Annotated in this window: 116 protein-coding genes, 1 tRNA gene, 2 rRNA genes and 1 pseudogene; 67 read left to right on the plus strand and 53 right to left on the minus strand. The window is 38.9% G+C overall.

What is annotated here, in order from left to right:
- Window positions 1–9: 9 nt before the first annotated feature.
- The 4 genes from D1868_RS04040 to D1868_RS04055 form a co-directional block, all read right to left on the minus strand.
- Entirely contained in the window at window positions 10–1,005 is a 996-nt protein-coding gene (locus D1868_RS04040) for a zinc ribbon domain-containing protein (RefSeq protein WP_156005798.1), read from the minus strand.
- 73 nt (window positions 1,006–1,078) lie between these two features.
- Window positions 1,079–1,654 (minus strand): hypothetical protein, encoded by a 576-nt coding sequence (locus D1868_RS04045; RefSeq protein WP_156005800.1) that lies wholly within the window; start codon window positions 1,652–1,654, stop codon window positions 1,079–1,081.
- A gap of 241 nt (window positions 1,655–1,895) precedes the next feature.
- The gene (locus D1868_RS04050) at window positions 1,896–3,731 is read right to left on the minus strand and encodes a protein kinase domain-containing protein (protein ID WP_196770275.1); all 1,836 of its coding nucleotides are present in this window, start codon (window positions 3,729–3,731) and stop codon (window positions 1,896–1,898) included.
- A gap of 80 nt (window positions 3,732–3,811) precedes the next feature.
- A complete protein-coding gene (locus D1868_RS04055; RefSeq protein WP_156005804.1) occupies window positions 3,812–5,104 on the minus strand; it encodes a cryptochrome/photolyase family protein in 1,293 nt (430 codons plus the stop codon).
- 206 nt (window positions 5,105–5,310) lie between these two features.
- Between D1868_RS04055 and D1868_RS04060 the strand changes: the two genes are divergently transcribed.
- From D1868_RS04060 to D1868_RS04070, 3 genes are all read left to right on the plus strand, one after another.
- A complete protein-coding gene (locus D1868_RS04060; protein ID WP_156005806.1) occupies window positions 5,311–5,586 on the plus strand; it encodes a DUF4898 domain-containing protein in 276 nt (91 codons plus the stop codon).
- 84 nt (window positions 5,587–5,670) lie between these two features.
- On the plus strand, window positions 5,671–6,336 hold the full coding sequence (locus tag D1868_RS04065; RefSeq protein WP_156005808.1) for a hypothetical protein: 666 nt from the start codon (window positions 5,671–5,673) through the stop codon (window positions 6,334–6,336).
- A gap of 103 nt (window positions 6,337–6,439) precedes the next feature.
- Complete coding sequence (locus tag D1868_RS04070; RefSeq protein WP_156005810.1) at window positions 6,440–6,970, plus strand: hypothetical protein; 531 nt, start codon at window positions 6,440–6,442, stop codon at window positions 6,968–6,970.
- Here D1868_RS04070 and D1868_RS04075 read toward each other — a convergent pair.
- Window positions 6,948–7,274 carry a hypothetical protein gene (locus D1868_RS04075; protein ID WP_156005812.1) on the minus strand — a complete coding sequence of 109 codons (327 nt, stop codon included), beginning with the start codon at window positions 7,272–7,274 and terminating at the stop codon, window positions 6,948–6,950. The genes D1868_RS04070 and D1868_RS04075 overlap by 23 nt on opposite strands.
- A 125-nt stretch (window positions 7,275–7,399) precedes the next feature.
- On the opposite strand from D1868_RS04075, the gene D1868_RS04080 reads away from it, so the two are divergent.
- Together D1868_RS04080 and lrs14 are read left to right on the plus strand one after the other, a co-directional pair.
- Window positions 7,400–7,705, plus strand: coding sequence for an Sso10a family chromatin protein (locus D1868_RS04080; RefSeq protein WP_156005814.1), 306 nt, complete (start codon window positions 7,400–7,402; stop codon window positions 7,703–7,705).
- Between the two features lie 128 nt (window positions 7,706–7,833).
- Window positions 7,834–8,229 (plus strand): Lrs14 family HTH-type transcriptional regulator, encoded by a 396-nt coding sequence (gene lrs14 / locus D1868_RS04085; protein WP_156005816.1) that lies wholly within the window; start codon window positions 7,834–7,836, stop codon window positions 8,227–8,229.
- Window positions 8,230–8,240: 11 nt separating this feature from the next.
- Here lrs14 and D1868_RS04090 read toward each other — a convergent pair whose 3' ends face one another.
- Entirely contained in the window at window positions 8,241–8,453 is a 213-nt protein-coding gene (locus tag D1868_RS04090; RefSeq protein ID WP_156005818.1) for a CDGSH iron-sulfur domain-containing protein, read from the minus strand.
- A 66-nt stretch (window positions 8,454–8,519) separates the two neighbouring features.
- Between D1868_RS04090 and D1868_RS04095 the strand changes: the two genes are divergently transcribed.
- Window positions 8,520–8,840, plus strand: coding sequence for a winged helix-turn-helix transcriptional regulator (locus tag D1868_RS04095; RefSeq protein ID WP_156005820.1), 321 nt, complete (start codon window positions 8,520–8,522; stop codon window positions 8,838–8,840).
- On the opposite strand, the gene D1868_RS04100 is transcribed toward D1868_RS04095, so the two are convergent.
- Window positions 8,829–9,050: an LSM domain-containing protein gene (locus D1868_RS04100; protein ID WP_156005822.1), complete on the minus strand. Its 222-nt coding sequence runs from the start codon at window positions 9,048–9,050 to the stop codon at window positions 8,829–8,831. The two genes, D1868_RS04095 and D1868_RS04100, sit on opposite strands and share 12 nt — an antisense overlap.
- A gap of 169 nt (window positions 9,051–9,219) precedes the next feature.
- Between D1868_RS04100 and D1868_RS04105 the strand changes: the two genes are divergently transcribed.
- Complete coding sequence (locus D1868_RS04105) at window positions 9,220–10,311, plus strand: RsmB/NOP family class I SAM-dependent RNA methyltransferase (RefSeq protein ID WP_156005824.1); 1,092 nt, start codon at window positions 9,220–9,222, stop codon at window positions 10,309–10,311.
- Window positions 10,308–10,562: a zinc-ribbon domain-containing protein gene (locus tag D1868_RS04110; protein ID WP_156005826.1), complete on the plus strand. Its 255-nt coding sequence runs from the start codon at window positions 10,308–10,310 to the stop codon at window positions 10,560–10,562. The genes D1868_RS04105 and D1868_RS04110 overlap by 4 nt, the downstream gene beginning before the upstream one ends.
- On the opposite strand, the gene D1868_RS04115 is transcribed toward D1868_RS04110, so the two are convergent.
- Window positions 10,545–11,165 carry a stage II sporulation protein M gene (locus D1868_RS04115; protein WP_156005828.1) on the minus strand — a complete coding sequence of 207 codons (621 nt, stop codon included), beginning with the start codon at window positions 11,163–11,165 and terminating at the stop codon, window positions 10,545–10,547. The two genes, D1868_RS04110 and D1868_RS04115, sit on opposite strands and share 18 nt — an antisense overlap.
- Window positions 11,166–11,326: 161 nt before the next feature.
- On the opposite strand from D1868_RS04115, the gene D1868_RS04120 reads away from it, so the two are divergent.
- Window positions 11,327–11,716 (plus strand): hypothetical protein, encoded by a 390-nt coding sequence (locus D1868_RS04120; RefSeq protein ID WP_156005830.1) that lies wholly within the window; start codon window positions 11,327–11,329, stop codon window positions 11,714–11,716.
- On the opposite strand, the gene D1868_RS04125 is transcribed toward D1868_RS04120, so the two are convergent.
- The gene (locus D1868_RS04125) at window positions 11,713–13,107 is read right to left on the minus strand and encodes an elongator complex protein 3 (protein ID WP_156005834.1); all 1,395 of its coding nucleotides are present in this window, start codon (window positions 13,105–13,107) and stop codon (window positions 11,713–11,715) included. The two genes, D1868_RS04120 and D1868_RS04125, sit on opposite strands and share 4 nt — an antisense overlap.
- Window positions 13,108–13,229: 122 nt before the next feature.
- On the opposite strand from D1868_RS04125, the gene D1868_RS04130 reads away from it, so the two are divergent.
- The 4 genes and pseudogenes from D1868_RS04130 (at window position 13,230) to D1868_RS04145 (ending at window position 17,173) form a co-directional block, all read left to right on the plus strand.
- The gene (locus tag D1868_RS04130; RefSeq protein ID WP_156005836.1) at window positions 13,230–14,555 is read left to right on the plus strand and encodes an MFS transporter; all 1,326 of its coding nucleotides are present in this window, start codon (window positions 13,230–13,232) and stop codon (window positions 14,553–14,555) included.
- A gap of 1,010 nt (window positions 14,556–15,565) precedes the next feature.
- Window positions 15,566–16,102, plus strand: a pseudogene (gene msrA / locus D1868_RS04135) (peptide-methionine (S)-S-oxide reductase MsrA).
- A 346-nt stretch (window positions 16,103–16,448) separates the two neighbouring features.
- Window positions 16,449–16,865: a HEPN domain-containing protein gene (locus D1868_RS04140; protein WP_156005838.1), complete on the plus strand. Its 417-nt coding sequence runs from the start codon at window positions 16,449–16,451 to the stop codon at window positions 16,863–16,865.
- Complete coding sequence (locus D1868_RS04145; RefSeq protein ID WP_156005840.1) at window positions 16,850–17,173, plus strand: nucleotidyltransferase domain-containing protein; 324 nt, start codon at window positions 16,850–16,852, stop codon at window positions 17,171–17,173. Before D1868_RS04140 ends, D1868_RS04145 begins: the two co-directional genes overlap by 16 nt.
- Before the next feature lie 730 nt (window positions 17,174–17,903).
- On the opposite strand, the gene D1868_RS04150 is transcribed toward D1868_RS04145, so the two are convergent.
- From D1868_RS04150 to cutA, 7 genes are all read right to left on the minus strand, one after another.
- A 23S ribosomal RNA gene (locus D1868_RS04150) occupies window positions 17,904–20,932 on the minus strand.
- Window positions 20,933–21,132: 200 nt separating this feature from the next.
- Window positions 21,133–22,625: ribosomal RNA gene (locus tag D1868_RS04155) — 16S ribosomal RNA — on the minus strand.
- The 16S and 23S rRNA genes sit together here, the layout of an rRNA operon.
- A 1,432-nt stretch (window positions 22,626–24,057) precedes the next feature.
- The gene (locus tag D1868_RS04160; RefSeq protein ID WP_420824486.1) at window positions 24,058–24,654 is read right to left on the minus strand and encodes a DUF120 domain-containing protein; all 597 of its coding nucleotides are present in this window, start codon (window positions 24,652–24,654) and stop codon (window positions 24,058–24,060) included.
- A 60-nt stretch (window positions 24,655–24,714) separates the two neighbouring features.
- Window positions 24,715–25,797 (minus strand): 4-demethylwyosine synthase TYW1, encoded by a 1,083-nt coding sequence (gene twy1 / locus D1868_RS04165; RefSeq protein WP_156005844.1) that lies wholly within the window; start codon window positions 25,795–25,797, stop codon window positions 24,715–24,717.
- Between the two features lie 31 nt (window positions 25,798–25,828).
- Complete coding sequence (gene gatA / locus D1868_RS04170) at window positions 25,829–27,220, minus strand: Asp-tRNA(Asn)/Glu-tRNA(Gln) amidotransferase subunit GatA (protein WP_231112463.1); 1,392 nt, start codon at window positions 27,218–27,220, stop codon at window positions 25,829–25,831.
- 1 nt (window position 27,221) lies between these two features.
- Entirely contained in the window at window positions 27,222–27,509 is a 288-nt protein-coding gene (gene gatC, locus D1868_RS04175; RefSeq protein ID WP_156005848.1) for an Asp-tRNA(Asn) amidotransferase subunit GatC, read from the minus strand.
- The gene (gene cutA / locus D1868_RS04180; RefSeq protein ID WP_156005850.1) at window positions 27,499–27,822 is read right to left on the minus strand and encodes a divalent-cation tolerance protein CutA; all 324 of its coding nucleotides are present in this window, start codon (window positions 27,820–27,822) and stop codon (window positions 27,499–27,501) included. The genes gatC and cutA overlap by 11 nt, the downstream gene beginning before the upstream one ends.
- A 36-nt stretch (window positions 27,823–27,858) precedes the next feature.
- Here cutA and D1868_RS04185 point away from each other — a divergent pair, with 36 nt between their 5' ends.
- Together D1868_RS04185 and D1868_RS04190 are read left to right on the plus strand one after the other, a co-directional pair.
- On the plus strand, window positions 27,859–28,236 hold the full coding sequence (locus D1868_RS04185; RefSeq protein WP_156005852.1) for a hypothetical protein: 378 nt from the start codon (window positions 27,859–27,861) through the stop codon (window positions 28,234–28,236).
- The gene (locus D1868_RS04190) at window positions 28,196–29,818 is read left to right on the plus strand and encodes a DEAD/DEAH box helicase (protein WP_156005854.1); all 1,623 of its coding nucleotides are present in this window, start codon (window positions 28,196–28,198) and stop codon (window positions 29,816–29,818) included. The genes D1868_RS04185 and D1868_RS04190 overlap by 41 nt, the downstream gene beginning before the upstream one ends.
- Here D1868_RS04190 and D1868_RS04195 read toward each other — a convergent pair.
- Window positions 29,785–30,282 carry a hypothetical protein gene (locus tag D1868_RS04195; RefSeq protein WP_156005856.1) on the minus strand — a complete coding sequence of 166 codons (498 nt, stop codon included), beginning with the start codon at window positions 30,280–30,282 and terminating at the stop codon, window positions 29,785–29,787. The two genes, D1868_RS04190 and D1868_RS04195, sit on opposite strands and share 34 nt — an antisense overlap.
- 104 nt (window positions 30,283–30,386) lie before the next feature.
- On the opposite strand from D1868_RS04195, the gene D1868_RS04200 reads away from it, so the two are divergent.
- Window positions 30,387–30,662 carry a hypothetical protein gene (locus D1868_RS04200; RefSeq protein ID WP_156005858.1) on the plus strand — a complete coding sequence of 92 codons (276 nt, stop codon included), beginning with the start codon at window positions 30,387–30,389 and terminating at the stop codon, window positions 30,660–30,662.
- Here D1868_RS04200 and D1868_RS04205 read toward each other — a convergent pair.
- Both D1868_RS04205 and albA read right to left on the minus strand, forming a co-directional pair.
- Window positions 30,637–30,963: a hypothetical protein gene (locus D1868_RS04205; RefSeq protein ID WP_156005860.1), complete on the minus strand. Its 327-nt coding sequence runs from the start codon at window positions 30,961–30,963 to the stop codon at window positions 30,637–30,639. The genes D1868_RS04200 and D1868_RS04205 overlap by 26 nt on opposite strands.
- An 81-nt stretch (window positions 30,964–31,044) precedes the next feature.
- On the minus strand, window positions 31,045–31,338 hold the full coding sequence (albA, locus tag D1868_RS04210) for a DNA-binding protein Alba (RefSeq protein WP_156005863.1): 294 nt from the start codon (window positions 31,336–31,338) through the stop codon (window positions 31,045–31,047).
- 153 nt (window positions 31,339–31,491) lie between these two features.
- Here albA and rgy point away from each other — a divergent pair, with 153 nt between their 5' ends.
- Window positions 31,492–34,953, plus strand: a complete 3,462-nt coding sequence (rgy, locus tag D1868_RS04215) for a reverse gyrase (protein WP_156005865.1) — start codon at window positions 31,492–31,494, stop codon at window positions 34,951–34,953.
- Here the strand turns inward: rgy and D1868_RS04220 are convergent.
- Together D1868_RS04220 and D1868_RS04225 are read right to left on the minus strand one after the other, a co-directional pair.
- Complete coding sequence (locus tag D1868_RS04220; RefSeq protein WP_156005867.1) at window positions 34,918–35,190, minus strand: AlbA family DNA/RNA-binding protein; 273 nt, start codon at window positions 35,188–35,190, stop codon at window positions 34,918–34,920. The two genes, rgy and D1868_RS04220, sit on opposite strands and share 36 nt — an antisense overlap.
- A 109-nt stretch (window positions 35,191–35,299) precedes the next feature.
- On the minus strand, window positions 35,300–38,104 hold the full coding sequence (locus D1868_RS04225) for a DEAD/DEAH box helicase (protein ID WP_156005869.1): 2,805 nt from the start codon (window positions 38,102–38,104) through the stop codon (window positions 35,300–35,302).
- Window positions 38,105–38,173: 69 nt separating this feature from the next.
- Between D1868_RS04225 and D1868_RS04230 the strand changes: the two genes are divergently transcribed.
- The 14 genes from D1868_RS04230 to D1868_RS04295 all read left to right on the plus strand — a co-directional run bounded on the left by D1868_RS04230 (window position 38,174) and on the right by D1868_RS04295 (window position 51,712).
- The gene (locus D1868_RS04230) at window positions 38,174–38,413 is read left to right on the plus strand and encodes a hypothetical protein (protein ID WP_156005871.1); all 240 of its coding nucleotides are present in this window, start codon (window positions 38,174–38,176) and stop codon (window positions 38,411–38,413) included.
- Window positions 38,414–38,512: 99 nt separating this feature from the next.
- Window positions 38,513–39,964 carry an RtcB family protein gene (locus D1868_RS04235; protein ID WP_156005873.1) on the plus strand — a complete coding sequence of 484 codons (1,452 nt, stop codon included), beginning with the start codon at window positions 38,513–38,515 and terminating at the stop codon, window positions 39,962–39,964.
- Complete coding sequence (locus D1868_RS04240) at window positions 39,961–40,896, plus strand: deoxyhypusine synthase (protein ID WP_156005875.1); 936 nt, start codon at window positions 39,961–39,963, stop codon at window positions 40,894–40,896. Before D1868_RS04235 ends, D1868_RS04240 begins: the two co-directional genes overlap by 4 nt.
- Window positions 40,897–40,939: 43 nt before the next feature.
- Complete coding sequence (locus tag D1868_RS04245) at window positions 40,940–42,535, plus strand: DNA topoisomerase VI subunit B (RefSeq protein ID WP_156005877.1); 1,596 nt, start codon at window positions 40,940–40,942, stop codon at window positions 42,533–42,535.
- Window positions 42,532–43,689, plus strand: a complete 1,158-nt coding sequence (locus D1868_RS04250) for a DNA topoisomerase IV subunit A (protein ID WP_156005879.1) — start codon at window positions 42,532–42,534, stop codon at window positions 43,687–43,689. Before D1868_RS04245 ends, D1868_RS04250 begins: the two co-directional genes overlap by 4 nt.
- Before the next feature lie 363 nt (window positions 43,690–44,052).
- A complete protein-coding gene (locus tag D1868_RS04255) occupies window positions 44,053–44,448 on the plus strand; it encodes a translation initiation factor IF-5A (RefSeq protein ID WP_156005881.1) in 396 nt (131 codons plus the stop codon).
- 2 nt (window positions 44,449–44,450) lie between these two features.
- Complete coding sequence (locus D1868_RS04260) at window positions 44,451–45,788, plus strand: signal recognition particle protein Srp54 (RefSeq protein ID WP_156005883.1); 1,338 nt, start codon at window positions 44,451–44,453, stop codon at window positions 45,786–45,788.
- A complete protein-coding gene (locus D1868_RS04265) occupies window positions 45,766–46,839 on the plus strand; it encodes a pseudouridylate synthase (RefSeq protein ID WP_231112490.1) in 1,074 nt (357 codons plus the stop codon). Before D1868_RS04260 ends, D1868_RS04265 begins: the two co-directional genes overlap by 23 nt.
- A gap of 12 nt (window positions 46,840–46,851) precedes the next feature.
- Window positions 46,852–47,652, plus strand: coding sequence for an SDR family oxidoreductase (locus tag D1868_RS04270; RefSeq protein ID WP_156005887.1), 801 nt, complete (start codon window positions 46,852–46,854; stop codon window positions 47,650–47,652).
- A gap of 107 nt (window positions 47,653–47,759) precedes the next feature.
- Window positions 47,760–47,936: a chromatin protein Cren7 gene (locus D1868_RS04275; protein WP_156005889.1), complete on the plus strand. Its 177-nt coding sequence runs from the start codon at window positions 47,760–47,762 to the stop codon at window positions 47,934–47,936.
- A gap of 100 nt (window positions 47,937–48,036) precedes the next feature.
- Window positions 48,037–48,720: a UMP kinase gene (gene pyrH / locus D1868_RS04280; RefSeq protein ID WP_156005891.1), complete on the plus strand. Its 684-nt coding sequence runs from the start codon at window positions 48,037–48,039 to the stop codon at window positions 48,718–48,720.
- A 3-nt stretch (window positions 48,721–48,723) separates the two neighbouring features.
- Window positions 48,724–48,999: a hypothetical protein gene (locus D1868_RS04285; protein ID WP_156005893.1), complete on the plus strand. Its 276-nt coding sequence runs from the start codon at window positions 48,724–48,726 to the stop codon at window positions 48,997–48,999.
- Between the two features lie 64 nt (window positions 49,000–49,063).
- Window positions 49,064–50,446: a homocitrate synthase gene (lysS, locus tag D1868_RS04290; protein WP_156005895.1), complete on the plus strand. Its 1,383-nt coding sequence runs from the start codon at window positions 49,064–49,066 to the stop codon at window positions 50,444–50,446.
- Between the two features lie 96 nt (window positions 50,447–50,542).
- Window positions 50,543–51,712, plus strand: a complete 1,170-nt coding sequence (locus D1868_RS04295) for an archaellin/type IV pilin N-terminal domain-containing protein (protein WP_156005897.1) — start codon at window positions 50,543–50,545, stop codon at window positions 51,710–51,712.
- A gap of 16 nt (window positions 51,713–51,728) precedes the next feature.
- Here D1868_RS04295 and D1868_RS04300 read toward each other — a convergent pair whose 3' ends face one another.
- On the minus strand, window positions 51,729–52,436 hold the full coding sequence (locus D1868_RS04300) for a DUF357 domain-containing protein (protein WP_156005899.1): 708 nt from the start codon (window positions 52,434–52,436) through the stop codon (window positions 51,729–51,731).
- Window positions 52,418–53,194 carry a diphthine synthase gene (gene dph5, locus D1868_RS04305; protein ID WP_156005901.1) on the minus strand — a complete coding sequence of 259 codons (777 nt, stop codon included), beginning with the start codon at window positions 53,192–53,194 and terminating at the stop codon, window positions 52,418–52,420. The genes D1868_RS04300 and dph5 overlap by 19 nt, the downstream gene beginning before the upstream one ends.
- A gap of 58 nt (window positions 53,195–53,252) precedes the next feature.
- On the opposite strand from dph5, the gene D1868_RS04310 reads away from it, so the two are divergent.
- Genes D1868_RS04310 through D1868_RS04320 form a run of 3 tightly spaced genes read left to right on the plus strand, consistent with a single transcriptional unit; the run spans window position 53,253 to window position 54,912 of the window.
- Complete coding sequence (locus D1868_RS04310; protein ID WP_156005903.1) at window positions 53,253–54,002, plus strand: metallophosphoesterase; 750 nt, start codon at window positions 53,253–53,255, stop codon at window positions 54,000–54,002.
- A gap of 58 nt (window positions 54,003–54,060) precedes the next feature.
- Entirely contained in the window at window positions 54,061–54,639 is a 579-nt protein-coding gene (locus D1868_RS04315; RefSeq protein ID WP_156005905.1) for a TATA-box-binding protein, read from the plus strand.
- Window positions 54,640–54,663: 24 nt separating this feature from the next.
- The gene (locus D1868_RS04320) at window positions 54,664–54,912 is read left to right on the plus strand and encodes a DUF5622 domain-containing protein (protein WP_156005907.1); all 249 of its coding nucleotides are present in this window, start codon (window positions 54,664–54,666) and stop codon (window positions 54,910–54,912) included.
- Here the strand turns inward: D1868_RS04320 and D1868_RS04325 are convergent.
- The gene (locus D1868_RS04325) at window positions 54,893–55,954 is read right to left on the minus strand and encodes a DUF373 family protein (protein WP_156005909.1); all 1,062 of its coding nucleotides are present in this window, start codon (window positions 55,952–55,954) and stop codon (window positions 54,893–54,895) included. The genes D1868_RS04320 and D1868_RS04325 overlap by 20 nt on opposite strands.
- Window positions 55,926–56,870 (minus strand): coiled-coil protein, encoded by a 945-nt coding sequence (locus D1868_RS04330; protein ID WP_156005911.1) that lies wholly within the window; start codon window positions 56,868–56,870, stop codon window positions 55,926–55,928. The genes D1868_RS04325 and D1868_RS04330 overlap by 29 nt, the downstream gene beginning before the upstream one ends.
- A 167-nt stretch (window positions 56,871–57,037) precedes the next feature.
- Here D1868_RS04330 and D1868_RS04335 point away from each other — a divergent pair, with 167 nt between their 5' ends.
- From D1868_RS04335 to D1868_RS04345, 3 genes are read left to right on the plus strand one after another with little or no spacing between them, the layout of a single operon-like run.
- Window positions 57,038–57,316 (plus strand): H/ACA ribonucleoprotein complex subunit GAR1/NAF1, encoded by a 279-nt coding sequence (locus D1868_RS04335; protein WP_156005913.1) that lies wholly within the window; start codon window positions 57,038–57,040, stop codon window positions 57,314–57,316.
- Entirely contained in the window at window positions 57,313–58,197 is an 885-nt protein-coding gene (locus tag D1868_RS04340) for a transcription initiation factor IIB (protein WP_156005915.1), read from the plus strand. The genes D1868_RS04335 and D1868_RS04340 overlap by 4 nt, the downstream gene beginning before the upstream one ends.
- Before the next feature lie 60 nt (window positions 58,198–58,257).
- The gene (locus tag D1868_RS04345) at window positions 58,258–58,632 is read left to right on the plus strand and encodes a winged helix-turn-helix domain-containing protein (RefSeq protein ID WP_156005917.1); all 375 of its coding nucleotides are present in this window, start codon (window positions 58,258–58,260) and stop codon (window positions 58,630–58,632) included.
- On the opposite strand, the gene D1868_RS04350 is transcribed toward D1868_RS04345, so the two are convergent.
- The 5 genes from D1868_RS04350 to D1868_RS04370 are packed head-to-tail and all read right to left on the minus strand — an operon-like array spanning window position 58,625 to window position 63,001.
- Complete coding sequence (locus D1868_RS04350) at window positions 58,625–59,749, minus strand: tRNA (guanine(26)-N(2))-dimethyltransferase (RefSeq protein ID WP_156005919.1); 1,125 nt, start codon at window positions 59,747–59,749, stop codon at window positions 58,625–58,627. The two genes, D1868_RS04345 and D1868_RS04350, sit on opposite strands and share 8 nt — an antisense overlap.
- The gene (locus tag D1868_RS04355; RefSeq protein WP_231112464.1) at window positions 59,736–60,659 is read right to left on the minus strand and encodes a helix-turn-helix domain-containing protein; all 924 of its coding nucleotides are present in this window, start codon (window positions 60,657–60,659) and stop codon (window positions 59,736–59,738) included. The genes D1868_RS04350 and D1868_RS04355 overlap by 14 nt, the downstream gene beginning before the upstream one ends.
- A complete protein-coding gene (locus D1868_RS04360) occupies window positions 60,646–61,065 on the minus strand; it encodes a DUF61 family protein (protein ID WP_156005923.1) in 420 nt (139 codons plus the stop codon). The genes D1868_RS04355 and D1868_RS04360 overlap by 14 nt, the downstream gene beginning before the upstream one ends.
- Window positions 61,066–61,069: 4 nt before the next feature.
- Window positions 61,070–61,765 carry a fibrillarin-like rRNA/tRNA 2'-O-methyltransferase gene (locus tag D1868_RS04365; RefSeq protein WP_156005925.1) on the minus strand — a complete coding sequence of 232 codons (696 nt, stop codon included), beginning with the start codon at window positions 61,763–61,765 and terminating at the stop codon, window positions 61,070–61,072.
- 6 nt (window positions 61,766–61,771) lie between these two features.
- The gene (locus D1868_RS04370; protein WP_156005927.1) at window positions 61,772–63,001 is read right to left on the minus strand and encodes a C/D box methylation guide ribonucleoprotein complex aNOP56 subunit; all 1,230 of its coding nucleotides are present in this window, start codon (window positions 62,999–63,001) and stop codon (window positions 61,772–61,774) included.
- Between the two features lie 60 nt (window positions 63,002–63,061).
- On the opposite strand from D1868_RS04370, the gene D1868_RS04375 reads away from it, so the two are divergent.
- Genes D1868_RS04375 through D1868_RS04390 form a run of 4 tightly spaced genes read left to right on the plus strand, consistent with a single transcriptional unit; the run spans window position 63,062 to window position 67,589 of the window.
- Window positions 63,062–63,217, plus strand: a complete 156-nt coding sequence (locus D1868_RS04375; protein ID WP_156005929.1) for a 30S ribosomal protein S30e — start codon at window positions 63,062–63,064, stop codon at window positions 63,215–63,217.
- A 32-nt stretch (window positions 63,218–63,249) separates the two neighbouring features.
- Window positions 63,250–64,593, plus strand: coding sequence for a Glu-tRNA(Gln) amidotransferase subunit GatD (gene gatD / locus D1868_RS04380; protein WP_156005931.1), 1,344 nt, complete (start codon window positions 63,250–63,252; stop codon window positions 64,591–64,593).
- Window positions 64,571–66,475 carry a Glu-tRNA(Gln) amidotransferase subunit GatE gene (gene gatE, locus D1868_RS04385; protein ID WP_156005933.1) on the plus strand — a complete coding sequence of 635 codons (1,905 nt, stop codon included), beginning with the start codon at window positions 64,571–64,573 and terminating at the stop codon, window positions 66,473–66,475. The genes gatD and gatE overlap by 23 nt, the downstream gene beginning before the upstream one ends.
- Window positions 66,476–66,530: 55 nt before the next feature.
- Window positions 66,531–67,589: a hypothetical protein gene (locus D1868_RS04390; RefSeq protein WP_156005935.1), complete on the plus strand. Its 1,059-nt coding sequence runs from the start codon at window positions 66,531–66,533 to the stop codon at window positions 67,587–67,589.
- On the opposite strand, the gene D1868_RS04395 is transcribed toward D1868_RS04390, so the two are convergent.
- The 3 genes from D1868_RS04395 to acs all read right to left on the minus strand — a co-directional run bounded on the left by D1868_RS04395 (window position 67,551) and on the right by acs (window position 72,570).
- Window positions 67,551–67,958 (minus strand): transcriptional regulator, encoded by a 408-nt coding sequence (locus D1868_RS04395; protein ID WP_156005937.1) that lies wholly within the window; start codon window positions 67,956–67,958, stop codon window positions 67,551–67,553. The two genes, D1868_RS04390 and D1868_RS04395, sit on opposite strands and share 39 nt — an antisense overlap.
- 62 nt (window positions 67,959–68,020) lie before the next feature.
- Complete coding sequence (locus D1868_RS04400) at window positions 68,021–70,504, minus strand: adenosylcobalamin-dependent ribonucleoside-diphosphate reductase (protein ID WP_156005940.1); 2,484 nt, start codon at window positions 70,502–70,504, stop codon at window positions 68,021–68,023.
- A gap of 128 nt (window positions 70,505–70,632) precedes the next feature.
- Window positions 70,633–72,570, minus strand: a complete 1,938-nt coding sequence (acs, locus tag D1868_RS04405; RefSeq protein WP_156005942.1) for an acetate--CoA ligase — start codon at window positions 72,568–72,570, stop codon at window positions 70,633–70,635.
- A gap of 101 nt (window positions 72,571–72,671) precedes the next feature.
- Here acs and D1868_RS04410 point away from each other — a divergent pair, with 101 nt between their 5' ends.
- Window positions 72,672–73,235 (plus strand): acetate uptake transporter, encoded by a 564-nt coding sequence (locus D1868_RS04410; RefSeq protein ID WP_156005944.1) that lies wholly within the window; start codon window positions 72,672–72,674, stop codon window positions 73,233–73,235.
- A 47-nt stretch (window positions 73,236–73,282) separates the two neighbouring features.
- Here the strand turns inward: D1868_RS04410 and D1868_RS04415 are convergent, their stop codons facing one another.
- From D1868_RS04415 to D1868_RS04425, 3 genes are all read right to left on the minus strand, one after another.
- Window positions 73,283–73,696 carry a hypothetical protein gene (locus D1868_RS04415; RefSeq protein ID WP_156005946.1) on the minus strand — a complete coding sequence of 138 codons (414 nt, stop codon included), beginning with the start codon at window positions 73,694–73,696 and terminating at the stop codon, window positions 73,283–73,285.
- Window positions 73,697–73,968: 272 nt separating this feature from the next.
- A tRNA-Arg gene (locus D1868_RS04420) sits at window positions 73,969–74,055 on the minus strand.
- A 4-nt stretch (window positions 74,056–74,059) separates the two neighbouring features.
- Window positions 74,060–75,934: an arginine--tRNA ligase gene (locus D1868_RS04425; RefSeq protein ID WP_156005948.1), complete on the minus strand. Its 1,875-nt coding sequence runs from the start codon at window positions 75,932–75,934 to the stop codon at window positions 74,060–74,062.
- Window positions 75,935–75,988: 54 nt separating this feature from the next.
- On the opposite strand from D1868_RS04425, the gene D1868_RS04430 reads away from it, so the two are divergent.
- Both D1868_RS04430 and D1868_RS04435 read left to right on the plus strand, forming a co-directional pair.
- The gene (locus D1868_RS04430) at window positions 75,989–76,192 is read left to right on the plus strand and encodes a hypothetical protein (protein ID WP_156005950.1); all 204 of its coding nucleotides are present in this window, start codon (window positions 75,989–75,991) and stop codon (window positions 76,190–76,192) included.
- The gene (locus D1868_RS04435; protein ID WP_196770276.1) at window positions 76,179–76,571 is read left to right on the plus strand and encodes a hypothetical protein; all 393 of its coding nucleotides are present in this window, start codon (window positions 76,179–76,181) and stop codon (window positions 76,569–76,571) included. The genes D1868_RS04430 and D1868_RS04435 overlap by 14 nt, the downstream gene beginning before the upstream one ends.
- On the opposite strand, the gene D1868_RS04440 is transcribed toward D1868_RS04435, so the two are convergent.
- Window positions 76,563–76,865, minus strand: coding sequence for a hypothetical protein (locus D1868_RS04440; RefSeq protein WP_156005952.1), 303 nt, complete (start codon window positions 76,863–76,865; stop codon window positions 76,563–76,565). The two genes, D1868_RS04435 and D1868_RS04440, sit on opposite strands and share 9 nt — an antisense overlap.
- A 129-nt stretch (window positions 76,866–76,994) precedes the next feature.
- Here D1868_RS04440 and D1868_RS04445 point away from each other — a divergent pair, with 129 nt between their 5' ends.
- Window positions 76,995–77,339, plus strand: a complete 345-nt coding sequence (locus tag D1868_RS04445; protein WP_156005954.1) for a hypothetical protein — start codon at window positions 76,995–76,997, stop codon at window positions 77,337–77,339.
- A 173-nt stretch (window positions 77,340–77,512) separates the two neighbouring features.
- On the opposite strand, the gene thsA is transcribed toward D1868_RS04445, so the two are convergent.
- Window positions 77,513–79,204, minus strand: coding sequence for a thermosome subunit alpha (thsA, locus tag D1868_RS04450; RefSeq protein WP_156005956.1), 1,692 nt, complete (start codon window positions 79,202–79,204; stop codon window positions 77,513–77,515).
- 170 nt (window positions 79,205–79,374) lie between these two features.
- Between thsA and D1868_RS04455 the strand changes: the two genes are divergently transcribed.
- A complete protein-coding gene (locus tag D1868_RS04455) occupies window positions 79,375–80,097 on the plus strand; it encodes a hypothetical protein (RefSeq protein ID WP_156005958.1) in 723 nt (240 codons plus the stop codon).
- Here the strand turns inward: D1868_RS04455 and D1868_RS04460 are convergent.
- The 5 genes from D1868_RS04460 to D1868_RS04480 form a co-directional block, all read right to left on the minus strand.
- Window positions 80,030–80,836 (minus strand): hypothetical protein, encoded by an 807-nt coding sequence (locus D1868_RS04460; protein WP_156005960.1) that lies wholly within the window; start codon window positions 80,834–80,836, stop codon window positions 80,030–80,032. The two genes, D1868_RS04455 and D1868_RS04460, sit on opposite strands and share 68 nt — an antisense overlap.
- An 18-nt stretch (window positions 80,837–80,854) precedes the next feature.
- Window positions 80,855–81,187 (minus strand): hypothetical protein, encoded by a 333-nt coding sequence (locus tag D1868_RS04465; protein ID WP_156005962.1) that lies wholly within the window; start codon window positions 81,185–81,187, stop codon window positions 80,855–80,857.
- Window positions 81,188–81,428: 241 nt separating this feature from the next.
- Entirely contained in the window at window positions 81,429–82,148 is a 720-nt protein-coding gene (locus tag D1868_RS04470; protein WP_156007950.1) for a winged helix-turn-helix domain-containing protein, read from the minus strand.
- A gap of 70 nt (window positions 82,149–82,218) precedes the next feature.
- Window positions 82,219–83,328 carry an ATP-NAD kinase family protein gene (locus tag D1868_RS04475; RefSeq protein WP_156005964.1) on the minus strand — a complete coding sequence of 370 codons (1,110 nt, stop codon included), beginning with the start codon at window positions 83,326–83,328 and terminating at the stop codon, window positions 82,219–82,221.
- Complete coding sequence (locus D1868_RS04480) at window positions 83,300–83,962, minus strand: DUF4443 domain-containing protein (protein ID WP_231112465.1); 663 nt, start codon at window positions 83,960–83,962, stop codon at window positions 83,300–83,302. Before D1868_RS04480 ends, D1868_RS04475 begins: the two co-directional genes overlap by 29 nt.
- Window positions 83,963–83,977: 15 nt before the next feature.
- Here D1868_RS04480 and argF point away from each other — a divergent pair, with 15 nt between their 5' ends.
- The gene (gene argF, locus D1868_RS04485; RefSeq protein ID WP_156005966.1) at window positions 83,978–84,898 is read left to right on the plus strand and encodes an ornithine carbamoyltransferase; all 921 of its coding nucleotides are present in this window, start codon (window positions 83,978–83,980) and stop codon (window positions 84,896–84,898) included.
- Here the strand turns inward: argF and D1868_RS04490 are convergent.
- The 5 genes from D1868_RS04490 to thrC are packed head-to-tail and all read right to left on the minus strand — an operon-like array spanning window position 84,884 to window position 90,319.
- Window positions 84,884–86,125 (minus strand): Nre family DNA repair protein, encoded by a 1,242-nt coding sequence (locus tag D1868_RS04490; RefSeq protein ID WP_156005968.1) that lies wholly within the window; start codon window positions 86,123–86,125, stop codon window positions 84,884–84,886. The two genes, argF and D1868_RS04490, sit on opposite strands and share 15 nt — an antisense overlap.
- The gene (locus tag D1868_RS04495) at window positions 86,088–86,747 is read right to left on the minus strand and encodes a CehA/McbA family metallohydrolase (RefSeq protein ID WP_156007952.1); all 660 of its coding nucleotides are present in this window, start codon (window positions 86,745–86,747) and stop codon (window positions 86,088–86,090) included. Before D1868_RS04495 ends, D1868_RS04490 begins: the two co-directional genes overlap by 38 nt.
- Window positions 86,747–87,799: an aspartate-semialdehyde dehydrogenase gene (gene asd / locus D1868_RS04500; protein WP_156005970.1), complete on the minus strand. Its 1,053-nt coding sequence runs from the start codon at window positions 87,797–87,799 to the stop codon at window positions 86,747–86,749. The genes D1868_RS04495 and asd overlap by 1 nt, the downstream gene beginning before the upstream one ends.
- Complete coding sequence (locus D1868_RS04505; protein ID WP_156005972.1) at window positions 87,784–89,133, minus strand: aspartate kinase; 1,350 nt, start codon at window positions 89,131–89,133, stop codon at window positions 87,784–87,786. The genes asd and D1868_RS04505 overlap by 16 nt, the downstream gene beginning before the upstream one ends.
- Window position 89,134: 1 nt before the next feature.
- Window positions 89,135–90,319: a threonine synthase gene (gene thrC, locus D1868_RS04510; RefSeq protein ID WP_156005974.1), complete on the minus strand. Its 1,185-nt coding sequence runs from the start codon at window positions 90,317–90,319 to the stop codon at window positions 89,135–89,137.
- An 88-nt stretch (window positions 90,320–90,407) separates the two neighbouring features.
- Here thrC and D1868_RS04515 point away from each other — a divergent pair, with 88 nt between their 5' ends.
- Complete coding sequence (locus D1868_RS04515; protein ID WP_156005976.1) at window positions 90,408–91,862, plus strand: UbiD family decarboxylase; 1,455 nt, start codon at window positions 90,408–90,410, stop codon at window positions 91,860–91,862.
- On the opposite strand, the gene D1868_RS04520 is transcribed toward D1868_RS04515, so the two are convergent.
- A complete protein-coding gene (locus D1868_RS04520) occupies window positions 91,834–92,121 on the minus strand; it encodes a hypothetical protein (protein ID WP_156005978.1) in 288 nt (95 codons plus the stop codon). The genes D1868_RS04515 and D1868_RS04520 overlap by 29 nt on opposite strands.
- 79 nt (window positions 92,122–92,200) lie before the next feature.
- Here D1868_RS04520 and cdvB1/B2 point away from each other — a divergent pair, with 79 nt between their 5' ends.
- The gene (gene cdvB1/B2, locus D1868_RS04525) at window positions 92,201–92,860 is read left to right on the plus strand and encodes a cell division protein CdvB1/B2 (protein ID WP_156007953.1); all 660 of its coding nucleotides are present in this window, start codon (window positions 92,201–92,203) and stop codon (window positions 92,858–92,860) included.
- A 69-nt stretch (window positions 92,861–92,929) separates the two neighbouring features.
- Window positions 92,930–95,323, plus strand: a complete 2,394-nt coding sequence (gene ppsA / locus D1868_RS04530) for a pyruvate, water dikinase (RefSeq protein WP_156005980.1) — start codon at window positions 92,930–92,932, stop codon at window positions 95,321–95,323.
- A 292-nt stretch (window positions 95,324–95,615) separates the two neighbouring features.
- Here the strand turns inward: ppsA and D1868_RS04535 are convergent, their stop codons facing one another.
- Window positions 95,616–96,692: an inositol-3-phosphate synthase gene (locus tag D1868_RS04535; RefSeq protein ID WP_156005982.1), complete on the minus strand. Its 1,077-nt coding sequence runs from the start codon at window positions 96,690–96,692 to the stop codon at window positions 95,616–95,618.
- Between the two features lie 96 nt (window positions 96,693–96,788).
- Between D1868_RS04535 and D1868_RS04540 the strand changes: the two genes are divergently transcribed.
- The 9 genes from D1868_RS04540 to D1868_RS04580 are packed head-to-tail and all read left to right on the plus strand — an operon-like array spanning window position 96,789 to window position 104,584.
- The gene (locus D1868_RS04540; protein ID WP_156005984.1) at window positions 96,789–97,061 is read left to right on the plus strand and encodes an acylphosphatase; all 273 of its coding nucleotides are present in this window, start codon (window positions 96,789–96,791) and stop codon (window positions 97,059–97,061) included.
- A gap of 51 nt (window positions 97,062–97,112) precedes the next feature.
- Window positions 97,113–98,387 carry a TrpB-like pyridoxal phosphate-dependent enzyme gene (locus tag D1868_RS04545; protein WP_156005986.1) on the plus strand — a complete coding sequence of 425 codons (1,275 nt, stop codon included), beginning with the start codon at window positions 97,113–97,115 and terminating at the stop codon, window positions 98,385–98,387.
- On the plus strand, window positions 98,384–99,121 hold the full coding sequence (gene trpA / locus D1868_RS04550) for a tryptophan synthase subunit alpha (RefSeq protein ID WP_156005988.1): 738 nt from the start codon (window positions 98,384–98,386) through the stop codon (window positions 99,119–99,121). The genes D1868_RS04545 and trpA overlap by 4 nt, the downstream gene beginning before the upstream one ends.
- Complete coding sequence (gene trpD / locus D1868_RS04555; RefSeq protein ID WP_156005989.1) at window positions 99,108–100,154, plus strand: anthranilate phosphoribosyltransferase; 1,047 nt, start codon at window positions 99,108–99,110, stop codon at window positions 100,152–100,154. Before trpA ends, trpD begins: the two co-directional genes overlap by 14 nt.
- The gene (locus D1868_RS04560) at window positions 100,141–100,746 is read left to right on the plus strand and encodes a phosphoribosylanthranilate isomerase (protein ID WP_156005990.1); all 606 of its coding nucleotides are present in this window, start codon (window positions 100,141–100,143) and stop codon (window positions 100,744–100,746) included. Before trpD ends, D1868_RS04560 begins: the two co-directional genes overlap by 14 nt.
- Window positions 100,728–102,032 carry an anthranilate synthase component I gene (locus tag D1868_RS04565; protein ID WP_156005992.1) on the plus strand — a complete coding sequence of 435 codons (1,305 nt, stop codon included), beginning with the start codon at window positions 100,728–100,730 and terminating at the stop codon, window positions 102,030–102,032. The genes D1868_RS04560 and D1868_RS04565 overlap by 19 nt, the downstream gene beginning before the upstream one ends.
- Window positions 102,029–102,613: an anthranilate synthase component II gene (locus D1868_RS04570; RefSeq protein ID WP_156005994.1), complete on the plus strand. Its 585-nt coding sequence runs from the start codon at window positions 102,029–102,031 to the stop codon at window positions 102,611–102,613. The genes D1868_RS04565 and D1868_RS04570 overlap by 4 nt, the downstream gene beginning before the upstream one ends.
- 4 nt (window positions 102,614–102,617) lie before the next feature.
- Window positions 102,618–103,364 carry an indole-3-glycerol phosphate synthase TrpC gene (gene trpC / locus D1868_RS04575; protein WP_156005996.1) on the plus strand — a complete coding sequence of 249 codons (747 nt, stop codon included), beginning with the start codon at window positions 102,618–102,620 and terminating at the stop codon, window positions 103,362–103,364.
- Between the two features lie 11 nt (window positions 103,365–103,375).
- Complete coding sequence (locus D1868_RS04580; RefSeq protein WP_156005998.1) at window positions 103,376–104,584, plus strand: pyridoxal phosphate-dependent aminotransferase; 1,209 nt, start codon at window positions 103,376–103,378, stop codon at window positions 104,582–104,584.
- Between the two features lie 140 nt (window positions 104,585–104,724).
- On the opposite strand, the gene D1868_RS04585 is transcribed toward D1868_RS04580, so the two are convergent.
- The gene (locus tag D1868_RS04585) at window positions 104,725–107,166 is read right to left on the minus strand and encodes a valine--tRNA ligase (RefSeq protein WP_156006000.1); all 2,442 of its coding nucleotides are present in this window, start codon (window positions 107,164–107,166) and stop codon (window positions 104,725–104,727) included.
- A gap of 55 nt (window positions 107,167–107,221) precedes the next feature.
- Between D1868_RS04585 and D1868_RS04590 the strand changes: the two genes are divergently transcribed.
- Complete coding sequence (locus D1868_RS04590) at window positions 107,222–108,202, plus strand: geranylgeranyl reductase family protein (protein WP_156006002.1); 981 nt, start codon at window positions 107,222–107,224, stop codon at window positions 108,200–108,202.
- Window positions 108,180–108,575 carry a hypothetical protein gene (locus D1868_RS04595; RefSeq protein ID WP_156006004.1) on the plus strand — a complete coding sequence of 132 codons (396 nt, stop codon included), beginning with the start codon at window positions 108,180–108,182 and terminating at the stop codon, window positions 108,573–108,575. Before D1868_RS04590 ends, D1868_RS04595 begins: the two co-directional genes overlap by 23 nt.
- Window positions 108,576–108,860: 285 nt before the next feature.
- Here D1868_RS04595 and D1868_RS04600 read toward each other — a convergent pair whose 3' ends face one another.
- Both D1868_RS04600 and D1868_RS04605 read right to left on the minus strand, forming a co-directional pair.
- Window positions 108,861–109,181 carry a hypothetical protein gene (locus D1868_RS04600; protein ID WP_156006006.1) on the minus strand — a complete coding sequence of 107 codons (321 nt, stop codon included), beginning with the start codon at window positions 109,179–109,181 and terminating at the stop codon, window positions 108,861–108,863.
- A complete protein-coding gene (locus tag D1868_RS04605) occupies window positions 109,165–109,383 on the minus strand; it encodes a hypothetical protein (RefSeq protein WP_156006008.1) in 219 nt (72 codons plus the stop codon). Before D1868_RS04605 ends, D1868_RS04600 begins: the two co-directional genes overlap by 17 nt.
- 114 nt (window positions 109,384–109,497) lie before the next feature.
- Here D1868_RS04605 and D1868_RS04610 point away from each other — a divergent pair, with 114 nt between their 5' ends.
- The 6 genes from D1868_RS04610 (at window position 109,498) to D1868_RS04635 (ending at window position 115,162) form a co-directional block, all read left to right on the plus strand.
- Window positions 109,498–110,046 carry a hypothetical protein gene (locus tag D1868_RS04610; RefSeq protein ID WP_156006010.1) on the plus strand — a complete coding sequence of 183 codons (549 nt, stop codon included), beginning with the start codon at window positions 109,498–109,500 and terminating at the stop codon, window positions 110,044–110,046.
- Window positions 109,988–110,611 carry an N-glycosylase/DNA lyase gene (locus D1868_RS04615; RefSeq protein WP_156006012.1) on the plus strand — a complete coding sequence of 208 codons (624 nt, stop codon included), beginning with the start codon at window positions 109,988–109,990 and terminating at the stop codon, window positions 110,609–110,611. The genes D1868_RS04610 and D1868_RS04615 overlap by 59 nt, the downstream gene beginning before the upstream one ends.
- Before the next feature lie 188 nt (window positions 110,612–110,799).
- Complete coding sequence (locus tag D1868_RS04620; protein ID WP_156006014.1) at window positions 110,800–111,735, plus strand: NAD(P)-dependent oxidoreductase; 936 nt, start codon at window positions 110,800–110,802, stop codon at window positions 111,733–111,735.
- The gene (locus tag D1868_RS04625) at window positions 111,736–112,851 is read left to right on the plus strand and encodes a pyridoxal-phosphate-dependent aminotransferase family protein (protein WP_156006016.1); all 1,116 of its coding nucleotides are present in this window, start codon (window positions 111,736–111,738) and stop codon (window positions 112,849–112,851) included.
- A gap of 38 nt (window positions 112,852–112,889) precedes the next feature.
- A complete protein-coding gene (locus D1868_RS04630; RefSeq protein ID WP_156006018.1) occupies window positions 112,890–113,153 on the plus strand; it encodes a DNA-directed RNA polymerase subunit K in 264 nt (87 codons plus the stop codon).
- A 2-nt stretch (window positions 113,154–113,155) separates the two neighbouring features.
- Window positions 113,156–115,162 (plus strand): DNA topoisomerase I, encoded by a 2,007-nt coding sequence (locus D1868_RS04635; protein WP_156006020.1) that lies wholly within the window; start codon window positions 113,156–113,158, stop codon window positions 115,160–115,162.
- Window positions 115,163–115,343: the final 181 nt, after the last annotated feature.

The raw sequence follows: 115,343 nt of genomic DNA on the forward strand, positions 1-115,343 counted from the left end.
GGACACAGTTTACAGAGTATTAGTTACTTCCATATCAGCGATTAAAGAGGCCAATTGCGAGTTAGAATAGTCCAATGTAATTGAAGGAGAGGAAGAATATATTAGAACCATTACTACCCAATTTCCGAAAGCAGTAACACCAACTAATACATCCCCACCCCTTGCTATATAAACAGTGTAACCATTAACCAAGGTAGTGAACTTTGACGTGTTAGAAGAAGAATAATAAAGTCCGTTAGATATTATATAAGCTACAATATCTTGTGCGGCCTGGTTAGTAGACGCATTAAGGTAGATAGAATAAACATAAACTTCAGAGTTACTATATCCAACTAAACTACCTGAAATTACCCCTTGTACTGACGATATATGATGACCAAAGACATAGTAATATATAGTAGGTAAATTAGTGGTATTCATGAACATTGACCAGCCTGAAGCTCCAAGCACGCTATCTAACTGGAAAACATTAAAATTATGCACGGACTTTGCAGGAGGAGGTATATAAAGAGGAGGAAGTAAAATTATATCGAAGAAATACGGTAACACAACTGAAAGGAGTAATAGCGCTATTGATACGAAAGCTACATCAGCTATTATTGCCTTAACGACCTTTTTCCTCTTGTTCTTAGTAGTTTTTACACTCTCTTGGTATGAAGCAGGGTCTTGAGTATTTACTGGCAGAGTTGGGGGAGGTGCCTGAGGGAGGGTTTGTTGTGAATAAGATATTGTCGGTTGTTGAGGTGATTGGCTCTGCGCTTGTTGTGGTTGCTTTAGAGGAAATCCACACTTCTTGCAAAAGTTAGCATGAGGAACATTTAGAGTACCGCATTTAGGACATTGAATTAGAGAGGAAAAGTTTACGGTCTGAGAAGAAGAATTGTCAAATTTCATAGTGGTTGATGTGTTTTGCTGCGGAAAAATTACAAGAGGATTACCACATCTGACGCAATACAAGAACTCGTCGTTATTTGGATATCCACATCTAGGACAATATTTAACCATACAATGAATAAAAACACCATATTATTAAAAATTCTCCGAAGGTGTAAGAAAGTATAAGATACATAAAATCAGTCTAAATCTCTAACTCCTTACAGCTTTTCTTCAATTGTCTTCTCATATAAAACCAATTCAGTAATATTAAATAAAAGATAGCCAGAAGGTCACTTCCTATTGTGCATGAGAGAATGTCAATATTATAACTATCAAACTCTGGATATAAGTTTAAGATAAAATCTACTAATGATAAAGAGAATAACAAAATAGAAATGATTCTCAATTGTTCAGAAAAGATCGAAAGCTCTTTTGCTATGTTATCTATCTTAATCATTAACCTCGATAAATTGTATATTTTCTTTATCTCTTCATTCATAACTTTAGCTTTATCTACTATTTCTTTCTGTATATTATCTAGCTTTATTTCTTTTTCTACTTTACTAGCTATCAGTATTTCTTCCAGTAATTCTGATAGACTACTTTGAGAGAAAAATTCTACTCCTTCTTCCAAGAACTTTAAGATTAGCTTTCTTTTTCCTTCTCCTAATAAGTAATTTGCATGCCTTTTTAATTTCTTGCTAACATTATATATAATTACACCATTAGCTAATGTAAATGTTGTGAGTCCTAATAGTAATATTAAATTTTCACTCAAACTGGTTTACCTCGTAGAATTTTTTCGTTTTCACAAACTTATTTAATCCTATTATATTACTCTTAATTTCTTTTTTTATATTTATATAAAACGACATTGAGTATAATTTACGCCCATTATACTTATTTACCCTTTAGGATCTATTTATATCCTATTTAATCAATAATGTTTCTTGCTTAATTATATTTACGTTAATAAAACTTATTTTCACTAAAATTAAAATATATTAAAACCGTGTAAATCATAGATTTTTAATTAGATTTAACAAACTATTTACATTATATTTTATAGAGCTTTCTACAAAATTTCTTAAATTAGATGGTACGTTAGATGGAAGATCTATATTCCAAGATTTTAGAACGGTTTTAGCTTTGTCGATATATTTCAATGCACTACCTACATCATTGTTATTATAAAGGTCTATTGCCTCATCTAAGTAGCTACTAACGGGCGACTCTCTACCCGTAAGCATATAATATGTGGTCATTCCTAAACTGAAAATATCAAATTCTACCTTAGCACCTAAGCCTAATATAGCATACTCTAACTGCTCTGGAGAACAGTATGCAGGTGTAGCTTGAAAGAACTTTTCTCCTATTCTCACAGCAGAACCTAAATCACCTAGTTTTACTAAGACTTTACCAGAACTCAACGCTCTTACTATATCATCTAAAGTTCCGCCAATCTTTTCTGACAAGAATATGTTCTGAGGTTTCACATCTAAGTGAACGTATCCTTCAGAGTGTATATAGTCTAATGCTATTGCTGAATACTTTAAGACAAACCTAACGATCTCGTACCACTCCTTGGAGTTAGAAAAATAAATTTGAAAAAGCTCTTTAGCAGTCCCTCCTTCCATAAACTCCATAACAATAGCAGGAGGGTATTTCAAATAAGTCTCAGCATCGCCCCTTAGAACCGATCCTATTTGGTTAACATCTGCGAAGATCCCTGAGATCTTAACGAGGTAGGGACTATTATTACTTAACTTAACTAGGTTATTGGACTCTTTGAACAAGTCCGTGAACTCCCTAATCGCTACAGTTTGAGACCTCGAAAAATTCGGCTTAAGTATTTTTACGGCATAATACTTTCCGTCCTTTTCAGCCTTTACGACGTAACTACTACCGCCTTCGCTAACCGTGTCTACTACACTATAACCATAAAGCTTTGAGCCTACCCACGCTTTAGGATCCCAATTTTTAATGTCTAATGACCTCTTAGCTATCTTCGGTTCAAATTCTATACCTACAACAGAGCCTCTAGTAGCTGTGCCAGATCTCTGTTTAGGTTCAAAGACCACGTCACCGTAGACTATTTTGTCCACTTCCCATTTAACAAACGCTTGGTCAAAGACCGGGACAATAATCCTCTCCCTTCCGGTATACTTATGGCCGTTTACTAAGATAGAGAAGTTTAACTCCTTAGGTAAGTTTATCGGAACGAAGGCGATCACACATTCTTCATATTTATTCAAAGTATTCACATCTGTAACTTTGTTGAATACAATTTCGACAGAGTCTCCAGCCCTTACAAAACCCTTGTAATTTAACGGAGCATAATACTCGTTACCGTCTTTTACGGGGCATGTGATCCAAGAGCCTCCCTCACTGATTATGTTTATCTCCGAATCGGATGCAGGAATTACACTACCGTTGAGTTCTACAAACCAAGATAGACCTTTAGGCAAGCCATTAGCATTAAACGTTACAATTGTGAAGTCCTTACCTTTATATGCCCTCAAACTCATAACGGTCACATAAGTCAATGGTAAAGAAGTCACAAGACCTATAATGTAAAACGGAACCGTATAGGGAGGAATAACAGCGTATAAAGTTGATATTGCTATTAGGATAATCTCAATTATCCCAGCTATTAGAGAACCGGAATAATATTCATAAAAAGCGTAAACTACTACCAAAATAGAGACTAAAAGTAAAGGACTGGGAAAACTGACAAAGCTTGAAATTGCTGATGCCAAAATCGTATATTTCGAGAATTTTCTTTCGTAGGCAGTTCTAAGACTGAGCACTAATGCTATTATTCCTGGGACTACGTAAACATCCTTAAATATCAAACCATAAGTCACGATGATTGGCAACGAAATAAGACTAGAAATAAAAAGTTTCATATTCGCAGGTTTTTCCATAAATTACACTATTGCTCAAAACTAAAAACTCTTTTTACAAACTCTACTCTTTCCCTCCAGTCAACAATAGGTTTAGGATAAGCAGGTATATTATGCTCATATATCTTATGTATAACCGAAGGGGGATAATCCCTTAATTCCTCCACCCACTCCTTTATGAACTTTGCTTCGGGATCAAACTTTTCTTGTTGTTTCCATGGGTCGAAAACCCTGAAGATATAATCCGTTCCGGTAGACGCTACCCATTGCCAATTCCCGTTGTTAATCGCTGGGTCATAATCGATGAGTTTAGTTGCAAAATACTTCTCTCCCCACCGCCAATCTACAAACAATACCTTCGTTAAGAAGAATGCAACTATCATTCTAAGTCTACCGTTGATAAAGCCAGAATTATTTAAAGCCCTCATAGCAGCATCGACTATTGGATAACCGGTTCTACCTTGTTTCCAAGCTTCAAAATACTCTTCATTATTCTCCCAATTTATCGAATCAAATTCCCTTCTGTAACAGTGTCCGAAAACATAGGGGTTATAATAAGCTAAGAGCGTGTAAAAATCCCTCCAATATAGCTCCCTTATAAACCCAGAATCATCCCTCTTCTTGTAATAAGTTTCCCTAATAGACAAAGTTCCGAACTTCAAATGGGGGGACAGCATAGTGTAGTTCTTCTCCGCAGGATAATCCCTCCTTTTAAAATCCACCTTTCTCTCAAGTAATTTTAAACCTTCAGACCTACCCCCTTTAAGTAGTGGGGACTCAACTTTTATGAAAGATTTCAAAAAGTCCACACCCATGCTGTCTTTTATGCTGATAAAATTAACTCCATCCCTAACATCCCTAGGCTCTCTAACCTTATACTGTAATGCCTTTTTATAAAATGCTGAAAAACTCCTAGTTGGCTTTAATTCTTTAGGAGATAATAACACATCGGTAAATGATAGAAACCTTATCCCTTTAGACAAAGCGTTTTCTCTCATTTTTTCGTCTCTCTGAATAGCAAAAGGCGTGTAATCCTCATTCACGTAGATTGCGTTTACGTCTAACTTCTTTATAACCTCTTCGGCATTACCAAAGAACACGTTTAATTTTGCATCCCATTTAGTCCTCAACTCTGCGTCAAGCTCTATCAAGGAGTTTATCATAAAAGATGACGCAAACTCCGACTTGTAATTGTTCTGTAACATTTGCCTAGGATCAACTATGAACAAAGGGATTATTTCATCACAATCATAAGAAGCTTCAACCAATCCCGTATTGTCATATATTCTTAAATCACGCCTGAATACGAACGCACACTTCACGTTACTCCTATCTCGTTCTCAATTTAAATGAGTTTGTCCTAAAACATCATATATCAGTCCGGTGGTCCTTTAATCACCGCTCAGTATCCCAGCGTCTAATTAATTTTACTTTATAGACAAATTAAAATTTTGCTACAATTTTTTATGAAAGATTTATCGAAAATACTTAATATTGTGTAAACTGCTTATGTAATAAGACAACAGCAATGAAGATACTAGAAGTGATAAAGAATGACATGGTTAGGGAACTCATCACGAAATTTAATGTAACTCATGAACTAGTTGTGAGTATTTCACTGGTAACTAACTGGGGGAAATTCATAGACTTCAGTATTCCAAAAGACGTAAAGAACATAATTGTAATTGTTCCAGAGGATTTTGACTGTGACGTAAGGAATCAAATTAAGAGTGTTAGGAGAGAACTTTCTGTAATAGTATTGAAATTACCGGAAATTAAAGGCAAATTATATGTGCTATATTAATTTTACTATGATAAGTTAAATATTGTTAGTGTAGAATATAATCGCAAAAATTAAATACTAAAATCTTACTTAATATTATTGTAGATGCAGATTAGTAAGTGCCTAATAAAGAGAGACATTCAAGACCAAGAAATCTTTGCAGTATTAAATCTCGACGATAAAGGTAGGAATAATAAATTAAAATCTCTTATAGAAAATAGACGAGTCATACACGGAGACTTACTAAGATTAAGCGATTATATAAGGATTGAAGAGGAGCTGCTCTCAGAAGTAGTTAATTTAATTAAGAAGAAATATAATATCATAGGGCTTAAGTCTTCAATATCTCTTGTGTTCTTACTCTTCGGTATTGGTCTTGAAAAAAGAGATAAGTATATGAAAGAGATAGGCGAAGAGTGGGAAAAAGTAAAAAACGCAATAGGACTATTTCCTTACGAGAAATATTTTGATTATGAATATAATAGTTACGAGTATAACACCAATACCCTTAAAAAATTAGAAGGGAACTCTGAGATATTAGAGCTACCTAAGAACGACTTCGTCCACTTACAGACATGGATAACTGCAGTATTACTAGCAGAATTTAAAGAAAGAGGAATAAAATTCAAGGCTGTAAAGGAAGGAACCGAGCTAACGGGAATAAAAGTAGAAAGCAGGTATAAAGACATTGAAGATATATTAGAACGTCTCGAAAATACTTACGGGAAAATAATAAAGCTTTATACAGGTTGGTTTATATTCAACGAATGATACTTAAAACAACTTTTCCTTTTCCTTATTTTTTGAACCTTCAAGAAATTTACAATGTCAGGTAGTAAAATGGGTTTAAAAAGATATATTCAAAATAAGCCATATGGAATGCGAAAAAGAAGCGTTAACAGTCCTTGATATCCTCTTTAATAGTAACTTGATCAAAGGAAAGGTTGTATTTGAGGATGATATAAGACATTTAATAAAATACGAGAAATTCATTTGTAAAGATGAAGAAATATTAAAAACCCTAAAAATATATCTTAGACCTTTAGGAATAATTGTCATAAAAGGTAGCTTTGATAATTATAGAAAAATATTGAAAAACTTTGATGACGGAAGCAAGTTAATTGAGGGAGTATACGGAGTCGAATATGACTTGATAGATGAAAATGAATTGCTATATTTACGCATTATACTTTATAACGATTCAGTAATACTATTAAGAGAAAAAGAAGAGAAAAAGTACAAGATTGCTAAAGTAACTGCAATAAGAGCACTAAAAGACATTTCTGAAAGGACTAAGACAAAAGAAGATTTCACTAATATATTCACAAATTTCTTAGAAAATAATAACGACGATAAAACTATAGAGTGGCTTAAAGACTTCCTTATTCATAAATCCTCTTCTTAAGATAGATCTTTTCGTAAAGATTTACCACCCTATCTATTAACTCCTCGCTTATATCTACGTCTTTAACTACCGGCAATCTAATCACTACTTTCGTCTTATAAAAGAATAAATAACCTATGAAACCGTCAACTTTATTGTCAAGAGATCTGAACAACCAAACCTTAAATCTGTAGACCTTTCTTCTTACATCTTCAGCCACCTTGACTATATAGAAGTCATTAACAACAGAGTTATTATCTAGGAAATACTCTTCTAGTAATAACTCTACAAATTTGTTATCTATTAGCCTGAGATCTGATAGCATATAATGCACGATGTTTAATAAAGCGTTAGAGTTAATCAAAAGTAATTAATTACTATTAATACAATGATATAATTTTGATAGATATTAGTTTACTTTATATTATTGATCTTTCTATCAAAAAACTAATGACTAAGAAAAGGAGCACAGCTGAGATAACATATAGTATCCTAAACGCGTGCAGAGAGAGGACTAACAAGACGAAAATTATGTACGCTTCAGCATTGAATTTTGCAGAGCTAAAAAAATACCTTGAAATACTTGTGAAAAATGGATATTTGAAGGAAGAGCAAGAAGGCAAAAGCTCGTACTATAGCGTAACAGAGGAAGGAAATAAACTCCTACAAATTCTTGAAAGATATGTGAAAATTATTGAAGAAAAAAAAGAGCTAGAGACACAACTACAAGACGTTCTATCAAAGTTTAAAGAATAAAGCCTATAAATAAATTTGCGAAAACTTGTAATGCTCCCTTAAACTATGTTAAAATGTACACAAAAGTATATTTTTAAATATATGGTGTTTTTTAGTTTCTGAATGAAAAATAATTATTAGTGGAACAAATGGCAATTAAGGTAAAATTCCCCGATGGAAGAGAAGTAGACATACACGAAGTAATTTCGTTTATGTACGGACTCGGAATGGGAGAAATAGAAGTATTGCACATATTGTTAAGCAGAGGACAAAAGTATTCAGCGGACGAACTAGCGGAAGTACTAAAAGTAAGTAAAGCCTCTGTTAATAAGGCACTTAACACCTTGCTAAGTAAAGGACTTATCGAGAGAGAGAAGGTAATAACTAATAGTAAGAAGGGAAGACCAGTTTATGTGTATAGTGCTAACAAAGAATTAGTAAGCAAAAAACTCAGTGAAGATACATATAAACTCATACTGAACACTAGAGATACTTTAAAGAAAACCTTAGTTGAGAAAAAAAGAGTTATCTTAGAAGCTGCTTAAACATTTTTACCTTATGTCAGCGGGTAAAAGGTAGAAATTTTTACTCTATTCTCGTTGTCATATATATATATTTCATTAGGGTTCTCGTCTTGCGTCCTTTTATGAGAACCGTCACAGAAAGGCTTATTCCTAGACAAACCGCACGCACATACGTAAAAAACCTCTCCATTACTAGCCTTTACTTGATAAGGAAAGTTTCTATCATGCCTTACTAACCTAGCCATTGCAAGATATAATGATAAGGTAAAATATTTATACAGTGAGTGATATACAAATGACTGACTTTCGAAATGAAAGTAAGTGAAAAAAGTAAACTATGTCCCGTAATAGAGTCAATTAAAATTTTCGGAAACGAGAGAAAAATGATAGTAATTTATTACCTATTCGACGGAGGTAAGGGATTTAACGAACTGGAAAAACTGACTGGACTAAATTCAAAGACACTTTCAACTACCCTAAAGGAATTAGAAGAATCGGGTTTAATAAGGAGAACCATAGTCAGTGATAGGCCCTTTCGGGTTAAGTATGAACTAACTGAAAAAGGTAGGGAATTGAGGAGCGTTTATGAGGAACTTAGAAGATGGGGGAGTAAATATGCCTTAAATGGGTGACACGAGAATAACGTTATCTCCCCTTATTATTATAGTTCCGACCTTTCTAGTACTTCCATCACTCATAACCTCTTCGGAGTTTTCTAACACCAAATTCATATGCATATCATAACTTTTCAATGTACCCCTCACTACTTTATCACCTTTTAATTTCACAAGAACTGTTGAACCCAAAGATTCGGCTAGTACCTTATGAGCAGTTTCCGCCAATATAACACCCTAGTTAATCACCATCGATTAGGTATTTAACTTTATCTTCACAAAGCCAAACGTCTACTACAATTATTAAACATAGAAAAAGGGCTTACACTCGTTAGCTCAATAATAAAGCTCGACAAAAATAATAAGAGGACTGGGAAAGAATTGTAACCACCATAAAATGGAAGAAAAACTTTACGCTAAGGCTATAAGCCTTATACTTAAGAATAAGATTTCTCCCGAAAGGGCTTTTGATATAGCTTATAAATCGCTCGGCGTAAGGGGAAAGAGAACAAGTTTATACAGAAAGTTTTTGGAAGTTCTTAAAAAATACTACTACGGTTCCTATTTATTTCCTGAGAGAGACGTCTACGAAATAGTGAGAACATTACTCAATAACGAAGAAGATATGACCTTTAAACTGCCAGAATGGGCTGAACAAAGATTAAAACACGTAACCGGTGTAACATCGAGTAACGAACTACTTGTTAAAGACACTTGGATAAGGGTAAACACGCTTAAAACAGACATCAAGAGCACAATAGAAGAACTCGAGAGAAAAGGCGTAAATGTTGAAAAAGATACCTTTGATTTTTTATATAAAGTTATCAAAACGCGTAAGAGGATCTCCGACCTCGAAGAGTTTAGAGAAGGGAAAATCGTCATACAAGATAAAGCCAGCATTTACCCGGTGATAATACTAGACCCTAAGCCTGGAGAGAGAATCCTTGAAATAGGCAGTGCCCCTGGAATGAAGACTTCACTCATACAGCAACTAACTAACAACAAATCTTATGTAATTGCCCTTGACATTTCACAGAAGAGGATCAACACACAAAAACAACTAATGAGAAGACTTGGAGTAGAGAACATTGAGTTAATTATTGCTGACGGTGCTAATTTACCAGTGAAACAAGTTGATAAAATCCTGATAGACGCTCCTTGTACTAACAGCGGAACCCTTGCCTCTGACCCCTCAGTATTTCTGAGGCTAAATAAGAGCGATATGTTAAGGCTCTCAAGATTACAAGCAATGATCTTAGAGGAGGCTAGAAGGTTGAGAAAACCCACTGTGTTCTCCACTTGTTCTTTATTTCCTGAAGAAGGTGAAAGACATGCTGAGAGATACGAAAAATATCTAGTTCCGCTAAAATTAGATGAAAGTAATTACGGTTACAAAAAGAGTAGAGTATGGATGAGAGTAGTTAGATTTTATCCTAACGTACACCATACGGAAGGATTTTTTATATCGAAGTTCGACTTTAGCTTATGAAACAATGTCCGAGATGTGGGTATACTAACAAGGATATAGCAAACTATTGTGCGAGATGCGGATATCCGTTATACCTTCAGCCTGCTTTTCCAAATCTTTACCAACCGACTTATCCACCACCTCCACCCACATACCATTATCCTCAGAGCTTACCTGCTTCAAGGGCACGAAAACCAGATTTCCCAATCTTCGCTTTAATCTTGGGGATAGGAGCAATCCTTACAGCTATTTTACTAGCTACTATCCGCTAGCTTTTGAAAGTACTTGTAGAAAGCTATAAGGAAATAAAACGCAGGTATAGCCGGGAACCAAAACAAGTAGGGTAATAGACCATAAGGCTTATCTACTATTTCCCCAGCTTCAAAGCTCGCAGCCACGAAAAGTTCTACAGCTACCATTATATACATGTAGAATAACCTAACCAGAGCCTTTGTTAAACCTTTATCTGATGCCTCAAACAGAAAATAGACACCACTAGCTGAGGCTACTGCATATGCCGGCAATTCTAACCAAGAGTGAGGTAAAGTTAGGAGATAAAGAGATATAGTTAACCCTGGAGTACCTATAATAGAACCACTGATCGCAACAACCAAACCCGTCTCAATTATACTAAATACCATCATTGCGACTCCCATTAACGGTATAAAATCCACTGTAGCTACTGCTAAGTTATGGATAAAGATGGTAAAGAGAACGATAAAATAGGGCTTATAAACCAACCCGTTATAAATCACAGTAAGTCCTCGAAACTCAGAGGCAAGGGCAGGGTTATAAAATGAAGAAAACAAGAGGAAGAGCCCTACCTCGCAGACAAAGGTTATGACAAAAAGGAATAGTGGACGTATTATTTTCATAATTTGACTAAATTCTTTACCATCTAAAAAACCTTTTCCATAAAGGTCAGAATTATTAAACAATTTTCACATGACTACTATTTTTTTAGCTTTAGTAATCTATACCACAATAATTAAGCTCTTATGAATAAACTTTTTAGTAAGAGAGACTATATAATTCTATGGGATTCTTTAAAAAGGAAAAGGTATATACTACACAAAAAGACGTGGGACAAATTATAAATCAGTTCGCAGCATATCTACAACAAAAAGGTTTTAAAACACAATATAAGGAGGAAAACGGAAAGGCAATAGTTCAGGCTCAAAAGGGAGGAATTCTTAGAGACCTAATAGCTGCAGATAGAGCTTTAACATTTACATTCGAGAAGGTAGGAAATCAATTAAAAGTGACAGCAGGCATAGGAAAATGGATACAAAACTTGGCTGTTACAGCTGTAGAGACTATACTACTCTCTCCCTTATTCCTTGCCATAGACGTTCCAGAAATGTTATGGACTGAACACGTAGAATCCGAAATTATGAAAGGACTTGAACAACTTATATCATCCTAAACCAACTCTTTTTCCATGTAAGGATAAGCATTATGGTACCCCTTCTTCCTATAATACTCTCTAGCACCTATACCAGAAAGGACTAAGATCTTTTTTGCGTCAAATTCTTCGGAAGAGACTCTTTCAGCCTCAGCTAAGAGCTTTGAACCGTACCCCTTGTGTTGAAAGCTTAGGTCGTCCCACAAACCCACAGGTGTCTCAAGACCATATATATGGAGTTCCCTCACGACAGTAACTTTTTCCACATCGGAAGGCTTCCTCAACCTCAAATACCCAACTAATGTACCGTCGTCATATTCAAAGGAAAGGAAAACCTCTGTCCCCCTACTTGCTTCGTAAACGTATTTCATCAACTTAGGCTCTCCTTGGGGTAATTTACCCGTATGCAACCACCTAATTCCCACTTCCCTGAACCTTATCTCATTTATCTTAATACCTTTCTCCAAAACCCTCTTCTCTACCAACTGCCTTAAATTCCCCTTCTTATTACCGTCTAAGATTATCGGAGCCGGAATGTCCCTCTGCACCCTCATTACCCTAACCCAAGGGGGGATATAACGATACATTTCAGAGATCAGCTCCACGAGAGTGTCAGTATCATAAGGCTTATATAACCCCCTCTTCCATAATTCCGCTAAAGGGGCTGTCTCAACCACTAAAGTAGGGTAAATTTTCAGCATATCTGGCATGAAGTCTGGGTCTGAGAAAAGCCTCTTAAACCCCTCCAGATCCTTATCGGGATCAGAGCCCGGTAAACCCAACATCACGTGATAGACTATCTTAAAACCTTTATCCTTCAGGATTCGCGTAGACTCTATTGAGTCTTTTACCGTATGGCCCCTATTACTCTTCATTAACAGTTCATCATAGACAGTTTGAACTCCCAGTTCCACTTTAGTAACTCCCAACCTTAGCATCTGGTTAGCCTCCCTTTCCTTTCCCCAATCTGGTTTCGTCTCAACGGTCATCCCGACACATCTGACCATAGCAGTTTCATTCCTTAACTGAGCATCTTCCAAATACATAAACCCAGGCTTTGTGGGGTTTGGATATCTGTTCATCCCCTCTAACGCTTGAGTAACGAACCACTCTTGGTAATCTAAAGGAGTAGCTAAGAAAGTCCCTCCCATTATTATAAGCTCTACCTTACTCGGGATATGGCCGTTTACCTCGTATTGCCTTAAACGTGATTGGACTTGGTAAAATGGGTCATAGTTGTTCTCAATAGCCCTCATCAAAGTCGGTTCCTTACCGTAGTAACTTTGAGGCGTGTTATACTCAACCCCACCCGGGCAGAAAATACACTTACCATGAGGGCATCTGTGCGGAGCTGTCATAATCGATACTACAGTAACTCCAGATAACATCCTGACGGGCTTCCTTACTAACATTACGATATTTTATCTCGCGTGAGTATTTAAAATAGTCAGATATTTTCTCCTACTGCATAACGAAATATATTTAAAAGTAAATAATCAAAGTTTTTAACTGTAAGTATATACTAAATTTACTCATGAAACTGACTTGGAGATCAGTACTCATCTCAGGAATGGGAGTATTTTCAGACGGTTATAACTTATACTCGTTGTCGTTAATGATCTACACAATATCTGCATTTATACCAATGAATAAGTTATCAGAGGGCTTACTTGTCGCGGGGTCTTATCTCGGTGCAGCGTTCTCCGCGTTATTGTTCGGTTTAATTTCCGATTTGGAAGGAAGAAAAAGAATGTATGGAATAGACGTCACTCTAATGGCAATTGGAGCCGCAGTACAAGCCTTCTCACAAAATTATAATGAACTCTTCTTATCAAGGCTATTACTCGGTATGGGGATTGGTGCTGACTACGTACTATCACCAATAATTGTCGCTGAAAACGCCGATAAGGATAAGAGAGGAAAGGCAATGGTAATAACTTTCGCCGTAATGTGGGGTCTGGGAGCAGTACTTGCAGCATTCGTAGACCAAGTCACCTTATCATTACCCTCCTCGATAGCATGGAGGATAGTATTAGGCTTCGGAGCAATTCCTGCACTTTCAGTTATATTCGCTAGAAGAAAACTGAGCGAAACTTTACTTTTCCTTTCAAGAGTAAGACCTATAGAGAAGGAAATCAAGAACTTAGAGAAAGAAGGGGTAAGCCTACGCGTTAACATTGATAAGGAGAGTTTCAAACAGAGGTTCGCGTCCTCCCTGTTTCTGATAATAGTATCTGCAATATTGTGGTTACTTTACGACGTTTACTCCTCGACTTTTGCAATATACGGTCCTATAACCATTGCCTATAACTTGGGAATAACACCTATAATGTTCACTTACATCGCCCAATTCTTTGCAGGAATTCCGGGTCAATTACTCTGCATACTCTTGATAGATAAGATAGGTAGAAAACCACTTATAATAATAGGATATGCAGGAGTTTCAGTATGGTTGACCCTTTACTCACTACTACTCTTACACCCCTCTATTTTCGGCTTGCCTAAGACTAACCAACTCACCGGAGAAGGAGCGGTTTTAGGGCTGACTTTCTACATGCTAAACTACCTATTTTCCGCAATGGGACCTGCATCAATAATAGGCTCAGGTATGGTCACCCCCGAACTAGTCCACACTAAAGTTAGGGGAACTTCACAAGCAATTAGCGTAGCTGTCGATAGGACAGCTTCAGCTACAGTGATCTCGCTATTTCCTTCATTAGTTTCAATTGTAGGATTAGGTGGAATGGTAGGAATTTACGGTTTAGTTGCATTGGCATCAGCACTGATAACACTATTTCTAGTCCCAGAAACGAAAGGACAAGAACTGGATAAAGTTGAAAATTTAGTTTCTAAAGCCTAAAATTCTAAAGATATAGTCGATAATGTATAGTAAAAAATACTAGCGTTTGACTTTAAAGTCTATATTAATGTTTAAATCTCACCTTAAGAAGGGATTACTTTCGATAAAAAGTATGAAAAGGAGAATTAACACACTAAATATGTCACTAATGGAGAAGTCACGGTTCGGAGCCTCATGTAGTATGTGCATCTTACTTCTATCATAGGTTCTCGACTTGTTGACTTTCATAACGTTTTATCGGATAATTTTTTATCCTAGCTTTATAACGTTACTTAACACAGACTTTAGTCCATCCCTTAATGCTTTTATTTTTCCTTTTTATTTCTTAAAGAAAAATGTTTCTTTTTCATCTAATAAGACAGTTATTAGACTCTTTTATAAGGCTAATTCTTCTAGCTTTTGAAACAACAGTTTTAATCAGGCCTGGTTCTATGTGACCCCCTGTGTTCGATGTTCACTCACAATTTAAAAATACATACCCCATTTGAGGTAACGTCAAGAAACTCTCCACAGACTCTTACATATAACACTAGCCCCTCAACAGAACTACCCTTTCTATGAAGATCGACATATCTCACTTCCTCTTAGCTCTCGCTAATAGCTACGTAAGGGAAATATATTTCGTCCTATTCTAATTGTAGGAAAACATGATAGACCCAAAGGAAAATGAAGTACTTTCTAAAGTCCACGAGGTGTTGTACGAGAAGCTGAGGAGCGAATATAAACTACCATCACAGATCACTGAGGATTGAAGTTACTAAGTGGACGTATCGTTTATCCCTATACGGTTTAACTAGCAGGTTAACACGATTTCAATGACCATAACATTATTCATGAGTAGCACAGAGTTCTCACCTCAGTCACATTCTTCCTTGTTATAGACAAATTCGGGAATAGGAAAGTCCGTCTCTCACCAACCTCTTCTTTTCCATCTGAATATTTCGAAACCTTTTTCAAGCGTAAGATTTTTCCTAACAGAAATTTAATACTATAAACGTTGTCTGATATTTATGGAAAAAGCTACATTGGGCGGAGGATGCTTCTGGTGTACTGAAGCGGTTTTCTCAAGAGTGAAAGGAGTAACAGACGTTAAGCCTGGGTACGCCGGGGGTTGGATGCGGAATCCTACTTACGAGGACGTTTGCACAGGCTTAACAGGACATGCTGAAGTAGTCCAAATAACTTTCGACCCCTCAGTTATAAGCTATAGGGAACTCTTGGAGATCTTTTTCGAAATCCACGACCCTACCACACCTAATAGACAAGGTAACGACGTGGGTCCCCAGTACCGGTCTATAATACTTTATCACACCGAGGAGCAACGTAAGATAGCAGAAGAAGTTATAAAAGAGGTATAGAAAAAACTCGGTAAAAAAGTAGTAACAGAATTAAAGCCCTTTGACGTCTTCTACGAAGCTGAAGAATACCATCACAAATATTTTGAAAAACACCCTTATCAACCGTACTGCAGATTAGTTATAAGCCCAAAAGTAAAGAAGTTTACGAATCACTTTCCAGATAAAGTATCACTGACCACAAAGCCCTAAATTAAAGGAGGTCATCAACTAGGGACGTATTTTGATTTATACAGAATCTAATTATTTTCATTTCCGATCAGTCTTAGCACTTACGCCATTGTTTCGCTTTCTTCTCTAAATCAAGAGCTTTTATCAGGGACTCCCTTAGCGAGATCACTGAGATACAAGTTACGCAATTAAATAATTCAACTAACGCGACAGACTACCAGTATTTTAGACATACCTAATCATAAGATTAATGACTTTATGGGCGGCTTTATGATCCCTTAGAAAGTGCGAGAGATAAAAGTAAAAAGAAGGTAAGTTACACCGCGCGATCTTAGATATTATAAGTTAACTTTGCTACATTTAATTAATGTCCTCAATAAATAACGCAAAATTACTCTGTGAAAGAGCGTTAAAATACTTGAGGATTGCAAAAGAGGCATTTAATGAAGGATTGTACGACGTTTCTGCTACTAATTGTCAAATATCAGCCGAACTGCTTATAAAATCCACTTATCTTCTCTTAGGTTACCTGTTCCCACAAACACAAAATATAAGGAAATTACTCTCAGTACTGGCACAACTGACCAGTAATAAAGAAATTGAAAAGTTAGTAAAGGAAAAGAGGAAAGACTTAAACCTAGTTGAGTTAAGCAGGGCTGAAGGACAGTATTCATTAGTTGATATTGACTCAGAATTTGCGTCAGACTGCTTAGATACGGTCGAAAATTATATTCTCCCAATCATAAAAGATATTTGGGGAGAAAAGTGGTGCTACAAGGGCTAGAGTACATAAAGTACTTAGAAAACAATTGGAGAACAATAGCACAGAGGGTTAAGGAGGTTGCAATAACGTTGGGAAAAGTTGATAAAGTAATAGTCTTCGGCTCGGTCATCAAAGGTGGAGTCACGGGCAGCAGCGATTTAGATATTGCAATAATCTACGACGAGAAGTTAAGCAGCAAGGAGAAAATAAGGAGGACTTTAGAAATACTCAATAAAGTAGATGAAGAAGTAGAATTAGATATACACATACTTAGCAAGGAAGAAGAAGGATCTTTTCTTAAATTCATCGAAGAATACGTAGAAGTGTAATCATTATAAATGGGAAACTATTTCACAACTATTTTAGTTAGAAGCTTCTGTGACTTGTTAATTATACACACCAAGATCTGACATCTCTTCAACCTGGAAGGGTTTCTAGAGAGCTCATCCCCAATAAATTCATGACTATAGCTTTAGTGTACAGTAAGCCTCATACCATATGAATAAATACCGTTCACTCCTCATTTCTATCAATAAAGCTAAGAGAGCATAACTAGTACTCTAATAGTTATTTTACCAACTTACATGAGATAATCTAGTAACCAGTTTTTCTCGTCATATTTCACATCGTAAAAACCTAAAATATAAGCAGACACATAAGTGAAAGATTTATCTTCCTCTCTAATCTGGAATTTTTAGAAATAAATACCTACGTGAAATCCTGAGTCTAATGTTTCTAGCAATTTACACAGTAGTTAAACATCTATGTATTGGCTATAAACATGCCGTAATATACATTATGTACCCCATCCTCAAGCTAATAATGTGACTTACCAATAATCTAGTTGCCATCCCTTTCTGCAACGCGCATGGTATTTAAAAAGGGTTGCAGTTTCATATGTGTCTATATCAGCAGACATTAAAGTATGATGTCTACCATACTTTAATACCTTCTCTATTTCCTCTGTTAGTATCGTTTATCGAGTATTATAAAAACGAAGAACTAGGAATTTAAAGGGCTCTCGGCTGGTACCAGACGACTTTCGCATAACCGCCTAGGGAAACTAGGGGCTGGGCTGATTGGGAGTGGCGGGCTGAACCCCTCGGCGAAAGCCTTGGGGCTTACACCCCCACCCCATCAACCCCCTCTTCTAGGGGAAGCCCTGGCGGTAACCCGCCTGACCGCCTCTTTTAGGGGAGGGGTTCCCGCTTAGATGCTTTCAGCGGTTACCCCTCAGGGCGCGGCTGCCCGGCAGTGCCCTACCGGACAACCGGTAAACTGGAGGCCCCGGAACCCTGTTCCTCTCGTACTAGGGGTTCCTTTCCCGCAGGCGGTCCGCACCCCCTACCCTTAGAGTCCGACCTGTCTCGCGACGGTCTAAACCCAGCTCACGCTCCCCTTTAACGGGCGGGCAGCCCTACCCTTGGGGGCAGCTGCACCCCCAGGGTGGGAAGAGCCGACATCGATGTAGCAAACCGCGGGGTCGATGTGAGCTCTCGCCCGCGACGACCCTGTTATCCCCGAGGTAACTTTTCTGTCATGCCCGGCCCCCATACGTGGGGGCACGAGCGTTCGCTAGGCCGCGCTTTCGCGTCGAGGCCCCGTACTTGGGAGGGCCTCGTCAGGCCGGCTTTTGCCCTTGCACTCTACGGCGGCGTTCTGTACCGCCTGAGCCGACCTTTGGGCTCCCGTGTTATCTTTTCGCGGGAGTGCCGCCCCAGCCGAACCGCCCACCTGACACTGTTCCCCATAAGGGGTTAGTCCTCCGAGCACTCATGGGTGGTGTTTCACTTTCGGGTCCCCCACCCCCGAAGGAGTGGGTTCGACCCCTCCCACCTACGCTACGCATGAATGCCCGGAGGACAATGCCAGGCTGCGGTGAAGCTCTACGGGGTCTTCTCTCGGTGTAGGGGGTTGCCGGACTGTGCACCGGCTCAGGGCGTTCACGGGGCCCCAGGCTGGGACAGTGGGGACCGCGTTGATCCATTCATGCGCGCCGGAACTTACCCGGCAAGGCATTTGGCTACCTTAAGAGGGTCAGAGTTACCCCCGGCCTTCAGCGGGGCTTCGCCCGGTTGGACCCGGGTTTCACCGGACCGCCAGTGGCCAGGATTTAGCCCCCGTACACACCCTTTCGGGCTAGCGGGGACCTATGTTTTTATTAAACAGTCAGGTCCCCCTTGTCACTGCGACCTATCAGGGCCGTTTTGCGACCCTGATAGGCACCCCTTCTTCCGAAGGTACAGGGCTAATTTGCCGAGTTCCCTAGCCTGGGTTACCCCCCAGACGCCTTGGGCTTCTCACCCAGGGGCACCTGTGTCGGTTCTAGGTACGGTCTCCCCCGATCGTTCCGGGCTCCCTTTTCATGGGGACCAGGATTCAGGGGAACCCTCCTAACGGAGGGCCCATCACACCTTCGCCCCCTTCTCACCGTTACGGTTCTCCAGGGGCTTAAGTGCTTGGATAGGGCGGTTGCCCTACTCCCCCTATCCCGATCCGTCAGGAGCCCGGCTTGCGTTACCGCACCTACAGGGGAGGCAGGGGAATATTAACCCCTTTCCCTTTCGGCAGGTACCTATTGGGCCCTGCCTTAGGACCGGCTAACTCCTGACTGACGACCATTGTCAGGAAACCCTTGCCCTTCCGGCGGAGGGGATTCTCACCCCTCTTCGCTGTTACTGCCGCCGGGATCTGCACCTGCGGCAGGTCCAGCGGACCTCACGGCCCACCTTCTACCCCACCGCAGCGCCCCCCTACCTAGTGAGGCTCAGTGAGCCCCACTACCCGGGTCTCGGCAGCCGGCTTGAGCCCCGACCAATCCTTCGGGGCCCCCAGCCTCGGCGGGTGAGCTGTTACGCACTCCTTAGAGGATGGCTGCTGCTGGGCCCACCTTCCCGCTGTCTGGGGCTGGGGACGCCCTTCGATTGGCACTTAGCCGGCATTTTGGGGCCTTAACCCGGGTCTGGGTTGTTCCCCTTTTGCCACCCAACCTTACGCCGGGTGACCCACTCCCCCCTTCTTCGGTGCCCGTAGGTTCGGAGTTAGACCGAGAGCCCCAAGCTTTCGCTTGGAGCCCCCGATCTGTCACTCTACCCCGCGGGCGACCTCCAGGGAGGCTGCGCTAGGACGCATTTCGGGGGGAACTAGCTATCACCGGGCTAGATTGGTCTTTTGCCCCTAGTCCGGGGTCAGGGGAACGAATTGCACGTCAGAACCCCTATTCGGCCCTCCAGCGGGGTTTCCCCCGCCTTCGGCCTGCCCCGGACTAGATCGCCCGGTTTCTAGCCTCATGCCAGTGACTTCAGGCCCTGACAGACCCCGCCCCTCGCCGGTTGCCCGGCTGCGGGCGTTCGGTTTCCCTACGCCTTCGGGGTTGACCCCCTTAGGCTCGCCACTGGCATGAACTCCCCGGCCCGTGTTTCAAGACGAAAGGCATGACCCCGATCCTCCTCCCTCGTACTCAGGACTCGCGTCCCTTTCCTTCGGGAGGACTCATCTCTTTCGGGCCATGCCCTGTATAACCACCCGGTTTCAGGCTCTTTTCACTCCCCCTCCCGGGGTTCTTTTCAGCTTTCCCTCACGGTACTTAGTTCGCTATCGGTCTCGGGACGTATTTAGCCTTGGAGGCGCATGTCCCCCAACTTCCCACCCCCAAACCAGGGGATGGTACTCTGCCCTAGGTCACCTCTCACCCACCTTTAGCCTACGGGGCTATCACCCTCTTTGGCCCTCCGTTCCAGGAGAGTTCGGCTAGGTGGGCTAGGGAGGTTGGGTTGCCCCTGACCTAGGGCCGATAACACCACATCTCCGCCGACTTTTCGCCGACGGATTTGGTTTGGGCTGTCCCCCTTTCGGTCGCCCCTACTCAGGGGATCTCGATTGATTTCTTTTCCTCCCCCTACTAAGATGTTTCCGTTCGGGGGGTTCCCGCTCCCATGAGGGAGCGCCGGAGACCCGGCAGGATATCCCATTCGGGAATCCCGGGGTCTACGGCTGCTTGCGCCTCACCCGGGCATTTCGCCGCTTGCCACGCCCTTCTTCGGCGCCCGAGCCGAGCCATCCACCGGGCGGCATGGTGCCCTGGGTTTCCCTAGGCGGTTATTAGGCGGTCGCCTGGCACCAGCCTCATTGAGCCCAATATTGATAGGTGACCTTTAAGCCACCTACCGATACGGGCTCTAGGCACTTCATTCCTCCCCGCCCAAAGGGAGGAATTGCATCTGCCAGAGGAGAACCAGAGGATTATAGTGAAGCCCTCCCGCCCTAATTTGGCGGGGGAGTTATTTATGTGAGGTGATCCAGCCGCAGGTTCCCCTACGGCTACCTTGTTACGACTTCTCCCCCCTCGCGGAAGAGGAGTTCGTTTCCCCACTCATCGCAGGGAACCTCACCCCTCTTCCGCTCGGGTGGAGCGACGGGCGGTGTGTGCAAGGAGCAGGGACGTATTCACCGCGGGTTGTTGACCCGCGGTTACTAGGGATTCCTCGTTCACGAGGGCGGGTTCCAGCCCTCGATCCCAACTGCGGCAGGGTTTGGGGGATTGGCTCCCCCTTTCGGGGTAGCATCCCGCTGTCCCTGCCATTGTAACCCGCGTGCGACCCGGGGGTTTCGGGGCATGCTGACCTGCCGTGGCCCCCTCCTTCCTCCGGCTTACGCCGGCAGTCCCCCTAGTGTGGTCACGGGCCGGAGCCCATGATGCCAACTAGGGGTGGGGGTCTCGCTCGTTGCCGGACTTAACCGGACATTTCACAACACGAGCTGGCGACGGCCATGCACCTCCTCTCCGCGAGTCAGGCAAGGTCATTAGCCTGGCCGTCATCCTGCGGTCTCCCCCGGTAAGATTCCAGGCGTTGACTCCAATTGAGCCGCAGGTTCCACCCCTTGTGGTGCTCCCCCGCCAATTCCTTTAAGTTTCAGTCTTGCGACCGTACTCCCCAGGCGGCGGGCTTAACGGCTTCCCTGCGGCACCAGACGGGCTCTAAGCCCGTCTGACACCTAGCCCGCATCGTTTACAGCCGGGACTACCGGGGTATCTAATCCCGTTTGCTGCCCCGGCTTTCGCCTCTCACCGTCGGGCGCGTTCTAGCGGGACGCCTCCGCCACTGGTGGTCCTCCCGGTATCTACGGATTTCGCCCCTACTCCGGGAGTACCTCCCGCCTCTCCCGCCCCCTAGCCCACCAGTATTACCCCCAGTCCCCGAGTTGAGCTCGGGTCTTTAAGGGGTAACTTGGTGGGCCGGCTACAGGCGCTTTAGGCCCAGTAAGCGCCCCGACCACTCGCGGAGCTGGTATTACCGCGGCGGCTGACACCAGACTTGCCCCCCGCTTATTCCCCCGCCTTATTAGAGCGGGGAAAAGCCTCCTTTCGGAGGCACTCGGGGTAGCGCCCTCACGCTTTCGCGCATTGGGGACGTTTCGCGCCTGGTGCGCCCCGTAGGGCCTGGGCCCTTGTCTCAGTGCCCAACTGGGGGCTCCCGCTCCCACGGCCCCTACCCGTTATAGGTTTGGCGGGCCTTTACCCCGCCAACAGCCTGATGGGCCGCAGCCCCATCCTCGGGCGGCTATGAGCGGGAACAGCCCATAGCCCTTTAGGGGAAGAACCGTTCCAGGACTCTTCCCCTATCGGGGATTATCCCCAGTTTCCCGGGGTTATCCCCGTCCCGAGGGTAGGTTAGCCACGTGTTACTCAGCCGTCCGCCACACCCCCTTCCCGGGGGTGTACGACTCCCATGGCTTAGCCCTACCCCGATAGCGGTCGGGTCCGGCAGGATCAACCGGAATCGGGACGGGAGGGCTTCTCACCATCCTCTGGCTCTCCTCTGTCAGAGGCAAGACGACCGAGGTTATCCCCGTTGAGGTTTTTTACCCCGGCTTTCTTGCCCCTCCATTTGTAAGCATGAGTTCCCCGCAGAAGTGTTTCCCCGCGGGGTCATCCGCGAAATATATCTTATACATGAACTATATTTAAAGCTTACTTAGCGATAAGTTGATCCTATAACCGTGATCTAACGTCAGTGAATTTTATAAGTCATGGATATGTACTAGTAAAATTTCGCTTTTTTCGTGCCCGAGGTATTTACTTGTCTAAGTAAATACACCACGCCAATTCCACGTTTTTGTGCAGGGGCTTTTAAAAGGGCTAAGGTGGATTAGATGGTATATTCCGGCTTTGGGTTTAGAATGACTCTTAGTATTTTGTATTTTTCAGACCTCATTTTGCGTTTTTCAAGAAAACCCAATAGGTCGATGCGGGTAAGGTCGAACTAGTACTGCTAGTTTCACGGTAATTGTAGTTCGTAAGAGGTACTCAAACAAGTAAGTCGTCTAATTAGACTGAAGGTTTAACTTACTCGTCTTCATAGCGGTTTTATGACCTCCGAGCTTCTGTTCCCCTCTCTACTTTTTCAACTGTTTGTCTTTACTATCACTGGAGACACTAGTAAATGGGTTCAGCAAAGAAGTCCTAGTAGGTTGAACTGGGGGTCGTGCAGAAAGTGAATGAGGACTTTCTCGTACAGCGTATATGCGGTCGCGTATCTTATTTCTTTCCCCCAGTGCTGAAGTTCGTATAACCGTTTTCCCCAGTTTAAACTTCCCTATTTTAAGCGAAGCTGTTGTGCATCGTACGTATAATTGACCTGAAGATATTGTAATTGTGACAACAACAGTTAGTGAAAAATCAAAGACTGTTTTGCATGGGATACATGATTTGCAGGGTTTTGGGTAGTTCGTTAAGTACTCCTTTGTCAAGGCTGGTGACTTTTTGGCTGTATAAAGGATTTGAGAACCGTTGACTAACGGTTAGCCGAAAACATTAGGTTCACTATCTATTAGCGTTTTTATCGTAGCTCCGACTAACTCTGTTAACCCCTGACTGTAGGTGAGGCGACAGACTTGTTATCCGCCCTAAATCCCGGTTAATCGAGACCTTAGTGGGTTTCCGTGCGGAGTTCAATAAGGCAGTCAAAGGTATTGTACAAGACGCAGTTAGATCAGGAGTGGTACATCACTAACCACAGAAGCCCTAAAGGAGTTCACGAAACTGCGCAAGGTAGCTAGACCGACCTATTTCCGCAGGGAGGGGACTTCTACCCACAAAGTCCTTATGGAGCTATCACATTTCGAGTTTGACAAACATTAATCTGCAGAATCTGGCTAATCTTGAGGAATTTCATGACCGGTTTAAAACTCGTGGAAAGCTGAGTAAAAAAGATCACAAGAACACTTCTATTACTATCTCGTCCCCGTCCTTAAGCCCCAGTTTACCTCTTAAGAAGTAGGGTGAGATCACTTCGATTACACTTTTAGGGTGGGTAGTCCTAGCTGGGATTACGATTGCGGCAGGTGATACGGAGTTTACGTTTGCCGGAAACGCTTTTACGCTACCCAAAACTCTGTCAGGTTCCTTATGTTCGGGGATTACTATGCCCTTACTTGCGTCGAGTAGTATTCTGTTCTCCATCGAGTTTTTGTCATATATTACGGCGTTTAATGTCCCGGGGTAGGGCTCTAAGCCGAGGAACTTCTTAAAGGACTCGACGTAGTACGGTAGGGACAAGAAGAATCTGCCTTCACCGAGCCCTGAAGTGACCTTGGCTTTTATCTTTATGATCCTGCTTATCTTCAGGATCTCCTCTAAGTCCTTTACGCACTGGCTGAAAGCCCTCTCTCCTTCTTCCGTAAGCCTTATTGTTTCCCCTTCCTTAGATATTACCCTCGTTATTATACCGTTGTCCTCTAACTCCTTCAGCTTCCTAGATACTGTCTGTTGTGATACACCGAGCGTCTTGGCTATGTCTTGCTGTGTTATGGTATTGTTTAAGGCTACCTTTAGGATCCTGATTACCTCACAAGAGATGTTAAGTTCTTTTCAACTCACACCCTCCGAACAATCTTGTTCAGCTTCCTTATATTCTCCGCTTATATCGTCTTCTACGTCTTTTGTAGACCAGTTCCATTTTTCACTCCACGCGTTCCCGATCTGTATGGGTCTATCTAACTTGCTGAGTAGTACTATCCTGCTGGGGACGTGTTCGGATAAGATCTTGTAACCCGTGTAATTTGACAAAATTTTTGCGAATTCCCTTACTTCGCTGTGTCTGGGCATCGCGTCTTTAGTCAGCCTATAAGTCGAGGGACCTACGTGCATGTAAGCTTTTACCTCTATGTAGGTGGGTTGGGATAACTCGATGAGCTTTGCGAACTCTCTTGCATCTTCTTCGCTCATATTGAAGCCCTTGATCATGGTCATCCTGATTACCGTGGGGGAGCTGAAGCTGGGTAGTATCTTTAAGGTCTTCATTACGAGGTTCCAAGAGTTCGCTACTATGGGACGGTTTATTATTTTGTGTTTTTTCTCGTTGGGGGCTTGTAGGGACACGAAGAGTTGCGTAGGCTCTTCCTCGAGGCTGGCTAGGACGTCAGGTCTCACACCGCTGGTGACAAGGAACGTTGTCATCCCTCTCTTATGGTACTCGCTGATAAGTTCTCCCAGCCTGTTGTAGAGTGTGGGTTCGCCGGTGAGGCTTATTGCTACGTGTTTTGGCATAGTTGCTTCTTTAGCCTTTTCTTTAGGTACTCCTTCTCTGCCGAAATAGCCTGAGACTGCCCTCATGTGTTCTTCAATGCTTTTTTCGGCTATAATCTCGGGGTCGTCTTCTATCGGTATCTTAGTCTCGTCCCATTCAACTCCTATGTCTTCTGGCTCAAGCCTCCAGCAGTGTATGCACCTGAACCAGCACCAGGCTGCGGAGGGGGACATCTGTACGCATCTGTGACTTTCAATACCGTAGAACTTACCTTTATAACAGTACCTACCGCTTGTGAGGGCTTCGTGAGTCCAGTGGCACTTCTTGTAAACGGAGTGACTGCCTACTATGTGGTATTTCTCTTTCTCGAGTTCTTTCATGATTACGCTGAGCGTATCGATCCTGAAGGTTGACTTACTTTCCATTAAACTCAAGTATGAGTGTGAGGTAAAAAACTTAAAGGTTAGCCGTGAGGTCGTGATAACCTAGAACTCTTTCTATGGACTTGGAGAGTGATATGAGGTAGTAGTCGGATAGGTACTTGCCCATCATTTGTAAGCCCACAGGTAGGTTGTTATAAAAGCCCGCAGGTTGGGAGAGTGCTGGAATCCCTGCTAAGTTTGCTAAGACCGTGTTTAAATCCATGGCGTACATCCTCACTGGGTCGTCTATGACTTCTCCTATTTTCGGTGGGAGGACGGGCATTGTAGGGGAGAGGATAACGTCGTATTTGCTTAGTATCGAGTCTATTTCGTCTTTTATTAACCTCCTGACCTTTAGTGCCCTTAAGTAGTACTGATCATAATAGCCCGCACTAAGAATGAAGCTACCCAAGAGTATCCTCCTTTTTACCTCGATCCCGAAGCCGTCACCGCGGTTTTTCGCAAAGGTCTCCTTCCAAGTTCCTTCGTAGTACTTACTGTAACCGTATCTAACACCGTCAAACCTGGCTAGGTTCGAACTGGCTTCCGACATTGCTATAATGTAATATGTGGGAAGTGCGTAGTCGGAGTACTTTAACTCCACTTCTTTAATCGTAGCCCCTTCACTGGAGAGCTTGTCTATCGCTTTTTTGAACACTAACTGTACCTCTGGCTGGGAGGCGTCCAAGATGTTCTTGAGCAAAGCAAATCTGGTCTTGCTCAGGTCTGCCTCGGTTTTAGGAGGGGATTGAGGGATGGTGGTCGCGTCCCTCCAGTCCTCTCCTGAGATAACTGAATAAAGGAGTTCTAAGTCTTCTGCGTTCTTAGCCATCGGACCTATCTGTTCGAGGCTGTTGGCATAAGCTACTAGACCGTATCTACTCACGGTACCGTAGGAAGGTTTTAGACCGAAGACTGCGTTAAAAGCTGCTGGAGCCCTTATAGATCCACCCGTATCACTACCCAGAGCTATTTCTACTACCCCGGAAGCTAAAGCAGCTCCGCTACCCCCTGAAGATCCTCCCGGAGTCCTTTCCAAATCCCAAGGGTTGTGTGTAGGACCGAAGTAGCTGGTCTCGGTTGTCGATCCCATGGCGAACTCGTCCATGTTCGTCTTTCCCAAGATCACGGCACCTTCTTGCTTGAGTTTTTGAATCACCGTAGCGTCGAAAGGCGGAACGTAGTCTTCCAGCATCCTCGATGCGCAAGTAGTCCTTATTCCATTGGTGGAGATATTGTCCTTTACGGCGATTAATACACCCTTTAACTTCCCTTGTTTTCTGTCAATTGCTTCCTTTACCTCTTTGAGTACTTCTTCTTTTTTCCTTAACGTTATAAACGCCCTGACTTTCCCTTCGACTCTTTCTATCCTTTCGTAAGTTTTCTCTACATATTCTTCTGCTGTTTTCTCGTCTGGTATGAACACTTTAATCACCGTATGTTCTGGGACCTACTATGTAACCGTCTTCTTTTCTCTTTACGTTCTGTAGTGCTTCCTCTCTGGTTAATGGCTTCATTGGCTCGTCTTTCCTGAGTTTGCCTGAGGAGAGCGGGTGAAATAAGGGTTCTATGTTTGTGAGATCTAATTGGTTGATCTTATCGAAGAATTGTAATATGTTTTGTAGGTCCCTTTTAATTTTTTCTTTTTCTTGACCTTTTATCTCTACTAGGGCTAGGGCTTGTAATTTTTCGAGGAGTTTATCGTCAATTTCCATCTTTTTTCACACTCTCTGATAACCATTGTAAGTATTCAGGTAAGCCGGAATTAAAATCGATCGCTATGACTTCAGGCACTTGGTACGTGTGAAGTTCCTTTACCCTTTTTATCACTTTTTCTTTAGCTTCCGCTGTAGTCTTAATAACGAGTAGGATCTCATCGTCTTCTACTGTCTTCCCTTCCCATACGTAAAACGACTTTATGTAAGGAACTATGTTCACGCATGCAGCTAGCCTTTCGTCTACTAAGGTTTTAGCTATTTTTTTCGCGTTTTCCATTGTGTTTGTAGTAGAGAGTAAGAGTGTGTACACGAAGATAATTTAAGCTTGGAGAGTTAAAAATAGTCCGTGAGGATTAAAGAGCTTCTTGAGTTAGCCCCTTGGAGGGGATTCGAGGAAGGCTTATTTTTGGGCTTGAGTGAGGCTGAAGAGTTAGGAAAGGAGTTTTTGGGCTTTACTCTTTCCAACGGTCATGGGTTAGTTTTACATGTTAACCCTTACGAAGGGGAGTTAAAGGGTATTTATTTGGTTTATCCAGAGAAGATCGAAGCTAATTACCTGAATTATTGTTGTGTGTTCACCACAAGGTTTGGTAATACCATTTTTATTTACGAGATAATTAATTTATCGGAATACATAAATAGTGTAAGATCTGAAAGTGTTATTTACGTTGAAGTGATCAAAGGTGAGCTTGAAGACTTTTTACATACAGCGTTGGTTAGATGAAGAGACTTTTAAAAAGTTGTTGACCTTCTCACGTTTCGTAGCTAGAGATCCAGAAAAGGGATCAGTCTTCGTAATAGACACGGAAAGGGCTAAGAAAAACAGACTGAAGCTTGACGATATAAAGAGTTTACTTGAAGAGATAGGCGTAGAGGTTGATGAGGGGGAGTTGAAGGAACTGGAGAAGGAGTTACCTAATTACGACGTCGAGTTCTACTTGAGGGGAGAAAAAGTAATAATAAAGCCTCACGTATACTTAATGGACTTAGTTAAGGACTACTATGAACAGGGTGTGTTGAAGTACAATAAAGGGGAAAAGGTCTTTGAGACGTACCCTTACTATTATAACTTCTTGAAGACGCGTTTTGAGGAGAATGGGCTTAAGGTAAAGGAGTTGGAGTTAAAGGTCAAAGACGTCAACATCAACTTTAGGGGAGAACTGAGGGAGTACCAAAAGGAGGCACTTGACATCTGGTTGGAAAAGGGGAGCGGTGTAATTGCACTACCTACTGGTGCGGGTAAGACAGTAATTGGGATAGGGGCTATTACTTACGTTAAAAAGTCAGCATTAGTTGTGACTTTCACTAAGGAGCAGATGATGCAATGGAGGGATTCGATCCTTAGGTTTACTGACGTGGAAAAATCGATGGTAGGTCTTTATTATTCTGGGGAAAAGAACATAAAACCGATTACAATTACCACTTACCATACGGCTTATAGGCATATGGGGGAGTTGGCTGACAAGTTCGAAGTCCTCGTAATAGACGAGGCTCATCACTTACCCGCAGACAAGTTCAAGGTAATTGCCTTGAGTTCCTTTGCTTCTAGGAGATTGGCTTTATCAGCGACCCCAGTTAGGGAAGACGGTAAGCACGAGGAGTTGTTTAAGCTTATGGGCGGGTTGATATACTTCAAGACCCCTCAGGAGTTGATACAGAGGGGCTTTCTTGCCCCTTACGAAATTATTCAAGTTAAGGTTGAGCTAACTCCTCAAGAGAAGTTAGAATATAATAAGCTCTTGAATAAGTTCAGGAGCTTAGCTAAGGGTAGAAAAGTCTCACAATTACTCGAACTGGTAAAGAAGGGTGATGAGGACGCTATTGAGGCTATTAAGGTGTACAACGAGATAAAGAAGTTGACTAACTTGGCTAAGAAAAAAGTGGAGAAAGTCAAGGAGATAGTGGAGAAGGAAAAGAATAACAAGATCCTTATATTCACTCAGTATGTGGAGCAGGCTGAGGAGATCGCTAACTCACTCAAAGCTTTCCTCATAACTGGGAAGATGAGTAAGAGTGAGAGGGAAAGGGTTTTGTCAGTTTTCAAGGGTATAAAGAGCGGTGTTTTGGTACTGACTACTGTGGGAGACGAAGGATTGGATATTCCAGATGCTAACGTGGGAATAATAGTAACGGGGACTGGTTCTAGGAGACAGTTCATACAGAGGTTGGGAAGGTTGTTAAGACCTAGCAATGGGAAGAAAGCGAGGCTTTACGAATTAGTTACTAAGGGTACAGCTGAGGAGTACCAGGCAGTGAAGAGGAAGGAAATAATTCATGAAGACTCGTTATTTCCAGACGAGATGTAATAGTAGGTGGAGTAGGCTAAAGGTTCTAAGTAGTTTTTCAGTTGTGCTGTAGTCACGGTGACTTGTCCAGCCTTAAGGAGGAGGAGGGGTAGCCCGTTTATTCCGACAAGTACGATCCCGTCAAATCTTTCATCGTTTATTTTGAGTTTGACCTTGCCTAGGGCGTGTTTAAGTGTTATCGCTGGTAAAAACTTGGGGCATTTTACCTCTATTTCCCCTTCTATTTCTTTTTTTCCTTCTAGGAATAATACCTTTTCTTTTCCTGTAACTGTATACCCTTCTACCCAGTTCGGTGTTTCTATTTCTTCTTTGCAACTTGGCGAGATTATAGAGAGTGGAGGGAATTCAAGTATATAGCCCCTAATCTTTAGTAGTGCAGGGTGTACTAGTATAATGTCTCCTATTTCTATCTTGCTTTTCTCTCCTGGTCTGCAAATTTTATCGTTTTTATCCACGTAGGGCATTGTGTTATGTTAAGTTTAAAACTACGTGTTTATAAATAATTGTTCGATGAAAGGACTTGTAAGGTCTGAATTATGATGAGTAACTAGGCTGTTGAGTGATCAAGATGAGATGGCTGAAGAAAAGGGAAGTCGTAATTTATTATTTACTCGAGAGGAAGTTCGGTGTTAATGAGTTTAACTTAGGCGAGGCTATTGATTACCTTTCTCCTTATTTTTCAAAGAAGGTAGCACTTAACGTTATTCGTTATTTTTACAAGACTGGGATCCTTGTAAAAACCGGTGAGTTAAGGTATAGGGTTATCCCGTGGGAAGAGTATATGTTAGACGTGTCTTTTAAGTACTTGAGGAGGAGGGCTACTCTTCGTCGTAGAATTCGATAGTGATCTTGACTTTAACTTCTTTGTTACTAAGGGGGGGAATATTTTGACCGAAATCGACTCCTACTACCACGGGATTTCCTAAAGAGTCTGTAAATTTCACTTCCGCCACATATTTTTTCGTTGGTCCCTGGTTTAAAGATCTCATTAATTCCTCGTATATTCTGCTTAACGCCATTTGGAATGAGAGTGGGCTGGACAAGTCTTCGGGTTTTAGCTGTATTGGTACAAAGCCTCCCATGATCTCTCCTATTTTTGCTTTGCCTTCAAATTCTACTTTATAAGATGGTTGTGAGGAACTCATAGTGTTCTAAGAATATTATTTACACCGTAATAATTAAAATTATGTCTAAGAAAAGCGCGGGATAAAAACGCTTTATTACCTTTATGCCTTCTTCCTAATAGCTATTTCTATTGTTGAAACTCTGGACTGCCTACCGTCTTGGCTTGTTACGGTCTGACTGCCAATCCTTATTTCCTTAACCTCTATTTTGTCTGGTAAGAATCTATTCCTGACTATTTCTACCGTGTCTACAGCTTTGCTGATTGCTCTGCCTCTTGCCTTTATTATTATTTCACTTACACCTTGGTTTAGTAGGGTTAGAGCTGCTAATACATAGTTCATTACAGGTTTTTTACCTACTAATACTACATTACTTGGAGTTGCGGCGGTGCTCACATATATCACCCGAATCGCATTATCAGATACTTACTAAGGTAATAAAGTTATCTAAGAGAGTGAAGTGGATAAACTTAGTATTTAAGCTAGACGCCACGATATCACCTACTTCTACGTTTTATAAAATCATACTCTACAAAAGCAACATTTAGCATGGTCAAGATTAGGTACTTATTCGGTTGTCCTAATTGCAATGGCCCTATTGAAGTTGACAGACTGTTAAAGGGCTTACCTTGTGAGTCTTGTTTACCCGGATATTTGGGGGAATTAGACGTTAAGACGATCTATGACTTGCTAGTTAAGAACGGCATGTTGAAGAGCTATGCGGAACTATATTACAACTTGGAAATGTTAGAAGAGTTATCTGAACTGTTCAGGAAAGTAGTAGGAAAAGATCCTTGGCCTTTGCAGAAGTATTGGTTGAGAAAATTAGTAAGGGGGGAGAGTTTTTCTCTTTCAGCCCCTACTGGGATAGGAAAGACCACAACTTTAATGGTTTACTCAGTTTATAGAGGGGAAACCATACTATTCATAGTGCCTACAAACTCCCTTAAGGATCAGATTTGCCAGAGGTTAAAGGCTATCACTCCAGAAGTCTCCTGCGGTAACGCAGAGGAAGGAAAGATTAACGTAACTACCTTTTACTCGATTAATAGGAACACTAAGACCTACGCTGAGATAAAGCCTAAGGTAGTCATCGTTGATGACGCTGATATGATATTGAAGAGCGGGAAGACTACCGAGAGGGTTGCTACTATTCTCCAAATACCTCCTGAAGTATTTGACAAGGCAGTGCAACTGGTAAAGCTGAAAAAGATCGTCTCGGCGAAAGAGGATGAGGAACTCATGACAAAAGTCAGGGAACTTGAGGTTGAGGTTTACTCCTGGAGACCCACGTCGCAGTTCATAGTGTCAAGTGCGACTTTGAGACCGAAAGGGGCTAAGCAATTAGCGTTAAGGACTTTAGCTGGGTTCGAGCCTTCTACTGTCCAGATATACAGTAGGAATATCGTAGACTCCTACTATAACTCGTTAGATATGGTAGGACTGTTGAAAAAGATAAACGATAAAGGGGCTTTGATCTTGGTCTCTAAGGACTACGGTAGGAGTAAGGTTAAGGAGATCGTTGAAGAGCTTAACGGGAAAGGGTTCAAGGCTATTCAAGCTATATCGGGAAGGAAATTCATGGACAAATTCTCCTCGGGAGAGGTAGACTACTTAGTAGGGTCGGCGAGTTATTACGGTGTTGCAGTAAGGGGTCTGGACGAGCCTAAGAGGTTGAAATACGTGATCTTTTACGGGGTTCCCAAGACTAAGTTACCCCTAGAGGAATCTTTGAATAATCCGTTCACTACCCTGAGGGTAGCAGAAGGGCTGTCTCTGGATGTGAGTTTACTCAGGAGGAAGTTGTTAACGTTATCACAGTCCGAAGTACAAGCCTTAAAGTTTGCCCTAAGGAACTCCGAGAGCCTGAACGGTAAATTGGAGGAATTACGCGTCTACTTGACGAAGTTGAAGGAGGAGGTAATGGATTCGCTCAAGGCGAGGAAGTTGCATGTATTGAAGTTAGATAACTTCATAGTCAGGAGGGAGGGTAGGAAATATTTCATCTTGATTCCAGATGCGATTACATACATTCAAGGTTCGGGGAGGGCGAGTAGGATCCTAAATAACGGCTTTACCTTAGGTCTAAGCGTGGTAATGGTGGATGATAGGGATCTCTTTGAGCTGTTGATAAAGAGAGTAAGGAGTTACTCGGGCGAAGTTGCGTTTAAGAGTTTTGAGGAACTGCATTTAGATGACTTAGAGAAGGAGATAAGAGAGAGTAGGGAGGGAAAGTCTAGGAGTCTTAACATAAAGACCGCGTTAATTGTAGTTGAGTCCCCAACTAAAGCAAAGACTATCTCCAGAATTTTCAGCAGAGGTGTAAGGAGGGAGGTTTATGGGGTTCCCGTTTACGAGACTATTATTATAGACGGTAATAATGTAATAGTAGCCAATGTTGTAGCGTCTAAAGGACACGTAACTGATTTGACTACGGAGAGTATAGGATACCATGGGGTTGAACTGGAAGACGAGATAAGGGTAAACTATTCTCCTATATACAAATGTTACAATTGCCAGAAGACTGTCACAAAGAGGACAGATAAGTGCCCGTATTGCGGTTCATCCTTACTGTACTCTTCAGAAAGGATCATTAACGCGATTAGGCTATTGAGTTCTGACGTGGATGAAGTTTATATTGCTACAGACCCCGATCAAGAAGGGGAGAAGATAGCCTTTGACTTATACGCCTTGATCAGTCCGTACAACAAGAATGTGTATAGGGTATCGTACCATGAGATAACTAAAAGTGCCATTCTGGAAGCAATAAGGAATAAGTCGGGATTTGATTATAACGCCGTTGATTCACAAATAGCAAGGAGGATTGAGGACAGATGGATAGGGTTTGAGTTGAGCAGTGTATTAAAGTCTGTAATCGGAGATCAGAACAACGGGAGCGGTAGGGTTCAGGGACCAGTCTTAGGGTGGATCGTCCAGAGGACTGAGGAGTATAAGAGAAACATGGGTTGGGTGGTGTACGTAAAGATCGGTAACTATAGTGTCAAGAGAATATTCAAGAGTAAAGATGAAGCTGATGAATTCGTTAAGAGTTTAAACGTTAAAGTCTACAAACTTGGGGAGCGAGTGGAAGAGGTAACGCCTTTACCGCCATACACTACTGATTCCCTCCTCATAGACGCTTATAATAGGCTTGGGTTAAGTGCCCCGGTCACTATGAGGATCGCTCAGGAATTGTTCGAAAGCGGTTTGATCACTTACCACAGGACGGATAGTAGTCACATCTCACCTTTAGGTATCGGGATTGCTAAGGAGTACTTAAGTAAGGTGAAATTGGAAAGTGAATTTCAAGGAAGGAGTTGGGGAGATAGTGGTACACATGAGGGTATCAGACCTACAAACCCCATGGATTTAAACGATTTGCAGAGGGATATTGAGGAAAACCCGTTTAAGTATTACATAAAGTTTACTTGGGCTCACTTTAAGGTTTATGACCTGATCTTCAGGAGGTTTATTGCGAGTCAAATGAAAAGTGCTAGGGTAACTTATGCAAAGTTCAAAATAGTGTTGAAGGAAGGGGTTGAGGAATTGGTAGAGGTACCGATAAAGCTCGAAGGTGGTTTCTCTCAAATTTATCCTTTAAGGGTCTTTGTGCTAGACGAGAGTAAAGTAGCGAGTGAGATCAAGAAGGGTTCATCGGTAACTCTGTTGGGATATGCAGATGTGATAAAGATCATGAAGGAGAAGAACATAGGTAGACCGAGTACTTACGCAAAGACCGTATCTTCTCTAGTTAGACACGGTTATGTTGTGGAGACTAAAAAGAGGTATTTTCTGTTAGCTTCTAAAAGAGGTATGAAGGCTTATGAGGTGTTAAGTAATAACTTTTCGGGCTTCGTAAGCGAAAACAGAACTAGGTTGTTGTTGGACACAATAGACAAGATCTCTAAGGGGTCGTTGAAGCTTGACGTGTTTGTTAGGGACTTGTTCGCTGAGGTCAGCAGTGCTGTAAGACCCTTAATAAACTCTTCTGAGCTTGAGGAGAAGGTATGATACCCTTCTCTTGTCTTTTACCTCGCTTCCTATATCTACTTTCTCGAGTTTTACCCCCTCTTTAAGTCTATCCACGAGTTGGTTGTATATGTCAACTACTTTGTTTATCTCAAAGCCGTTCCCTTTTATTTCCACTTCTTGGGAACCTTGATTAAAGAGGCTTATTATATCTAACACATAGTCTTCTACACTTTTTGTCCTTCCAACTACAATTTCGTTTGACTTTTTCTCACTCATCTAGGATCGGATAGTTGATTACGTTTGAAAAAATAAATCTGTGCTTTGAAACTTACGTGCTTTATCAGTAACACGGGCCAGAATCACCGTTCTTTATCGAAGGGCTTCATCATCCGAACTTTAGGTTCTGAATATAACTTATGGCGTTCAAAACTAAAAATCTGGCTATGCTCTTTTTAACAAAATAGTACTTAGGAGATATCGAAGCTACTAGAGAATCGTTCGGGTCTTTTAATTTCAGCTCTAATATTTCGTCGTACGGTATCCTTTTTAGGAACTCTTCTGGGTTTTTGACAAGATCCTTTACCCTGAATACTGATTCAGTAGCTCCTTCTGACTGGTATGCCCTCATTACCATTACATAGGACTCGTCGAGGTTAATGGGGTTGAAGGAATTATAGTAATCATCGGATTCGGCTATCTCCTTTAAGTCCTCCATTAACACCCACCTAGTCTCGTGGGTGTCCACGTCTATGAAGTTGCAAGTCCTGTACTTAGAACTGGGCTTCCTCATCTTCTTCAGCCTTAATTCTAATGTCTTCTTTGATATTCCTAACATATCTGACAGTTCCTCTACAGTGTAGGCTCCGCCTTTGAGGGCTTGGTAAATACGGATTGAGAGATCGGAGATCCATGGTTTTATAGGAGAGTGGCTCAGTACAGCTTTACCTAACGGGGAGAGACCGTTGATGTTTATGATCCTTATTTTTCCTTCCTTGATCATCTTTACGTATTTCATAGTTCCCTTAATACTGAAGTATTTGTTAACGGTCTGTTTTAGGGCTTCTTCTAATATTATCTTATCTTCGCTGCTTACTTTATTTATCTTACCGAAACTGTATTGTATTTCCTTGAGTGTGGCAAAGAAGAGAGGTGATCTTTTTACAGATTTTATAAGCAGGGATTTTAGCTGCTTTTCGTCTAGGTTTATGAGATCTTGTAACAGATCCTTGTCTACTCCCTTTATTGAAAAGCCGTAAATTGAAGACCTTGCAGAGACATTAAGTGAGTACTTTTTAGTGGCTAAATACAATAGGGCGTGAGATAGTGTATTTGCTATCTTCTCGTTAATAAGGGTTGCATAGACAATCTCATCGTTTTCGTTTTCTATGTAGATCGTCCTTGTATTGGGCAGAGGCAGTTGATGAATACGATAGAATTCTACTAATTTATTCAAAGCGTTCTTCGACTCTTCATCTATAAGGCTATCATCACCGTATAGGTAGTCGTCAATATTGTGTAAGACTTTCTCGATTTGCTTTGTTATTAGGCTGGACTTTGATATGTTTTCTCCTTTCCATATCGGGATTTCTCCGTTACCGCTTGTAGCAGGGGCTACGTTAACTTGCATTTTATTGATGTCTATATTTACAATCCTCCACAGTTTTCCACTTATCCTAATAATGTCGTTATTTCTCAGGTGTTTGTAGACGTATACTGCGTCTATTTCGCCGATTGTTTTGTTTTCGTAACGTAAGTTGAAGGTTTCGTCAGTACTTATAAAGGAGAAGAATTCGGAAAAGTCCTTCATCCACGTTATTTTGTTGTCTTTATCAAACCTCCAGATCTTGAAGAAAGTTTTGCCGATTTTCACCTTATAGTTCTCCTTCTTTAACAATCCGTTTTGTATCATGTACTTTACTAGCGATAAGAACTTATCGAATTTAAGTCCTTTATAATAGGAGGATTTTGTTATTAGGTTATAGAGTTTTTCGACATTTATTTCGCCGTATTGAAGGGTTATCCCTATTATTTCCCTTGCCACGACGTCCATGTAAGGCATTGATTTTGGAGGTTCTACTATCCCCGCTTTAGCGAGCTCATATAAGGATATTGCTTCTAAGATATCGTAATCGTATAGGCATACGATTTCACCTTTAGAGACTCTGTTTATAGTGTGCCCACTTCTTCCGAGCCTCTGGAGAAATGAAGAAACTGTGGGAGGTGGTCTATACATTATTACTTTCTTAATATCTCCTACATGTATTCCAAGTTCTAGTGTTCTTGTACAAATAACAACGTCAGCCTTTCCTTCCCTGAGATTGTTCTCTACCCTTATTTTCTCTTCTTTAGATATTGAGGAGTGATGGATAAAGATATTTTTCAGTTTACTCCTTTCTAGTTCTTCATACAATCTCTCTGTACTAAATCTTGAATTAGTGAAAAGTAATGTAGGTCTTTCTACCAGTTGGTTTACCAGTTTCGCGGTAGAGCCCCAAAGGTCTTCTCCTTCTTTTTGTTTTACTTTTAGTATTTTTACTTCAAAGTCTCTCGCTCCTTCGACTTTTACTATTTTACTTTCTCTATTTGAAGAACCAAAAATTAGATTGGCTACCTTCTGTTCGTTACCTATTGTAGCGGAAAGGCCTATTCTCTGGAAATCGTAATTTGTAAAGTCCTTTAATCTTTCAAGTAATACAGATAATTGTGCTCCTCTTTTCGAGTTTACTAACTCATGAACTTCATCAATTATTATCCACTTTATATTTCTGTAATTTTCTCTGAATTTGCTCGCCCAATCTAAATCGATTTCCAATCCTTCAGGGGTTGTGACGAGTATGTGGGGTACTTTCTTCAGCCTCAGGCTTTTTTCCTTTTGGGGTACTTCACCGTGTTTTCTGCTTACCGAGAAACCGAGTTTTGAAGTCCACCATTCGATTCTCAAAGTTATATCGTTTATGAGGGCTTTTAGCGGTGTTATGTACAGTACGGCTACGGGCTTGGTCTCGTTACGTAGCATTATGTTAAATATAGGTAACAAAGCGGCCTCGGTCTTACCGTAACCAGTAGGGGCTACAACAAGTACGTTTTTACCCTCGATAATTGGGGTAAAGGTCTCCTTCTGAACGGTAGTGAGGTCGTCCCACCCTTTTTCCTTAATGAGTGACTGCAGTTTACAGTGTAATTTATGCACTAATAATCACCGTTATTTTAATGCACAATACACCGCTATTTTTAAAAATTTAAATTCTCCGTTTGTTGTATGAAAGCAAAATTAGAGTGTATTGTATGCGGGAGAAAGTTCCCCGAAGGTCAAGGGATTAAATTAACAATGAAAGGAGAGGATTACTATTTTCACAGCAAGGCTTGTGCCTATACGTTTCTAAAGGAAGCGGTTTATAATGTTGATCTGGACGAGATTTCAGGGATTTTTAAAGAGTTAAGAAAAAAGTACGAGGAAATTAACGAAAAGAAGAGACAAGCTGCAAAGAAAGTTATATGAATCCGTTACTCAGCCCTCATCATGTTTATTTCAGTGTCCGCTATACTCTTCACAATTTAAATCAGCTTTATTAGAGTTTAAAATAATTTTCATATCGGAATGCCGGACATTCAACCCAAGAGGGTTAACACTTACGAGTGGAGGATTGAAAAGGGAATCCAAGAGTGTATGAAAGTACCTGTAACAGTGTTTGCTGACGATGTATTAATTGAGAAAATGAAACAAGACTTAACGTTGAAACAAGCGATAAACGTTGCATGTTTACCCGGAGTACAAGAATCAGTTTATGTATTACCGGACGGACATCAGGGTTATGGATTCCCGATAGGTGGAATCGCTGCTACAGCTATAGACGAAGGAGGCGTTGTTTCACCGGGCGGAATAGGTTACGATATTAATTGCGGAGTCAGATTATTAAGGACAAACTTAGACTACAAAGACGTAAAGGACAAGCTCAAGGATCTAGTCGAGGAAATTTACAGAAATGTGCCTAGCGGAGTCGGAAGTGAAGGAAAAGTTAAGTTAACTTTACAACAGTTAGACAACGTATTGGCTGAAGGCGTTAGGTGGGCTGTAGATAATGGTTACGGTTGGGATAGAGATATGGAACACATAGAGCAACACGGTAGTTGGGATTTAGCTGATCCGTCGAAGGTAAGCCCTATTGCTAAGCAGAGGGGCCACACTCAGTTAGGTACTTTGGGGGCTGGAAACCACTTCTTAGAGATACAAGTAGTAGACAAGATATATGACCCAGAAGTAGCGAAAGCGATAGGAATTACCCACGAAGGACAAGTAACAGTGATGGTTCATACGGGATCTAGAGGATTAGGACATCAAGTAGCAAGTGACTACTTGCAGGTTATGGAGAGGGCTATGAAGAAGTATAACATTGAAGTCCCAGATAGAGAACTTGCAGCGATACCTTTCAACACTAGAGAAGCTCAGGACTATTTCCATGCTATGGTCTCAGCGGCGAACTTTGCGTGGACTAACAGACAAATGATAGCCCACTGGGTTAGGGAGAGCTTCGGGAAGGTTTTCAAAGTAGATCCGGAGAAATTGGACTTAAACATAATTTACGACGTAGCACATAACATAGCTAAAATTGAGGAATACGATATTGAAGGAAAAAGGAAGAAAGTATTAGTTCACAGAAAAGGAGCTACTAGGGCTTTTCCTCCGGGGAGTCCTGAGATTCCCCCTGACCACAGAAGTACCGGTCAGATTGTCCTAATCCCCGGAAGCATGGGTACGGCCAGTTATGTCATGGCTGGTATACCTGAGGGAAGAAGGACGTGGTTTACGGCTCCTCATGGTGCTGGGCGTTGGATGTCAAGAGAAGCGGCTGTAAGAAGCTACCCGGTTAATAACGTAGTACAAAACTTAGAGCAAAAGGGAATTGTAATAAGGGCAGCTACGAAGAGAGTAGTTGCTGAGGAGGCTCCAGGTGCTTATAAGGATGTAGATAGAGTGGCAAAAGTTGCACATGAGGTTAAGATAGCTAAGTTAGTTGCTAGATTAAGACCAGTAGGTGTGACCAAGGGATGAAAAGAGAAGATTTACTTAAAGAACCTATAGAAGATATAACATTAGAGGATCTTAGAGGAGTAGAAAAAATTTTACCAGTATTGGATAAAATATACGGTTTTTCGGCGGAAGCCATAGTAAGGGGGTCTAAGATCTTAAAAGACATGATGAAAGACGCGGATCTCCGTTTTCTCTCCTTTACCGCCAATTTGGTCTCAACTGGATTAAGAGGGCTCTTTGCTGATTTAATTAGGAAAGGGTATTTTAACGTTGTAATAACTACTGGAGGGACTATTGATCACGATATAGCCAGAGGTAACGGCGGCAAATACTACAAGGGATTGTTTGAATACGATGACACAATGTTACGGGAGTTGGAAATACATAGGCTTGGGAACGTGTTAGTTCCGTTCGAAAGTTACGGTAAGGTAATCGAAGAAGTAGTCAGGAAAAACATTGACGAACTAGTAAGGATAAAGAAAGAGTGGCCTGTTTATGAATTATTATGGGAGTTTGGTAAGAGAATAGATGATAGGAACTCTATATTGAGAGCAGCTTATGAAAAGAAAGTACCGATTATAGTACCTGGTGTAGTTGACGGGTCCTTCGGAACTAATCTCTTTATATTTTCCCAATTTAACGGCTTGAGGATTAACTTGTTTGAAGATATGAAGATGATTAAAGACCTTGTTTTCTCGTGCAGGAAGTCAGGAGCATTAATAGTTGGTGGAGGGATAAGTAAGCATCATACCATTTGGTGGAACCAGTTTAAAGACGGTCTCGATTACGCTATTTACGTAACTACAGCTCAGGAATATGATGGAAGTCTTAGCGGAGCTAAACCCAGGGAAGCAATATCTTGGAATAAGATTAAGCCGGTTAGTGAAAACGTTGTTATATACGGAGACGCTACTGTAATTCTTCCTATCTTGTCAGCATCCTTATTAATGTAATCATACTATAATTAAAAATACAGTTTATATCCGCGTGGTGTTCATGTCTTCCGAGAAATATACAAGTATTTCACCTGCAGAGTTCTTTAAAAGAAATCCAGAGTTAGCTGGATTCAGCAACCCAGCCCGTGCCTTATATCAAACTATAAGAGAGTTGGTAGAAAATGCGTTAGATGCAACTGACGTCCATGGTATTTTGCCTTCAATCAAAATTTTGATAGACTTAATAAATCCAGAGAAACAAGTCTACAAGGTTAACGTTGAGGATAATGGTATAGGTATACCTCCTCATGTTGTACCTAACGCTTTCGGCAGAGTACTTTACAGTTCGAAGTACGTTTTAAGACAGACCAGAGGAATGTACGGGCTAGGTGTCAAGGCTGCTGTACTCTACAGCCAGATGTATCAGGACAAACCGGTTGAGGTTTATACTTCTCCTATAAATTCAAAAAGAATTTACTACTTTAAACTGAAGATAGACGTAACTAAAAACGAACCAGTAGTACTTGAAAAATATTCAGTTTCCAATGATAAGGGGTGGCACGGAACCTCTGTGACGTTATACTTGGTTGCAGATTGGCAGAGGGCTAAGTCGAGAGTATATGAATATATTAAGAAAACTTATGTTGTAGCACCTTACGCGGAGATCACGTTTAGAGACCCTGACGGTAATGTAATGTATTATCAAAGGCTAACCGAGAAATTACCTAAACCACCAGAAGAAGTGAAACCACATCCCTACGGTGTAGATATAGAGTTGATTAAATACCTTATAGCTAAGCTGAATAAGCCATTGGAGGTTAGGGATTTCCTGATTAATGAGTTCCAGAGCATCGGTGATATAACAGCCGATAAGATTCTAGAATTAGCAAATATAAACAAGAACAAGAAGGTCACTAACCTCACTGACGAAGAGATCTCCAGGCTAGTAGAAGTGATGAAGAAGTTCGAGGACTTCAGACCGCCTTCAGCAGAAGCGCTTTCAGTAATAGGTTCTGATATAATTGAATTAAGCCTTAAGAAGATCTTTAACCCTGAGTTTGCAGCTGCTATAACTAGGAAACCGAAAGCATATCAAGGGCATCCGTTTATTGTTGAGGCCGGAATTGCTTACGGTGGATCAATACCACCATCGCCTGAACCCGTAGTGTTAAGGTATGCGAATAAGATCCCTTTAATATATGACGAGAAGTCTGACGTGATCTGGAAGGTAGTAAGCGAGGAGATGGACTGGAAAAGGTACGGTATAGAGGAAGAACAACCGCCTTTAGTTGTCATGGTTCACTTGTGTAGTACTAAAGTCCCCTATAAGAGTGCTGGTAAGGAAAGTATTGCCGACGTAGAGGAAATTGAAAAGGAGATTAAGCTTGCGTTAATGGACGTAGCGAGACAGTTAAAGGCTTATATTAGTGAAAAGAAAAAAGAGGAAGAGGCTAAAAAGAAGCTCATTACATACCTTAAATATATTCCTGAAGTGAGCAGAAGCCTGGCGATATTTGCTGCAGGAGAGAAGGAAAAAGTCCCGGAGGTTCAGAATTCGATTAAAGAACAGTTGCTCAATCTCGTGCTAAAGAAACTTGAAATTGAAGATAAACAATTAGTAGAGGAAATTAAAAACTATAAGGTTGAGGAGTTATGACAGAACTTACTTCAAAGGTAGACCGTGAGGCTAGGAAGAAGGCTTCTCAAATTTTACGAGATACTTTTCTTAAAGTAATAGAACAAGTTAATAAGGGAGAACCACCTGTAATGGAAATCCCCAAGAGGACTTTGTCTAACACTATATACGACGAGAAAAGAGGTTTGTTGATCTTAGGAAAGGAAAAGTTAAGGAGAAACTTCCTAGACCTTAATGAGGCAAAGCGATTTATGCAAACTACTCTAATGGCGAGTATTATATATGATGCGTTAGTGAACGACGAGTATCCAACAATACGTGATCTGTACTACAGAGGTAAGCACTCTATAATACTTAAAGGACCTAACAAGACGTATGAAGAAAACACTTGGGATGAACAAAAAGAGTCTGACAGTGTGATCGTAGATATAGAAGTCTTCACCAATCTCCTGAGGGAGGACATGTTAATTCTAAGCAAAGAGAAGGGAAAGGTGGTAGGAGATATGCAAATTAGAAGTGGTAACGATATCATAGACTTGAGTAAGATGGGTCACGGTGCATATGCGATAGAACCTACTCCTGATTTAATTGACTTCGTGAACGTGAACGCTGAGTTCGTTTTAGTCGTGGAGAAGGACGCTGTATTTCAACAACTTCACAGAGCTGGTTTTTGGAGACAGTATAAGGCTATTTTGATAACTAGTGCCGGTCAGCCTGATAGAGCGACTAGGAGGTTCGTGAGGAGGTTAAATGAGGAACTCAAACTCCCCGTTTATATTTTAACTGATGCAGACCCCTACGGATGGTATATCTATAGTGTATTCAGGATAGGTTCGATCCAATTATCCTATGAAAGCGAGAGGTTAGCTACCCCTAATGCCAAGTTTTTGGGAGTCTCGATGACGGATATTTTCGGAGACAAGAATAAGAAGCCCTACCTTTCAGAGCAGGAGAGGAGGAATTATATCATCAAGGCTAAGGAAGCGGACGTAAAGAGGGCTCTTGAAATAAAGAACTACGATTGGTTTAAGACGAAAGGGTGGCAACACGAGATAGAGATCTTCTTGGATAAGAAATCTAAGTTAGAGATCGAGGCTATGGCTAGTAAGGGATTAAAATTCTTAGCATTCCAATATATTCCAGAAAAGATCAAAAGCGGGGATTTCGTAAGTTAAAAGTCAGCCGAGACAGGTTATATCACCGGTCAACTTTATTGGGCTCTTCATCCCTTATTCAATGTATTCCAAGATGTCATTAAAAGTGTTTCTTCTACATACTTTGCAATATTGGTAGATTGCCGGTTGTTTGCTTATGTCGAAGCTGATGTTTATTACCCATTCTGTCTTACAGTTTCTGCACCTTACTTTCCACGGCATACCCTTATATATGATCGATAGTAAAAATAAGTTGCTGTGAAGAGGTTAGACTGGCTGAAATATGATGAAGGGCCAAAGCTCGGAGCTTAAATCTTCTAAACTTTGTGACAATGACAAAAGAGTTTAAAACCTAATGTGAATTTAGGATAATTGGGAGTAATCGTGAGCATTCAGTACACCACGGTTGGCGATTTAAAGGTTGGAAGTTACGTAGTTATAGATGGAGAACCTTGTAGAGTTGTAGACATCACTAAGGCAAAGACCGGTAAGCACGGTAGTGCTAAGGCGAACGTCGTGGCAATAGGTATTTTCACCGGTCAAAAGAGGACTATAATGGCTCCCGTTGATCAGCAGGTTGAAGTTCCGATTATAGAGAAGCACGTAGGTCAAATACTCGCAGATAAAGGTGATACTGTTCAAATAATGGACTTAGAAACTTACGATACTTTTGATATTGAGAGGCCTAAAGAACCTGAACTTGCGGATAAAATAAGGCCGGGTGCAGAGATAGAGTATTGGGACGTAATGGGTAGAAAAAAGATTGTAAGGGTTAAGTAACCTTGCTTGATAATTTAAAAGATGCAGTAAAGAAATTTTTAGGTTCTTCTGATTATAATAAGGCTGTTAATGATTTCATAAAAGACCTCCAGATTTCTCTCATAAAAGCGGATGTAAATATTAAACTGGTTAATGAATTAACTACAAAAATTAAGAATAGACTAGCAAATGAAAAGCCACCATCTGCTATTGAGAGAAGAGAGTGGTTTATCTCAATAGTTTACCAAGAGCTAACTAACTTGTTCGGGGGAGATAAAGAACCTAATGTAATGCCTAAGAAACTTCCTTACGTGATAATGCTTGTAGGCGTACAAGGAAGCGGTAAAACCACTACTTCAGGAAAATTAGCATTATTCTATAGGAAAAAAGGGTATAAAGTAGGATTAGTTGCCGCAGATATATATAGGCCTGCTGCTTATGAACAACTTCTACAAATAGGAAACCAAATAGGTGTACCTATATATGGTGAGCCTGGGAATAAGGACGCTATACAAATAGCTAAGAACGGTGTAGAAAAGTTCCTCAAGGAAAAATACGACGTCGTCATAGTAGACACTGCAGGAAGACATGGTTATGGGGAAGAGGTCAAACTGTTGGAGGAAATGAAGAACATTTACCAGAGTATAAAACCGGACGAAGTAATCTTGGTGATAGATGCTTCTATCGGACAAAAGGCTTACGATCTAGCTTCTAAGTTCCACACCGCGAGTCCTATAGGCTCTATCATAATCACTAAAATGGACGGTACTGCTAAAGGAGGAGGAGCACTCTCTGCTGTAGCCGCTACAGGGGCTACTATTAAGTTCATAGGCACTGGCGAAAAGCTCGATGAGCTCGAAGTTTTTAATCCTAGAAGGTTTGTCTCACGCATATTAGGAATGGGTGATATTGAGTCTATAATAGAGAAGATAAAAGGAATAGAGGAATATGAGGAAATAGAGAAGAAAATGGAGGAAGTGTTAACGGGTAAGACTAAACTCACTTTAAGGGATGTTTATAAGCAGTTGAATGCGATGAGAAAGATGGGCCCGCTCAATAAGATTCTCCAGATGATCCCTGGTTACAATATTTTATCACAAATACCAGAAGAACAACTTAAGTTAGGAGAGGAGAAGATAAGAAAATTCATGAATATCATGAATTCAATGACATATAAAGAACTCGATAACCCTGACATAATAGACAAGTCTAGAATAAAGAGGATCGCGAAGGGGTCTGGAACTACGCCCGAGGAGGTAAAGGAGCTCCTTAAACAATATGAAATGACAAACAACTTATTAAAAATGATGAGGAGGAAGAAAGGTCTTGCAAAGCTTTTTGAAGGGAGAGATATTAAATAAGGCTTTTACTCTTCTTTCTAAATATCCTCTTTGTAACAGTTGTTTAGGCAGATGCTTTGCCAGATTGAGTTATGGACATAGCAACAATGAGAGAGGTAAGGCAATGAAGTTGGCACTTTTGATGGAGATCGATAAGATGATTAAAGATCATGAGATTCAAGACCTTACACAGATAAAGGAAGTGTTCTTCAATATTGGAGAGCTTGCTTCGCCCCTATTTTCCCTCTATTATAATGAGGGCTTCCAAAAAAGAAGCTGTTACATTTGTGGAGACAAAATAGAAGAGATTAAGGATAAATTCGAGAGAGACGCATTACAAATCCTCAAGGAGAAAGGTTATAAGACTTTCGTTCTAGGTGTTAACTTACCTACTTATTTGAAGAGGTTGGAAGAGGATTTCATAGTAAGTAATGACTTGACCTATTACGAGAGTATTAAGAACGAGATTAAGAGAGATGTAGGAAAGAGGATAGCTGAGAAGGGCTTTACTCCTGCTTTTGAAGATGCAGAGGTTGAACTGATTTACGACCTCGAGTATGATGCAGTCTTAGAAGTAAAGAAGAGCTATAAGACATTAGTTTTCTATAACCGGCTATCGAGAAATGTGCCTATATCTAGCTGGTATGCTAAAGATGGAATATCCTTGGAGAGTTCTCTCGCTAACACTAAGTTATACGTACCTTTTTCAGAGCTATCTGAGTATAGAATTTTAGAAGAGTATCCTTTGATAGTTGAGGGAGAAGTTAAGGACGTAGCAGGATACTATTTTAAACCTTACGGAAAGGTTCAGGGTAAGGAGCTTTCTACAATATTCACCCTAAAACCTACTAACAGAACTTATAGGATTACCGTCTACTCAGAAAAACCGGTTGAAGGAGGTGTAAACATTTACCAAGGAGTTTATGACTTGTTTTTAACGGTGAAAGAACCAGAGGAGCTAAAGGCAAAAATAAACGAACTTGAGAATAAAGGCATGGTTATACTAAGCATAGATTTAGTAACCACTTCAGGTAAGGTGAACACGTTATATACAATCCTTTATAAAGGATAAAATAGGATAAACGTGAACGTGAATATAAACGGTAAAAAAGTACTTATTACAGCTTCCAGTGAAGGTATTGGTTTCGGGATAGCAAAGAAGTTAGCTAGAGAAGGTTGTAGACTGGTTTTGACCTCTAGAAACAAAGAAAAATTGAATAAAGCCGTTGAAAGTTTAAAAAAGTATAACCCTGAGGTATACGGTTTCCCGTCTGATCTCAGTAAGCCCGATAGTTTGGATGACCTAGTTAGTTTTGCGTTAGAGAAGTTAGGGAATGATATTGATGCCCTAATTTACAACACGGGGAATCCTCCTTCAGAGCCCTCTACTTTCGCTGAAACTACCATGGAGGATTGGTTGTATTCTGTAAATCTTTATCTTCTTAGTGCTATAAAGTTAACTAAATTACTACTACCGCATATGGTAAGGAAGAGAAATGGTAGATTGATATATTTATCCTCATGGACTGTGAAACAACCTCAGAGTATATTCGTGTTAGCTGATGTTTCCCGCTCTCCATTAATACAATTGGTTAAAATAATCTCTAAAGATTACGGTCAATTTAACGTAACGGCTAACGTGATCCTTATGGGAAGTTTTGAGACTGAGGGAGCTAAGAGAAGCTTAAGGAGATTAGCTGAAAAATTGGGAATAAGTTTTGATGAGCTCTGGCAGAAAGAGGTAATCTCTCGCTCGCCGTTAAAGAGAACTGGGGACGTAGAAAAAGAATTGGGATCATTAATAACTTACCTTCTTTCGGAGTTCTCTTCATATATAACGGGGTCCGTAATACAAATTGATGGGGGAACTAGTGATGCAATATAATTTGAGGAAGTCCTTCAAGTTGTCTTTAGCTTACTATTGGTATTATCCTTTACATGAGTTGTAAAAAGGTTTTTAAAGTTGTCTAAAATAGTATAGTAGTGATTGATATGGCTGATAAAAAGGTAAAAGTAAAAACTCCAGGAGGTAAAGAGATGGAGCTTGCACCAGAGAAAACATGGGTATTAGCTCCCAAAGGAAGGAAAGGTGTAAAGATAGGGTTATTCAAAGACCCCGAGACTGGAAAGTACTTCAGACATAAACTTCCGGATGATTATCCAGTTTAACGCGATTTTTATATGCTTAAGCTAAAGCTTGTTTTTACTTATTCTTTTGTACGATCATACAGTTGAGCTTTAATTTTACCTCAAATGATTTATTCATCAAATGATAGTGACATTGAAGATAAGCGGGAAATTTTTTGATGATGAAAATCCGACTAATTTGGAAATTATAAAAAAATCCGTACTCTCTCTACTAAATTCTGGACATAGAGTAGCTATTGTGACAGGAGGAGGAGGTACAGCGAGAAAATACATAAACTTGGGAAGAAAAGCTGGTATCAAAGAAGCTCACTTAGATCTTCTAGGTATTTGGGCGTCACGCCTTAATGCTTATTTGGTAGCTTTCTATCTGGGAGACCTTGCATATTCCAAGGTTCCCGAAAGTCTGGAGGAGTTTATTGAAAAATGGGGTTACGGTAAGGTTGTAGTTACCGGAGGTTTTCAGCCTGGACAATCTACTGCGACCGTAGCGTCTCTGGTTAGTGAGGCTACCAATAGTGATCTTTTAGTTCTAGCCACTAACGTGGACGGAGTTTACGATAAAGACCCTAGAAAGTTCTCCGAAGCTAGATTATTATCTCGGCTTAGCACTATTGAGCTGAAAAAAATCTTAGAGTTAACGCAGTCAGTTAATGCGGGAACTTATGAGCTTTTAGACCCATTAGCGATTAAAATTATAGAAAGATCAAAAATAAAAGTACTGGTTGTTAATTTCAAAAACTTAGACAAGCTTTTAGATATTATAACAGGGAATATAAGTATAGGAAGTTTAGTCCTTCCGGTGTAAAATATGTCAATAATGGATGAGGAGGAATTTAAATTAATTAGACAATATAAGAATAAAATAGATCTACAAACAGTTATATCAATACTAGAGGAGATCGAACAAGATTATATGCACAGTGAAAATCTGACTTCATCTATAATTTTTGTGTATACTAATCACCTTGATGTTATAAGGCAAAATAGAGAATTTTATGAATTACTCTCAAAAGTTTTGGAAAAATATTCAAAGAGAATTGGATTTGAGAACATTTCACAACTCGTAATAAACTCTCTTAAATAGTACGGTTTTAAAACCACTCTTTACCATTTTATTTATAACCACATTACTGTCATAGACATTAGAAATGAAAGTAGGAATCCTTGATTCAACACTTAGAGAAGGAGAACAAACACCAGGTGTAGTTTTTACCGTAGAACAGAGAGTTGAAATAGCTAAAGCATTGTCTGATATAGGCGTTACAATGATAGAAGCAGGGCACCCTGCGGTGTCTGCTGACATTTACGAGGGTATAAAAAGAATTGTCAAAATGAAGAAGGAAGGTATAATTACTTCAGAAATACTAGGGCACAGCAGGGCGGTCAAAAGGGATATTGAGGTGGCAGCTGAATTAGAAGTAGATAGAATTGCAATTTTCTATGGTATAAGCGATATTCATTTAAAGGCAAAGCACCATGTTACCAAGGAAGAAGCACTGAATATAATTTCAGAGACCGTGAGTTATGCTAAAAGCCACGGAGTTAAAGTCAGATTTACTGCCGAAGACGCTACACGAGCAGATTACCAATACCTTCTCGAAGTAATAAAGACCGCTAAAGACGCAGGTGCTGATCGTATAAGTATTGCAGATACTGTAGGAGTTTTGTACCCTCCGAAAACTAGAGAGCTATTTAAGGATATAACTTCTAGATTCCCTGACGTAGAGTTTGATATACATGCACATAATGATCTGGGAATGGCTGTAGCAAACGCTTTGGCTGCGGTAGAAGGAGGGGCTACTATTATTCATGCAACCGTAAACGGACTAGGAGAGAGGGTAGGAATTGTTCCTCTTCAAGTAGTAGCTGCAGCATTGAAATATCATTTCGGTGTAGAAGTCGTTAAACTAGAAAAACTACCTGAGGTAGCCAGTCTTGTTGAGAAATATAGCGGGATTCCGATGCCTCCGAACTTCCCGATTACCGGTGATTACGCTTTTGTGCATAAAGCGGGAATTCACGTTGCCGGAATTCTTAACGACCCGTCAACATATGAATTTATGTCACCCCAAACTTTCGGAAGAAATAGAGATTATGTAATAGACAAATATACTGGAAAACATGCCCTTAAAGACAGATTCGAAAAGTTAGGTGTCAAGCTATCTGATAGTGAATTAGATCAAGTTTTAGCTAAAATAAAAGCAAATCCTAGTGCAAGATTCTATCGTGACGTAGATCTACTGGAACTTGCTGAGAATGTTACCGGGAGAATACTAAAACCAAGACCTCCTGAAAACATTCAGGCTATCGTATCCGTAAAATGCGACTCAAATGTTTACACAACTGCCGTAACTAGGCGCTTATCGGTAATTCAGGGGGTTAAAGAAGTAATGGAGATATCTGGAGATTATGATATAATAGTAAAGGTCGAGGCTAAAGATACTAATGAGTTAAATCAAATAATTGAGAGTATAAGATCAGTTAAGGGAGTCAGATCTACTCTTACATCTTTAGTCCTCAAAAAGTTGTAAAGTTTTTAACACCTTCTTACAAATCCGTGAAGTACGCATAGTTGTTATTTTTAACTTTCAACCTACCCTGCACATTTTTAATTTTTCAGTTACTTCATGAGAAGTAAGAAAGGAATCTCAAGTATATTAGGTGCTGTAATACTAGTGCAAATAATAATAATGTCACTATTACTAGTTCTATCTGTAGAAAAACAGCTAGGTTCATCATCTCAAAATCTAATAACTAGATTAAATTATTATTCGCAGAACTCTCCTCTCTCTATAATAGAAATTAATGGAAGCTATTACATAACTTCTCCCTCAAAACAATACATATGTTACGTAATATATCCGAATGAGCTAAAACCAATACGTGTGAAAATTAGTGTTCCAGTTTCTATAAACTCAATACTATTGGGACATCCGTGGGCTATTATTATTACAAATAAGGGCACTTGGTATAATATAACGTCTTTAGGAATATATTCTGATACGGGTAACAAATTATACTCTTTACAACAACTGGTTAGTATTGCTGGAATTCCGTATAATGGGAGCTTCCCAATACCTCAGAATGCAAGCCCAGATTGGGGTTATCTAAGAGGTATAAACACACCAGACCCCTTTGCTTTAGTACCTTTAAACTTGACTAAGGTATTAATAAATTATACAAATTATAACTTTATACCAATAGGTAAGAAGATTAATTACTCATATGCAATCACGGACACAATTTTAAAGATTGACCAAGCCGGTCAATACCAATGGATAAATTTGACATTCCAAGCACCATCTCCCAAGTTCTATTTCAATTCCTTGTTTTGGTCCGATGTTTACTATTTAGGTGGCTTATATCTTCCGGTTCATAGTGAAACTAAAAATAGTTATAATATCGGTTATATATATTATGCAATATATGTAGTAGAAACTGCAGCTTCTTGGGGTGGTGGTCCATTTTCACTCGGTCCATATACGCTAATAGAGAGCACTGTGAGTTCGGCCTATTCATATTACGGTAATATAAATTACAATCTCGGCTGGAGTTCTACAGCACTCGAATTTAACCCCAACGCCTTCTATCCACAACTTTTCCAGGTTGATATAAACCTACACAATTTAACAGTATACTACTACGTAGCGTATGGCACATCTTACTACCCAAATGGTTTACTTAATAAATGGGATTATATAGGCTATGTGAAGTTTACTAACGTCGCATTATTTAATAATTCACCTTTGTACATAGCTATTCCAAAGGGAGTTTATTTGTTAAACGTTAGTACTTGAAATAAGAATGTGTTTCCTATTCCCTTATATCATCATCTTTTTTATTACAATACCTTTTTACTATCTCTTGAATTATAGAAGATGTACTGGAATGCGCATACGTTGATATCCTTTGGGGCATTCGTATAATTTGAACGCTTTCTAAACCTCTTTTTTTAAGTTCATCAATTAGTTTATTTTCATCAACTTTCTGATCTGGTCCTAGGAATAACACGTCAGGCCGCACTCGTTCCACGCTCTTTAGGAAGTCGTTTTCGTCACCTAGGAAGGCTTCATAAACATATCTTATACTTTTTATTACCTCCAATCTATGATTTTCGTCATTTATGGGTCTTCTTCCCTTTACTTTTTCCGAATTTTTGTCCCTAGCTACAGCTACATATACTAACCCATATTTAGACGCCTCTTTAAGTAGTTCTATGTGCCCAGGATGAATAATGTCAAACGTTCCTGCTACGAATACTTTCTTCGGTATTTGTAGTTCTAAGTTTGTATTCTCGTTAAAAACAATAGAATCTAGCAGACCTTCTGCATAGACTATATCTACTAGAGCAGTTATATAGTCTCCCTTTTCCAGATAGTATTTGGCATCCTGCGTGTATTGTTGTGCTAAATCATAAATCTTTCTATATTTTTCTATAAAGAATGGAGGAACTTTCTTAAGTCTCTCCTCCATTCCTCTGATATATTTTTCAGCCCTATTTTTTACCTCTTCATCAGACATTTTAACCCCTCACTTTCCATAAAGTGCAGTGACTTAGAGGGATAAACTATTATATGTGGTTGGGGTTTAAACTGATAATTAACCACATCACTAAGTTTCATTGCTACAACCTCTTCGTCTTGACAGCCCAATCTTTGTCCCACAATTATCACATCGTCTCGTGAAATAACTTTCATTTTCTCCGTTTCTTCCATTTTAAGTAATAATGACACGGCTTCTTTTGCGCTCATTGGTTTACCGTCTCTTATATCTAAGTAAAAAATAGTATGAAGCTTACGCTCTTGATTTTCCTTAAGGACATAATAGGGTGTCATATCTATTTTATCACCGAAAGGATAAACTATGGTTACCGACTTTCCGAAACGATAAGAAGATAACATGCTTTTCGAGATCATGTAACAGTGAACCGAAACTCCCGGAACAATTAGAAATTCGTGACCTCTACTCTTAGCCTCTGTTATTAGACTAATATGGGTAGTTGCTATCATAGGATCACCTATGGTAGCAATGGCAATGTTTTTTCCTTCATCTAGATATTTGAGAATTATCTCGAAATTATTCTCCAATAGTGGGCGATTCGCTGACAATACACGAACATTATTCCCCGTTAGACTCGAGATTAACTCTTCGTTAATATCACACGAGAGGGACGTATAAGAGTCTAAATATATTATATCAGAAGAGGATAACTCTTCTATAGCCTTTTTAGTTATAAACTTACTGGACAGGCCTAAGCCAATTAGTTTTAACAGAGACACTTATGAAAGAGAGATTTATTAGATTTAAGATTTAGTATTACACTCATGAGTTAGGGATATGATGAGTTTAGCTTCTGACATTTTTATTGCTGAGGACCTGCCTGTAGTTTACGTAAAACCATTAAACGCCGTAGTATTATCTGACGTTCATATAGGTTATGAGGAGGATATGGCTTCTAAGGGAATTTTTATACCTAGAATTCAGAAGAAAAGATTTCTAACAATATACAAGAGAGCTCTCAAAGTCTTTAAAACTAACAAATTAATCGTGAACGGCGATTTTAAACACTCTTTTAGTAAATTAAGCAAACAAGAGAGGACTGAACTTACAGAAATACTTACCGCGCTTAAAGAGGAAGGAGTGGAATTAAAAGTTATAAGGGGTAATCATGACAATTATCTTTCTTCACTACTAGAGAAATTTGATAATGTGGAACTTTTAGATGAAATTGTTTATGATAAAATTACCATCTTTCACGGTCATAAGGAGATATCAATAGAGCAGGGTCATATTTATATAATAGGTCATGAACATCCGAGATTGAGCATAAGGGATAAGCTGGGATTTTCACATAAAATTCAGTGTTTCTTAAAGGTACCATTGAATGAAGGAGCAACAGCCATTGTCCTACCTGCAACCGGGACTTATCAGTCTGGTAACGGCATCTCGTTAATTCACACGAATTATATGTCACCTTTAATGAGAAAAAACGGAGTACTAGAAAAGGCTAAACCTTACGGGATTATAGAAGGACAAGGTATAATGGAGTTCCCTGAACTCGGTCTTTTAAAAGACCTCATCATTTAAAAACAAGTTATTTATAAATGTCTTTATAAACTATTTTTAGGTGGTCTAAATATCAGAAATACCCTATAAGGCAGTAGTTAATATCGAGAATATAGTAGCTACTGTAACCCTCGAACAATCATTAGACCTTTACGCAATGGAGAGAAGCGTTCCTAACGTTGAATATGACCCTGATCAGTTTCCAGGTTTAATTTTCAGACTTGAATCTCCCAAGGTTACTTCATTAATTTTCAAGTCAGGTAAAATGGTAGTAACCGGAGCTAAAAGTACTGATGAATTGATCAAAGCAGTAAAGAGAATTATAAAGACGCTTAAAAAATATGGAATGCAGCTTACCGGAAAACCTAAGATACAAATTCAAAATATAGTTGCATCAGCTAACCTTCATGTAATAGTTAATTTGGATAAGGCAGCATTTCTCCTTGAAAATAACATGTACGAGCCTGAACAGTTCCCAGGTTTAATATATAGAATGGATGAGCCTAGAGTAGTTTTACTCATATTCAGTAGCGGAAAAATGGTAATTACTGGAGCAAAGAGAGAAGACGAGGTACATAAGGCTGTAAAAAGAATTTTCGACAGGCTTGCCGAATTAGACTGTATAAGACCAGTAGAGGAAGAAGAGTTAGAGTTTTAAGAAAGTGTTGAATAGGTGAGAAACATGGTACTAAAACATCAGAAATATCAATACGTTCAAATAAGTTCAGATCATTTTGTAAAGATCCGTGTCTTTAAGTCGAGACTTGAAGAGTCTAATCCACCAGACGCATATCTCATTTTAAACAGACTTGTAAAGAGACTTCCTAGGAAAGCTAAAGTGATAAAAGTAGAAGATCTACCTGTCGAAATTAGGGATAAATTAGGGATAAAAACTGAAGAAAAAACAGAAACTAAGAAGGAGCAGAAGTAGAGTTGAACTTATATTTTTCTATTATATTCATTAGTATATACACAGAAATTAAAACGAGTGTAGTTATAGATAAGGAATAAATAGTTTGTAAACCCACTTCTGTTGAATTCTGTTCTAGGTTTTTAGCCACTACCACTATAATGTAATATATTATGACTGTTGAAAAGATCTTAAAAATATCATGCCACACTTTTATATCTTTAGCTATTATTTTGTTAACAGCCTTACCCCCGAATAGAACTACAGAAGCGAAAACAACATAGGGAAGTATACTTAATAGAACCTGAAATTCCGTTAGTGCATTATAAGTTTTCAAGTTGATAAAAGCAAAATAACCGTTTACTATACCGGCGATAAGAGAAATTAATGCAATAATTGATACTATAACCATAATAGTAGAGTTTTCCCACCAACTTTCTATTAAATCATCTATTCCCAAACCTCTAATTATGAGTGCTGTTGCTATAACCATCATGATTATAGGACCGGCATAAGCTGTTAAATTAAGCAGGGAAAAGAGACCTAATATAAACAAAATAATCCCTGGTACTCCTAAAAAAATCCGTGAAAATCTAGGTTCTGATAAGGCTCTCTTTATATACCTTCCAAGTAGAACATAAGTCTCTTCAACTCCCCTATACTGCTCTACCAAAACTCTTTCTATACCTGCGATGGGAAGCCTCGATTGAATTATTGGGATAGCTTTTGCGTCCTCAGGACTATCATATACTACTATAGCCTTAGACGGATTTACTTTTTTTATTACATCATCCAGTTTTTTTGAAAATTGTAACTGACTTTCCAATGAACTGCCTTCACTACCTGAAATGAATGTAATCTCCACATTTTGCCCTTCATTGCGCATTTTCTTGAATATATTGTAAGCTACTATCATAGTGTTTAGGTCTGAGTCAGTGGGAATTTTCTCCTCAGCGATTCTAATTGCTTGAGATACTTCTGACTCTCCTATAACTGGTGTCTTAATTCCAATCCTGCCTAGATCATCGTCAATATCAATGTATATTACCAGAATCTTCTCCATTATCATCATTTTGGTTGTAGTACAGTATTAAAAGTTCATCAAATGAAAGCCTCTTGTTAGTTTTTAATTTCTCTTCGATCTCTTTCCTTTTGCTTTCAATTATCTCCTTATTCACTGAATTTGCCTTTATCTGATTTTGATATATCTCTGTCACATTCTTAGCATTCTTTATACTTTCCTTAATTTTCTTTAACTCATCTTTGAGTTGTTGAATTTCCTTTGATTTATTTTCTATGTCACTCTTGATAGCTACAATCTGATCACTTATTGTTTTTATCTGGTTATTTATGTCCTCTAATTCTTTCTTGAGTTTGTCTCTCTCCGCTTTCAGCTGTTGCAGAAGTTTTCTTTTCTCAGCAACTTGGTTACCCAATTCTAACATTTTTTGCCTTATATTAGATAGTTCCACTCTCTTAGCTAACAATTCCGCTTTACTTTCTACGTTCTTTTCCTTTAAAGAAGCTAGTTTCTTAGCAGTCTGTAACTTCCTTTCAAGTTCTGCAATTCTAAGAATAATCCTCTTTTCTTCTTCAAGTGAAAGAGTAGATGTTTGTAACTTCCACTCAAGCTGTTCAATTTTTTTCATTATCTGAACCGGATCTAACTTATCTTTTACCTTCTCTGCATTCTTAAGCTGTTCAAACTCCTTTCTTATCTCGCTAATTACTTGAACTAAGTTTTGCTTCTGCGCTTTTAACTGTCTTATTTCATCGACTTTGGACTTTAACTCCTCCCTAACTTGCGTAAGCTGTTCTCTTATAGACCTTATTTTTTCCACTTTTTCCCTTCTTTTTTCTTTTAGTTTTTTAACTTCTTCAATTAACTTTTCCTTCTTCTCTTTTAACTTTCTTATTTGCTCATATGCTAGTGAGAGCTTTTGTTGAATCTCGTCCTCTGAGGATTCAGCTGTTGACATTCACTTATCACTTTAATTCATAAAGATTTATTTTTATGTGTAAGTAGCCGTAAGTTAATAAAGTATTTAACCCATAATCTAAATCCCAAGCCGAACGCCATTTTACGTTCTCTTATGCTGGTATTATTATAAATACTATCTAATATACAAAATGAGATTTGGATCTTATGACAAAAATTAGACTTCTTGAAACTGGAAATTTTTATAAAATCAGTCTAGGTAATAAATGGCTGCTTGAAGGAAAAAGAGAGATTGATTATTCTAAGTATAACTACATAGGAAAGATTATAGTTACAGAAAGTGGAAAAAGAATAGCAAAGGTTTTAGATATTATAGGTAATGTAAATAGACCGTTCATCTTAGCAGAACCTCTTACTAACGAGAAGCCTACTGGGAAATTATTCATTGAAATCGTAGAAAGAAAGAAAGGAGGTAGAAGAAAATGACCAAGTGCCCTAATTGTGGCTCTTCTGATTCGATAACTTTTGATCCCGAGAGGGGAATTCATGTATGTACCAGTTGCGGGTTCGTCATAGACGATATGATAATAGATCAAGGACCAGAGTGGAGAGCGTACACGACTGAAGATCGAATGGAAAGGGAGAGAACAGGGTCTCCAATAACAGCTAAGGTACACGATTTTGGCATAACAACAAAAATCGGATATTCCAGAGTCAAGGACAAGGCTAAGATACATAGATTAAGACTGATGCAAAACAAATTAAGAGTACCTGCTAAGGAGAGAAAATTAGTAACTTACTTGTCGGTATTGAATAGCGAAGCATCTAAACTAAACTTACCTGATCATGTAAAGGAAACTGCAGCGTTACTGACAAGAAGGATAATAGAAGAAGGAAAAGCTAAGAGAATAGATATGTATACTCTAATTGCTGGAATTCTATACTATTCCTGCCAGGTTAACAAGATTCCCAGATCATTGCAAGAGATAAAAAATTTATATAATGTCTCCTCATCTGATTTGTGGAAAGCTCTAGAGAGAATTCAAAGCGTGGCAAAAAGCGTTCAGGGGTTTAAGCCTACTATCAAACCTACTGAATATATACCGAAAATAATCGAAAAGTTAAACTTACCTCCTTACGTCTCTACTAAAGCATCAGAACTAGTAGATTTAATGCATAAAAACGGACTTACGAGTGGAAAGGGTTATACTGCACTTGCGGCTGCCAGTGTGTACTTAATAAGTACATTAATGGATGTAAAGAGAACTCAGAAAGAGGTGGCAGAAGCACTAAATATTACGGAAGTAACCATAAGAAATAGATACAAAGAAATAATCAGCAATTTCGACATAGAAGTGAAATTATGAGAGGGAAAAATAAATAAGCCTTAAAGAATATATTATAATATACTCATCGGTGATTTTAGAATGGAATCAAGTTCCTCATCATACGAGGATCTTATTTATCAAAAGATAAAGGAGGCGGGCGAAAAAGGAATTCCCTTAAAAGAACTCATTAAGGAACTCGGGCTTGATAGTAGGACAGCTAATCTCGCCATACGTAAGTTAATGAATAAGAAAGTTATAAGGAAGAGTTCAGTTAAAGAAAATGGCAAGACAGTTGTTAAGTATTTTATTAATGAGGAGCCGACACTCATAACGGTTAATTTAGACAATATAATTGAGATACCTTGTTTTACGTGCAAGAATTTGACTAAATGTGGAAATGGAAGTGTGGTCTCACCCACAACCTGTACCTACTTATCCAAGTTTATACTAATGAACATAAAAGGAGCTAGTTAACCTTAATACACTCTATAACTTCTTCAAAGTTTTTATTGGTTTTTATTCCTACAGTATCAAAGTGAGTAGCTGAAGCTTCTTTTAAACATTTTATGACTTTATCTTTAGGTGGTACGTTTCTTTTCAATCTGGGCGAAATAAAATCAAGTTTATAATAAGGTTCTTTATATTCTGCTTCGACTGAAATTAGCGAGATTAACCTAGATATAGTACTATATGTAGATAGATAATTAAAGTGAACTAACTCCTCTTTAATCTTATTGATCATATTTTTATCGTAAATTTCCCCATCCCAAGCAGGGCCGTACGCTTTCATTGATGCCCCACATTTGGGGCATGTGACATGTTGATAATAAACTGACTTATCTCTATAACCACACTTTGGACATTCATAATAGTAAACTAGTCTAGAAAGTAAACTGTCTGCCTTTTTAGCACCACCTTCTACCTTAAAAAATACCCTATAATAGTAGTCATGATAGAAGGAGAATACTGGTATTGCAGCTTTCTCTACTACTGCAGCTTCCCTTATCGCTTTTCCTATTAGCCCCCTTATTCCGACCTCTTTCGAAAAACTTAGTCTATCACAAATAATATCGTATTTTCTTCTAGCTGAGGATTTAGAGGAACAAACTAGAGCTGATAGATCAGTAGCAGTAATCCCGACATAGCCCCCTCTTATAACTGAGTGGAAAGATGCTAGTAGGAAAGGTGCAGGTGTTCCAAAGGGATCAATGTCTACGAAGTCAGCTTTAACTTCATAAAGTATGGAGTTTGCATCTTTATTAAATACCTCACCTATAACGTTATTGATCTTTATATTTTCATTAATTAATTCAATAGCTTCTTTACTTAAATCATTAAATATCACTTCTTCGACGCCTTTTACCTCTTTAAAGTACCTTATTCCTCTTATTCCAGTTGCTGACAGTGCATCTACTATGCGTCTAGGTCTAATTATATTCAAAAATAGCACACTTATGTCTCTATTCAATTCCATTCTTGGGTTGTAGAAAACTGGAGCCCAACTAGGATCGAACTTATCTTCTTTTTCATATTCCTTAGGATCTGGGACTAGAATTTCAGCTTTTCCTTCTCGTATTTTAGTTAATTTCATTTTCGATCTTATCTATATCTTCTACAGTGTATGCATTGAAACTCTCTTTTTCATAAGCCTTGAGCGTCTTAGATGTTTTGGCAATGACCACTAGTTCACCGTTAACTTTAGAAACTAACTTACTTGCCTCATTAAATTTCTTTAGAGAAGTTGAAACGTTTTCTGTTTCAATACAGAAGAACATCTTTCTATTATCTCTGGAAGCCGCAAGGTCTACAGTAGTAAAATTAAACCTGACAATCTTATATCCGTTTCCCGCTAACTTTTTAACTAATAAGCTTGTTACATCTTTATCATTCCTTACAATCAAATCCTTGTCATCAACTTTTACATCTTCTGTCTTAAAATCGCTTATTATGTCCCCTAATATTCTTTCTCCGAACATATCTACTAGTTTTTCGGCTACGTCAATTGATACGTATGAGTCCTCTTTTTCATAATCATAAATCGAAATCCTAGATACTCCCAGCTTCTCTGCCAATTCACCCAAGCTCATACCTTTTTCTTCTCTTATCTTTCTAAGTTCTTTAGAGTTTATCTTTACGAAAATTCCTCCTCTGGTTTTTAGCAAGAATATTTTCTCACCGCTAACTACTTTCTCAAACGTAGTGGAGCTCATTACCAGCACCTTATCCCTATCATTTATAACTTCCTCGTCTACCTGATCGTCTATTAAGATAGGTAATGCACCACTTAACGTAGCCATTTTCTTTAAGTCTTTTACTAGTTTGTTGTTATGGACGTATTTGCTGGAAGTTACTTTTAGTATGAATGAACGCGAGTTATTTGTACTATCGCTCTTCTTTCTTGCAATTATATCTATAGATTTATTTTTTTCTGGATAGTGAATGATAGAATAATCATAGTACCCCCTTAACAAAACTCTTTCTATCTCGTTAATAGTACTCATCGTTTTCATCACCACTACTAAGAGAGCCTAATGGACTTAATGTAATAAACACGAGAGACTTATATTCTTTTATAATCTTTTCTACATCACCTATTGTCATATAACTTTTTATATCTTTCTTCAATAACACTGAAATTGCCTTATTTTCCCACTCTGAACCATTTAAAACATACTCACCTGGATTTAGAGTTTTAACAATTACAAAAGGGATCTTAACCAAATCCCATAAGTAAAGGGGGAGATTTTTAGATAGTTTTTCTAACTCTTCCTTCTTGAAGTAGTGTTTAAAACCGCCGTTAACTTTTACGTAATTGTTACCGTCTAGAGCTTGCTTTAACGTTACGAATTCTTGTGGGTAATAAGAAATAGTTCCTTTAATCCCTATGTCGAAAATTTTATCGAACATGGTTTCACTTAAGTCTCGCCAATACCATCGCGTGATCTTTGTCGTAAGGGTCTAGTTGAATTACTTCGATCACGTCGAATCCTTTTTCTTCTAATTTTTTAACCTCACTCTTATAGATTTCTTTGGGATCTTTAGTTACGTCTATACTTCTGGCCTTTATTGCCATCATTAGATAACCTTTATCCTTCAAGAAAAACTCAGCATTATAAATTGCTATATCGGTCTCATTTGGCTGTGCGATATCTACATAAACTACATCAACATCCTCAACTAGAGCCCTATAGTATTGTGGAAATCTAGCATCTGCCAAAATAGGGAATAAATTAGGTCTGTGCTGGGCAACCAGAATAAGTTCCCTGACTACTCTAGGAGAGAACTCAACAGCATAAACTTTACCTTGCATTTCAACAATATCCGATACGTGACTTGGAGTTGTTCCTGAAGCAGCTCCTAGATAAAGAACCTTTGTATTCCTTGTTATTGGATTGTGTTTAAGCCCTTTCTGAATTGCTCCTGCAAGCTTACTTCTAAAGGAGTTCCATTCCCTATATTCAATACCGTTTACTTTGATCAATCTCTCGCCGTAAACATTATGGCCTGGTGCTAGATTCTTCGTACAAAGCCTTATAGTCCCGTCATTATATACGCACTCGTAGATGTTATCAAACTCGCTTTTCTGAACCTTGACTGCTTCTGACATAATTTCTCACTCTCGCTTGTTCTTCTTTTTTCTCTTTTCATCCTTTTTACCTTTTTGTTTCGGCTTAGGTTGTTGCTCCTGAACTTTTTTAGGTGGAGGCTGAGCATACTTTGTCTTAATCTCTTCGATCCTCTTCTTAAGTTCCTCATTTAACTTGTCACCAATGAACCTACCGCTGAACTGATCTACTCTAGCAGCTATTGCTAACTTTGCTGCTAAAGCTCTAGCAATTTTACCCCTCTGCCATCTGGGGGATGTGTGAATATCAGGATATTGAAAGATAACACCGTGCTTTGGTGGTCTACCTTTCTTTCTTAACGCCCTAAAGAGTGCTTTTTCAGCTCCTAAGACTTGTATAGTACTTGCTGGCATTTTAGCTAAGTCCTCAAGACTTCCTGCTAAACTTAAAAGCCTAGCACCCAGAGTAGGCCCCACAAGTGCAGTTATATTTGGAGCAACTTCTTTCATTACCGACTCTATGTAATCAGTTAGCTCTCTTCTAATTCTATATAACTCTAAGACAGTATCACTTAGCATTCTAACTGACTTAATATCTACATCTGTAATATCTGCTCCAATACTTTTTTTAGCCGCAGTAAGAAGTCTCTGTGATTTCTCTTTGCTTAATCCCAATTCTATCAGTCCTTCCTCATTTATCTCGTCCCTATAGCCGAACTTGGAAACTATTGACGCATATAATTCATGATCATCAATTAAATTATCCAATTCTGGGAAATGGATACTGTACCATTCCCTTAATCTCTCGGAGAATAAGTTGATAGTCTTATCTATATCATCAATTGCTCTTATAGCCTGAATCGCTAGTAGATCCCTTTTACTTGCTGCACCCCTTAATTTCCTTCTCGTATATTCAAAGGATACCTCATACAAGAAGGAGTAAAGTTCTTCTTCCGATGAGACAAACTTAGTTTCTAAAGCTACTTTAGGAAGAGATTGTCTGAAAGTCTTACTTCCAATATTATGAATTTCTACTGATGCCTTCACTCCACTCTTTTGAAGTTCTGGTATTTCAGCCTCATTCTCAACTACAACCTCGTCTGGCCTTAACTTACTTATTAATTCTTTTGCTGAGGGTAGGGGGGTTCCCTTCTCGTTTTCTATAAGAGCTTCCACAACCTTTCCTAAATCTTTAGGATTTAGTACGTAATCTAATAGCTTCCCTTGCTCGTCATATGCAAAGGATCCTATCGCGTGCTCTACTAAGTATATTTTCATCAATTATCAAACCCATTATTTAACATTTAAGTTTAAATTTTTCCTTTACTCATTTTATTTATGCCATCCCACGGTTCATTAACAAAGGCTGGTAAAGTAAGGAACGCTACACCTAAAATGCCTAAAAAGGAGAAGCACAAAGAAGTGCCGAGAGTTAGGAACAAGCTAGAGTACGAGAAGAGAGTACTTAAGGCATCACAAGCTAAAGCTAGGTAAAGATTTTTAGTCCCAGTTTTTCTCCTTTTATTATGTCTGAAACTTACGCAGGTAAGGCACTTGATTTTTTAAAGAAATTTAACTTACAAGAAGGGGATACCATAGAGCTTACAAAAAATGGGTTAATACTAAAAGGAATTATAATGCCCTCTTACTCTTCATCTGATGACATTTTAGTCATAAAACTTGATAACGGATATAACATCGGTATATCCGTAGATAGTATATCCGAAGTTAAGCTGATAAAGAGAGGAGAAAAAAGAGAGGAGAAAAAGACAGAGGAGAAAGCGGTTAAAGACAAGAGTGAAGTTATCATAATCAGCACTGGAGGCACTATAGTAAGCAAAATAGAATACGATACCGGTGCTGTAAGACCTGCTTTAACAACTGAAGAGATTCTTAAGTTCATGCCTGAGATAAACGAGATAGCTAAAATTGACGCAAAAGTCTTGTTTTCCATACTTAGTGAGAATATGAAGCCTGAATACTGGATAAAAATAGCAAATGAAGTAAAGAATGCTTTAGATAAGGGAGCAAAAGGGGTAGTTGTCGCTCACGGAACTGATACTATGGCTTACACAGCATCAGCTTTAGCATTCTCGCTTAAGAGCCTAACCGGACCGGTAGTTATGGTAGGGTCTCAGAGGAGTAGTGATAGACCAAGCAGCGACGCGCCTATAAACCTTTTGACTTCCGTTCTGGTAGCAAAAGATGCTCCGTTTGCTGAAGTTACGGTTAATATGCATGGGGAATCATCCGATACTTACACCTTAGTCCACAGAGGTGTAAAAGTTAGAAAAATGCATACAAGTAGAAGAGATGCATTTCAAAGTGTTAATGACATTCCATTGGCTAAGGTGTATTATAGGGAAAGAAAAATAGAGATTCTCAGAGACGATTACATAAGGAAGAAGGACGCTAACGAAGTAGACGCTAAGTTCGACCCTAACGTCTTCCTATTAAAGTACTATCCTGGTCTATCGCCGGATATAATCGATTACTTAATGAATAAGGGTGTAAAAGGTATTATAGTCGAGGGAACTGGTTTAGGGCACACATCTTCCGAATTTTATAATGCGTTCAAGAAAGCTACTAAGGACGGTATATTCGTAGGGATGACTTCACAGTGCTTGTTCGGGAGGGTAAATATGAACGTTTATACTACGGGAAGACTCCTTCAGGAAGCTGGGGTAGTACCTTTAGAGGATATGTTACCTGAAACAGCTTTGGTCAAGCTCATGTGGGTTTTAGCTCATGAAACAGACTTAGATAAGGTTAAAGAGCTTATGCTCACTAATTTTGTAGGAGAAATTAATCCGATTCACGTTCCCGAAATGTATCCCAGGTGGTATCATGACAGAATTAGATTACAGTAAGTTAGGGTTAAAAGTAGGATTGGAAATACATCAGCAATTAAATACCTCTCACAAACTATTCTGCAACTGTGATACATCTCTAAATGAAACATTTCATGCATCATTAGAGAGATATCTAAGACCCTCATTCAGCGAGTTAGGAGAAGTAGATATAGCTGCTTTGTTCGAGTGGCAAAAAGGTAAGAAATATGTTTATAAGTTACCAAAAAACTCATGCCTCGTCGAATGCGATGAGGAGCCCCCTCATTTGATCAACGAAGAGGCTTTGGGCATAGTCACGGCCATAGCCCTTTCACTCCACAGTACGTTAGTTGACGAAGTTTACGTAATGAGGAAAACAGTTATAGATGGCTCCAATACTTCCGGCTTTCAGAGAACAGCTATTATAGCTTTGGGAGGATACATAGAAGTAGATGGTAATAAGATAGGTATACAAACAATAGCCCTAGAAGAAGACGCATCGAGAAAAATAAGTGATAATAAAGATGAAATCGTCTACAACCTAGATAGGCTAGGCGTACCGTTAATAGAGATCTCCACGGCCCCGGACATACATACACCAGAACAAGCTGAAAAGGTAGCCTTTGCAATTGGTCAGCTGTTGAGAATGACCGGAAAAGTAAAAAGAGGAATAGGGACAATAAGACAAGACCTGAACGTATCTATTCAGGGTGGAGTTAAGACTGAAATCAAGGGAGTTCAGAGATTAGAGCTCGTCCCGGAGATAATAAGAAACGAAGCGAGGAGACAGTACGAGTTATTAAAGATCAAAGAAGAGCTAACTCAGAGGAGAGGAGTTACTAAAGAGTTGATTCTTGAAAATTATAAGCCTACAGACCTAACTTCGATCTTTGCTTCCACAAATAGTAGACTGGTAAAGAAAGAACTGGAAAAGGGAGCTTTAGTCTACGGAGTTAAGATACCTAAGTTTAGAGGGATTTTCGGCTGGGAACTAATGAAAAACAGAAGATTCGGAACGGAAGTTGCAGACTACGTGAGAGTTTTATCAGGTCTAGGGGGGCTATTTCACTCAGATGAATTACCCAATTATGGAATATCTAAGGAAGAGGTAGACAAGGTAAAGAAAGCATTAAATGTAAGTGAAGAAGACGCTTTCGTACTGGTAGTCGGGGATAAAGCTAGGTTACAACTGGCTCTCGATACGATAAGAGACCGTATTCTACATGCTCTGGAAGGGATCCCAAAAGAGACGAGGGCAGCTCTCGAGGACGGGACTACAAAGTTCATGAGACCTCAGCCCGGTTCAGCCAGAATGTACCCAGAGACAGATATACCACCTAGAAAAATAGACTCTAAGATAATAGAATTAGCAAAGAATTTTATGCCTGAGAAGCCTGAAATTAAACTGAAAAAGTTTATGGATCTAGGGTTAAGTAAAGAGCTTGCTACTGCGATGTTAAATAGTACTAAAATAGACCTTTTTGAAGAGCTTGTGAATAAATATTCTCCTAAAGTTTCTCCATCAGTGATTGCCTCAGTATTGGAGGTCAACTTAAAGTACGTAAAATCTAAGGGAGGAGATATATCAATAATTACTGATGACGTATTAGAGTACATGATAAAGTTACTTTACGAAGACAAGATAAGTAAGGACTCAATTCCTGAAATATTGCTAGAATATTCCTTAACGAAGGAAGATATAAATAAACTCGTGGAGAAATATTCTAAGATTAGTGATGAACAACTGGAGAAGATCGTAGATCAAGTAATCCAAGAAAATATAAGAATTATCGAGGAGAAAGGGGATAAAGCATTTAATGTCATAATGGGTAAAGTAATGTCCAAAGTTAGAGGTAAAGTGGAAGGCAAGAAAGTGGCGGAAATAATATCGAAAAGAATGAAGAATTACCCCCGATCCTGAATTTATGATGAAAAGGCATTTGTCGGATCTCTTAAGATGATGAGCTTGACCGCTTATGAAACCAAATGATTTGTTAAAGGTAGCCGCTGATTACCCATTACCTTCTTTTCCTATAGTGGAATTAGAAGAAAGAGACTTAAACATAGAACAGCTTCCACAATTGTTAAATTATCTTAGTCCAGAAAAAATATTCTGGAGGGAATATGCTAAAATAATCGGACCTGACGGGAGTTCGATAACTACTACTAGTCTTAGAAATACTACTGAACTTGTATACGTTAGGACACCGATCAAGAAAGAACAGAGAGGCTGGGACTTTAAGATCGACAGTGAAGTTTTAGTAGGATTAATCCGAGATCTAATAAATTGTAAAGAGGGAGAGAGCTATTTTAATCCTTCTCCTTGGACAAGAAAGGATTGGTTAGAAGGTAAAAAAGTCATTATGGAAAGTGGAGAGCTGACAACAATCGGCGGTTTAAAGTTGAGAGAACATGAACTAGACAAGAAAACTCCTCCGTTTTCAATAGATATACCCTTCTATAACCCCACCTACTATTATATGAACCCGTTTATACTAAATTTTGACGAGAAAGTAGAAGGAAAATCTAATTTCTTCTCTGTGGAACTTCATAAAGCAATAACCTTTGCAGCTGCATCAGAGATCGTACTGTTTAAAGACAACAGATCACTAAGAGTTGAGGGTAGCTCAGAAGTAATAATAACTAAAAGTACCACGTGGAAAGAAGCCAAACCGTATGAACTAGTGTGGAACTTAAAGGTTCCAATTATACACTTAGACTGTAAACCGCCTTTTAATCTCTCTCTTTATAAACTATATCCTAGCGGCATCGTCCCGTTTCTCTTTAAATACAAGAATTACGAACTTACTTTGGGATTAGTAAACCTAAATGACGAGCCCGTAATCGCTAACTTGATCTTATCAGCTAGAATTTCTTCCGCATCTATACTTAATGGAAAAGGAAATGAAGTTGAGAAAATAGAACCTGAGTTCGACAGAGTTAAAATACCTATTCGGAAAAACGGTATAATTTATGTAAAACTCACCCTCAGAAAATTACTTGAAAGTTTTCTCAAGCGAAAAATCATAAGTTGAAGATAGAGTCTCTATTATACAATGCGACATCTGATAACCTTGTTTACTCAGTACTCTTTTTCCTTCAGCACACAACACACAATAATATGATGATATTGAAGCAATATCTTTTCCGTTCTTAGATAAAATAATCCTTATAAAACCTTCTATCATTTCCATAAATTTCTTATCCTTTTTCAGAACATCCTTTATTGCATTACCTCTTCGCTTCTTTATATAATTCTCTACAGCTGCCGGCGTTAAACCCATTAATTCCGCCGTCTTGTAGATCGAAACGTTATTTTCAACAACTAGTTTCTCAGCCATCAAAGCCCTAACAGCAGGTAAGATCTCTTTAACCGAATACTCACAAGGTAATGTAAGTTCCAAACCTTCTCAAGAATATGATATATCGTCATAATTAAAAAATATTAATATTATAATTCTTCGTTTTACAACTCACAAGTCTTACAACCACCACTATAAGTTTCTGATACTTCTACGTATTTACTTATCCTAAGTGAGGAGGGTAGAGGAGATTGTATCTTCTTTTCCTCTTTCATCTTTTTCTCAGCTTCCTCCCTTTCCTTCTTTATTCCGAAGTAAATTACCTGCTGCGACTTACTCCTATCTCTGTAAACAGTAACACCCTTAATACCCAACTTCCAGGCTAGTAAGTACACTTTCTCAACAGTTTGTGGCGGTTCTTCACTCCTTAGGTTAATAGTCTTTGAAGTACCACTATCATTCCACTGCTGCCACGCAGCTTGATGTAACAAGTGGAACTCTGGAGAAACCTCATGTGCTGTCCTAAACACTTTCCTCATACTCTTTGGCATAAATGGATTATCACCTATCATACCAGTTTCAGCAACTTTCTTAACGACCTCTGGATCATCAAGCTCATATTTCCTTAAATACTGAAGGAACAACGGGTCTATTTCAATAAACTTACCAACAGCAACGTTCCTAACAAATGCTAAAGCAAACAGTGGTTCAATTGAGGAAGAAGTACCAGCTATTATTGATATAGTACCAGTAGGGGCAACTGAAACAACTGTAGCATTCCTCAGACCGTATTTAAGCCTATCTGCCTTCAACTGATCAAAGTCAAGTTTATCAACAATCTCAGTCATTTTTCTAACTTCAGGACTCACCCTACCTTCGTCAACTGTTGAAAGTAACTGTTCAAACGGTAATGCACTCTCCCATATGTCCTTGTAACGCCTTGGATCATAAGCCGGGAAAACGCCTTTCTCCTTAGCCAGCTCTATTGAGGTTTTGAAAGCGTGATAATAGATGAACTTGGCTAGCTGGTAAGACAAATACACAGCATCTACACTGTCATAAGGTATACCTAGTTTGATAAGCATTCTAGCCAAACCCATAACACCTAATCCAACTTTCCTCGTCCTCTTTGTAGCCTCTTCTATTTGCTTAAGCGGATAACGGTTAGCATCAATTACATTATCTAAAAGCCTTACAGCATAGCGTATAGTTTCAGCTAAGCCTTCCCAATCTATTGTCGGCTTACCATCCTTCTCTATTACGAACTTCTCTAGGTTAATTGAACCCAAGTTACAGCTTTCCCAAGATAGTAAAGGCTCCTCACCACACGGGTTAGTAGCCTGTATTTTACTGAGGTACCACACCGGATGCCTCCTGTTGATAGTGTCGATGAAGAGTAGACCGGGATCACCACTGTCCCAAGCACCTTTAACAATCTCGTTAAATAGTTCCTTAGCATTTACCCACTTCACTATAGCCCCCTCTTTTTCCGCAATAACTAAAGCCTCATCCACGGTGATAATTACGCTTTCATCTAGGTAAACAGACCCTCCCCTCTCCTCCAACTCCCTGAGTATCTCCTCTTGTATCCATTCCTCATCCATATACCCCCTAGCCTTAACTATGTAGTAATCGTAATCCTTACCTGGAATCCTAGTCTTTCTTGGGTTAATTAAAGGAACAACCTCACCCCTCTCCACTGCTTTCATAAAGTAATCATAAACACCAACTGATATGTTGAAGTTCTGTAATTGCACGTCCTTTAACTGGCCAGTCTTAGCCTTAATGAAGTCCTCTATATCAGCATGCCAAACATGCATTACTCCCATATTTGCACCCCTCCTCTTTCCTCCTTGCTTTACTACATCAGTAGAGACGTCAAAGATCCTCATGAATGAAATTGGCCCTGAGGCTACACCAGCCGTTGATGCAACTACGTCTCCTTTTGGTCTTAGTTCTGAGAAGTCAAAACCAGTACCTCCTCCTTGTTGATGAACTACAGCCATTGCTCTTAACGCGTCATATATTCCTTCACCGTTAGGAGTAGTCATCGAGTCCCTAACTGGTATTACGAAACAAGCTGAGAGAATACCAAGCCTAGTACCACTGTTCATCAGTGTAGGCGTGTTAGGTAAGAACTTGAGTTCCGACATTATCTCGTAGAACTTCTCCTCCACTTCCTTACTCTCACCCCTCGCTAGAAATGATGCTACCCTTCTAAACATCATTTGTGGGGTCTCAATGTATCGTAATGTTTCAGGGTTCTTAAGCAGATATCTAGCCTCCAAGACTTTCAACGCGTTATATGTTAATAATAAGTCCTTTGGGTCAAACTCCTTCCACTTACCCTTGCCATAGACGTGATTATAAATCCTCGCCAACACGTAACGTTTAGCAGTCTCCATCAACTCTGGATAATCTAACGAGTGCTCTATTAGATTCCTTTCAACAATATCCGCTATAGTCCTACTATCTATTGCGTTATCCTTTGCGTTTTGAGCTATGTCGTTAAGTATCCCATCAATAACTACTTCAGGCAGTGACAATTTCAAAAAAATCTTTTCAGCCTTGAACTCCTCAACTGAGTTATTACGTTTGATGACCTTAAGCTTAGCGAGAGAGAGTACACTAATCTGTGCTTTTTGCATTAGTTATCACCTATTCTTCTCAAATGATATAAATAAGTCATAGCCGAATTAACTATGGTATTACCATATAACAAAACTTAAAAAGGTAAGATAAAAAGCCGATTATCGAAAATTAAGAAAAAGTGAGTTTACTGTTGATTCTTCTGACTTTGAATTTCTTTAGAAAATTCCTCTGCGATCTTTTTCAGTTCTTCAACTGATGTTTCGTCCTCTAGTGTAGTCGTATCACCTAATGTTTGCCCAGAGATTACGCTTCTAACAACCCTTCTCATTATTTTCCCTGACCTGGTCTTCGGCAATTTACTTACGAAGTATAACCCACCGAACACTACTATGGGACCTAGGTTATTCCTAACATATTCAATTAACGTCTTTCTCAACTCATCTGAAGGTTGATATCCTTGTTTTAATACTACTGCTGCAACAGCTACCTCTCCTCTGACGGGATCTGGTATACCTATTACGGCTGATTCTGCGACAGCCGGATGTGAAATTAAGACGTCTTCTATCTCCCTAGTTCCAATTCTATGCCCTGCTATCTTCAACACTTCATCTGCCCTTCCCAAAATGTAGAAGAATCCATCTTCGTCCTTTACTGCATAATCCCCTGGATAGTATACTCCTTGGAACTTGGAGAAATATGTCTTTATATATCTCTCTGGGTCTCCCCATACTCCAGCCAACATACCTGGCCACGGTCTCTTGATAACTATATAGCCTTTCTCTCTCGGTTTCGTTGGTTTACCTTCATCATTAAACACGTCAGCATCTACTCCGGGTAGTGGAAGTCCGTTAGCACTAGGCTTAAGCATGTAATTCCCTAATCCTGGAGTTGCTGAAATCATTATACCTCCCGTCTCCGTTTGCCACCAAGTGTCTACTATAGGTAGTTGAGACCTTCCGACGTTCTTGAAATACCATCTCCACGCTTCAGGATTGATAGGCTCTCCTACGCTTCCTAATAATCTCAAACTTGATAAGTCGTGTTTCTTTACCCACTCTTCTCCGTATCTCATTAATGTTCTCACTGCTGTTGGAGAAGTGTAAAATACTGTTACATTATACTTCTCTACTAACTCCCACCATTTATCGGGATTAGGATAGTCTGGAACTCCCTCATACATTAACACTGTAGCACCGTTCTGTAAGGGACCGTAAACGATGTATGAGTGCCCAGTGATCCAACCTATATCTGCAGTGTTGAAGAATACATCTTCGTCTCTCAGATCAAAAACCCACTTAGTGGTTAGGTAAGTCCAGAGACCATAACCGCCATGTAAGTGGTAAATACCTTTAGGCTTTCCAGTTGTCCCAGAAGTGTATAAGATGAATAAGGGATCTGTTGCATCGGTCATTTCTGGCTCTACTTTCTTATAGCCCATTCTCTTTATCAAATCTTGATATAGTACATCTCTTTCTTCATTTAATTCTATCTCTTCATCTCTCTTAATGACCAGAACCTTTTCTACTGTTGGAGTTTGAGAAACAGCTTCGTCTATTATTCTCTTGAGTTCTACCCTCTTACCCCTCCTCATAGTATTCGAAGTAGTTATAACGAGTTTTGCCTTAGCATCATTTATTCTGTCAACTACAGCTTGTGTGGAAAAGCCTGAGAACACTACGCTATGAATTGCACCGATTCTTGCACATGCTAACATTGCAATAGGCAATTCCGGCATTAAAGGAAGGTAGATCAGGACTCTATCTCCCTTTTGAACGCCTAAATCTTGTAGTATTTTCGCAAACCTGTTTACTTCATTATAGAGTTGTGAGTAGGTTAAACTTCTGCTCTCGCCCTTTTCGTTTTCCCAATAAATTGCTACTTTATTCCCCTTAGTCTTTAAGTGACGATCTAAAGCGTTATAAGTTATGTTAACTTTTCCTCCTATAAACCATCTGTAGAACGGTGCATTACTCTCGTCGAGAACTTTCTGGAAGGGCGAAAACCATTCTATCTCTTCAGCCATTTTCCTCCAGAATTTTTCCGGTTCTTCGAGTGATTCTTTGTAAAGTTGTTTATAAGGCGGTTGGTAATATCTCTCCTCAAAAGGTAGGTTTTCTGCCATTATAAATCTCTTTAAGTTTGCCGTAATTTAAATATAAAAGTATTTCTTGTTTTAAAACCTTTCAAAAAATTTAAGTACAAGCTAAAACTGTTAGGTTTGTAATGACGGAAGAAAAAAGAGCAAACCCAGCCCCTCTAGGGCTTTCGGGATTCGCCTTAACTACGTTAGTACTCAGCTCTTTTAACGCAGGGTTGTTATCTGCACAAGGAGAAGGTGTAGTACTAGGGTTAGCCCTTTTCTACGGTGGACTAGCTCAATTAGTAGCGGGAATACTAGAGTGGAGAGCCGGAAATACGTTCGGTTATGTAGCGTTTTTTACTTACGGAGCCTTTTGGGAATGGTATTTGTTTACGGCTATGGGTTTTACCGGAAGCGTAACACCGCAAGGAATAGGCTTAGTATTAATAGCGTTTGGGATATTCACGTTGATAATGTGGTTTGGGACTTTTAGGGCTAATCTATCGCTTTTCCTAACGTTTCTATTTCTATGGATAACTTTCTTCTTGCTAGGTATAGGGTCAATAAATGGTAATCAGTCGTTAATTCACGCTGGAGGTTATATGGGTATATTAACCGCAATAGTAGCGTGGTATACTGGTTTATCACAAGTTATAGCTGAGAGCATAGGTAAGAAGGCTCCCTTAGGTAAAGCTGTATTAAGTTAGATTAATTTTTTGTTATTATTCTTTATTCATTCTGAAGTTTATCTCTGTCAAATATGAAAATCAGTAGAAATGAAGTTTATCTCAAGGTAAGTAAGGAGTGCAAAGAAAACGTAAGCCGAGACCACTTGACTTAACTCATGTTCTTTAGCTTTAACCCTAGCCCACGCTACTAATGCTGTTACAAAATACATGATAACAAAATACTCACTTACGAGAAACAAAAGGACAGTGGAAACACCTGAGAGCGCTGCAACGTGAATGCTTATTTTGTATTTTAATGTAATTAAAAGGATAAGGAAAGAATTTAAAGTATACAAAAGTGCCACATAAAAGAGCAAATTTATTCCATAAATATAAATCAATGCTATCGCAATAAGGTAACCCAGTATTGATAATGTTATTACTCTTCCTCTCTGTTCTCTTCTTGTGACTAATAGATCAGAAACTCTACCTCTTCTCATTAAAATTAAAGTAATTAGAAAAGGTGTAAAAGAGAAAAATATTAGGGATATTAATAGATCTGGTAGGTTTTTACAACGTATTAAGTAGATTATAATAAAACCTAAAGCGGTTGAAACAGAGGGATGAAAAATAAGGGATATTAAGTTTTCAACTCGCATTGTGTTCAGTTTCACTGAACATATTAATAACTACTTTTACCTTCTATGAGATTAAATCAGCAGATTTTTCCTTTCTGTGCCATATATCTTCAAGTTAGCAAAGCCTAGTATAGCGGACCCGCCGGGACTTGAACCCGGGACCGCCGGCTTTCTCCAACCTTCCGCAGGCCGGCGCTCTATCCTGGCTGAGCTACGGGTCCGTATTTACATTCTCTCAAGAGGTTTTATTCCTATCGCATTGAGTCCATTAAATAGAACCCTCTCAACACCTTTGACGAGAAATAGTCTGGTCATTCTCTTTCCCTGATCCTGCTCTTGCAAAACCCTCTCGTTATTATACCATCTATTGAAGGTATCTGACAATTTTTTCAAATAGTCTATTAAGTCTTCAGGTCTCATTTCGTCTGAGGCTTTTGACAATACTTCGGGGAACTTAGCAATCAGTATTAACAGCTTTCTTTTATCTCCTTCGAGGTCTTTCAGGTCAGCTTTCTCTATATCCAATCTTTCATTATTCTTGTATAGAATGTTAAAAGCCCTAGCATATGTGTATTGCAGATAAGGTCCGCTGTTTTGGTCAAAGTCTACTACATTATTGACGTTAAACGTTACTGGCTTATTTGCCGACACCGAAAGGATTGCAAAGCGAATAGCTGCATTTACAACCTCTCCAACGTTTTCCATGTTGCCTCCCTTTTCTTGTATCTTCTTCCTTGCTACCTCCTCAACTTTTTCTATTATCTCGTCAAGTGCGATAAACCTCCCTAATCTACCGCTCATCCTCATGCCTTGTAAATTGACCATCCCGTACGAGTAGTGTACTAAATTCCTAGCGTATTTTGTGTACCCTAGAATGTATAGAGAAGCTCTTAACTGCATCTGTGGGATGGCTTGTTGCTCCGCTATTACATTAATTACCTTGTCCGCCTCGAATACGTTAAATTTCCGTATTGTATATGCTATATCCCTTGTGGTGTAAAGAGAAGTTCCGTCGGATCTAACCAAAACTAATGGCGGTAGTTCAAGCCCAATAGGTATAGACAGTTCTTCCTTTTCCTCTTTGCTTAGCTCAAGGCTAAGTGCTTTAGTACCCTTATAATCGATAGACTTACTTAAGGCTTCGCTCACTATCTTACTTACTTCCCCGTTCCACAACAAGTCACTTTCATAATCATATGCATCGAACGTGATGTGAAGTTTTGACAGACTTTTTTCAAACGCGTTCAGATTGTATTTCACTATCTTTCTTATTACCTCTACTATCTTTTCATCGCTTTTGCTTTCATATTTCCTGATTATATTTTGTATCTCTGCCTCTAAATCTTCTATTTTGTTTATTTCATCTGCTAATTTGTTAAATATATCGGGATACCTCTCCTGCTGTTGGGCTGCAATAGCTACAAGTTCGTCAAGCCTCTTCACTTTTTCTTTGTATTTTTCGTCATCGTTGTTTTTCAACAAACTAAGTTCCTTTTTTATGCTTTTAATTTCTATCAAAACATTAGTTATTGAATAAATTGTTCCAAACCAATGATCAGCCTTAACATTAGAGGGTGGTTCAGGTTCTCCAAGCAACATATAGCCCAATGCTAATATAGCGACTTGCCTACCAGCGTCATTTACGTAAAATCTCACGTTAACGTTGTGCCCTCTTAACCTCAGCATTCTGGCTATCGTATCGCCGATAATAGAATTCCTTAAATGCCCTATATGTAAGGGGTGAATAGGATTAGCGCTAGTATGTTCAATTACGATCTTTGAGCCTTTTTCAATCTTTTCTATTCCATAATCGTCCTGAAGATTAGAAAATATAAGTTTGAATAGACTACCCTCGTCAAGAAAGGCGTTTATGTAAATTCCCATCTTCCTAATTTCTCTTATTAACATCTGACCCCTATCAGAGTACTCCTTACCTATCAAAGCCTTATCTTTAGTAACTGCCGGTAACGGTAATGCCAGATCTCCTAAGTCGTCCTTAGTAGGATATTCGATGTTTTTAAATACTTCATCGTAGCTAATACCGAGCTTATCCGATATGAGCTTAGAAAACTCAATCTTTGAATCTCTTATAGGATTCACAAGATGGCATAAAGCCAGTGTGTTTATATCTTTTTCTGAATGAATGTTTAAAACATGAAAAGAGTAGAAGTCCTAATAGTAGATGATATGAAGGGATCTACAAAAGTAGATGAAACTCAAATAACTGAGCTATTGAAGCAGATTAACGAAAAAGTAGACAAAGTTGTGATTAATAAGGTTACTATACCCACGGCTTCGGAGGACGAGGATAATTTATTAGGCGTACATATTATAGTGAGGGAAGTTGCAGAAACGTAATATATGCCCTCATTACAAAGGAGGTTTTTGTACTTCTCCCGTACTGGAATCTCCTTCCGATTCGGTTACATCACCTTCGAGGTGTCAAGGTAACTATAAGTCTTGCAGGTATTACATGGGAAACGAAGAGGAAAAAGCCAGAAAAGACGGACTTGAACAATACACAGAGGACGAAAGAGTAGAACAAGAGATATCGTTTTACCATAAGATTAACGTGCTAGAAGGCACTTTAGATAGCGAGTGCCCAAATTTCGAATTATTTAGAACCGAAAAAGGTTTAGTTGCGAGATGTAAGGCTATGGGTAGAATATTAACAGTGTCACAAGCGGAGTTATGTTCAAAAGTATGGAAAACTTGCCCAGTTAGAATTCTAACCTAACTTAGCATACTTTCCGTCTTCGGATAATGTGACCAGGTTTTTCTCCGCTAAATCCGACAATGCTTTTCTTATCTTATCTTCGCTAGCTATACCTGATAAAGCAGAATGAAGTTCTTTTAGATTCATAGGCTTTTGACTTAATAAGTCCAATAATATTTCCTTCAACTCCTCTTCATTAGGCGCAGTCATTACAACTACTTCTTTATCAGAATACAATACACGAAGTTTTTTCTCAACCTCATTTAAAGGTTCTTCTTCACCTGCAGACCTCTTTTTTCTCTTCGAGGATGACATCTTGACTCCTCTCACTTCCTATGTTATAAATTAAAATATCTACTTATAAGTGTTGATGAAAAGAACAAATAACTTCTTAACTACAGTTTTTATATGGCTAGTTAAAATTAGTTATAATAGGCGAATCATTTGGGAGAACCTGACTTCTTACGGCATATAGTGAGTAAGATATTAACACCCGTAAGTCTGGATATAAAAAAATTAGATGAAGCTCAGAAATTACTTGCAAAAGCAGAGTCAAAATATGGTTTTTCATCTTATGGAGGAGACCCAGAAAAATTAGCTAATTATATCCTAAGTCCAGACTTTATAAATCTGGTTTTAATTATTGGAGTAGACCTCTCAAAGAAATTACTTTATTTAACTCGCGACAGCTATTCAAGCCCAAAAATAAAAGAAGCAGTCCAGAAGATGCTTGAAGAACTGGATGGGTATTCAGGAGAAGAAACAAATCAAGTTATGATGTATAAGTAATATGTGTGCTGGTAAACAACACCATGTGTTCATAATTTATTACAATTTACTGATTAGTTATACAAATTAATTATATTTTGTAATTTCATAATCAGATTATTATATAGATAAATTATAATGAGAGTAAACAATTAGAATAGAATTTTGAATAAATAAGATAAAAAAGAAACTAATCACTCAAATGAGGGTTTGCTGCTACTTCCTTCTTCTCCGCCTTCTTCTTTACCTTTACTTCCTTCTTTCTTCTCGCTCTTTAATGCAGAGGCGGCAATTAAGTCATCAATCTTCAGAATCGCAGTAGCTGCTTCAACAGCACTCTTCAATACTTGAGCTTTTACTCTCACAGGCTCAATTACGTTGATTGACATCATATCATCGTTAAGTCTTCCGTTCATTACATCGACTCCAGCATTTACTAGACCTTTAGAGTGTTTGGATCTCAGATCCATTAAAGTCTGTATAGGCTCCATACCTGCAGTCTCTGCTAATATCATCGGTATCTCTTCTAATGCCTCAGCGAATTTCTCAATTGCTAACTGCTCCTTACCTCCTACGCTTCTTGCATACTCTCTTAATCTTAATGCTAACTCAGTCTCAACGGCTCCACCACCCGCAACAATCATGGGCTTTGATAATACGTTCCTTAATGAATGTAATGCGTCATTAATACTCCTCTCTGCCTCGTCAAGTGCCATATCATTGGATCCTCTTAATAAAATGTTTACAGCCCTCGGGTTCTTTGCACCTTCAATGAATACCATCTTATCGTTTCCTACTCTCCTCTCCTCTACTAGCTCGGCGTAACCTAGATCCTCAGGAGTTGCATCCTTTATACTGCTTATAATCCTTGCTCCTAAAGCCTTCTCTAACTTCTCTATATCGCTCCTCTTTACCCTTCTCACTGCGAGTATTCCTTTCTTAGCTAGGAAGTGCTGTGCTATATCATCAATACCTTTCTGGCATATAACAACATTAGCTCCAATTGAAGCTAGTTTGTCTACCATCTCCTTAAGGTACTTAGCCTCTTCATCTAAGAAGGCCTTAATTTGATCTGGGCTAGTGATGCTTATCTTAGCTGATATCTCGGGCTTTTCAACCTCAAGCGCAGCGTCTAATACAGCAATCTTTGCCTTTTCTACTCTCCTAGGCATTCCAGGGTGAACCACTTCTTTGTCAAGTACTAAACCTCTTACCAACATACTATCTTCTGTACTCCCACCCTTCTTCTTGTCTATTTTGATTAAATCAAGAGGAACGTTATAGCTACCGTCTGGCCTCTTCTCAGCTACAATTGATACAGCATCGAGTACTAAGTTCATGATTTTGTCCATCTCTTCTCCGCCAGCAACGAACTTGCTCGACATTGTTGTATATACAATCTTTCTCAACTGGTCTCTAGTTGCTTGTGAATTAAGATCACTTACATCAATCTTCAAAGCTAATTGATCTAGAATTTCTAATGATTTGTTTAATGCCTTCTTATAACCTTCAATTATTATGGTTGGATGTATATTCTGGTCTAACAAATCATCTGCTTTGTCGAGTAATAATCCAGCAAGGACTACTGCTGAAGTGGTTCCATCTCCTACTTCGGCATCTTGTGCCTTTGCAGCCTCAACAAGGAGCTTTGCAGCCGGGTGTTGGATTTCCATCTCCTTTACTATAGTGGCACCGTCATTAGTAATAGTTACGTCGCCGAAACTGTCGACTAACATCTTGTCTAATCCTCTGGGTCCTAACGAGCTCTTTAACATTTCTGCTAGTGTTACAGCTGCTAGTATATTGTTCCTTAAAGCATCCCTTCCAGAGGATCTATTTGTACCCTCTTTAAAGAGTAATACTGGAGCACCTGAAGCACCTGCCATTTAGCTCACCGTAGCTGGTTTTCATTAGGAGCGGTTATATATAAATTTTTCTTTTTTATGGTCCAATACTAATGAGGTATGAGAGAAAAGAGAAGTTCATCATTGTTCTAGAGAAAGAAGGGAGATATTTTTAAACAGTTTTTTAATTTTACACTCGAAGCTGTTGATATATGACCCTTTGCCAGAGATGTAACAAGAGAGAAGCGAATTATATCGTAGGCGGAAGGAAATTATGCGAGATATGTGCACGAGACGAGATCGTGAAAAGAATCAGAAAAGAGATCCATAACAGTAGAATGTTTAATTACAAGGAGAATGTCGCAATTTTATCACCAAATAATATGGATCAAATAGCGGAGCTCCTAACACATATCATCGGCAAGGCTTGTTACACTTGTAACTTAAAGATCGATAAAGTTAGCTTACATCTTGACTACCAGGATATTAACGAGTATATCTGGAGGCTAATAATGGAAGCTAAAAATCTTAAAGATTATAGTGTGAAAGTCCTTCCCTTTCCTTCAAACTTCTATTTAGCTTATCTCCTCTACTCACTTACAATGAAAAAATATTCCTATCTTAATTACGTTACAAGTTATAAGACCCTAAACGATGGAACTAAAATCTTTATTCCTCTTTATTCGATACCCCTATCAGAACTCAGCGCTTTCGGTCTAATAAACGAGATTAACTTCAATGACGACATTTTTAACTCGATTTTTTCTTGGGTTAACACACAGCTAGCTGAGAACTACGAGCTCTTTCATACCTTCATAACCTCCACTTCGTTATTCAACTACCCCAAATGCAAGTCTTGTGACGCCTTCATTGAGTCTGGGGAGTACTGTGCTCTATGTAAAAGGACTTTAGCTTCTCCTTCTCCTCCTTATTAAGCACAATCTCGAACCTTAGAAGATCTTTGGGTTGTTTACTGGGGGGTAAAACACCATCCCATGAATAGTAGAAGTAACCAGCCATCATTATCTCTTTGTAACCTTGAGGATCCACTTTGAAATAGTCGAAAAGTATCTGCAATACGTTAAGTTGTTCTTTTAGTTGTTTCATAGTGATAGTGTACTTACATATATAGCAAGACAAGTCAGGCATAATGGCGTTAAACATACATTTCGGACATTTTACCGGGGAGTTAATCCCGTATATAGTCCAGTTAGCCCTGAGGACATCTATTAGGTCACTTCTACCTTTCTTAATGCAAATCTCATACAGCCTTGGGCCCAGGTCCTTAATTGCGTTCTTTGTATTATATACAACGAACTCTAATTGTTCCTCCGTCATTTTTTCTAAGTCCTTAATTCTCACAAGTTTCATAGCTAGGAACTCCATTAACGAGTCCCTGTTTGCAGATAGTCTGTTTATTATAGTCTTAGATTTAGGCTTAGTCTTCACTTCGCCTACTGCACCTGCAAAAGGCTCCTTTATAAGTTCCTTATACTCCTCTCTCGACAAGTTGAGATAAGCGAGACCAAGAGCATTTATTACTTCTTCCAGGTATTCGTCTAAAAGTTCATTAGGATCCACATACTTTACGGAGGATGACTTCTTTTTCTTGCTCTTGGGTTGTGAGTTAGTATCCTTTTCCTCTTGTTCTTCACCTTTTTTCTTCCTGGGCAAATGCTCCCCCTGAGTCAATCAGACAATATGAGATAAGTCCAGATAGTCCATAGGAAGCATTTTGCCTTTTGACACTATTTCGTTATACTTCTTTTCTAAATCTTCTATGAACACAGGGCAGTTCTCAAATTTTCCTTCTCTAGTACATTTAGCTCCTCCTAAGGTTAAGAAGCAGATTTGAGACTTCTTATCATAGTGAGGACATAATTTGTGGTATGTTTTTGCACTTTTTATCATCTTTTCTATCCACTGTTTCTTATGGTCCTTCTTCTCTGCCTCTTTCTCAGCCTTTGCTAACACTTTGTTCATCTCCTCTTCCGAGATCTTAGAAGACCTCGTATTATCAGCCATAATTAACACCGCATTATGTAACTTTACACGTCTCCTCTAATATATATTACTACTACTACAAGAGATGAATAATAGACTAGACTTGGACAAAACAATTAAATATAGTTTGTATATTGTAAGTATTATCAACGAGAATAATCCGTATAGGCATTATTCATAGTTGTAGTATATGCATGTAATTTTAATTAAGTAAGCCTAGACAACTCTAATTAAAGAAACCGGAAGGCCTCATTTTAAAAAATTAACATTCATTAATCTTGTTTTTAAATGATTGTGTAAAACCTATCCTTAAACCTAGCTTTGGATCATGATAAAGGTATAAGATCCTCTTAGTCTGAAGTTTTCTCAGTACTCGAAAGAGCCAGCCTGTATCGGCTCCAAACTCCTCTTGTAGCTGGTCGATGTATACATATGTCGAACCCCATTGAGTATATTTCGTCAGTAAAAATGATAACAACTCTTTCTCTTCTTCTTCTAGTTTTTGAAGAATTTCGTCTAAACAATTCATTAAATTCTCTTTTTGTGGTTTATTTTCTTTAGGACTGGTTTTTGCTTCAATAAACGACAAAATTTTTTTCCTCTCTTTGTCTTCTTTTTCCTTATTCTTGTTGTTTATTGTTGGTTTAACTTTTTCATTGAATATATCTTTTGCAATAGCCAAGTATTCAGTAAACTTAGTGTTGTTCTTAATCTCTACTATTTCTTTAGCCAAGTCTTCTCCTTGAGGGGTTAAATGCCACCTTCCTGCTTCCTGATAAACGAGTCCCTTCCTCTTCCAATAGCTCAGATAACTGCTAACGTACTTGGTCTCTAGCCCCAGATTCACCGCTATTTCAGATGTTCTAAGAGGTCTTGCGAGAAGTAGAACGAGTATTGCTTCCACTAACTTTGACCTGGGGTTAATACTTTTGCTCTCTTGAACTCTGATAATATCCGTAATGTCAGTATCGTCAGTAGTCATCATATCTTATTTGCCAAACTAAAATTAATAATAGTGGAAAGTTTCAGCCTAGGTAATTCCATGCTTTTTGTTAATCAGTAATATCACAAGTTTTCATCGCTACAAATTCTCCGTAACCAACTATTATCTTGTATACTCCTCTCATTAAAACGTCTAGCTCTGGGTCACCAGTATCTATCCTAAGACAGTCGAAAGTGTTCAACTTACTCTTTGTAGATACGATAATTATGTTGTCTTTCCCATTGGCCCCTTGAGATACTTTCAGTAATTTCCTGAGGAATTCGGGTCCTATTTCTTGATTTCCCCTCCCGATGAGAAAGCCTTGTTTACCAATGGGAGTGAGGATAAGTTTTAACTCCCCAGTTAAACCTAGTAAATCTTCGTACTTTACACAACTCTTTACAAGTTGACGATTTTTTATAACGTCGGTACAGAGGAAATTACTTTCTATTCCAAGCTTTTTCAATATTGTTTTTGTCGTACTTCCCGGGCCTACTACGAAGACTTTGTTCGACGATGTCAGGTAAGTATCAATCACATATTGGGCTATTTCATCTAATTCCTCCTTGTCGCTCATGACCTCCTCTTTATTAGGTGTTAATAAGTTGGAGTAATTTACTGTCTTAGCGTAACCATATAGCTTAACGACATATTTACCTTCTCTATAGGCTTCTTCATCTATATCAAGAATTTCAGTTAAAATTTCTTCAGTCTTGTCCTCAACGAAGTGTCGTAAAAGAACTCCTGCCGACTCAGGGTTTGTAGTAAAAACACCGCTGTGCATTTTTACACCTGTGGGAATTCCTAGAATAGGTAACTTATCCTTTACTACACTGAAGACATCCCGTGCTGTACCATCACCACCTGCAAAAACTATTATATCACATCGGTTAGTCTCTATGAAGTAAGTTACGGCTTTGATTGTATCCTCTCTTGATGTGGGTGTATTGATGTTAATTTTAGCTACTTCGTATTTAACTTCGCTTCCCTTAAAGTAGTTTTCTCCCATTTCACGTGGGGCAACAATATAGTTAGCGTTTTTAGGGGCTGTATTTAAAAACCTTAAAATTCGAGATGGTGTTTCTGTGTTGTAAATTTGTAAATTATCACTGCCCTTATTTCCTATTCTTCCTCCGCTTCCGGCTACAGGGTTAACCAGTAGGCATATCGTTTTTTTCATTCAGGTAATATAGGGTTAGAATTATTTTATAAGCTAAGTAATTACTACTAGGCTCAAAGAATATTACTAAGTCGTGAGGTTGTATAGATCCCTTCAATTTTTCTTTTATCTCCTCTTTTAATTTCTTCACCTCATCACTTTCTTCAAAGGTTTTAGGAGGTAGTTCAATGTTACATTCTTCGGTTATTGTTCCGATCAGTGTTTTAGAAGCCCCCGACTTAATTATTAGGTCCCTGAGCTGTAGTATCCCGATCTTATCGACTAAGTGAGACAAGTTCCTCATAATTACACATCCTGCATTCCAATTTATTGTCCTTAATTCCATTTTTTCGAGTACTGTAGCTTTTTCTGCAAAGTATTTCAGGACGTTTTTACCTTTTTCGGACAAGATTATTCCTGCTACCTTATCTATGTTCACTAGCTCTAACTCCCTTAACCTTTTAATTAACGTCCTGGTACTGGCTTCGCTGAGACCCAACTTTCTCATTAATAAGTGTCTTCCTATTGGCTGTTCCTTCCTTATAATTTCTAGGGCGAGGAGTACGTGAGCTTCATCAAAATTAGGTTTATTCCCCTTTTTAGGGGTTACAATTTGCTCTAGTAATGTTACGAATTCCACATTTATAAATGGCATAGATAACATAAAAATATGTTGAGAGGAAAAAGCCTCCTTTGTCTCTTGGATTTTTCAAAACAAGAAATAGAAAAAATGATGGAAGTATCGTTCATGATGAAGAACTACGTTTATACTAGTAATATTCCTAAAGTCCTTGAGGGAAAAAGTGTTGCCTTGATCTTCGAAAAGCCCAGCACTAGGACTAGAGTTAGCACGGAACTCGCTGTGAGGCTTTTGGGAGGTGTAAGTATAGTCTTAAGTAAGGGAGAACTTCAACTCAGCCGTGGTGAACCGGTAGAGGATACTGCAAGAGTTCTCGGAAGGTACGTGAACGGTATAGGTGCGAGAGTCCTCGACCATAAAAACCTCCTGATCTTGGCCGAGTATTCTAAGAAACCTGTAATTAATTTACTAAGCGACTTATCTCACCCCCTCCAGGCGTTGACTGATTACATGACTATAAAAGAGAAGTTCGGTAAGTACGAGACTGTGGCTTTTGTGGGAGACGGAGGGGATAATGTTTTGATCAGCCTTATGTCATTTGTAGCTAAAATGGGTCTTGAGTTAAGAGTTGCAACTCCGAAAGAATATAGGCCTAGGCAGGACATATGGAAGAGGATTGAAGAAGAAGCTGAGCAAAGCGGTGCAATAATAGAATTTTATGAAGATCCTTATGAGGCGGTTAGGGGGAGCAAGGTTGTGTATACCGATGTATGGGTCAGTATGGGTCAAGAGAAAATAGCTGAGGAAAAGAAGAAAAGACTGAGTAGCTACAAGGTGACGAAAGACTTGATGAGGTATGCGAGTAAGGAGGCAATATTCCTTCATTGCTTGCCCGCGGTTAGGGGAGAGGAAGTAGATGCTGAAGTGATAGACGGACCACAGTCAGTAGTATGGGATCAAGCAGAGAATAGACTTTATACTGCCATGTCTGTACTGTCACTTCTTATCTAAAAATAAGTCGATAGTAGTCTGAGTAAGGAGTTTTTTGATACTCCTTACTTCCTCTAACATGATTTGGTTCTCCGCTTTTAGCCTCGAGTTCACGAATTTGATCGCCTCTCTCAGGTTGTTAAAAGTCCCAATCTTCTTTTCTTCCAATGCGCGTCTAGTTGTCTCTCTTATATGCCAGTTACCTACAGGGGCGTAATATTCAGAAGTTATCTCCCTGATGATGATCACACCTGCTTGTCTCTTTCTTTCATAAAGTTTCTCGAGAACTGCCAGTCTGGAAGCCATATAACCTCCGTCGAGGAAATCGTACTCTCCCCAGAAGTTTTCACTTAAGTCGCTAACTATGAGCTCTCTGGTCCAGAGTGATAAGGGGTGCCATATTTCTACCCAGACACTCCTATATTTTGAGGGGAAGAGGATCACGTGGAAGTAATTGCCTAGGTACGATGAGTAGTATACTTCGATTTCGTTGATTTCGGGGTATTGTTTGACTTGAGATAATAGGAACTTACCTATTGCTTGGTCGACGGCTGTTATACTCCATCTTGTAGGGACTAATTTCCTGTTCTTCTTCAGTCCGAAAAGTCCTAGCGATAGTCCAGTAATTATCCTGTAGTAATCTTCTCCGTTTCGATAAAGTTCTAGAATAGCAGATTCCGCCTTGACGTCATCAAAGATCAATTTTTCGAATTGAGGGGAAAGTTTAGGATTATCTTGCACTCTGATATCATTAACTTCTACTGATGGTCCTCTGGGTATAAAAATACCATCGAATCTCAGTTTTGGCTCAATGTCTTTCTTATCGCTTACTGCGTTTGAATCAACGGGCTTGTACGAGACTCCAGCTAATGAAATCTCTTTTTCGTAAAGTCTGTAAGGATTTGTAATGTCTATTTTTTTAAGTATAGAAGATATCATTTGACTTCTCAATGACAAAATCTCGTTTAGACTTTTCTTTCCCCACCAGCCTCTCGGGTCTTCATAATCTTTAGCACTTTCACCTTGAACGCCGGGGGGTATGTTGTAAAGTAACGAGACTTTAGGATACCCTCTTTCTCCGATTATTATACTAGGGGGAGTGGATCCCTCTATGACTTCTGAGTTGTGAATTTTACTTATTGCCAGTGTTACAGATCTAAACCTATCCATTATAGGGCAAGAAGGAAGTCCGCATAAGTATTTGTATCCCTTACATCTGATACATAACTCCGCGGGAATTTTTCGCAATTTTGAGTTTCCTCAATATACTCCATTCTACAATCTTTAACTTAGCTTTTACGGTCAATCCTACTCCTACCGGGTTTATCTTGCCTTTTCTTATCTCCTCTAAGATCTCGTCTACGTTGAACTCCGATATCTCTAACTCGTTATATGCAGAACCTAAGGCTTCTTTTACGTGTGAATCACTGTTAGCTACTCCCGGCATGTTCAATTCTTTAGATATTTTTAACGCTTTTTCATTTGCTGACCTAGGGGCCTTGGAGTTAAAAACTTCTATAGCGTCGAATTTGTAGTTATATACTTTTTCTCCTATTCCTGCCCTAAAGATATCGAAGGGATGGGACGGAAAAATGATGCAGTTGTTTTCTTTACTATAGTCTACCAGTTCCTCAATTTTTATAGGAGGATCAGGAGGAAAATTACAGAGAATAACTACATGTCCGAATTGTGTAGTGACTTCTTGTCCAGGAATTACAGGATATTCTTTAACTCTTCTATATGCTTCTGACGTATCATGGTCTGTTATGGCTATTCCGTTAAGACCTACTTTTAGTGAGTATTTTACCATAACTTCTGGGGAGTATTTTCCATCGCTATAAAAAGTGTGAACGTGGAGGTCTATCTTAATCATATATATCCTAGCTCCTTCATGACCTCCACTGTCAGTATCGTTATTCCGGCAGCCCCTCTCACTAGGTTATCACCTAGAACTATTAGTCTTAATACATTATTTTCGTGTCTTATTCTCCCTACAGTGATGGCCATTCCGTTTTCTGCAGATACGTCTAGCATGGGCTGAGGTCTGTCTTCTTCATCTCTAACTATTATTGGTGATTTAGGTGCTGTGGATAAGTTCTTAATTTGAGGTAAAGACTTAAAGTTTCTAAACCGCTGTTTTATCTCCTCTATGTTCACTTTCTCGTTAGTTATTATATTTATTACTCCCATGTGACCTACTCTAGTGGGGACTCTAATTGACGTTACTGAAGTGTCTAACCTAGCTGGGATTATTTGCTGTCCTTCAAATTTTCCGTTAAGTTTTGTGAGTTCTTTTGCAATTTTGTCCTCTTCCCCTTTAATGTAAGGTATTATGTTCCCCTCTATTGCCATGAAGGAAATTCCGTTATAACCAGCCCCGCTTACAGCCTGGAGTGTAGTGATTAATATTTTTGATTTCTCTGCTATATCAAGCAAGGGTTTTATGGGCATGGACATTATAGCTGCGGTACAATTAGGGTTTTTAACAAGTAGTCCTTTCCATCCTTTTTTCTTTTGCTGTACCTTTAAAAGTTCTAGGTGCTCCCAATTTACCTCGGGGTTAATTAAAGGTACGTCTGGATCCATTCTAAAAGGACTTGCATTAGAAACAACAATTTTCCCGTTTTTTACTAACTCTAGTTCTATACTCTCTGCTAACTCATTAGGTAGGGCTGAGAGTACTATGTCGACATCTTTGTGGTCCTCATAATTTGTCGATACTATGGGTAAGTCCTTGACATTTTCCGGTATATCACCTGGCTCAATCCACTTGACTGAGTCCTTATACTTTTTACCTATTTTTGAGGGAGAAGCACTAACCTTAACTAGTTCCAGATAAGGGTGTTTAGAAAGTAATTTTACCATTTTTTGGCCTACCATTCCGGTTGAGCCGAGTAAGGATACTTTTATTTTGTCGACCATTCTAAAACCACCTCGTGTAGGTCTTTAGCGAGTTGCTCTGATTCTCTCTTATTTGATATAAATGTTATACTGACTCCTTTCAACCCTCTAGATATAAAGAGTGGATTAAATGCAGAAGCCCTTGTGAGTACTTTGGATGAGATCTCTTTGTTTCTTAATCCGCATCCTACGATACTTATCGCGCCTACGTCTTCTACTTCCACTTCTTTTATTAAAGTGTCTAACTGATTTAATCTCTTCATCAGCCTTTCGCTATCTTCATTGTTTATTACTAATTGAATTACAGTTTCTGATGCTGGTTGTGAAATCGCAACTATATTTACGTTAGCGTTTTTAACTTCAGTAGTTATTGTAGCAGCGGAACCGATCTTTCCTACGATTCTAGTACTTTCAATGGTGACAAGCTTTAAGTTATCGTTCATAGTAATTCCTTTTAATAAATCATTAGGTGTACATAACCCTTCTATCACAGTATCTCCTTCTTCGTAAAGTCCTTCTATAATTACTTTCATATTTGATCCAAATATAGGGTCAAAGGTTCTAGGATGTAATCTCTTAGCTCCTAGTTGTGAAAGTTCGATTGCTTCTTCAAGGGAGAGTCTTGGAATAGTTATGGCGCTGTTGATCTTTTTGGGGTCCGCTGTCATTATTCCAGGTACTTCAGTAATTAGCCTCACCTCTTTAGCATTAAGGAGTTTTCCTATGAGGGTTGCGGTATAGTCGCTTCCTCCTCTTCCTATCGTAGTGAACTTATGTGATTTGCTAATGCCTATGAAGCCCGGTACAACCGTAATTGGTTTGTTTATTTCCTCAAGTTTTTTAGTTAAATAATCTATAGACTCTGGTAATAATACGTTAGCCTCACCGAAATTCTCATCTGTTATCAAAGGTGGCTCTGGCAAATATCCAACGTTTAGTTTATTACTATTAAGGTATGCCGAGAGGACAATAACAGCGAGTCTCTCTCCGAAAGATAGTATGTAGTCTCTTATTTTCGGCGTGACTTCGTCTAATACTCTTATTGACCATGCTACTTTGTAAAGCTCGTCCGCAAGTTTGGAAAGATCCTTAAATGCTCTTTCAAATTCTATTCCGTCCACAAGTTTTGATAGGAGTCTTATATGTCTATCATAGATATCGCTTATGATGTCCACTGATTTGTCCGTCTGATTTATTGCTTCTAGGAGTAGGTTTGTAACGTTCTTAATCGCTGATGTTACCACTATGTTCTTATTAAAAGATGAGTCACTCGAATAGTTTCTTATTTTTTCTAGTATTAATTCGTAATCTTTTTCATCTTTTTGTATTGAACCACCTACTTTTAGCACTCTCATTTTATAATTCACCTAAAACAACTTTGTCTATATGTTCGGGGTTGACTAGAATACGCTTAGCTTCAGATTTAGTCATAGCGTCAGGGTCTTTAAGCGCATGTCCCGTCAAGATCATAACTGTTTTATCCTTTGCATCAAGTCTTTTTTCGTTAATAAGTTTCAGAAAGCCTGCGTAAGCTGCTGCAGATGCTGGTTCTGCTCCTACTCCCTCTCTTCTAGCTAATTGTCTTTGCGCGTCAAGGATCTCATTATCGGATACTGAAATAGCGAAGCCATTAGAGCTTTTTATCGCTTTTATAGCTTTCTTCCAATTAACCGGTTTTCCTATTCTTATTGCAGTAGCAACAGTCTCTGGTGTGTCTACGAACTCTGGTTTGTCCAGCCCTTTTTCAAGGGCTTTTGCTATTGGTGAAGCACCTTCAGCCTGGACTCCTATCATTCTCGGTGTCTTGTCAATTATCCCTGCGTTCTTTAATTCGTTGAATCCCTTCCATATTGCGTAAATGTTCCCTGCATTTCCTACTGGGACAATTACGTTATCAGGAACTCCAATATCCTCGTAAATTTCAAATGCTATAGTCTTTTGTCCTTCCAATCTCCACGGGTTAAAGGAATTTAGAGGATAAACTATCTTTAATTCTCTGTATAGCCTCATAACACTAGACATTGCTATATCAAAACTTCCGTCTATCTCAAGTATTGTTGCTCCGTACAGAATAGATTGGGCTAATTTTCCTAGAGCTACTTTACCCCTAGGAAGGACAATATAACTTTTGAGACCTGCTCTACTTGCATAGGCTGCAGCTGAGGCTGCGGTATTCCCTGTTGAAGCTGCTACGACAACTTTGTATCCTAATGAGAGTGCAGAGCTTATTGCTACCGTCATTCCCCTGTCCTTAAAACTCCCAGTAGGATTAGCTCCTTCAAACTTGAAGTAAGCATTTTCATAATTCGTTGACTTTATCAGGGGCGTATTTCCTTCATTCAGTGTAACTATTTTCTTATATTCCCCTGCTATTAATTCCTTATATCTCCACACTCCTTTACCTTTAAGTGAGGAGAACGAAAAGGACTTAGGAGGCTCTACTACTATTTCTAGTAGTCCTCCACATTTAGGGCAAGTTATAAGGTCTTGCTTTATAGGGTACTCTTCCCCGCAGTCTAAACATTTTAAATAGCCATTAATGTTTCCAACAATAACTCACCACTGTACGGTAAAGCTCTTTATTACACTAAATTATAAGCTTTATCTTACATCAAAAATATGAGTAATTATGGCTTTTAAGGATCTTAGAGAGTATATTCATTTTCTACGTCAAAAAGGGAAAATTATAGAAATAGATGACGAAATTTCGCCAGACCTTGAGATCGCTTATATTTCGAGGCAAGCCACATATAGGAGGTTGCCTACACTTTTGTTTAAGCGAGTTAAAGGGTATCCTGATTGGAAGGTAATAACTAATATGTTCTATTCTATTAATTCGTTTTATGACATCTTTGGAACAGATAAGTTAGAAGAAATAAGCAAGAACTTTATAGAGAATTTTATGGGAAATATGCCTATAACTTTAATTGAGAAAATAAAGAGTCTTGCAGAGTTTTCTAAGTTTGGGAAAATTTTACCTAAAAGTAAGAAGCCTGTTTTTGAGGAAGAAAGTAGGGCTAATCTTTTGTCATTCCCAGCCTTAAAAACATGGCCTAAGGATGGGGGAAAATATTTTACATTTTCAATAGTTATAACAAAAGACCCAGAAAGTGAAGTAACTAATTTGAGTGTTTACAGAGTTCAAATAGTTAACGAAAAGGAAGCAATAGTTCACTGGCAAGTTCTAAAGAGGGGAAATATTGCAGCTCAGAAGTATAAGAGGCTGGGAATTAGGAAAGTTCCTATTGCTATAGTTAACGGTGTAGACCCAGCTATTGCGTTTATAGCATCTTCACCCGTACCTCCAGGTTTGGACAAGTATTTATTCGCCGGGATTGTTAGAGGTGAGGGAGTTGAGGTTCATGAACTAGATAATGGTATTTTAGTTCCTTCTAATGCAGAATCCGTTATTGAGGGTTATGTTGATCTAGACGATATGAGATTAGAGGGACCTTTCGGAGATCATTTGGGTTACTACACCCCTCCGGATTATTTTCCCACATTTAAATTAGAAAAGGTTTACTTAAGAGAGAATCCCATATTTCACGCTACTTCTGTGGGTAAACCACCTTTAGAAGATGCGTGGATCGGAAAGGCTGTTGAAAGATTGTTTTTACCCTTCTTGAGATTAATAGTGCCTGAACTGGTTGATATGAACTTACCAGAATACGGTTTATACACAGGCATAGGCATATTTTCTATAAAGAAAATGTATCCAGGTCAAGGTAAAAGGGCTATGATGGCTCTATGGGGAACCGGGCAACTGAGTTTACTTAAAATGATTATTATTGTAGATGAAGACGTAAACGTTCATGATATTAATCAAGTGATGTACGCTATAGCTTCTACTGTAGACCCTAAGAGAGATGTACTATTAATTGATAATGTAATTACGGATTCTCTAGACCACACAGTACCTAACCCACCTCTAGGAAGTAAAATTGGTATTGATGCAACGAGGAAGTTTAAAGAAGAGGTAGGGAGAGGGTGGCCTGAAGAAGTGAAGGATGACGAAGAAGTAGTTAAAAGAATGAGTACTTTACTGAGCAAAATAGTTAAAGCTCATGATCTTCTCTCAAAGTGACTTCATTTTCCAGATCCTTATATACAATGCTGACTTTCTTTACATTATCTATAGTTGCGTTAATTTCAACTTTTTCGTTCTCTTTAAGTTCTTTATTTATAAAAATTTCGTCATGAAGCATTTTAGGTACTCTTTCTTGGTCATACGTAAGGGTAGATACTTCATAGGTCACTAGAATGAGCCTTAGTAATACTTTTTTAGGTGTAGTGTTTAGTATGATTATTTTGTTTGCGTCTTTCTTAACCGAAAAAACGTTCATTGGTTTATTTAATACAATTGAGGTATTATAAGTCCGAGTATTTAAACAGCTGAGTATAACTAGACTTAATTTGAGAAAAATGGCTGGTGTAAACGATTTCATAAAGAACTGGAACGGCAAACAAGAACCCACGTTAGCTGAAAAGTTAAAAACCGCATTCAAGCCTCAACAACCATTACGTTACAAGCTTGTAATGGCTGATTATAGGCTTAAGACTACAATTAGCAGACTAGATGTTTACATATCGAAACTTCAGGAAAGGGATAGGTCGTTATTTGAGAAAGTAGTAGAAGCTCAGATGTCTAAAGATAATATGAGGGCTGCAATGTATGCTAACGAGATAGCTGAAATAAGGAAGATCACAAAGCAGTTGCTAGCTACGCAAATAGCTCTGGAGCAAGTGCAGTTAAGGCTAGAGACCGTAACCGAGTTGGGTGACGTATTTAATTCACTGGTACCGGTTGTTGGTGTAATAAGGGAATTAAGGTATGCTATGAAAGGAGTAATGCCAGAACTTTCTGTTGAGCTTGCCGATCTAGAAGAGGGATTACAAGAGATTGTAATAGAAGCTGGAGAGTTCAGCGGTACTGGAGTTGACTTCACTTCAACATCGCCTGAGGCGAGAAAGATTCTTGAGGAAGCCACTATGGTTGCTGAGCAGAGGATGAAGGAGAAGTTCCCATCTCTACCATCATTTGTTACATCTGTAGCACAGAAATCCAATGAAGACCACAAATGAAAAATTAAATTGATATTGAGATTTTTTCAAGGGTCAATAACATTTTTTAATGTATAAGTAAATATTTTAATGGGGAATATTGTGACTTCTTCCGTTATTGAAGGAGACCTTATCCTCGATCTTAAATCCATAAGGAAAGACATGCTTTCTGTAGCCGGAGGTAAGGGGGCTAATTTAGGTGAATTAATTGCTTTTGGTATAAGGGTACCACCTGGCTTTGTGATAACGTCAAATGCATATAAGTACTTTATAGAATATAATAACTTAAAGGAAAAGATTAAAGAAGTATTGGAAAAAGAGTCAGATGAGGAGAGTGCAAGTGAAAAGATTAGGTCTTTGATCTTGTCAGCATCAGTGCCTAAGGACTTAGAGGAATCAATATACAAGGGTTATGACTCATTGTCTAAGATGGTGGGGAAAGAAGTCTTAGTTGCAGTTAGGTCATCAGCTACTGCTGAAGACATAGCGGAGGCTAGTTTTGCAGGACAACAAGACACATATTTAAATGTTTCACGTTCAGAACTGATAGAAGCTGTAAAAAAAGTATGGGCAAGTTTATATACAGCAAGAGCAATATCATATAGAAAAGCAAAGAATATTGATCAATTAAATATATCTATGGCTGTAGTAGTACAAAAAATGGTTAATTCCAGGTCTGCAGGTGTAATGTTTACTTTACATCCTTCCACTGGTGATAGGAACTATATTGTTATTGAGTCCAGTTGGGGACTCGGAGAATCTGTAGTAGGAGGAAAAGTTACTCCTGATGAAGTCGTAATTGAGAAGTCCAGTCTAAAGATAGTTGAGAGGAGACTTTCCCATAAAACCTCTAAGATAATTTACGATCCGGTCGCCCGTAAGAATAAGACAGTGCAACTAACCGGTGAGGAAGCCGATACGATGTCCATAAACGACGAAGAAGCGATAGAGTTGGCCAAACTTGCATTAAAGATTGAGGAGCACTATGGGAGACCGATGGATATAGAATGGGCAATTGATTCAGACCTGAAGTTTCCTGATAATGTGTTTATAGTTCAAGCTAGGCCAGAGACCTATTGGAGTAATAAAGGTAAAGAAGAGCAGAAAGAAAAGAAGTCAAGCGGTTCTGGTAGAATACTCACTAAAGGAATACCGGCTAGCCCAGGCATTGCTGTAGGTAAAGCAAGAGTTCTACTTGATCTTAAAGATGCAAAGAACTTCCAACAAGGTGAGATATTAGTTACTAAGATGACAGACCCTGATTGGGTTCCTATCATGAAGATGGCATCTGCAATAGTTACTGATGAAGGCGGAAGGACTAGTCATGCAGCAATAGTCTCCAGAGAGTTAGGTATTCCCGCTGTAGTAGGAACTGGTAACGCTACTAAAGTCATACAAGACGGGCAAGAAATAACTGTTGACGCAACTAGAGGAATTATTTATGAAGGTAAAGTGGTTCAAGAGGAGGGAGGAAAGTCTTCTGCTCAAACTGTTACTCCTCAAGCTTCTGTTTCAGGAATCTCACGTGAAGTACTATTAAGCCTATATCCAGTAACTGCCACTAAAATCTATATGAACTTAGGACAGCCTGATGTAATAAACAAGTATTTAGATCTTCCGTTTGACGGTATAGGATTAATGAGGATTGAGTTCATAGTCAGTGAGTGGATTAAGTATCATCCGCTTTACTTAATAAAGATAGGTAAACCTGAGGAGTTTGTGAACAAACTTGCTGAAGGAATATCAATGGTCGCTTCAGCAATTTATCCTAGACCAGTAGTAGTAAGGTTCTCTGATTTCAAGTCCAATGAGTATAAGAGCTTGCAAGGCGGAACCGAATTTGAGCCAGACGAGAGAAACCCAATGATAGGTTGGAGAGGAGTATCACGTTACATCAGTAAGCAATACGAGCCAGCGTTCAGGTTAGAGGTAAAGGCAATTCTAAAGGTTAGAGAGGAAATGGGATTGAGTAACGTTTGGGTCATGTTCCCGTTTGTCAGAACTACATGGGAGCTTAATAAAGCAATTAAAATTATGGAGGAAGAGGGGCTTAGGAGAAGTTCTGATTTCAAAGTTTGGATTATGGCTGAGGTTCCATCAGTAGTTGTTCTAGCAGATGAATTCTCTAAGATAGTCGACGGATTCAGTATTGGTAGTAATGACCTTGCACAACTCACGCTGGGAGTAGATAGAGACTCAGACCTACTTGCGAGAATGGGATATTATGATGAAAGAGATCCAGCAGTGCTCGAGTCTATAAGGAGGTTAATAAGGACTGCCCATAAGTATGGTAAGACAGTTTCAATATGTGGTCAGGCACCTAGTGTATATCCCGAAGTTGTAGAATTCCTCGTAAAGGAAGGGATAGATAGTATAAGCGTTAACCCAGACGCTGTGATCACTACCAGGCGTTGGGTAGCCTCTGTAGAGCAAAAAATACTGCTTCAAGGACTAAGAAATAATAATCATGAAGATAAAGAATGATTTTTATCCTTTAGATCATTTTAAATAGATTTCCCTTTTCCCCTTCTGGTTTAATATCGAGTCCCAACACTCTTTGCAATATCTTCTAGCTCCGTCAAAATATTCTGTACATGATTGGCATATTATTCTTCCGCAATTCTCGCACTTTCCTATTGACAAGTTCCTTCTACAAATTTGGCAGAGGCTCATTTCACATACTTTACATATGCCTTGAGTGATTACAAAATCTTCTAAACATACTTTTCTCCTACAAATTTTGCAAACAAAAAGTTGTGAATTTTCTTCACAAATTTCACATTTCCAAAAATCTCTTAAACCATCTGTAAGCTTCTTCATCATCTTTCGCCTGGACAGGCGGATGTTTGAAGTAAAATGCTGATAATTCAATTAGAGGTCCGCTTATCTTCCTATCCAACGCTACTTTAACACCCCTTATCACGTCTACTAACACCGCAGCGCAGTTAGATTTATCGTCGACTTCTAATGAAGCCTCTATTTTTATTGGCATCCCAGCAAAGCCAGAGCCCTTAACGTAAATATAGGCTACTTTAGTATTTCCTAAGAAAGGAATATAGTCTGACGGACCAATCCTGATTTTACCTTCTTTCTCTAGATAATCGTTCTCTAAAGTGCTTGTTACAGCTTTGGTTTTGCTAACCCTTTTAGAATATAACCTTTCTTCTGTTTTCATGTTTAGGAAGTCTGTGTTTCCTCCTACATTAAGCTGGTAGGTCTCGTCTACCTTAACTCCCCTGAGTCTGAACAAAGATGTGAGTGTTCTGTGAAGGATTGTAGCACCTATTTGACCCTTAACATCATCACCAGCTATAGGAAGTCCCCTTTCTTTAAACAGTCTGGGAAATTCTCCGGTAGGATCGCTTGCTATAAAAACGGGAATCGCGTTAATGAAGGCTACTCCTGCCTCTAAAGCAGCCCTAGCATAAGTTCTGCTTGCTATCTCACTACCTACCGGTAACATATTTACAAGGATCTCGGCTTTACTATTCTTGAGTTCTTGTACTACATCCTCTATCTTTCCGTCCATTACGGGGTTAAAAACGTCAATCATATGAGGAGCTACTCCGTCAAATATGGGTCCTTTAGAAACTTTTACGCCTTTTTTGGGCATTTCGACAATTTTAGGGGTTATATTAGGTTTCTCGAAGATAGCTTCACTTATATCCTTTCCTATTTTGTTTTTTGATATGTCGAATGCTGCAACTATCTCTATGTCGGTTACTTTATATCCTCCTATTAGTGGTGTGATTAACCCCTCGTAATAACCCTCTCCTTTCTGTTTATAATATTCTATTCCTTGTATAAGCATTGAGGCACAATTTCCTAGTCCAGCTATTGCTACTTTAATCATTGATTTTAAAATGAGAGGAGATGGATTAAAATATATTGTGATGATAAGGAGAAATCGGATAGGTGAAGAAGTGGAGCGACACTGAGGTTGAGATTCATGTTAAAAAGAATGTATGTAAGGGTGTACGGCATAGTTCAGGGGGTTGGTTTTCGGCGTTTTGTTCAAATTCACGCGGTAAGACTGGGGGTAAAAGGTTATGCTAAAAATCTGCCAGACGGAAGTGTAGAGATAGTAGGAGAGGGTCACGAAGAAGCTCTTCAGAAACTCTTAGACCAGATAAGACGAGGACCTCCTCTTGCAAAGGTAGAGAATGTGGACGTAAGGTTTGATGAGTATAAAGGTGAGTTCGACACGTTTGATACCTATTAAAATTTTTAAATGTGGTAAGCTTTTATTGTATAAGGTGTTTTTGTTGCACCAATGGTAAACACGGATTTGATTCCAAAGTACTGGTACAATATAGTTCCAGACCTACCCAAACCTTTACCTCCTCCAAGAGACCCTCCAGATGCTGAATTTTCAAGGATTGAGCTCCTTAAGAAAATATTGCCCAAAGAAGTATTAAGGCAACAGTTCACTATAGAGAGATTTATAAAGATCCCTGAGGAAGTGAGGGATAGATACGCGGCTATAGGTAGGCCTACACCCCTAATTAGAGCGAAGAGGTTAGAAGAATATTTAGGTACTCCTGCAAAGATCTACTTTAAATACGAGGGTGCAACCCCTACGGGGTCTCATAAGATAAACACAGCTATACCTCAAGCATATTTTGCGTATAAAGAAGGAGTAGAGCATGTAGTAACAGAGACGGGTGCTGGACAGTGGGGGACGGCGGTCGCACTAGCTGCTTCGATGTATAATATGGAATCCACTATTTTCATGGTGAAAGTTAGTTATGAACAGAAACCAATGAGAAAGACGATAATGGAACTCTATGGTGGAAATGTTTATCCAAGTCCCACGGACTTAACTGAATTTGGAAGGAAAGTTCTTAAGGAAAATCCGAATCACCCAGGGTCTCTAGGTATAGCAATGAGTGAAGCTATAGAATATGCACTAACATACGGCTACAGATACCTAGTAGGAAGTGTTTTAGATGTAGTACTTCTACACCAGTCAGTAATCGGTATGGAGGCTATAGCCCAATTAGAAGAGCTAGGCGAGGAACCGGACGTACTAATAGGATGTGTAGGTGGAGGAAGTAACTTCGGAGGATTTGTTTATCCCTTTATAGGTGCTAAGAAAGGAAAGAAGTATATTGCGGTAGGCGCAGCGGAAGTACCGAAGTTTAGCACTGGTAAGTATGAGTATGACTTTCCTGATTCCGCAGGTTTATTACCTCTGGTTAAGATGATAACCCTAGGCAAGGATTATGTTCCTCCCTCGATATATGCAGGAGGGTTAAGATATCACGGTGTTGCTCCGTCTCTTAGCCTATTAGTGAGAGAAAAGATCATAGAGTGGAGGGAATACGGAGAGGAGGACATATTTGAGGCTGCTCAACTAGTAATGAAAACTCAAGGTATTGTACCTGCCCCAGAGACCTCCCATGCATTGAGAGCTGTGATCGATGAGGCATTAGAGGCGAAGAAGAAAAACGAGAAAAAGGTAATTGTTGTAAACTTCAGTGGTCACGGGTTATTGGATCTTGGTAATTATGAATCTATAAGAAAGAGAATAGGGAGCAAGAAATGAAGAGAATGTTAGTAACGTATATGACATTAGGATATCCAAATTTGGACTCGTTCTATGAGTTTGTAGAAAAAAGTGTATCATTGGGGACAGATATATTGGAGATAGGCGTACCACCAAAGTACGCTAAATACGATGGTCCCGTGATTAGAAAAAGTTACAAAGTAGTTACTGAATGGCTTAAGGACTACTATTCAGTCTTAGCGGAGGTCAGAAAAAGGGTTTCAGTACCTATTATCATATTAACGTATTTAGAAGATTATATAAATCAATTGGATCAATTTCTTGGTAAATTGAGAGAAATAGGGATAGATGGGATACTATTTCCAGATCTATTGATTGATTTCGTAGACGATTATTTGTCATATGTTAATATAATTAAGAAACATGGGTTAAAGGCTGTGTTATTTACAGCTCCATCAGTCCCCGATACTCTCATACAAGAGGCGTCAAAGATTTCCGATATATTTCTTTATTACGGTGTAAGACCCACTACTGGAGTGATTATTCCCGTAAGTGTTGACTCCCTGATTATACGTGTTAGGAATTTAGTTCAAAATAAGTTAGTTGTAGGGTTTGGACTTAACGATCTTAACGACCTCAGAAAAGCATTATTCGCGGGGGCTGACGGGGTAGCTATTGGTACTGCTTTCATCGAAGAAATTGAGAAGAACGGAATCAATAGTGCACTAGAACTAGTTAAAAAAATCAGGGGGATTTTAGATGAATACAGTTGAGTACTTGAAAAAACTCGTTTATGAGAAAAAGGATCTTTCAGAAAAAGAAGCTGAGGAAATAGCTAACGGTATAATGAGGGGAGAGATAAATGAGATTCAGAGTTCGGGAATTCTGGTAGCTTTAGCGTCTAAGGGAGAATCGGCAGAAGAGATTAGAGGGTTTGCAAGGGCTATGAGAAGTAATTCAATAAAAATAGACTTTCCCGATAGTTTGGACACAGCTGGTACTGGGGGGGACGGGTTAAACACCTTAAACGTTAGTACAGCTGCAGCTCTCGTACTTAGTCAGATTTTTCCTGTTGCAAAACACGGTAATAGATTGGTGAGCAGTAAGTCGGGAAGTGCTGACGTCTTGGAAGAACTGGGATATAACATATCTGTCAGTAAAGATAAAGCTATTGAGCTTTTGAGAAAGTGTAATTTTGTCTTTTTATTTGCCCAACTCTATCATCCTGCGATGAAGAACGTTGCTAATGTAAGGAAGAATCTCGGGATACGTACAATATTTAATATCTTAGGTCCGCTTACCAATCCCGCTTCAGCTAAGTACCAGATGATTGGCATATTTTCTACAAAATACATTGATAGAATAGCAGAAGCTGTTCAATATCTTAATTACGAGAGAGTATTTTTGTATCATGGAGATCCTGGAATTGATGAAGTAAGTCCCCAAGGAGATACTCTGATATATGAAGTGAAAGGTCATAGTATAGAAAAGTATAAGGTAAACTATACGGATTTCGGCATTAAAGAACCGGTCTCGATAGATAAATTAAGAGTCGAAAATGCTCACGATTCAGCTCTTAAGATCACTAGGGGATTGTTGGGACGGGATAAAAATGTCAGAATTTTCATAGGAATTAACGTTAGTGTTGGCCTTAAACTATTAGGGAAAGTTAACGATTTTAAAGACGGATATGAGTACGCTGAGCAACTCATGAGCAGTTCTGTAGAGCACATAAGAAAGATAATGGAGTTAAACGGAAATCCTCAAAAATTTGAGGCTTTGGTGAAGGAAGCTGATAAGGGTTAAGTTCTGCGGTATATCTAGTGTTGAAGACGCTATACTAGCTGAAAAATTAGGTGCAGACTTCATAGGTGTAGTAAGTGATACAGTAAGTCCTAGGTATGTAAAAAATGAGTTTGTAAAAATAGTGAAAAGGTATGTTACTAAACCCGTAGTAACGGTAAAGGTTAAAGGAGAACTAGGTAAAATACTAGAAGAAGGGAAAGAGGCGGATTTTATACAAATACATAGGGTTTTAACTGACGAAGAATTACAGTATTTAAATTCCTTCAGAAGGAATATCATTTTATACGTACCTGCATCTGGTAAATTCGAAACGTACTTTAGAAAAGTGGTCTCATCTTCAAATTACATGGTTCTATTAGATAAAGATAATGAAAACAAGGTCGATTTGTATGTTGCTAAAAAATGGATTAATGAGTACTCTAAGGTCGGTATAGGAGGAGGTATAAAGCCCGAAAATGTTAGGGATTTCCTCTCACTAAACCCTTACTGGATTGATATCTCCAGTGGGATTGAATTATACAAGGGAAAGAAAGACCCGAGTAAAATGTCCTTAATTATAAAAGAGGTGAGAGAATGGACGTCTATCCGATAACTGCTTTCGCACAACCTAACGAAGTTTTTAAGTGTATTAAACAAGGAGAGAACATTGCCGCATTACTTGAAAGCGGTTCTGGTCCTCAGCATAAAGCGAGGTTTAGTATAATTGCTTGGGGGAGGAAAGGCTATCTTAAGTTAAACAAAGACTCTAGCGAGGGAGATATATCGACCTCATTTTATGATCCCGTGGAGGTTTTAGGTGAGTTTATGAAAAAAGCCCCATTGTTGAATTTTCCTGGAAAATTTAAGGGGGGTATGATAGGGTATGTCAGTTATGACGCAATAAGGTATTGGGAAACGATAAAGGATCTGAAACCAGAAGCCGAGGATTGGCCATACGCTGAGTTCTTCATACCCGAAAATGTAATCTTGTATGACCATGTTGAAGGGAAGGTTTACGTAGAAGGTGAACTCCAGCTTAAAGATGGTTGTTCGGATTCAGGACAAGTAAAGTTCGATCTCTATGATGAATCTTTAGGGAAAACGGAATTTGAAGATAGTGTTTCAGACATATTAGATTATATAAAACGAGGCTATGCTTTTCAGGTAGTAATTTCTAGATTTTATAGGTATACATTTAAGGGTGATGTAATACACTTTTACAATACGTTAAGGAAAATTAATCCTTCACCTTATATGTTTTACCTAAAGTTCTTTGATAGGGAGATAATTGGTTCAAGTCCCGAAACATTATTCAGTGTCCAAGATGGTATCGTTGAAACTTATCCTATAGCGGGTTCTAGGCCTAGAGGGAAGACCGTAGAAGAGGACTTAGAGTTGGAGAGGGAAATGTTGGCTTCGGAGAAAGAGAGGGCAGAGCACTTAATGCTTGTAGACTTAGCTAGGAATGACATAGGTAAAGTATGTTACATGGGTTCCGTGAAAGTACCGGAATTAATGTATGTAGAAAAATACAGTCATGTTCAGCATATAGTTAGTAAGGTAGTCGGAACATTGAAGAGGAACAACACTTCCTTTGACGTGCTGAAAGCTACCTTCCCCGCGGGGACGGTAAGCGGAGCTCCTAAGCCTATGGCTATGAATATTATAGAGATGTTGGAACCGTATAAGAGAGGTCCCTATGCTGGAGGTGTGGGATTCTTCTCAGCAAATGGAGACTCCGAGTTTGCTATAACGATAAGGAGTGCTTTCGTAAATAAAGATTTGTTTAGGATTCAGGCAGGAGCTGGTATAGTTTACGATTCAATCCCAGAAATGGAATATTATGAGACTGAACATAAAATGAGGGCTTTGAAAGTGGCTATGGGGGTGGAAAAATGACAGATATTACACTTATAATAGATAATTATGACAGTTTCGTTTATAATATAGCACAAATAGTAGGAGAATTAGGAACTATTCCGATAGTGATAAGAAATGATGAAATTACAGTGAGGGGGGTAGAGAGAATAAACCCTGATAGGATCATCATCTCTCCGGGTCCGGGTTCACCTGATAAGAAGGAGGATATAGGTATAGTAATAGACGTAATAAAGCAACTGGGAAAAAGAATTCCGATTTTTGGTATTTGTTTAGGTCATCAAGCTATAGGCTATGCTTTCGGGGCTAAGATAAGAAGGGCTAAAAAGGTGTTTCACGGTAAAATAAGTAAAATAGTTCATAATTCGTCTGCTATTATTTATGACGGAATCCCTAAGCAATTCGAGGCTACTAGATATCACAGTTTAGTTATTGATGATGTAAAGGAGCCGTTAATTATTGACGCTTATTCCTTAGAAGATAACGAAATAATGGGGGTTCATCATGTCGAATATAGAATATATGGGGTTCAATTTCATCCTGAAAGTGTGGGCACACCGTTAGGTAAGAGAATACTTTATAATTTCATTAATAAAGTCTGATCAGATGCCTAGATTTTTACAAGGCTGGTTAGCGGATGTTATAAGATTTTCCCAACAAAGACCTGAAGTATACAAAACTAGACAGAGGCCTATTTATTCGCTCAAAAGGAATATTATGGTAAAGAAAAGTGAGGGCAAAAACCCCATTATTGCTGAGTTTAAAAGGAAATCTCCCTCTGGGCTTAACGTGAATAGTGATATAATAGAGTATGTAAAATTTATGGAGGCTAATGATGTTGCCGGTATATCTGTTTTAACCGAGGAGAAATTTTTCGGAGGCAGTTATACAGACCTTGAAAGAGTTGCCGAAAACGTTAGTGTCCCAGTTTTAATGAAAGATTTTGTAGTAACTGAGAAACAAATAAATACTGCCTATAGTTTAGGTGCTGACGCTGTTTTATTGATAGTAAGGATTCTCACGGAGAGGGAGTTAATTAGTTTGTACAAATACGCAAAGAGTTATAAGTTAGACGTTATTGTGGAGGTAACAAATGAGGAAGAGGTAGAAATAGCTTTAAGGAATAATTTTGATATAATAGGCGTAAACTCTAGAGATCTTTCCTCTCTTGACTTAAGTTTGGAAAAGGCTGAAAGGTTACTTAAACTTATCCCTTCAGATAGGATAAAAATTGCTGAAAGTGGGATAAGGACTAGAGACGATATTCATCGTCTTAAAAATGCGGGAGCTGACGCATTTTTAATAGGGACTACATTAATGCAAGATCCGAATAAAATAAAGGAATTAATTTAGGTGTATAATTTATGTCAGTAGATAATTTTTCTACTGCGTCAACAAGTATAACCGGTGAATCAACGTTAGTTTATCAAGAAGCTTCAAGGAGAGTACAGAAGGAGAAAGGTATAAGAGTAATAAACTTCGGAATAGGGCAACCTGATTTACCTACGTTTAGAAAAATAAGAAATGCAGCAATAAAGGCACTCGATGAGGGCTTTACCGGGTATACCTCAGCCTACGGTATAGATGAATTACGCGAAAAGATCGCATCACATTTAAATTCGAGGTATCCTAGCGAGAGACCAATAAAGAAGGAGGAAGTAATAGTTACGCCTGGTGCAAAAACGGCATTATATCTTGCTTTTCTTCTTTACGTTAATCCTGGTGACGAAGTTATAATTTTCGACCCGTCTTTCTACTCCTATGCGGAAGTAGTAAAGATGTTAGGCGGTAAACCTGTTTACATCAAGATGAGGTGGACTGAAGAGAACGGTTTCTCACTCAATGTTAATGAGCTACAAGAGAAGATAACACCTAAGACTAAGATGATAGTTCTTAATAATCCTCATAATCCTACTGGAATGGTGTTTGATCCGAGAGAAATAGAGAAAGTAATGGAAATAGCAAAGGAGAGGAAAGTGATCTTGTTATCGGACGAGATTTATGATTATTTTGTTTACGATGGAAAAATGAGAAGTGTCTTAGAAGATCCAAGTTGGCGTGATTACGTAATTTATGTTAACGGTTTCAGTAAGACGTTTTCTATGACTGGTTGGAGGCTCGGTTATATAGTAGCTAAAGATAAAGTCGTGAAAAAAATGGCAGAGCTCGCAGCTAATATATATACATGTCCGACTAGTTTTGCCCAGAAAGGGGCATTAGCTGCTTTTGATTCATTGGATGATGTAAAGGATATGATTTCATTATTCAGAAGAAGAAGGGATGTAATGTATGAAGAACTGAAGAAAAATAAATGGATAAGGGTTTATAAGAGTCAAGGGGCATTCTACATGTTTCCGTATGTAGGAGACATACTAGCTAAGACGAAAATGCAGGTTAAAGACTTCTCGTTAAAAATGATAGAAGAAGCTGGAGTAACTACTATACCGGGAGAGGTCTTCCCGCTAGAGGTTGGAAGGAACTTTCTGAGACTGAGTTTCGCTGTAGACGAAAATGATATAAGAGAAGGAGTCAGAAAGATTAATGAATTCGTAACAGGGTTGATGAAAGAGTAACGAGTGAACGGTGAGCAAAACTCCCATGGGCTGACCATCTATGATTAAATAATATTTACTTTCTGTTTTCACCTCCAGTTCAGTTCTTCAAAACAAGTAAAGGAGGGTTTGAAAAGCACGTCGAAAAATTCTTATTAATTTTATTTTTTCACTATTGATAATAATTCAGCCTTAATCTCGTCGCCCTCTTGATACTCTATACTCTCGATTTTCAGTGTTTTCTTTATATCATTTTCTACAGTTTTTATTTTCTCAATGAACTCTTTAGGACCTACTAATTTAATATTAATTATAGATATAATGGATAATTGATTCTGTATTTTCAATGTTCTTATTGCTGAAGTAGCTTTCTTTATGTACTCTCCCAACTTCAGAATTTCGGGGTCTTCTTTAATGTCACTTACATCAGGAATTCTCTCCAACAAGATACTCATCTTATCTCCAAAAAGTCTACTGTACATCTCTTCTGTTATGTGGGGTGCTAGCGGGTGTAATATTACTAAAAGATCCCTGAATATTCTTTGCAAGGTGTAAAGTGCTGACTGATCTTCCTCGAATAGTCTGTGTTTGATGAGTTCTAGATACTCATCAGCTATTGTCTCCCAGAAGTACGAGTACAAAGACTCCAAAACTGTGTAAAAGTCGTAATTATCGTAAGCACTAATGGCTTTTTCTATAAATCTCTTGTGTTCAGCTAAGATCCACTTGTCGATAACATTTAAGGTTATAGGTTTTTCGAACTTCTTCTTCCCTATAAAGGGATACGAAAGCCTTCCAGCGTTCCACAACTTTTGAAGTAGTAGCTTCTTCGCCTTTACGGTTTCCCATTTGAATGGGAAGTCGTCTCCTATTCTTGCATCCAATAATGTAAGCCTTATCGCATCGGCACCAAATTCGTCTACCCTATCTAGTGGGTTAACCACGTTTCCTTTGCTTTTACTCATTCTAGTTCCGTCAGGTCCCAATACTTGTCCGTTAATTAGTACCTCTTTAAAAGGTATATTACCGGTTAGCATTAGAGTTCTGAAGAAAGTGTAAAATAACCACGTTCTTATGATATCCGTCCCTTGTAATCTTAATGATGCAGGGAAAGTCCTTGAAAATCTATTTTTGTCGGTGTAAAAACCAGTTAGGTAAATCACTGTAACGCTGGAATCGATCCATACATCAGCTACATCGGTCACTGGCTTTAAAGTAAGACCGCATTTAGGACATTTATCCACAGGAGGAGACGCTTTCGTAGGATCTACAGGTAGTTGTTCTTCTTTAGCGGGGACTAAATGTCCGCTATCGCAATACCAGAACGGCAATGGTGTCCCATATACTCTTTGTCTGCTTATATTCCAATCCCATTCCAAGCTATTGATCCAGTCTTCGAGATAATGGGACATTCTGGAAGGGATGAATTTCATTTTTTTATATTCTTCTAGCAATTGTGATTTAAACGGCAGGGTCTTTATGTATATTTGTTTTTTTGTAAGGAACTCTATGGGAGATAGACAGTCACTTCTCTCAGTGTGAGACAAAACGTTGTGCTTAATATTCTCTACTTTCACTAAGTAACCTTGTTGTTTTAGTATTTCCACCATCTTCTTTCTGGCTTCAGTGACTTTCAAACCGTCCAACAACCCGTTAGTGTTTTTCATTCTGCCTTTCTCGTCCAGCAGTTCTGTTACAGGTAAGTTGTACATTAATTGCCACTTTATGTCTTGAGGGTCTCCGTAAGTGCTTATCATTACTGCACCAGTGCCGAATTCTTTTTCCACAGACTTATCGGCAATTATTTTTACCTCTTTATTAAACACGGGAACTATAACCGTTTTTCCTATCAAGTTCTTGTATCGTTCGTCTTCCGGATGTACTGCTACAGCTTGTGTTGCTCCCAATAATTCAGGTCTGGTTGTTGCTATTATTATATCTCCACCATCCTTGAGAGGGAATCTAATATAAGCTAGTATTCCTTCTTTCTCAAGGTATCCTACTTCACTTTGAGCTAACGCAGTCTCACACTTAGGACACCAGTATACTGGTCCCTCCTTCATTTCTATTAGTCCGTTCTCAAACATCTGCAGTAAGCTTTTCTGTATTACTCTTCTATACTTTTCTTCGTAAGTTCTGTACTCAAATCTTTCCCACTCTGGTCTGTAGCCAAGTCTAATCATAGCTTCTTTCATTCTCTTAATCATATCCTCTGTCCACTCAATGCATTTTTTGAGGAACAGTTCCCTGTTATCCTTAGGAATACCGAGCTTGTACTGGACTTTCAGCTCGGTAGGTAACCCTTGTGTGTCCCATCCCTGAGGTAAAAGCACGTTATATCCTTGGAGTCTCTTAAATCTCGCTATGGTATCAGCAATGGAAACCCAATATGCGTGACCCATGTGAAGTTCTCCGCTCGTGAAAGGCGGAGGAGTATCTATAACGAATGTGGGCGATTGAGTATCCTCGTCCTTAAACCTGAAGACTTTCTCCCAAAACTCTTGGCTTAACCAGATTTTTTGCCACTTTAGCTCAATCGACTTAGGATCATAATGCTTAGGCCATTCTTCCATCTTTTTATTAATCTCCTCCTGTGTTAGCATTGTTTCACCTATTTTACCACTATTTTATAAGGTATGAGGTTAAAAATTGTTGGAAATGAAGATTGCAATTATTGGTGGTGGAGTATCAGGATCATTACTAGGTTACTTGTTAAAGGCTAAGACAAATCATGAGGTAAAGTTATTCGATGTAATAAACAAGTATGTTAAACCTTGTGGAGATATAGTCCCTAACGTTTTTTCTCCCCCGTATCCTTGGGAAGTCAAGTTCGAGATTAAGAGGTTCGCTTTTTATATAGATGGGGAGAGGGTTTACGACGTAGAATATAGGCATACGAAGTGGTTAGTAATAGACAAATGGAAATGGATTAATGACATGCGTAAAAATTTAGGTTTTAATCACGTAAGTGAATTTAGAAAAGAGGACTTTGATCTAGTAATAGACTCTAAGGGTCCATACGATATGGATAGGGATGTAGTGTATACGACAAGGGCTATTATAAAGACTGATAAATTTACTGATGAAGCTATTTTCGAGTTTGATACTAAATACACGGGTTTTTATTGGATATTCCCAGCTGAAGAAGGGTTACTTAACATAGGAGCTGGTTTCATAGAGTATAAGAACTCAAAGGAGCTCTTACTTAAGTATATGAAAGAGAGATACGGTAATTTCGAATTGTTAGACATAAGAGGTGCTCCTATTTCCATTTCCCCAGTCCGTAATAAGGTTGGAAGAATAGGTGAAGCTAGAGGGTTAGTCTTTCCTCTGAGCGGTGAGGGAATAAGACCCTCTGCTATTTCTGCAATAAAGGCTTATGAGGTAGTATCGTACGATTTTAATAAGTTTGAAGAGAGATTAGACTCCGCTTTGAAAAGCTTAGAGGACAGTATTATGTTACAACATAAAATTCTTTCGTTATATAGGAAAAGTGGGTTATCTTTAAGGAAGGGTCTCCTAAAATTCTTGTTTAAAAACGAAATCCTTATAGATGCTTATTTAGAAGATAAATTAACTCCTGAAGGTATAACAGAGTCAGCGAGGTTTGTGAAAAGTGGAGGTATACTTAGAAAATAGTAAGAGTAAGACCGGTAAGCATGCAATAAGGAGTTTACTTTACACCTTGGAGAACGGTAAACTAGTAGAATATAAAACCGCTAAGGTAAAGGGTAAAGTTCCTCCCACTTACAAGATAGGAGATAAAACGCTAGTTATAATACCAGATAAGGGAATTTTCATACATTTAGTTTTCTTAAAAAATCTAAAAAATAAGGTAAGAGGAAAGGTCACTGTGTATAAAGACGGTAATATAGTTTCTGAATTCAATTATAGAAAATTAAAGTTAAAACTAGTGAAAGGGGATCCAACCTATGCCGATCAAGTTAAAGCCTTATTTGAAGAGCTTAAGATCCCGGTTAAAGGAATTAACTTAAAGCTTCCCAAGGGGTGAGATCATTTTTGAAGTTGAATACACTATACTTCCTTCAGATCCATCTAATGTTTTGAGAAACACATACGCTTTGGAACTTATTGAGAAAGAGTTAAAGGAGTTCTGTAATGTCGTAAAAGCGGGAGCTTCGCTACTTTGTGCTCCTTCCGCTGATGTTTTAGTGTTAGTATTTACCTCATTTAATGAAGGGAGACAGCTTAATGTTCGTTTAAAGGTTCAGTCCCAAAATTCTCAGTCTTTAGTTAATATCTTATCCCAGCTAGCAACCAGACTCAGAGAACAAGGTTATGTAATGACTTTAGCTACTTCCTCCAGCATCTTCAGGTAAGTCCGTTTTATCTCTTCATCGTCTGTTATTTCCTTTTTCATCTCAGCTACTATATTACACAAGTAAGTGTGTATCCTCGATTTGCATAAAACTCCTTTCACGATTCTGTAAGAGTCGTTCTCAATATTTAATTCCACATAAATGACATTGTTAACACTATTAATGACTTTTAATTTTTCTGTGTTATTAACTATTATATCTGTGTCCGCGTAAAAAAGATTTCCAATCAATACGAGATCTTTATTGTTGAATAGAATTTTCTTAAACTGTTTGGACAAGCTCGCTCCCGCAGTAAGGACATCTGTACTTCAAACCCCTTGCATCAGCCTCACAGAAATAGGCCCTATACTTCTTTTCGCACTTTGGGCACTTGTATACTATATCAGTTCCCATCTTTAATTTTCTGTTACATATTCTACAGTAAACTTGAACCCATCCTATATGTCCGTAAGCTGTGCTTCCTCTGCCTTTAATACTCATGCGTTATACTACTTTCTATCATGTATTTATATTTATCGTAAGGATAAGGTGTTACCTTTTCCGCCAAGAGTAACTATTATTAGGAGAAGATTATAAATATAGTAGGAATACAAAGTGCAGGCTGTAGTCTCGTATTATAAATTAGAACCAGTAGAGTTACTCCCTGGTCTGATCGGTTATAAAGTTGTTAAAGAGAAGGAAGAACTGATTAACGTTAAAGATGAAGAAGAGGCGGAAAAAATTACTTCTCAAGATACCTCTCATGTGTCTGTTATTAATGCTAATAAATTTAGAGTAGTTAATACTCCAGGTTTGATGAGGTATACTTTGCCTGAACCCTTGAAGTTACTTAGGATCGGTTATCCTAAAGATCTTCAGAATGTAGAATCAGTGGGAATGGAGTATCTTACGTTCTTTGACAAGGATTATAAACTAATAGGTTTAGATATTAATGAGAACTTTGATAAACCTTTTGTAGTCTTAGATTTTGAGAATGGATTTACTAAGATAATATCTAAAGGAGAAATGAACTCTAAGCCTAAGGGAACTAAGGAGTCAACAGTTAAAAAGTCTAAAAAGAAAGCTAAGAGTAAGAAAAAGAAGAGTGCTAAGAGAGCTGGTTCAAGACAAAAAGCTAAGAGCAAGAGTGCTAGAAAGAGTTGAGGAATTTTTATTAAATAATAAAGCAGGAGAAGAAATTTGGTTTAGGGAATTAATACTTTGTTTACTTACCGCTGATTCTTCCTTTATATCTGCTTATAAGGCCTTAAATAACCTATACTCTCATGACATTAAATTATTAGATAGGGAGCAGATCTCTGTAATTTTAAGAGATTCTGGATATAGATTTTATAACCTTAAATCCCGTTACATAAGAGAAGCAATTGAAAAATATTACGGAAGGATAAAGATATTAGTGAAACCCATAGCTGATATTGACCAATTTGAAGCTAGAGAATTTCTAGTAAATAACGTTAAAGGTTTAGGTTATAAAGAAGCTAGCCACTTCCTACGTAATCTGGGATACTTTGAGCTGGCTATTATTGATAGACACATTTTACGGTATGTTAATACTAATTTGTACGTAAGCGTTAAAAAAGTAGATAACAAACATAGATATTTATTGGTTGAAGGTTTACTTAGAGCTATAGCTTCAGCTTTGAATATGCAAGTGGGGTTGCTTGATCTTTTTATATTTTTTAAGCAAACCCAAACTCTCGTAAAATAAAATAAAAAAATATAAAAGTAAGACTTTAACGTATAAAGTGAGGGTAAAAATGCAAACAACCACAAATTCCTTGAATGTGCCTAAAGGCATACAACTTTACTTGTCTTATGCTACGTTTTGGGCTTTTTCTTCATCACTTTCATCATGTTAAACATCTAATTCTATAAATTCTTCTTACGGTGAATGTTATGTCTTCCGTAAAAGTATTAATTACGGATCCTATTAACGAAATCCTAATTAAAACGCTAAAAGAGAAGGGAGCAGAAGTAGATTATAGACCTGAAATTGAAAGAAAAGAATTGTTAGATATAATAGAAAACTATGAAGTCTTAGTGGTCAGAAGTAGAACTAAGGTAGATAAAGACGTAATCGAGAGAGGTAAAAACTTAAAAATAATTGCAAGGGCCGGTATAGGTCTAGATAATATCGATACAGACGAGACTGATAAAAGAGGAATCAAGGTAGTTTATGCTCCGGGTGCTTCTACGGATTCTGCAGTAGAATTAACAATAGGACTAATGATAGCTGCAGCTAGAAAAATGCACGCAGCAATGAACCTAGCAAAATCCGGTATATTTAAGAAGTTAGAAGGAGTAGAGTTAGCTGGAAAAACTATAGGGATAATAGGTTATGGAAGAATAGGCACTAAGGTAGGAATAATAGCAAATGCTATGGGGATGAGAGTCTTAGCATATGACGTTGTAGACATTAGAGAAAAAGCAGAGAAACTCAATGCAAAAGTCGTAACTCTAGATGAGTTGGTGAAGGAGTCAGATGTTATAAGTCTTCACGTAACAGTAGGTAAAAATGCTAAGCCGATTTTAGATAGGGATAAATTTGAAAAAATGAAGAATAATGTAATAATCGTTAACACCAGTAGAGCTGTATCGGTGGACGGTAAAGCTTTACTAGAATATATAAAGTCTGGTAAGGTTTTAGCCTATGCTACGGATGTATTTTGGAATGAACCTCCAAAGGAGGAGTGGGAACTAGAGTTATTAAAGCATGAGAGAGTTATTGTTACTCCTCATATAGGTGCTCAAACCAAGGAAGCGCAACAAAGAGTAGCCGAAATAACACTACAGAACTTACTCGCTGCTATGAAAGAGTTGGGGATGATCTAAATGTTGTTAATACCCGGTCCGGTAGAAGTCCCAAAGAGCGTAAAGGAAGCATCTACACTAGTAATCAACCATAGAAGTGATAAGTTTAGAGAAATAGTTAAAAACCTAGAGAATTTAATGAATGAGCATTTCAGTTCTACTAGAGTAGCATTATTAACAGGCTCAGGCACCTTGGCTGTAGAAGCAATGGTTTACTCTCTTGTAAAAAGAGGTGAAAAAGTTATAACATTTCCATACGGTGAATTTGGCAATAGGCTTTTAGACTCACTAAAAAGGAGAGGGGCTAACGTAGTGAGCTATAAAAAACCACTGGGTCAAGGTTTTACCTTAGAGGAGATCAAGGAAGCGTTAGATAACAATAAAGATGCAACTACAGTTGCTCTGGTTCACAACGAAACCAGTACGGGGATTGCATTCAGAAATATGGAAGAGATAACTCATGTAGTTAAAAGCAGAGGTTTAAAATTACTTGTTGACTCTGTATCGGGATTCGCTGCGTATAAACTTCTAGTTAATGAATGGAAAATAGATGCTGTGGCTACCGGAAGTCAGAAAGCTTTAGCGTCAGTGCCCGGCTTAGGTTTCGTTGCACTGTCTCAAGAAGGAGTAAACGAGCTCGTAAAAGATGAAGTCCCTGCTTATTTAGATATATCACTTTATCTCAAGTTCCAAGATAAATTTGAGACACCGTTTACTCCTGCGGTAGGAGTATTTAACGCTACATTAAGAGCTGCTGAACTGCTGAAAATTGAAGGGATTGAAAATAGATGGAGAAGGCATGAAGCTTGTGCACGTTTCGTAAGGAATATCACTAATTATCTTGGATTTTCATTATTTGGTAATGAGAGTAACTTCTCGAATACTGTGGTTGCAGCTGAACCACCTATAAAGGATCTAAGAAGCAAGTTGAAGGAATTTAAGATCGAAATATCGCCAGGGATAGGAGAGTTGAAGGAGAAAATAGTGAGATTTGGATTACTTGGAATCGTAGATGATAGGGCAGTAGGTAAGTTAGCTAAAGCACTGGGAACTATATTTAATTCAGATATACCGTTTACTCCTCCTCCAGAATGTAAGCTGCCGGAATTTCTCGCAAAAGAGATAGATTGGGATTAGAGTTAGATTTTTTTCCTACTTATTGGGTGTGAGTACTAATGACAATTAGTAAAATTAATGAGATTTTTCAGGAGAGTTGGAAAGGTAAACTAACAAAATACGAGATAGCACGAATTATCAGCGCAAGAGCTTTGCAGCTTGCAATGGGTGCTCAACCTCTCATTGATATGTCTAATTTGCCTTTTGATGACGTTATAAGCATAGCAGATGACGAATTGAAAAGAGGGGTTTTACCTATTACTATAAGACGTGTATATCCTAATGGTAAAGTAGAGTTAGTGTCTATAAGAAAGATCGAATAAACATGGTCTGTAGGCCAAATAAGTATACATTAGTCGTTGCAGAGAAAAGCAAAGCAGCTAAGAAGATAGCGGAAGCATTATCTACTAAACCTCAACTATGTAAACAGTTTTCGGTGAGTTATTGGGTTTTAAATTACGGTGAGAGAACTTTAGTAATTGCCCCAGCCGCTGGACACCTTTTCAATCTTTATGGGAATTCTGGATTTCCAGTATTTCATATGGAATGGAAACCCCTTTGGACAATAGATGATTCCGCTAGATACACTAAGAAATATTATGAGTTATTTAGATTTCTTTCGGTAAATGCTTTAGATTTTATAAACGCATGTGACTATGATATTGAAGGTTCTGTAATAGGTTATATAATAATAAAGTTCTTTGGGGATGAGAGAAGAGCTAAGAGGATGAAGTTTTCAGCTCTTACTAAAGAAGATATTAGGAAAGCAATTACACATCTAGAACCTTTAGATTACAATATGATCAATGCCGGAATAGCGAGACATAAAGTCGACTGGTTATGGGGGATAAACGTCAGTAGAGCATTAATGAATGCTATACGCGAGATATCTAGGAAGAGAATAGTATTAAGCGCTGGGAGGGTACAAAGCCCCACGTTAATCCATGTGATAAATAATACAATGGAGAGGGAAACTTACGTTCCTCTTCCGTATTATACAGTAAATGTGGAAGCGGTAATTGGAAAAAGGAAAGTGAAGTTTACAGCTAATAAAGTGTTCGAAAAGAAAGAAGATGCTCAAAAGTTTGCAGAAAAAATAAAGAACGATAAGCTAGTAGTCAGAGAAGTAGAATATGAAGAAAGAAATTTGCTCAGACCCCCACCCTTCAACCTAGGAGATCTTCAGGTAGAAGCAGGAAGAATTTTAGGTCTCTCACCCTATTATACGGAGAGACTAGCTGAAGAGTTGTATTTAGATGGGCTTATTAGTTACCCGAGAACTAATAGCCAAAAGATACCTCCTACTGTTAATGTCGATAAGATAGTCGAAGATATAGAGCGTAACAACTTCCCTAATTTAGTGAAGTTAGTGAAGAATATAACTAAAAGAGAGAATGGGTTTCAAGTTAGACAAGGAGAGAAGGAAGATCCAGCACATCCAGCTATCTATCCTACAGGAGAAAAAGCTAAGGGCTTAAAACTTAAAACGTACAAACTGTTTGAGTTAATAACGAGAAGGTTCTTAGCCAGTATATCCTCTGACGCCAAGGTCAAAGAACAAAAGGTAGACTTAATGTTTAAAGAAACGAAGTTAGACGTAAGGCTAACTTTTCAGAAAGTAATTTTTAAGGGATGGTTATTATTGTATCCTTATCGAAAAGTACCTGATGAGGAGCTCCTTGACGTGAAAAGGGGGGATATAGGGGAAATAGTAAAGGTCTCCGTTTCGATGAAAGTTACTAAACCATCGTTAAATAGGCTTACTAAAATTGACCTATTGAAATGGATGGAGAGCACTAATCTAGGTACTGAGGCAACTAGAGGGAGAATTATAGAGACATTATTCGATAGAAAATATCTGGTAAAAAAAGGAAGTTATCTAGTACCAACTGACCTTGGGATAACAGTAGCTGAAGTCTTAGATCAGTACTTTAAGGAATTAACAGACGTCTCTCTGACAAAGAAAATGGAGGAGAAACTTAATGCAATTATTGACGGTAAAGTTAATGAGCAAGAAGTTGTAGATGAGACAATCAAAATCTTAGAAAACTACATGAACAAATATCAGGAGGTCAAGAAGCGTATTGGAGAGAAATTAGGAGGGGTACTAGGTCTCGTAAGTTATAAACCTTGTAAAATATGTAAGCTTGAGGCTATTTCGGTAAACGGTTTATGTAAGTATCATGATGAAGCACTGAGGAAACTCAGGGAATCTTTACTAGTATGGAAGGAAAGAAGCGGTATGACTGAATCACAAATAATCAAGAAACTATCTGCTTCTTCTTCTACTGGAAAATATGTTAAAGAGATAATAGAGAAGAAACTAATATAGGTATCTAGAGAAAGGAGGTCAGATACCTCAGGGTTTAACTCACCGATCGCTTTGGCATGACTCACATCATCTAAAAAGAGTTCTATTTAAGTGAGTTATTAAACTTAATGAGAGAGTAAGAAAAATTGAGGAACTCCGTTTTGTCTTATTGTCTAGTTCCCGTCCGCTAAATCTATTTATT

This window comes from Stygiolobus azoricus (assembly GCF_009729035.1).
In the GTDB taxonomy this organism is placed as follows: Archaea; Thermoproteota; Thermoprotei_A; order Sulfolobales; family Sulfolobaceae; genus Stygiolobus; species Stygiolobus azoricus.

What these genes read in the sequence shown, in the direction of transcription:
- D1868_RS04040 (WP_156005798.1), bottom strand. Translation starts at nt 1,005, where the DNA reads ATGGTTAAATATTGTCCTAGATGTGGATATCCAAATAACGACGAGTTC.
- D1868_RS04060 (WP_156005806.1), top strand. Translation starts at nt 5,311, where the DNA reads ATGAAGATACTAGAAGTGATAAAGAATGACATGGTTAGGGAACTCATC.
- D1868_RS04065 (WP_156005808.1), top strand. Translation starts at nt 5,671, where the DNA reads ATGCAGATTAGTAAGTGCCTAATAAAGAGAGACATTCAAGACCAAGAA.
- D1868_RS04070 (WP_156005810.1), top strand. Translation starts at nt 6,440, where the DNA reads ATGGAATGCGAAAAAGAAGCGTTAACAGTCCTTGATATCCTCTTTAAT.
- D1868_RS04075 (WP_156005812.1), bottom strand. Translation starts at nt 7,274, where the DNA reads ATGCTATCAGATCTCAGGCTAATAGATAACAAATTTGTAGAGTTATTA.
- D1868_RS04080 (WP_156005814.1), top strand. Translation starts at nt 7,400, where the DNA reads ATGACTAAGAAAAGGAGCACAGCTGAGATAACATATAGTATCCTAAAC.
- lrs14 (WP_156005816.1), top strand. Translation starts at nt 7,834, where the DNA reads ATGGCAATTAAGGTAAAATTCCCCGATGGAAGAGAAGTAGACATACAC.
- D1868_RS04090 (WP_156005818.1), bottom strand. Translation starts at nt 8,453, where the DNA reads ATGGCTAGGTTAGTAAGGCATGATAGAAACTTTCCTTATCAAGTAAAG.
- D1868_RS04095 (WP_156005820.1), top strand. Translation starts at nt 8,520, where the DNA reads ATGAAAGTAAGTGAAAAAAGTAAACTATGTCCCGTAATAGAGTCAATT.
- D1868_RS04105 (WP_156005824.1), top strand. Translation starts at nt 9,220, where the DNA reads ATGGAAGAAAAACTTTACGCTAAGGCTATAAGCCTTATACTTAAGAAT.
- D1868_RS04110 (WP_156005826.1), top strand. Translation starts at nt 10,308, where the DNA reads ATGAAACAATGTCCGAGATGTGGGTATACTAACAAGGATATAGCAAAC.
- D1868_RS04115 (WP_156005828.1), bottom strand. Translation starts at nt 11,165, where the DNA reads ATGAAAATAATACGTCCACTATTCCTTTTTGTCATAACCTTTGTCTGC.
- D1868_RS04120 (WP_156005830.1), top strand. Translation starts at nt 11,327, where the DNA reads ATGGGATTCTTTAAAAAGGAAAAGGTATATACTACACAAAAAGACGTG.
- D1868_RS04125 (WP_156005834.1), bottom strand. Translation starts at nt 13,107, where the DNA reads ATGTTAGTAAGGAAGCCCGTCAGGATGTTATCTGGAGTTACTGTAGTA.
- D1868_RS04130 (WP_156005836.1), top strand. Translation starts at nt 13,230, where the DNA reads ATGAAACTGACTTGGAGATCAGTACTCATCTCAGGAATGGGAGTATTT.
- D1868_RS04140 (WP_156005838.1), top strand. Translation starts at nt 16,449, where the DNA reads ATGTCCTCAATAAATAACGCAAAATTACTCTGTGAAAGAGCGTTAAAA.
- twy1 (WP_156005844.1), bottom strand. Translation starts at nt 25,797, where the DNA reads ATGGAAAGTAAGTCAACCTTCAGGATCGATACGCTCAGCGTAATCATG.
- gatC (WP_156005848.1), bottom strand. Translation starts at nt 27,509, where the DNA reads ATGGAAATTGACGATAAACTCCTCGAAAAATTACAAGCCCTAGCCCTA.
- D1868_RS04195 (WP_156005856.1), bottom strand. Translation starts at nt 30,282, where the DNA reads ATGCCCTACGTGGATAAAAACGATAAAATTTGCAGACCAGGAGAGAAA.
- D1868_RS04200 (WP_156005858.1), top strand. Translation starts at nt 30,387, where the DNA reads ATGAGATGGCTGAAGAAAAGGGAAGTCGTAATTTATTATTTACTCGAG.
- D1868_RS04205 (WP_156005860.1), bottom strand. Translation starts at nt 30,963, where the DNA reads ATGAGTTCCTCACAACCATCTTATAAAGTAGAATTTGAAGGCAAAGCA.
- rgy (WP_156005865.1), top strand. Translation starts at nt 31,492, where the DNA reads ATGGTCAAGATTAGGTACTTATTCGGTTGTCCTAATTGCAATGGCCCT.
- D1868_RS04220 (WP_156005867.1), bottom strand. Translation starts at nt 35,190, where the DNA reads ATGAGTGAGAAAAAGTCAAACGAAATTGTAGTTGGAAGGACAAAAAGT.
- D1868_RS04230 (WP_156005871.1), top strand. Translation starts at nt 38,174, where the DNA reads ATGAAAGCAAAATTAGAGTGTATTGTATGCGGGAGAAAGTTCCCCGAA.
- D1868_RS04235 (WP_156005873.1), top strand. Translation starts at nt 38,513, where the DNA reads ATGCCGGACATTCAACCCAAGAGGGTTAACACTTACGAGTGGAGGATT.
- D1868_RS04240 (WP_156005875.1), top strand. Translation starts at nt 39,961, where the DNA reads ATGAAAAGAGAAGATTTACTTAAAGAACCTATAGAAGATATAACATTA.
- D1868_RS04245 (WP_156005877.1), top strand. Translation starts at nt 40,940, where the DNA reads ATGTCTTCCGAGAAATATACAAGTATTTCACCTGCAGAGTTCTTTAAA.
- D1868_RS04250 (WP_156005879.1), top strand. Translation starts at nt 42,532, where the DNA reads ATGACAGAACTTACTTCAAAGGTAGACCGTGAGGCTAGGAAGAAGGCT.
- D1868_RS04275 (WP_156005889.1), top strand. Translation starts at nt 47,760, where the DNA reads ATGGCTGATAAAAAGGTAAAAGTAAAAACTCCAGGAGGTAAAGAGATG.
- pyrH (WP_156005891.1), top strand. Translation starts at nt 48,037, where the DNA reads ATGATAGTGACATTGAAGATAAGCGGGAAATTTTTTGATGATGAAAAT.
- D1868_RS04285 (WP_156005893.1), top strand. Translation starts at nt 48,724, where the DNA reads ATGTCAATAATGGATGAGGAGGAATTTAAATTAATTAGACAATATAAG.
- lysS (WP_156005895.1), top strand. Translation starts at nt 49,064, where the DNA reads ATGAAAGTAGGAATCCTTGATTCAACACTTAGAGAAGGAGAACAAACA.
- D1868_RS04295 (WP_156005897.1), top strand. Translation starts at nt 50,543, where the DNA reads ATGAGAAGTAAGAAAGGAATCTCAAGTATATTAGGTGCTGTAATACTA.
- D1868_RS04300 (WP_156005899.1), bottom strand. Translation starts at nt 52,436, where the DNA reads ATGTCTGATGAAGAGGTAAAAAATAGGGCTGAAAAATATATCAGAGGA.
- D1868_RS04310 (WP_156005903.1), top strand. Translation starts at nt 53,253, where the DNA reads ATGATGAGTTTAGCTTCTGACATTTTTATTGCTGAGGACCTGCCTGTA.
- D1868_RS04320 (WP_156005907.1), top strand. Translation starts at nt 54,664, where the DNA reads ATGGTACTAAAACATCAGAAATATCAATACGTTCAAATAAGTTCAGAT.
- D1868_RS04325 (WP_156005909.1), bottom strand. Translation starts at nt 55,954, where the DNA reads ATGGAGAAGATTCTGGTAATATACATTGATATTGACGATGATCTAGGC.
- D1868_RS04330 (WP_156005911.1), bottom strand. Translation starts at nt 56,870, where the DNA reads ATGTCAACAGCTGAATCCTCAGAGGACGAGATTCAACAAAAGCTCTCA.
- D1868_RS04335 (WP_156005913.1), top strand. Translation starts at nt 57,038, where the DNA reads ATGACAAAAATTAGACTTCTTGAAACTGGAAATTTTTATAAAATCAGT.
- D1868_RS04340 (WP_156005915.1), top strand. Translation starts at nt 57,313, where the DNA reads ATGACCAAGTGCCCTAATTGTGGCTCTTCTGATTCGATAACTTTTGAT.
- D1868_RS04345 (WP_156005917.1), top strand. Translation starts at nt 58,258, where the DNA reads ATGGAATCAAGTTCCTCATCATACGAGGATCTTATTTATCAAAAGATA.
- D1868_RS04350 (WP_156005919.1), bottom strand. Translation starts at nt 59,749, where the DNA reads ATGAAATTAACTAAAATACGAGAAGGAAAAGCTGAAATTCTAGTCCCA.
- D1868_RS04355 (WP_231112464.1), bottom strand. Translation starts at nt 60,659, where the DNA reads ATGAGTACTATTAACGAGATAGAAAGAGTTTTGTTAAGGGGGTACTAT.
- D1868_RS04360 (WP_156005923.1), bottom strand. Translation starts at nt 61,065, where the DNA reads ATGTTCGATAAAATTTTCGACATAGGGATTAAAGGAACTATTTCTTAT.
- D1868_RS04365 (WP_156005925.1), bottom strand. Translation starts at nt 61,765, where the DNA reads ATGTCAGAAGCAGTCAAGGTTCAGAAAAGCGAGTTTGATAACATCTAC.
- D1868_RS04370 (WP_156005927.1), bottom strand. Translation starts at nt 63,001, where the DNA reads ATGAAAATATACTTAGTAGAGCACGCGATAGGATCCTTTGCATATGAC.
- D1868_RS04375 (WP_156005929.1), top strand. Translation starts at nt 63,062, where the DNA reads ATGCCATCCCACGGTTCATTAACAAAGGCTGGTAAAGTAAGGAACGCT.
- gatD (WP_156005931.1), top strand. Translation starts at nt 63,250, where the DNA reads ATGTCTGAAACTTACGCAGGTAAGGCACTTGATTTTTTAAAGAAATTT.
- gatE (WP_156005933.1), top strand. Translation starts at nt 64,571, where the DNA reads ATGACAGAATTAGATTACAGTAAGTTAGGGTTAAAAGTAGGATTGGAA.
- D1868_RS04390 (WP_156005935.1), top strand. Translation starts at nt 66,531, where the DNA reads ATGAAACCAAATGATTTGTTAAAGGTAGCCGCTGATTACCCATTACCT.
- D1868_RS04400 (WP_156005940.1), bottom strand. Translation starts at nt 70,504, where the DNA reads ATGCAAAAAGCACAGATTAGTGTACTCTCTCTCGCTAAGCTTAAGGTC.
- acs (WP_156005942.1), bottom strand. Translation starts at nt 72,570, where the DNA reads ATGGCAGAAAACCTACCTTTTGAGGAGAGATATTACCAACCGCCTTAT.
- D1868_RS04410 (WP_156005944.1), top strand. Translation starts at nt 72,672, where the DNA reads ATGACGGAAGAAAAAAGAGCAAACCCAGCCCCTCTAGGGCTTTCGGGA.
- D1868_RS04415 (WP_156005946.1), bottom strand. Translation starts at nt 73,696, where the DNA reads ATGAGAAGAGGTAGAGTTTCTGATCTATTAGTCACAAGAAGAGAACAG.
- D1868_RS04430 (WP_156005950.1), top strand. Translation starts at nt 75,989, where the DNA reads ATGAAAAGAGTAGAAGTCCTAATAGTAGATGATATGAAGGGATCTACA.
- D1868_RS04440 (WP_156005952.1), bottom strand. Translation starts at nt 76,865, where the DNA reads ATGTCATCCTCGAAGAGAAAAAAGAGGTCTGCAGGTGAAGAAGAACCT.
- thsA (WP_156005956.1), bottom strand. Translation starts at nt 79,204, where the DNA reads ATGGCAGGTGCTTCAGGTGCTCCAGTATTACTCTTTAAAGAGGGTACA.
- D1868_RS04455 (WP_156005958.1), top strand. Translation starts at nt 79,375, where the DNA reads ATGACCCTTTGCCAGAGATGTAACAAGAGAGAAGCGAATTATATCGTA.
- D1868_RS04465 (WP_156005962.1), bottom strand. Translation starts at nt 81,187, where the DNA reads ATGGCTGATAATACGAGGTCTTCTAAGATCTCGGAAGAGGAGATGAAC.
- D1868_RS04470 (WP_156007950.1), bottom strand. Translation starts at nt 82,148, where the DNA reads ATGACTACTGACGATACTGACATTACGGATATTATCAGAGTTCAAGAG.
- D1868_RS04475 (WP_156005964.1), bottom strand. Translation starts at nt 83,328, where the DNA reads ATGAAAAAAACGATATGCCTACTGGTTAACCCTGTAGCCGGAAGCGGA.
- D1868_RS04480 (WP_231112465.1), bottom strand. Translation starts at nt 83,962, where the DNA reads ATGCCATTTATAAATGTGGAATTCGTAACATTACTAGAGCAAATTGTA.
- argF (WP_156005966.1), top strand. Translation starts at nt 83,978, where the DNA reads ATGTTGAGAGGAAAAAGCCTCCTTTGTCTCTTGGATTTTTCAAAACAA.
- asd (WP_156005970.1), bottom strand. Translation starts at nt 87,799, where the DNA reads ATGGTCGACAAAATAAAAGTATCCTTACTCGGCTCAACCGGAATGGTA.
- D1868_RS04505 (WP_156005972.1), bottom strand. Translation starts at nt 89,133, where the DNA reads ATGAGAGTGCTAAAAGTAGGTGGTTCAATACAAAAAGATGAAAAAGAT.
- D1868_RS04515 (WP_156005976.1), top strand. Translation starts at nt 90,408, where the DNA reads ATGGCTTTTAAGGATCTTAGAGAGTATATTCATTTTCTACGTCAAAAA.
- D1868_RS04520 (WP_156005978.1), bottom strand. Translation starts at nt 92,121, where the DNA reads ATGAACGTTTTTTCGGTTAAGAAAGACGCAAACAAAATAATCATACTA.
- cdvB1/B2 (WP_156007953.1), top strand. Translation starts at nt 92,201, where the DNA reads ATGGCTGGTGTAAACGATTTCATAAAGAACTGGAACGGCAAACAAGAA.
- ppsA (WP_156005980.1), top strand. Translation starts at nt 92,930, where the DNA reads ATGGGGAATATTGTGACTTCTTCCGTTATTGAAGGAGACCTTATCCTC.
- D1868_RS04535 (WP_156005982.1), bottom strand. Translation starts at nt 96,692, where the DNA reads ATGATTAAAGTAGCAATAGCTGGACTAGGAAATTGTGCCTCAATGCTT.
- D1868_RS04540 (WP_156005984.1), top strand. Translation starts at nt 96,789, where the DNA reads ATGTTAAAAAGAATGTATGTAAGGGTGTACGGCATAGTTCAGGGGGTT.
- D1868_RS04545 (WP_156005986.1), top strand. Translation starts at nt 97,113, where the DNA reads ATGGTAAACACGGATTTGATTCCAAAGTACTGGTACAATATAGTTCCA.
- trpA (WP_156005988.1), top strand. Translation starts at nt 98,384, where the DNA reads ATGAAGAGAATGTTAGTAACGTATATGACATTAGGATATCCAAATTTG.
- trpD (WP_156005989.1), top strand. Translation starts at nt 99,108, where the DNA reads ATGAATACAGTTGAGTACTTGAAAAAACTCGTTTATGAGAAAAAGGAT.
- D1868_RS04565 (WP_156005992.1), top strand. Translation starts at nt 100,728, where the DNA reads ATGGACGTCTATCCGATAACTGCTTTCGCACAACCTAACGAAGTTTTT.
- D1868_RS04570 (WP_156005994.1), top strand. Translation starts at nt 102,029, where the DNA reads ATGACAGATATTACACTTATAATAGATAATTATGACAGTTTCGTTTAT.
- trpC (WP_156005996.1), top strand. Translation starts at nt 102,618, where the DNA reads ATGCCTAGATTTTTACAAGGCTGGTTAGCGGATGTTATAAGATTTTCC.
- D1868_RS04580 (WP_156005998.1), top strand. Translation starts at nt 103,376, where the DNA reads ATGTCAGTAGATAATTTTTCTACTGCGTCAACAAGTATAACCGGTGAA.
- D1868_RS04585 (WP_156006000.1), bottom strand. Translation starts at nt 107,166, where the DNA reads ATGCTAACACAGGAGGAGATTAATAAAAAGATGGAAGAATGGCCTAAG.
- D1868_RS04590 (WP_156006002.1), top strand. Translation starts at nt 107,222, where the DNA reads ATGAAGATTGCAATTATTGGTGGTGGAGTATCAGGATCATTACTAGGT.
- D1868_RS04605 (WP_156006008.1), bottom strand. Translation starts at nt 109,383, where the DNA reads ATGAGTATTAAAGGCAGAGGAAGCACAGCTTACGGACATATAGGATGG.
- D1868_RS04620 (WP_156006014.1), top strand. Translation starts at nt 110,800, where the DNA reads ATGTCTTCCGTAAAAGTATTAATTACGGATCCTATTAACGAAATCCTA.
- D1868_RS04625 (WP_156006016.1), top strand. Translation starts at nt 111,736, where the DNA reads ATGTTGTTAATACCCGGTCCGGTAGAAGTCCCAAAGAGCGTAAAGGAA.
- D1868_RS04630 (WP_156006018.1), top strand. Translation starts at nt 112,890, where the DNA reads ATGACAATTAGTAAAATTAATGAGATTTTTCAGGAGAGTTGGAAAGGT.
- D1868_RS04635 (WP_156006020.1), top strand. Translation starts at nt 113,156, where the DNA reads ATGGTCTGTAGGCCAAATAAGTATACATTAGTCGTTGCAGAGAAAAGC.